Origin of the sequence: Nocardiopsis suaedae (assembly GCF_027706745.1) — a bacterium.
Classification (GTDB): Bacteria; Actinomycetota; Actinomycetes; order Streptosporangiales; family Streptosporangiaceae; genus Nocardiopsis_A; species Nocardiopsis_A suaedae.
Window position 1 is genome coordinate 1 of the sequence record NZ_JAQFWP010000005.1, and the last position, 109895, is coordinate 109895.

Sequence of the window (109895 nt, forward strand, 5' to 3'; positions counted from 1 at the left end):
GCTCGCTGGGCTCATAACCCAGAGGTCGCAGGTTCAAATCCTGTCCCCGCTACCACGGCGAAGGGGCCCAGTACCGAGGTACTGGGCCCCTTCCGCGTTTCCCGGGGAACCGCGGCGGGCGGGCGCCTCACTCGGCCGGGCGCGTGCGCCCCTCCTCGATGGCGATCCTGCGGTCGGCGGCCGCGGCCACCGACGGCTCGTGCGTGACGATGACGACCGCCGTGCCCCGGGTGCGGGCCTGCACCAGGAGCTGGTCCATGATCTGCTCGCTCGTGGCGCCGTCCAGGGCGCCCGTGGGCTCGTCGGCGAGCACCATGGCGGGGTCCATGCTCAGCGCCCGCGCCAGGGCCACACGCTGCTGCTCACCGCCGGAGAGCTGGTGCGGCCGGGAGGTCACCCGGTCCCGGAGCCCCACCGACTCCAGCAGCCTGCGGCCGTGCGCCCGGCGCCGGACGGCGGGCACCCCGCCCAGCACCATCGGCACGCACACGTTGGCCAGCGCGGTGCGCCGCTCCAGCAGGTGGAAGGTCTGGAAGACGAACCCGACGCCGGTGTTGCGCAGCCGCGCCCGGCGGCCCTCGCCCAGCCGCGTCACGTCGACGCCGTCGAAGACGTGCTCACCCCCGTCGGCCCGGTCCAGCAGCCCGATCATGTTCAGCAGCGTGGACTTGCCCGAGCCCGACCGGCCGACGATCGCCACCACCTCGCCGCGGCCCACCTCCAGCGCGCAGTCGACCAGCACCGGCAGGCGCCGGCCGTCCACGCTGAAGGACTTGTGCAGGCCGCTGATGCGCAGCAGCGGATCGGAAGCGCCCATCAGCCGACCTCCACCACGCCGCCCTCGGGCCCCTCGCCGCCCCCGCCGCCGGGAACGTCGAACTCCTCGGACAGCGGGACCGGGTCGAGCACCTGCTCCCCCTCCTTCAGGCCCTCGGTGACCTCGATCATCTCGCCGTCGGTGATGCCGAGCACCACGTCGCGCTCCTCCTCGGCGCCGTCCGGCCCGACCACCACCACCTGGCCCTCCTCGCTGCCGCCGCGCACCGCGGTGGCCGGGACCAGCAGCGCCCCCTCGGAGGAACCGGTGGTGACCGAGACCTTGCCGGTGACCCCGGCGAACACCTTCATGTCGTCGGGCACCCGGCAGGTGAGCTGGGCGGTGGCCTCCCCGCCCCCGGAGTCGGAGCCGGGCATCATGAGCCCCTCGGGCCCTTCACCGCCCCCGTCGTCGGAGCCGGAGTCGGAGGAGGCGTCCTTGGCGCCCAGGGACATCAGCTCGCAGGTCTCGGCGGGCGGCCCCTTGTCGATCTTGAGGGTGATCTCCTCGGGGTCGTCGTAGAAGCGGTACAGGTCGTTGGGCGGGATCTCGGCGACCGCGCGGTACCGGCCCCCGCTGATGGAGGCGACGGCGCCGCCCGGCTCCACCGGGTCCCCGGCCTCCAGGTCGCCCAGGCCGGTGACCTTCCCGTCGACCGGTGCGGTGAGGTTCACCTCGCGCGTCCGCGGTCCGTCCCCGCCGTCGGCGTCCTCGCCGCCGCCGGGCGGGGCCTCGACGGGGGCGCGCACGGTGACGATCGGCGCGCCCTGCTCCACCTCCTGGCCCTCGCCGACCCACACGCGGGTGACCGTGCCCCCGCGCTTGGCGACGACCTCCTTGGCGGGGTCCTCCTCGACGACGGCGTCCAGCACCACCGTGTCGGTGATGTCGCCGACCTCGACCGGGTAGGCGGAGGCCGCGGAGAGCGCGTCACCCCCGCCGGGCTCCTCCGGAGGGGGGTCGCCGCCCCACAGGGCCCACGCCCCGCCCGCGCCGCCGACCAGCACGACGGCGACCGCCGCGACGATGATCCATTTCCTCACGTGATCCGCTCCTCTTCGCGCGGCCTTCGGCCCGGCCGCTCGTCACTCCGGTCGACCGTCATTCCCGCAGGCCCGCCACGACGGAGATGCGCAGCGCCCGCCAGGCCGGGATGATCCCCGCGAGCAGGCCCACCCCGGCCGCGCTCCCCAGCCCCACCAGCACCCCGGAGAGCGGGACGGTGATCACCACCCCCTCGGGCAGCCGGTCGGCGAGCAGGGAGTGGGCGACCCCGGCGGCGCCGTAGCACAGTGCCAGCGCGACCACCCCGGCGACCAGGGCCACCACCACCGCCTCGGCGACCACCACGACGAACATGGACAGCCGGTCGGCGCCCATCGCGCGGTAGACGGCGAGTTCGCGGCGGCGCTCGCGGACCGTCACCAGGCCCACGTTGAGCACGCCGAGCAGGCCGGTGGTCAGGGTGATGGCGGCGATGCCCAGCAGCCCCAGCGACAGGTAGCCCATGGCCTCGTCGATCGCCGCGGCGTCGTCCATCCGGTAGACCTCGATGGTGTGCGCGCCGGCGCCGGGCGCCCACCGCCAGGCGGCACCGGCCAGCCGCTCCTTGAACCCCTCCGGGTCGTCCTCTCCGGGCGGGACCCGGACCGCGTACCGGAGGCCGCCCATCATCCCCGCGGCCTCGGAGGCGCCCTCGGGGAAGGCCATCTCCTCGGAGGCGGGGGAGTTGAGCAGGTAGGCGGTGCCGCCCTCGCCGCCGAAGGAGTCCATGGCGGTGGCCTCCACGACCCCGACCACCCGTACGTCCCGCCACGCGCGGCTGCCGATCTGCAGGCCCTCGAACCCGCCGTCGGCCTCCAGCTTCGCGGCCAGCTCGTCGGTGAGCACCACGACCGGGGCGAGCGACCCGGTGTCGCCCTCCTCGAACCACCGGCCCTCGGTGAGGTTCATCCGCCGGATGTCGTCCAGGTCGGGGTCGGTGACGGTGAACTGCACGCCCGGGACCTCCTGGTCCCCCTGGCGCATCCGGATGCCGGACTGGGGGGTGAAGTTCATCGCGGCGGCCTGCCCCCCGGCGCGCAGCAGGTCCTCCTTCAGGGCGGCGGGGTCGTCGACCGGGGGGAGGTTGACGTCGTAGGTGGCGGCGACGCCCCAGTTGGCCTCGGAGTAGGCGACCGCGTAGCGCTCGCCGACGTGCCCGGCGGTGACCACGGTGATCAGGGCGGCGACGCCGACGACGATTCCGGCGCAGGACAGGATGGTCCGCGAGACGTTGGCCCGGGAACCGGCGAAGGCCAGGACGAGGCCCGAGGTGAGTGAGCGCAGCAAGCCGGCGGCCCTTCCTCGGCGGGGTCGGGGACGGGGTGGACCCGGAGGGGCCCGACGACATCATCGCGGAGGGAGGGTGCGGCGGTTCCCCGCTGTGGCACGGGATTCGGGCGGGTCTTTCGGACGGTCCGGATCGGCGCGGCGGTGGGCCCCGCCCCGAGCGCGCCGGGGGGACCGGCGCGGCCTGCGCCGACGCGTCCGCGGCGGCGCGGGGGCGGGGACGGAGGGCGGCACGGGGGCACCGCCCCGGAAGGGCCGCGGAGTGGCCGGATCCGGCCGAGCGGAGAGGGGGACGGCTTGGCGGTGATCTCGACGGAAGTGCTGTCGAAATCGCGGGTGGTTTCCCGTGTTCAGTGCAACTTCAGTGCAACGTGTGCAGATGCGCTGGTCGCTAGGGGGAGCGTGGCCGGCCCCGGGGCCGTGGGACCGGGGCACGGCCAGGTGCTGGAGGACATGGGGGGCCAGGGCGCGTCCCTGGCCGCCGTCGCCCGGGCCCGGCGCCCGGCCCGTAGCCGCACCCACCGCTTGACACCGCCGCGGGTTCGGCAGCACTTCCGTCGAGATCACCGCGGGAGCGGTCGTCGGGTCACTTCACGCGGAAGCCGTCGCAGGAGATGAACGCGCCGTCCTCGGCGGAGGACCAGACCACCGTGTAGGTGCCCTTCTCCGGGGCCGCTGCGCCGAAGTCGCCCGGGAACTCCAGTTCGGCCCAGGTATCGCCCGCGGCCCGGGCGTCGGCGCCGCCGAGGGCGCCGCCGGGCCCGGCGACCTCGGCGCGGACCGCCAGGTCGGCCCCGCCCTCGGCGTCGCGCAGGCCGATTGGCGCCGAATCCCCGTCGACGGGCTCGCGCGGGGCGGAGGTCTCCCACGCGCCGGGCAGGGCGGTCGACGCGCGCGGTTCGCACGCGGCGGAGCCGGGGGCGAAGCGCATCGCGGACGGGGCGGGCTCCGGGGCCGCCGAGGCCTCGGCGGCGCGGTCGGCGGCGATCCGGGCCTCCAGCCCGGCCGTGTCGGGGCGGGGCGTTCCGCACCCGGCGGCGGCCAGGGCGCACGCCGCGGCCAGGGCGGCCGCCGCCGCGGGCCGGTGTGCGCGGCGGTCGGGGCGGGCGTCACGGTGATCTGCGGGCACGGACCGAAATCTACTACGGAGAGTGACCGTATGATCGCGATCCGCTGAATCGGTGGGCGCGGCCGGGCCACGGCCCGACCGGGGGCCGGTCCGGCTCAGACCGGGCGGACCGGCGTCGGCCCCCCGTTCAGCCACGTCAGCACGCGGTCGTGCAGGGCGCCGTTGGTGCACACCAGGGCGCCCCCGTCGGTGAAGTTCTGCCCGCGCAGGTCGGTGGCGCGGCCCCCGGCCTCCTCCAGCAGGACCGGCAGCGGCGCGGCGTCCCACAGCGACAGCTCCGGTTCGGCGGCGATGTCCACCGCGCCCTCGGCGACCATCACGTGCGACCAGAAGTCGCCGTAGGCGCGGGTGCGCCACACCGAGCGGGTCAGGCCCAGGAACGCCTCCAGGCGCCCGTGCTCCTCCCATTCGGCCGTGTCGGAGAAGGAGAGCGAGGCGTCATCCAGCTCGGAGACCTTCGACACCCAGCAGCGGGTCGCCTTGGTCAGGCTGCGCCCGTTCCAGGTGCCGCCGCCGAGCGTGGCCCACCACCGGCGGAACAGCGCCGGGGCCGAGATCAGGCCGACCACCGGGCGGTCGTGCTCCAGGAGCGCGATCATCGTCGCCCACACGGGGACGCCGCGCACGTAGTTCTTCGTGCCGTCGATGGGGTCGATCACCCACACGCGGTGGCTGTTGCCGGTCTTCCCGTACTCCTCGCCCACGACCGCGTCGCGCGGGCGCGCGCGGGACAGGACGCTGCGGACCGTCTCCTCCACCGCGCGGTCGGCCTCGGTCACGGGGGTCAGGTCCGGCTTGGTCTCCACCTGCAGATCCAGGGAACGGAAATGCTGCAGAGAGATGTCGTCGGCCGCGTCCGCCAGGACGTGGGCCAGACGCAGATCATCGTCAAAGGACGCCATGGCCGGTAACGCTACCGTCCCCGCACGCCCCGCGGCAGTCCGGCACCCCCGCGCACGGAGGATCCGCGCCGCGGGGCGCGACCTGGGCCCCTCTTCCCGAGGGGCCGGGATGGCACCATGGCCCCATGGCCTCCGAAGCATCCTTCCCCGCGGCGCCCCCGGCGGCGGGCGCCCCCCGACAGGGCGACGTCCGCGAGCGGCTGCTGGACGCCGCCTACGCAGCCGTGGTCGCGGGCGGGTGGACGCGCATGCGGATGGCCGACATCGCGGCGAACGCGGGCGTGTCCCGGCAGACGCTGTACAACGAGTTCGGGGCCAAGGAGGGGCTGCTGCAGGCGGTGGTCATCCGCGAGGCCGACCGCTTCCTGGACCGCACCGAGGCGATCGTCTCCGGCCACCCGGGCGACCCGGCCGAGGCGGTCCGCGAGGCGGCGCTGTGGACGCTGCGCGCCTCGGCGGAGAACCCGCTGGTGCGCGCGGTGATCACCGGCGAAGGGGAGCTGCTGCCGGTGCTGACCACCCGCTCCCGGCCGCTGCACCTGGCGCTGCAGGAGCGGATGAACGCCTACCTGCGCCGCCACCACCCGCGCCTGGGGGAGCGGGGCGAGGTGCTGGTGGAGGTCTCCGCCCGGCTCATGGTCTCCTACGTGGTGTCGCCGACCGACCCCGAGGTGGCGGCGTCCCGCGTCGAGGCGGTGGCCCGCGCCCTGGCCGGTCCGGTGCGCGAGACCGCCTGAGACGACGGCGACCGCCGGACGGGCGGGACGCCGGCCGGGGCGCTGACCGGGTCGGATCGAGATCCCGAGGACGCGCCCCCCGACACCGGCCGGCCCCGGCCCTCCGACGGCCCTTCGGCGGTCCCGCAAGGGCGGAGCGGCGGTTTCCTTTTTCTCCCCTTCGGGATGAGACTGGCAGGGTGAGCGAAACGACGACCGCGCCGCCGCCCCGCCCCGCGGCGCCCGCACTCCTGTTCGACCTCGACGGCACCCTCATCGACAGCGTGTACCAGCACGTCATCGCCTGGCGGAACGCGCTCGCCGAGGCCGGGATCGACCTGGCCGTCTGGCGCATCCACCGGCGCATCGGGATGAGCGGCGGGCTGTTCGTCAACGCCCTCATGCGGGAGACCGGCCTCAAGCTCACGGCCGAGCAGGTCGAGGAGGTGCAGCGGGCGCACGCCGAGGAGTACCTCAAACAGCGGGCGTCGGTGGTCCCCCTGCCCGGCGCGGTGGAACTGCTGCGCACCCTGACCGACCGGGGCATCCCCTGGGCCATCGCCACCAGCGGGCAGCGCCGCACCGCCGGGCACGCCCTGGAGCTCCTCGGGCTGCCCGAGGACACCGTCATGGTCACCCGCGACCAGGTGCGGTTCGCCAAGCCCGACCCCGACCTGTTCCTGGCCGCCGCCGACCGGCTGGGCGCCGACCCGCGGCAGACCATGGTCGTCGGCGACAGCGTGTGGGACCTGCTGGCCGCCCGCCGCGCCGGGGCGCTCGGGGTGGGGCTGCTCTCCGGCGGGTACGGCCGCGACGAACTGGAGCGCACCGGCGCCTACCGGGTCTACACCGACCCGGCCGACCTGCTGGCGCGCCTCGACGAGCTGGGTGTGCGATCGGGGGACGAAGCGGTGTGACGGGCGGCGGCGGGCGACCGGAAAAGCGGGTGACGTCCCGCGCGGCCTCTGCTTGCATGGGGGCCATGTCCGACCCTGACGCACTCCGCCTGCTCGGGCTCCTCAGCGCCCCGGACCGGCTGCGCGCGCTGTCGGCGCTCGTGCTCGGCGCCCGCACGGGGGAGGAGGTCGCCGACCGCACCGGGATGCCGGCCAGGGACGCGCTGGCGGCCCTGGAGAGGCTGGAGCGCGGCGGCGTCGCCGTGCGCGAGGAGGGCGGGTGGCTGCCCCGGCCCGAGGCGCTGCGCGAGGCGGTGGCCCGTGCGGCCGAGTCCCGCGCCGAGGACCCGGCGCCCGAGGGCGCGGGCCGCGAGGAGGCCAAGGTGCTGCGGTCGTTCCTGCGGGAGGGCCGCATCGTGGCGCTTCCGGTGCAGCGGGCGAAGCGGTTGGTGGTCCTGGACCACGTGGCCCGCGCGTTCGAGCCCGGGGTGCGCTACAGCGAGCCCGAGGTGAACGCGGTGCTGCGGGCGTTCCACTCCGACCACGCGTCCCTGCGCCGGGCCCTGGTCGACGAGGGCTTCCTGGACCGAGACAGCGCCCGCTACTGGAGGTGCGGGGGCACCGTGGACGTGTGAGGCGGGGCCGCGGGGGTCAGGCCCCCTCCTCGCCCGTCCTGCTGGCCAGCAGGCGGCGCAGGGACGCGACGCGCTGCTCCGACAGCCTCCCGCCGGCCGCCCACAGGTCCAGGGCGCACCCTTCGGCCTCGCCGGTGTGCGGGCACCCCGGCGGGCACTCGGCGACGGCCTCCTCCAGGTCGGGGAAGCCCGCCACCACGTCGTCCGGGTCGATGTGCGCCAGCCCGAAGCTGCGCACGCCCGGGGTGTCGATGATCCAGCCGCCCCGGTAGGGCAGCGCCACCGCCGACGTCGAGGTGTGGCGGCCGCGGCCGGTGACCGGGTTGACGTGGCCCACCGCCCGCTCGGCCTCCGGGACCAGCCGGTTGACCAGCGTCGACTTGCCCACGCCGGAGGAGCCCACGAGCACGCTGGCGCGGTCGGTGAGGAGGGCCTCCAGGTCGGACAGGTCGCCCTCGTGCTCGGTGACCACGTGGCGCAGGCCCAGCGAGGCGTAGTCGTCCAGCAGGCCGCCGGGTCGGGCCAGGTCGGACTTGGTCAGGCACAGCAGCGGGTCGAGCCCGGCGTCGTAGGCGGCGACCAGGCAGCGGTCGATCAGCCGCGGCTGCGGGCCGGGGTCGGCGAGCGAGCAGACCACCACCAGCTGGTCGGCGTTGGCCACGATCACCCGCTCCACCGGGTCGGTGTCGTCGGCGGTGCGGCGCAGGACGGAGGTGCGGCCCTCCACCCGCACCACGCGGGCCAGCGTGTCGGGGGTTCCGGACACGTCGCCGACCAGGGCCACCCGGTCGCCCACCACGATGCTGCCGCGGCCCAGCTCGCGGGCCTTCATCGCGGTGACCTCGCGGCCGTCGACCAGGCAGCGGTAGCGGCCCCGGTCCACGGCCGTCACCATCGCCGAGCGGGCGTCCTCGTGCTTGGGGCGTTTGCGGGTGCGGGGGCGCGATCCCCCCCGCGCGCGGACGCGGACGTCGTCCTCGTCCAGGTGGCGGCCGCCGCCCCTCACGCCACGACCCCCGCCCACAGCTCCGGGAAGTCGGGCAGGGTCTTGCCGGTGGTGGCGATGTCCTCCACCTCCACCCCGGGGACGGCCAGGCCGATGACGGCGCCGGAGGTGGCCATGCGGTGGTCCTCGTAGCTGTGGAACAGGCCCCCGTGCAGCGGGCGGGGGCGGACGACCAGGCCGTCGGGGAGCTCCTCGGCGTCCCCGCCCAGGCGGTTGACCTCGCGCACGAGTGCGGCGATGCGGTCGGTCTCGTGCCGGCGCAGGTGGGCGATGCCGGTCAGCCGGGAGGGGGAGCCGGCCAGGGCGGCGACCGCGGCGACCGTGGGGGTGAGCTCGCCCACGGCGCGCAGGTCGGCGGTGATGCCGCGGACCGTGCCGGTGCCGCGGAACTCCAGGCCCGCGTCGGTGAACACGGCCTCGCCGCCCATCCGGGTGAACAGGCCGCGCAGCGCGTCGCCGGGCTGGGTGGTGCGGCGGGGCCAGTCGCGCACGGTCACCCGGCCGCCGGTGACCAGGGCCGCGGCGAGGAACGGGGCGGCGTTGGACAGGTCCGGCTCGACGGTGACGGCGTCGGTCTTGACCGCGCCGGGGGCGACCTTCCACACATCGGGCTCGGCGGTGTCCACCCGCACCCCGGCCTCGCGCAGCATCTCCACCGTCATGTCCAGGTGGGGCTGGGAGGGCACGGGCGGGCCGGCGTGGCGGACCTCTACCCCCTCGGTGAAGCGGGCGCCGCTGAGCAGCAGGGCGGAGATGAACTGGGAGGAGCCCGAGGCGTCCAGCTCGACCGGGCCGCCGCGCAGGGAGCCGGTGCCGCGCACGGTCATGGGCAGGGCGCCGCGGCCGCCGTCGTCGATGTCGGCGCCGAGGGCGCGCAGGGCTCGCAGCAGAGGGCCGACGGGGCGCTCGCGGGCCCGCGGGTCGCCGTCGAAGCGCACGTCGCCGTCGGCGAGGGCGGCGAGCGGGGGCACGAACCGCATCACGGTCCCGGCGTTGCCCACGTCCAGGTGCACCGGGCCGCGCAGGGTGGCGGGGGTGACGGCCCAGTCCTCGCCGTCCTCGCGCACCCCGGCGCCCAGGGAGCGCAGGGCCTCGGCCATGAGGCGGGTGTCGCGGCTGCGCAGCGGGCGGCGCACGGTGGCGGGCGTCTCGGAGAGCGCGGCCAGCACGAGGGCGCGGTTGGTCATCGACTTCGAGCCGGGCAGCGCGACCTCGGCGTCCACGGGGTGCTCGGCGGTGGGCGCGGGCCAGTGCGGTGCGGATGCAGGCATGCCACCAGCCTAGCCGCCGGGTGCGGGGGGCCTACCGGGTTCGTCAGGTCGCGCGCGTGCCAAGCTGGCGCCGCGGGCAGACGACCGCGGGCGTACGACCGGAGGAAAGGGCGGGGCGATGGCGGCGGAGACGCGGCACCGGGACAAGGAGCACGGGTACGAGGTGCGCGTGCGGTGGACGGGCAACCGGGGCGAGGGCACGGCGTCCTACCGGGCCTACGGGCGCGACCACGACGTGGAGGCGGAGGGGCGGCCGCTGCTGAAGGGGTCGGCCGACAAGGCGTTCCGGGGCGACCCGGAGCGCTGGAACCCCGAGGACATGCTGGTGGCGGCGCTGAGCGAGTGCCACATGCTGTCCTACTTCGCGCTGGCGGTGGGCGCGGGCGTGAACGTCGTGGCCTATGAGGACCGGGCGACGGGCACGATGGTCACCCACGCCGACTCCAGCGGGGAGTTCACCGAGGTGGTGCTGCACCCGGTGGTGACGGTGGCGGAGGCCTCCATGGTCGGGAAGGCCGAGGCGCTCCACGAGAAGGCGCACGCGGCGTGCTTCATCGCCCGGTCGGTCAACTTCCCGGTGCGCAACGAGCCGGAGATCCGGGTGCAGGAGGGGTAGGCGGTGCGCCCCGCCGCCCGTCGCGGCGGGACGCTCCGCGTGTTCAGGAGCGCTCCAGCAGGTCCCGGCCGAGTCCGGTGGCCCAGTGCAGGGCGCGGCGGCCCTCGTGGCGCGTGCGGACCAGGCCCGCGTCGCGCAGGACGTTGAGGTGCTTGCTGACCGTCGCCGGCGACACGGCGGCGACGCCGGCCAGGCCCGTCGTCGTCCGGCCGCCGCCGTCGCCCACGAGCTCCAGCAGACGGGCCCGGGTCGGTCCCAGGAGCGGTTCCAGGCCGGTCGGGCGCTCCGGCGGGTGGGCCCAGTCCGGAGCGCGGTCGACCGGGTACACCAGCACCGGCGGCAGGGCGGGGTCGGCGGGCATCACCGGGCGGGCCCAGCAGAAGAGCGAGGGCACCAGCAGCAGGCCGCGCCCGCCGAGGTGGACCTCGCGGTCGAACGGGTAATCGGCCTCCAGCACCGGCGGCCGCCATCGCAGGATCGGGGCGAGCGAGGACAGGAGCCCTTCGGTGCCGGCGGACCGCAGCGCGCCGAGCCGACCGTGCAGATCGGCCTGCACATGGTCGCGGACCCGGTTCCAGTACGGGGACAGCGCCCCGCGGCGGTAGGTCCGCAGGGCGTCTCCCAGGGCCTTCAGCGCACCGGCCCCTCCTTCGGCGAGCGGGAGCGGCGGCGTCGGCGCGCGTACCCGCGCGGCCATGATGTCCAGCTCCCGCCGGATCCGCGGCCGCGGTGTGGCCAGCACGTTCTCGATGCCCTCCTCCGGGTCGGCGGCGGGGTCCGCCGGGGTGAGGAAGTCCGGGCAGTAGCTGGCGTTCGGAGCCAGGGCCAGCAGCGTGCGCAGCGCCCGCTCATCCGCACCGCCGTCGGCGAGCGTTCGGCGCACCTCCCCCCGCCAGGCGCCGAAGGCCACCGCGCCCTGCCGGTGCTGGAGCAGGTGGAGGCTGTTCACGGCCTCCCACATCGGGTCCGGGGCGTCCGCCAATCGGACGCGCGCGAGATCATCCCGGGTGAAATGGATACGCAGTCCGCCGCCTTTATCTGACATGTCGGACATCTCCAATTCGTGTGGCCGGGGGCGGCCACGATGTCGCGTCGAGGAAAACGTACACCCGTATCGGGCCCCGGGTCCCCAGGATGAACCCCGACCCCGCCGAGAATTCATTCGGGGGCGGGGTGGACCGATGGGAAGGGGGACGCATGGGAACGGCGCGGAAGTCCGCCGCGCCCGTGCCCGGCCCAGCGCGCGCCGCGGTGCGCGCGGGGGTGCGCAGGGCGGTGCGCACGGCCGCTCCGGCCGCGTTGGCGCTCCTCATGGGCTCGGGGGCGGTGGCCGCGTGCTCGGCCCACGGGGGCGGGCCGGGAGGCGTACAGGGGGATCCGCGCGCCGTGACGGACGGAGAGGAAAGGCTCCTCGGACGCGCTGAGGAGATCCTCCTCCGTGAATGCATGAAGGATCACGGTTTCGAATACCGGATCGTCGAGGACGAGACCCCGGCCGAAATCGGGAAGTTCCCCTATGTTATCGACGACCCGGAATGGGCGGCCGAACACGGCTACGGTTCGGGGCTGCGGAGAGAGGTCGCCGAACTCCGCGAAGAGGACCCCAACCAGCGCTATTTCAATGCCCTTCCCGAGGACCGGAGGCGGGAGGCGCTGCGCGCCGCCAACGGGCCGAGCCCGGTCGGCATCGAGGCCACCACCCCCGACGGGATGGAGCTCGGCCGCAGCGACCAGGGGTGCCGCTCACAGGCCCAGCGCGAGCTGTACGGGGACCTGCAGGCGTGGTTCCAGGCCACGACCACCGTCGACGCCCTGGAGGGCATGCGGCGCGACCGCGTCGTGGGCGACCCGGCCTATGAGGAGGCCGCCGCCTCCTGGTCGGCGTGCATGTCGGAGGCGGGCCACGACTACGCGACCCCGATGGAGGTCCGCCGGTCGCTCCCGCCGCCGGACGACCCCCTTCCCGAGGACGAGGAGACCGCCCTGGCGGTCGACGAGGCCGAATGCGCCCAGGAGACCGGCCTGGGCGAGACGGCCGACGAACTGGACCGGCAGTACGGCGACGAGCTCCGGCGCGAGTACCGCTCCGCCGTGGAGACCCGGCGCCGGCTGCAGCTGGACGCCCTGCCCCGGGCCCACTCCGTGACCGGCGAATCGGAGGAGGGGGCCGGGCAGGCGTGAGCCGGGGGCGCGCCCCCGGCCGTCAGAGGGGCCGGCGACAGGCCGGCAGAGGAACCGGACGAGGAACACGCGAAGGAGAGAACGATGGCCATCAAGCGCATGCTCGCCGTGACCGGCGCGGTCGCCGCGGCGACCCTCCTGTCCGCCCCCGCCGCCCAGGCCGAGGAGGCGGCGCCCCAGGCCGCGCCGGCCCAGGCCGAGGCGCAGGCCGACGGCTACCTGCACGTCTACACCGGCTACAACGGGGCCGGCTGGTGCGACTCGTGGAAGGGCAACTCCGGCGACTGGGGCGTCTGCCGCAACCGCGTCTCGTCGCTCTGGAACAACGGCTACCCGGGCAACTACGACGACGTCTGGGTCTACTGGGGCCTCAACCACTCCGGCGCGCGCCGGGGCGTCTACAACGGCGTCGCGCTGAACGACCTGCGCAAGTGGGACTTCGACGCGAACACGGGCGCGGGCTCCGGGCAGGCGCTCAACAACAACATCTCCTCCCACCAGTGGACCAACCTCCCCTAGCGCGATGACCGGAGCGGCCGCCCCGGCCGCTCCGGGCGTTGTGCGGACCGCCCCCGGCGCCCGCGCGCCCCCTCGGCCGGGCGCCGGGGCCCACCTAGGATCGGCGGCATGGCCACGAGCGACGCGGCGACACCGGAGGAGTACCTCGCCGGGCTCGGCGAGGAGCGCAGGGCGGTGCTGGCCGAAGTGCGGCGCACCATCCTCGACAACCTGCCCGAGGGGTACGAGGAGGGCATGGACTTCGGGATGATCGGCTACCACGTCCCCCTGGAGCGCTACCCGGAGACCTACAACGGCCGCCCGCTGGGTTATGTGGCGCTGGCCGCGCAGAAGAACCACAACGCCCTGTACTTGATGGGGGTCTACGGGCCTGAGCAGGACGAGTTCCGCGAGGAGTGGCGGGCGACGGGCAAGCGCCTGGACATGGGCAAGGCGTGCGTACGGTTCAAGCGGCTCGACGACGTCCCGCTCGACGTGGTGGGGCGGTGGGTCGCCCGGTGGCCGGTCGAGGAGTTCATCGCCCGCCACGAGCGCCTCCGGGCCCGAGGAGGGGCCGGGGCATAGGGCCGCCGGTGCCCTCTCAGGCGCCGGCGGCCGCGTCGCCTCCGGGCGGGTCACTCACCGCCCGGGGTCTGCATCAGGCCGAAGCCGGCCCCCTCGGGGTCGGTGAGGGCGGCGGCGGTGACGCCGCCGGGCATGCGCATGGGCGGCATGACGGTGGCGCCCCCGGCCGCGGCCGCCTTGGCGACGGTGCCCTCGATGTCGGCCGTCGCGAAGGAGGGGAGCCAGTGCGGCGGGATCTCCTTCGGGTAGCCCTCGTCCGATCCCTGGTCGAAGACGCCGCCGAAGGGGGTGCCGTCCAGGGAGAGGACCCGGTAGCCGGAGCCCCCGCCGAACTCCCAGCCGAAGAGGCGGCCGTAGAAGTCGGAGGCGGCGGCGACGTCGCGGGTGTGCAGGTCGACCCAGCACAGCGAACCGGGCTCGCCCATGATCTGGGCCCCGGCGAAGTCCTCGGCCTGCCAGAGCTGGAAGACGGCGCCCGCGGGGTCGGCGGCGACGGCGAAGCGGCCTTCGTCGAAGACGTCGACGGGCCCGAACACGGCCGCGCCCCCGAGCCCGCGGACCGTGTCGAGCGCGGCGCCGATGTCCTCCACCCGGAACGAGACGTTCCAGGCGACCGGCTGCTCATCCCCGTAGAGGGGGGTGATGGCGGCGACGCGGCGGCCGCCGAGCGAGGCGATGGTGTACCCGCCGGCCTCGGGGCGGGGGTCGGTGGCGGTGTCCCAGCCGAACACCCGGCCGTAGAAGTCCCCTTGCCGGGGGATGTCCGTGGCCCCCAGCTCGACCCAGCAGGGGCCGTTGACCTTGGGTTCCGTCGTCATCGTCGGTCTCCGTCCGCTGTCGCCGTTCGCCATCGGCGGCCGATGCCCCGGATGCTAAGCGGGACCGGTGACGTTTTCCGGTAGACGCGCGGGTGACGGACGGGACCGTGCTGGGCGCGCCTTCTCGGCGGCCCGGGCGGAGGAAGCGGGTGGCCGCGCCGGGGGCGGGGCCACCCCGCGGCCGGTCAGGCGCCCAAGTGGGCGACGATGCGGGCGACCATGTCCTGCGTGTCGCTCATCTGTGTCTTGAGGGTGGCCACGTCGCTCTTGAGGGTGGCCACGTCGCTCTTGAGGGTGGCCACGTCGCTCTTGAGGGTGGCCACATCGCTTTCGAGAGAGCCGAGTCGGTTCCCCACCGAATCGAGGCGTCCTTCGACCGACCCGAGCCGCGCGTCCATCGCGTCGAATCGGAGGTTGACCTGCCGGAACCCCTCCCGGGTCTCGCGGCGGTGCTCCATGAAGGCGTCGGCGAGCGAGTTGATCCGGTCGTCGGTGTTGGCCTGGTAGGCCTGGATGCTCTTCTTGTCCAGAGAGTGTTCGACGAAGGCGGCTTCGAGGTTGGCGAGCCGTCGTTCGAGCTTGCGCATCGGGGATGTCCCCTTCCATCGGGGAAGTAGGTGCTCACAGGCTAACCGTGGTGTGGCTGTCGAGCGGGGTAGCGCGTGAGCCTGTGGATGACCGTCGGGGCGCCAGGTTAGCCCACTTGTAAGCACCTGTCATCTGACGTCGTAGGACGGAATACATTGTTTGAGGGTGAATAGTGTCGTTGCATGGAGATCGATCTCGATGGCCCGGAACCGCTGTACGAGCAGATCGCAGCCGTACTGGGCGCCCGCATCACGGACGGGACGTATGAATCCCGACGCAGGATCCCGTCCGAGGCTGCACTGTGCGAGGAGTTCTCTGTGTCCCGGCCGACCGCGAGAGCGGCCGTGAAGCTCCTGAACGATCGAGGGCTCACCGTGACGGTGCGCGGAAAGGGCACGTTCGTCGCCGGGGAGGAGTGATCCCGTCCGCCCCGGCTAGGGCGTGTTTCTCGGATCATTTTCGGCTCGCGACCACCAGGACGACGCTCGCTGCGCCGGGACGCTCGAGCAGCCAACCAGGATGAACTTCGCGCCCCGTCTTGCGAGCGCCGCCCGGGACGGCCGCTCGCTGATCGAAAAGCCTCCGAGAAACACGCCCTAGCGGAAGGACCAGCCCGACCACCGGGCCACCCGGATCAGGATGACCGGTCCTTCCGGGCGTCTGCCGGAGTATTGGGCGTACCGCGCCTCCAACAGGTCGAGCGCGTGCTCGCGCTCCTCGCCCTCGGAGACGACCTGTGCCGTGCCGTCCGCCCGTGCCCACCAGAGCTGGGACCAGTCGTCCGAGTACACGTCCACAAGCAGGCACACCTTCGGGTTCTGCCTGATGTTCGCCAGGCGCTTCACGTTCACGGTCGACTTGGGCTTGTGGTCGACGGCGATCACGACGGTGTCGCGGTCGACCGCGAACGTCACCGGAACGCAGTGCGGCCGCCCGTCCGCGGAGACGGTGGACAAGCGCGCCACACGGCTCTCCATGAAGGCCTTCCGGGCCCGTTCGGATGTCCACCGCACCCTCCGACCTTCGCACGCGCGGCGGCCCCGGCTCCAGAGATCTGGGCCGGGGCCGCTCGCCGGTCACAGGGTCAGACGCCGACTCCCTTCCGCATCGCCCGGGTGCCGAAGGTCAGGCCCACCGCGGCCACCGCGGCTGCGGACAGGGCTCCCCAGGCGATCGACGGGTCGGTGAACGACCCCGTGAACAGGGCCCGCATCGCGTCGGCGATGTGGGTCACCGGGTTCACCATCGCCACCGTCTGCAGCCACTGCGGCCCGAAGTCCATCGGGAGCAGCACCCCCGACAGCAGCATCAGCGGGAACACCGCCAGTTGTGTCACCCCGTAGAACAGCTCCCCGCTCGGGGCCGACTTCATCGCCAGCAGGAACGACAGCGAACCCAGCCCCACACCGAACACGGCCAGCAGGAGCAGGCCCGCCAGCAGCCCCAGCGGGTACAGCTCGAACCCCATCGGGACCGCCAGCAGCACGATCAGCACGGCCTGCACCAGCAGCACCGCGAACTCCTTCAGCGTCCTGCCGATCAGCATCGCCGTCCGGTTCATGGGGCTGACCAGCATGCGCTCCATCGCGCCGCCCAGGAGCTCCACCAGCAGGTTGTAACCGGCCATCATCGGGCCGAACAGGGTCAGCATCACCAGCACGCCGGGGACGAACCACTGCCACGACCCGCCGCCCCCGCCGGCGCCGACGCCTCCCAGGAGCGGGCCGAAGAAGAACAGGAGCAGCAGCGGCTGCGCCATCGTGAACAGCAGCCCCAGCGGGTCCCGTACCGAGGGGGTGATCTCGCGGGTGAAGACGGTCGCGACATCGCGGGAGAAGGACGCCGCGGGCGAACGGGCGGGAACGGGGGCGGGCGGGAGGGAGGCGGTGCGGACGGTCATTCGGTGGGCTCCTCTTCGGTCAGGCTCCGGCCGGTCAGGGCCAGGAACACGTCGTCCAGGGTCGGGCGCACCCCGCGTGCGGTGGCGACCTTGACCCCGGCCCCCTCCATCGCGGCCAGCACCTCCGGTAGGGCCGAGTCCGCGTTCGGGACGGGGATGCGCACGGTGGGGTCGGCGGTGCCGGAAGGGGTGGGTGACGGGTCCGCCGGGGCGGAGGCGAAGCGGGCGGCGACGCCGTTCGCGCGCGCGGCGTCGCTCGTGTCACGGAGCCCCAGGTCGATCCGGTCGCCCGCGAGTTCCGCCTTGAGCTCGTCGGCGGTCCCATCGGCGATCGTCCGTCCCCGGTCCACGATCACCACCCGCTCGGCCATGGTGTCGGCCTCCTCCAGGTAGTGCGTGGTGAGGAACAGCGTCATGCCGCTCTCCTCGCGCAGGCGCAGAATGAACTCCCAGACCTCCGCCCGGCTGTGCGGGTCCAGGCCGGTCGACGGCTCGTCCAGGAACAGCAGCTCGGGGGCGTGCACCAGCCCCAGGGCGATGTCGACCCGGCGCCGCTGTCCGCCCGAGAGCGTGGTCGGCGTCCGGTCCGCGAGTTCCCGGAGTTCCAGCCGGTCGAGGAGTTCGTCCGCGCGCTCCTTGGCCCGCGCCCGGGTCATTCCGTAGGCCTTGCCCTGCGCCACCAGCTCGTCGCGGACCCGGTGGTGGTCGGAGGCGGCGTTCTTCTGGCTCACATAGCCGATCCGGCGCCGCACCGCCGAGGGGTCCCCGGCGATGTCGCCTCCGGCGACCGTCGCGCTCCCCGAGGTCGGCGGGAGAAGGGTGGTGAGCATCCGCAGGGTGGTCGACTTTCCGGCCCCGTTGGGGCCGAGGAAGGCCAACAGCGTGCCGGCCTCCACGTCCAGGTCGAGGCCCCGGACGGCCTCGACGCGCTCCTTCCCGCGCTTGCGCGTGAAGGTCCTCGACAGTTTTCGGGCATGGATCATGGCCCCTCCTCGGGGGTGGCTCGTAGGAGACATCGAGCGGGTCCGCGCCCGCTTCCCGGCACGGCGAAGGCCCCCGTTCAGGGGGTGCTCGGCTCGGAAGGGCCTTGATTCTCACCCGCGGAATCCGGGAAAGCAAACACGAAGACCACGTTCACGTTTACTCTGACCTGCGGAAACGGCGAAATGTGAACGTGGCTTCGAGGAAAATTCTTCAGGCTCCGGAGGGTGGCGGGAATGGACGCGGGCAATGCGGGCCGCCCGTCACCGCTGCGGGTTCGGAGGCTCCTCGTCCGGGCGGCGGTCGGTGAAGAGGCGGACGCCGTCGGCGAGGTCGTGGGAGCGGTGGGAGAGGTGGTCGGCGTCGAGAAGTGAGCGGTAGGGGCGGGCGGCACGCGGAGGCGGGTCGTCGAGTTCGGCGAGGAAGCGGTTGACCTCGGGCTGGACGAGGGTGGGGGCGTGGTCGGCGTCGCGGTCGCGGGCGGTGGCGATCCAGAGGTTGTTCGTGCGGCGGATGGACCACCGGTGGCCGTAGTAGGTGCGGAGGAGTTCGAGGAGGGGGTCGCGCTCGCCGTTCATCGGAGGCCTCCCCGGAGGGCGGCCAGGACCCGGTGCAGGTCCCGCGAGCGGTGGACGGCGGCGATCGCGCGGTCGACTTCACAGGTGAGACAGGTGAGGACGTAGCGGCGAACACGGGGTGCGGGAGGGTGGTTCCGGCGGATATGGTCCATCTGTCGTCAGCTCCGTTGTAGATGGTGGCCACGCCCCCGGACGGCTGCAACCGTCGCGGGGGTCTTGGTGTCTCCACCTCTGATGCCGGTGTAGGTCGGGTGGATGCGTGTTCCTATGCCGACCACCGTGAAGCGAGTCGCCTGCTGAGGACCAGCGCTTTCACCGCGTAGCCGATATTGGTGCGGGTTTGGTGAATCCGGTGAACACCTGGAGTAGTGCGGTGCATACTTGAGGCGAGCTGGTGGAGGGCGCCATGGCGGACCGCAAGTCCAAGCCCGAGTGGGCCACGTTCGGTGACGAGCTGCGGAGGATGCGAGAGCGCAGAGGGAAAACAGGGGCGGCGACGGCCAAGGCCGTCGGTCTCTCACCGACCATGTACTCGTCGATCGAGCGTGGAAAGCGGTTCTGCCTGCGAGAACACGCGGTGAACCTTGATGAGTTCCTGGGGGCCGGCAACGAGGTGGTCCGTACATGGACTCGCATGAGCGCCCCGGAAAGGCTGCCTGATTGGTTCTACCGAGTCCCTGAACTGGAACGCTCCGCTTCGGAGATCCGAGAGTTCCAGCCGCTTCTCATCCCCGGCCTCCTCCAGACCAGGTCGTACGCCAGGTCGCTGTTTCGGGCATCAAGACCCGGGGCGCGGGCGGTCGAGGTGGAGCGCATGATCGAGGCGCGCGTCGTCCGTTGGGAGCTTCTGGAGGACGACCAATGCCCGCTCCTGTGGTTCGTGCTGGGCGCCAGTGTGCTGACCGGCCCAGTGGGACCGGACACATGCATGGCCGAGCAGCTTGGCCACCTCTCGGCCCTAGTCGAGGATGGCAAGATCTACCTCCAGATACTCCCCACGGACGCGCCTGCCGCTCCTGGTAGGGACGGTCCCTTCCGTCTCTATCGCTTTCCTGACCGGCCAACGATCGTGTCGGCGGAGTACATGACCGGTGAGAAGATCATCGATGACACCGAGCCTGAGAAGCTTCGGCATTGCGAGATAGTCTTCGGTGCGCTCCAGGCAGCTTCTCGGCCGACCACTGATGCGCTGGATCAGATCATGAAGGCGAGGACGAAGTTCCAATGACGAGCGACGAGACTTCGTGGCACAAGAGCAGCTATAGCGGCTCGTCGGGGAGCTGTGTCGAGGTGGCTGAAGCAGAGTCCGTCCGCGTGCGCGACACTCAGAACAGGGACCTCGGGCACCTTGGGTTCTCTGCTCCTGAGTGGGCCGCCTTCCTGGTCTGCGTCCGCGACCGGGAACTCTGACGCCCCGCGGTCCCGGTCTTCGCCGGGGCCGCGCGCGCTCCTCTCCGTTCAGTGCCAGACTTGTTCCCATGTGCGGACGTTTCGCCAGGGCCGGGAACGCCCACGAGCTCCAGCTCGCCTTCGACTTCGCCGAGGTGCCCGACCCCTCGGCCCCGGCCGACCCCCGTTCCCGGCCGCCCCTCGAAGAGCTGGAACCGGACTACAACATCTGCCCGGGCAAGCCCGTCCACGCCGTCCTCGGCACTCCGCCCAACGAGGCCGCCCGGGGCGTCCCGCCCGGTCCGCGCAGTCTGGCCACCTTCCGCTGGGGGCTCATCCCCTCCTGGGCCAAGGACGCCGACGTCGGCTTCAAGATGATCAACGCGCGCGGGGAGACCGCCGCCGAGAAGCCCGCCTTCCGCGCCGCCCTCGCCCACCGCCGCTGCCTGCTGCCCGCCGACGCCTACTACGAGTGGCAGCTCCTGCCCGACGCCGCCCCGGGCACCGCCGAACCCGGCACCTCGCCCTCCACCGACCCCGGGCACAAGCGCCGCAAGGCCTCCGCGAAGAAGAAGCCGTTCTCCGTCTCCTACCCCGGCGGCGAGCCGCTGGCCCTGGCCGGGCTGTTCGAGCGCTGGCGCGACCCGGACGCCCCCGAGGGCGACCCCGCCGCCTGGGTGTGGAGCTGCACCGTCGTCACCACCCAGGCCACCGGCGGCCTGGAGGACATCCACGAGCGCATGCCCGTCGTCGTCCCCCGCCGGGAATGGGCGGCCTGGCTCGACCCGGCCTCCGGGCTGGCCGACGTGCAGCGCGTCATGGCCTCCACCCCGGTCGGCGCGTTCGCCGTGCGGGAGGTCTCCACCGCCGTCAACAGCATCAAGAACAACGGCCCTGAGCTGCTCGAACCCCCGGCCCCGGCCGCGGCGGGCGGGGACGGCACACTTTTCTGACCGGTGCGCCCGGCGGGGACCCGGGGTGGATCGCGCCGCCCCGCCCCGGTTAGGGTGGCCCCGGTCATATGATCGCCGCGCCCCACGCGCGGCGCACCGTGACGACGGTGCGTGATTCGACAATCGCAAACACGCGGGAGCTCGCGCCTTGGCGGGCTGAGAGGGCGGCTGCCTCCAGAAGGCGGCGGTGTCGCCGACCGCAGAACCTGTTCGGGTAATTCCGACGTAGGGAGGCGTGCCTTGACGGCGCTCGACAACGTCCGACGCTCCGTGACCACCGGCCCCATCATGGGCTCGACGAAGGTCTACCGGGAGGTCCCCGACCCCGATTCCGGGTCGGTGCTGCGCGTTCCCCAGCGCAGGGTCGGTCTCAGCAACGGCACCCACTTCGACCTGTACGACACCTCCGGCCCCTACACCGACGACGACGCCGACATCGACGTGCACGCCGGGCTCGCCCCGGCGCGCGCCGACTGGATCGCCGACCGGGAGCCGGTGGGCGGCGCGGTCACCCAGCTGGCCTACGCCAAGGCCGGCACCATCACCCCCGAGATGCGGTTCATCGCCGCCCGCGAGGGCCTCGACCCCGAGTTCGTCCGCTCCGAGGTGGCCATCGGCCGCGCGGTCATCCCCGCCAACCGGTGCCACCCCGAGTCCGAACCGATGATCATCGGCAAGAACTTCCTGGTCAAGATCAACGCCAACATCGGCAATTCCGCGGTGACCTCCTCGGTCGCCGAGGAGGTCGAGAAGATGGTGTGGGCCACCCGCTGGGGCGCCGACACCGTCATGGACCTGTCCACCGGCAAGCGCATCCACGAGACCCGCGAGCGCATCCTGCGCAACTCCCCGGTGCCCATCGGCACCGTGCCCATCTACCAGGCCCTGGAGAAGGTGGACGGCGACCCGGCCAAGCTGAGCTGGGAGGTCTACCGGGACACCGTCATCGAGCAGGCCGAGCAGGGCGTGGACTACATGACGGTGCACGCCGGCGTGCTGCTGCGGTACGTCCCGCTCACGGCCCGCCGCACCACCGGCATCGTCTCGCGCGGCGGCTCCATCATGGCCGCCTGGTGCCTGGCCCACCACAAGGAGAGCTTCCTCTACACCCATTACGAGGAGCTCTGCGAGATCCTGCGCGCCTACGACATCACCTTCTCGCTGGGCGACGGCCTGCGGCCCGGCTCCATCGCCGACGCCAACGACGAGGCGCAGTTCGCCGAGCTGCGCACCCTCGGCGAGCTGACGCACATCGCCCGCGCGCACGACGTGCAGGTGATGATCGAGGGCCCCGGCCACGTGCCGATGCACAAGATCGCCGAGAACGTGCGCCTGGAGGAGGAGCTCTGCGGCGAGGCGCCGTTCTACACCCTGGGCCCGCTGACCACCGACATCGCCCCCGGCTACGACCACATCACCTCGGCGATCGGCGCGGCCCAGATCGGCTGGAGCGGCACCGCGATGCTGTGCTACGTCACGCCCAAGGAGCACCTGGGCCTGCCCAACCGGGACGACGTCAAGACCGGAGTCATCACCTACAAGCTGGCCGCGCACGCGGCCGACCTGGCCAAGGGCCACCCCAAGGCCCAGGAGTGGGACGACGCCCTGTCCCAGGCCCGCTTCGAGTTCCGCTGGCAGGACCAGTTCAACCTGGCCCTCGACCCGGAGACGGCGCAGGCCTACCACGACGAGACGCTGCCCGCCGAGCCCGCGAAGACGGCGCACTTCTGCTCCATGTGCGGGCCGAAGTTCTGCTCGATGAAGATCACCCAGGACGTGCGCCGCTACGCCGAGGAGAACGGCCTGTCCACGGTGGAGGCCATCGAGCAGGGCATGGCCGACAAGTCCGCCGAGTTCGCCGACCAGGGCAAGCGCGTCTACCTGCCGGTGGCCGACTGAGGCCCGCCCCGGTGCGGGGACGGCTCATCCCCGCACCGGGGTGAACGGCGCACGGAGGGCGCGCGGGGCACGGTGCCGCCCCGCCGCCCGCCCCGGCCTGCCCGCGTGAGGGAACGCGCGGGGGAGGGGTGGCGTCTGAAAGGCGTCCCCACCCCCCTTAAGGCTGAAGGGCCCTCCCCCCCCATGACCGAACCGCGATCCCTGCCGAGCGCGCGCGAGCTGTTCGACTACCGCCTGGACCTCATCGACATGTACATCGACCACGGCGCCGGGACACAGCTCACGGTGCTGCGCCGCCTCGGAGACGAGGCCGTCGGCGACGCCATGGACGACGGGCGCGGCGCCCAGGACGGGCTCCCCCGCGACGACCTTCTCGCCGTCATGAAGGACCACATCAACGAGCGGTTCGTCCGGCACCACGAATGGCAGGAGTCGGTCGCCGGGGAGAAGACCGACGCCGAACGGCTCGCCCGCGCCTTCCGCACCCTGGACGAGGCGGGGATCCTCGCCCGCGAGGACCTGGGCTGGGAGGCGTCCGAGGCGAACATCCTGATGAACGGCGAGTGGCGGGACTTCCCGGACGCCCGCGGCTATGCCTGCTGGGCGGGAGAGGACCCCTTTGGCATCCGCTTCGGCGTTTTCACCCAAGAACGGCGGCAGGACCCGGAGGAGCAGGCCGCCATCGGGCGGGAGGTCGTCGGTGCGCTGGAGGCCGAAGGGCTGAAGGTGTCCTGGAACGGCTCCCCGGCCAAGGTGATCGACCTCGCCGGGTTCGACACCCGCAGGAGGCGTTTCGGCGGGCTGGCCGCGTTCAGCGGTGTGGAGACCGACCCGCCGGCGGAGGACGTCGACGACCTGGCGGGCGGAGGCCCCGGCGTGCTGCGCGCCTTCTACCGGGACGCGCATCCCGGGGCGGGCATGCGGCGGCAGGCCGGGCACCACGAGGCCGTCTCCGACCGCATGTGGCGCGAGCTGATGTACCGGCTCACCCCCGTCGAGGGCTCCTTCATCGTCTTCAGGGCCCTGGAGGGGAAGCGCTTCGTCCAGATGCGGTGGGACGACAGGACGCGCCTGTGGATGGAGTCCCCGCACGCGCAGCAGGGGGTGTGGACCGGCGCGCACGTCAGCCTGGCCACGGCCGAGCAGGTCGTCGCCGCGTTCGCCGCCACCGGCCGCATCCCCCTCGCGGCCGTCGAGGGCGCGCAGACCTGGACCTAGGACGAGGACCCCCCGACGCGCGGCGCCCCGCCCTCCCCTACTCCGGTTTGCGGGCGCTGGCCAGCAGGTGGACGCCCACGTAGTCGTCGGACTCCTCGGCGCGCAGCTCCATCTCCACCAGCCGGCCCAGCGCCCGCGGGTCGCGGCCCAGCATCACCTCGACGGTCGAGGCCGACAGCACGGTGCGCGGCCGGATCCACTCGACCTCCAGCCCCGCGCCCGACAGCAGCTCGGTGAGCTGCTCGGCGGTGAAGCACCGGGTGATCGACCCGTCCGGCCAGGGCACCAGCAGCACGTCGGCCGACGGGGCGGAGCTCAGCTCGGGCCAGCAGTCCTGCTCGGCGAGCAGGGCCATGCCCAGCACCACCGAGTCCACGCACAGCAGCGTCCGGCCGCCGGGCCGCAGCACCCGGGCGACCTCCCCGAGGGCCTCCTCGGTGGCGAGCTGCCGGGAGAGCACCCGGTCGTCGGCCACGACCCCGTCGAAACCCTCCGTGGCGAAGCCGAGCAGCGCCGCCGGGTCGCCCACCACCGACCGCATCCTGCCGGGCTCGCGGCCCGGCCGCGGGGCCGGGGCGTGCCCGTTGACCAGCGACAGCGAGGGCTTGGGGGCGTCCTCGGCGGCGGGCAGCAGGGCGACCACGTCGTGCCCGGCGGCCACGGCCCGGGCGGCCCCGCGGAACGCGGGGGCGGACAGGTCGAGCAGGCGCGAGGGCTCGGCGGGCAGCCAGCGGGCGAGCTGCGCCCCGGCCACCGCCCAGTAGAAGCGCCAGTACGCCGAGAGCGGATCGGATCCGGCGAACTGTTCGGCAGGGGAGCGCGGAGGCTCCTCAGGGAGGGCGCCGACCGGGATGCCGGTCGGGGCGCCGGTCCGTGAGGACGCCGGGGTCCAAGCCGCGAAACCTGAGGACGGGCGCACGACACTCCTCTCCCACGTCGTCTGCACAGGTTCCTACCCGCGCCGCCGCCCGCATCACCTGCGGGAGCGGGGCCGTGCGGGCGGTGCGGGCGGAATCGCGCACGGTTCCGTCCCCCGGAATCAGCGGAGCCCACGCGTTGTTTGCACCTCCATCACGCACCGGCACTGTGCAGCCGAACGCCGACCCGGAGCGCGCGGCGCGCCCCCACCCGAGCGTCCGGAGGCAACGAGGGAGGTCAGAAGCGTTCATGGCGGCAACAGGCACCTGCGGCGTCCTCGAACGGGAGGCCGCCACACGGCCTGCGGGCCCAAGCGTGCGCCCCGCTCCCACCGCGTCGTATCGTGAGGCGACGATGGTCACCCCACGGCGGACCGGTACAAGGAGGCAGGCGGGCTTGAGTCAGGGCCAGGAGACACTCGACGAGCGGGGGGCTCGGTTCGAGCGGGACGTGCTCCCGTTCTTGGACCAGCTCTATTCGGCCGCGCTGCGGATGACCCGCAACCCCTCGGACGCCGAGGACCTCGTCCAGGAGACGTTCGCCAAGGCCTTCGGGTCGTTCCACCAGTTCAAGGAGGGGACGAACCTCAAGGCGTGGCTGTACCGCATCCTCACCAACACCTTCATCAACTCCTACCGCAAGAAGCAGCGGGAGCCCAAGCAGGCGGGCACCGAGGACGTCGAGGACTGGCAGCTCGCGCAGGCGGCCTCGCACTCCTCCTCCGGGCTGAAGTCCGCGGAGGCCGAGGCGCTTGAGCACCTCCCCGACAGCGACGTCAAGCGCGCGCTGCAGGAGCTGCCCGAAGACTTCCGGATCGCGGTGTACCTCGCCGACGTGGAGGGCTTCGCCTACAAGGAGGTCGCCGAGATCATGGACACCCCCATCGGGACGGTCATGTCGCGGCTGCACCGGGGCCGCAGGCAGCTCAGAACCCTGCTGGAGGAGTACGCCGTCGACCGGGGCGTCCTCTCCGGTGCGGCGGCCTCGGGGGCGAAGGGCGACGGGGCGACGCGGGAGGAGCGGCGATGAGCTGCGGTGGAGAGCACGAGACCCCGTGCAGCGAGGTCCTTGAGCGGCTGTACATCTACATCGACGGCGAGCTCGCCGACACCGGATGCGAGGAGATCCGGCGGCACCTGGACGAGTGCCGCCCGTGCCTGGAGGAGTACGGCCTGGAGGAGGCCGTGAAGAAGCTCGTGGCCAAGCACTGCGGCTGCGACCCCGTCCCCGGCGACCTTCGGGGCAAGGTGCTGTCGCGGATCGAGGCGGCGCGGGTGGACATGCAGTTCCGCGAGGGCGCCGCCGAGTAGCGGCGGCCCCGGCGGCGGGACGGACACAGGGGCGGTGCCCGGAGGGGCGCCGCCCCTTTCCCGTGCCCGCAGTGCGGGGTTTCGGCCCGGACGACGGCATTCCCGTGCCGTCCGGTGATGCGGTCGAAACGGGCGCGGAAATGTCGTTTTCGGCCATCATGCACGAACTTCGCATATCCGGGAGAACGGGTGCAGAATGGTCGGTCGCTGGGAGCGACACGCCCGGCCGCGGAACGGATTTTCTCTCCCGGGGGCGGGCGGGGAGGGGGCGACCCTATTGCCGCGCGGCGCGTCACGTTCCGTGACTCTCCGTGGTGACGGCAGGTGGGAGGTGGTGGAGAGTGATGTCCGAAGGGCGGTGAACGTCGAGGATGTCGCGGCTTCTCCGCCCGGTGCGCCCAATTACTTTGTGTAGTCGCGGATTCTCCGAATCGGATTCGTAGTTTCGCATTCTGAAATGCGGGTGACGGCGGATGCTTACGTTTGGCTCACGGTTCGGTCCGGGGAAATCGGTGCACGAGTGGGGGCCGTTAAACTGGGCGCCATATCGACCGTAAGGGGTTGAATTCGCGTGTCGGGCCGCGTCCTGGGCCGGGGAGGGGAGGACCGCGGCCGGCGGGCACAGGAGGAGGGGGATTTCCATGGCGGGTCTGTTCGCCGTCGCGCACGAGGTGCTGCTCGCGGCCACATGGCTGTTCGGCCATGTCAACGGCTGGTCCTGGTGGTAGAACGGGAACGGTGAAATCATGACGGTTCGGTCGGCAATGGGGCGGGAGGTACCGGGAATTGCGGTCGCTGCCGGTAGCGGCGCGGTTGTACGTCTGCCTCGTCGCCCTTGGCGCCCTCGGGGTGCTGGCCGCCGGACCCTTCGGGGGGATCGACCCGGCCACGCTGCTCCTGCTGGCGGTGCTCTTCGTGGTCGCCGAGTCGATCAGCACCATGGTCGACAGCGGCGGGGACGGCGGACGGGCGGGCATCTCGCCCAGCTCGTCGGCCTCCCTGGCCGCCGTCGTCCTGGTCGGGCCGGTCGGCGCGGCGGTGGTCGGGCTGTGCTCGATGCTCGTCGTCTTCCGCCGCCAGAACCTGGTCAAGCGCGTCTTCAACGGTGCCCAGTTCGCCCTGGCCGGGTACGCCGCCGGGCAGGTGTACCTGCTGCTCGGCGGGGAGATGGGGGTCCCCGACCGGGCGTCGTTCCCGTGGATCGTGCTGCCCTACGTCGGCGCGATCCTGGTGCACAACGCGGTCAACGGGGCGCTCATCGTCGGGCTCATGCGCGCGCTGGGCGTGCTGGACATCCAGCGCCCCAAGCGGGTGCGCTGGCGCCCGATGGCCACCCTTGAGCTGTCCTCGCTCGGGTACGGCATGCTCGGCCTGCTCATCGCCGCCATCTGGGGGCTGGTCGGGCCGTTCGCGGTGCTGCTGGTGCTGCTGCCGCTGTTCATCGCCCGCTGGGCCTTCGACCAGTACATGGCCGAGCAGCGGGCACACGACGCCACCCTGGCCACCCTGGCCCAGGCGGTGGAGACCAAGGACTACTACACCCGCGGCCACTGCATGCGGGTGTCCAAGGCGTCGGCGATGATCGCCCAGGAGCTGGGGCTCAACGCCGAGCGGGTGCACACCATCCGCTACGCCGGGATGCTGCACGACGTCGGCAAGCTGGGCGTGCCGACCAAGGTGCTGCAGAAGTCGGGGCGGCTGACCGAGGAGGAGTTCGCCGCCATCCAGCTCCACCCCATGCGCGGCTACGAGATCGTCCGCGAGATCGGCTTCCTCGACGAGGCGCTCGCCGGGATCATGCACCACCACGAGAAGATGGACGGGCGCGGCTACCCCATGGGCCTGGCCGGGGAGGAGATCCCCGAGTTCGCCCGCATCATCTCGGTCGCCGACGCCTTCGACTGCATGACCTCCACCCGCTCCTACCGCAAGGCCCGCTCCATCGAGGAGGCCGTCGCCGAGCTGCGCCGCTGCGCCGGCCCGCAGTTCGACCCGCGGATGGTGGACGCGCTCATCGCCGCCGTCGGCCGGGACGGCTGGGAGGCGCCCGACGCGGTGGAGCCGCCCGACGACGACGCCGCCGAGGTCGCCAAGCAGGACCACGACGACCCGAGCGTGCCGCTGCGCGTGGCCGGGGAGGCGGAGCGGTGACGGCCACGGGGATGGCGCAGGCGGCCTCCGCCGGGCGGGGCACCGTCCCGCCGCGCATCGACCACACCCGGATGTGGCTCATCGCCGGGGCGTGCGTGTGCGCGGCGGCCGCCCTGGTGTGGACGCTGGCCGAGGGGTTCGTCGAGCCGCACTCCGCGCTGGCCTTCGGGGTGCTCATCGCGGTCGGCGAGATCGCCCGCATCACCCTGCCCGGCCACCGCGAGGTGGCGCCCATCGCCTCGGCCGGGGCCATCGGGTACGCGGTCCTGTCGGACGTGGGCGGCACGGTGGTGCACCACCCGGCCCAGCAGGTCGGCGCGGTGGTGGCGCTGGGCCTGGCGGTGGGCGAGCTGCCGCACCTGGCGGTGGGGCGCGGCCCGCGCTGGAGCGACCTGTCCCGGCGGTTCCTGGCCCCGGTGGCGGTGGCCGCGGTCTTCCGGCCCTTCGCCGACGTGCTCTCGCCGACCCCGGGCGACTGGGGCATCGTGCTGGCGGTGATGGCCGGGCTGGTGATCGGCGCCTGGACGGTGGACGCCGCGCTGGCGGCCGCCATCCGCGCCGAACGGCTGCGCACCCGCTACACCGTGGCGCTGCGCGACGAGGTGCGCGCCCAGTTCGGCATCGGCATGGCCATCGGTGCCTCGGGCATTCTGATCGCCCTGGCCACCACGGTGACCGGGCTGGTGGGGCTGCTGGTGTTCACCGCCCCGCTGCTGGTGACCCAGGTGGCGTTCCGCCGGTTCGCCGACATCCGGCTCACCTACCTGCAGACGGTGCGGGCGCTGTCCCGGGTGACCGAGGTCGGCGGGTACGTGGAGACCGGGCATTCGCGCCGGGTGAGCCGCCTGGCCTCGGCGGTCGGCTGCGAGCTGGGCATGCGCGAGTCGGAGCTGCGCGAGCTGGAGTACGCGGCGCTGATGCACGACATCGGCCAGCTCTCCCTGCGCGACCCGATCGCCAGCGGGGCCACCGTGCTGGCCTCCCCGCGCGAGCAGCGGCGCATCGCCGAGCTGGGCTCGGCGGTGATCCGCGAGACCGGGGTACTGGACGGGGTGGCCGAGCTGGTGCGGCGCCAGTGCGAGGGCTGCCGCGGCGACGGCGGCGACGGCCCGCCCCCGCTGGGCAGCAGGATCATCAAGGTCGCCAACGCCTTCGACGACCTGGTGGGCGACTCCGGCGACCCGGACCGAACCGAGGCGGTGCTGGAGCGGCTGCGCATGGACGCGGGGGAGGAGTACGACCCGGTGGTCGTCGAGGCCGCCTCCCGCGTCCTCACCCGCCCCGAGGCCCGCTGGTAGCCGCGTGCGCCCCATCGCGGGGCGCGCGGCCGGGGTCAGCCCCCGGCGGAGGCGATGAAGCGCTCGCGGTCCACCACGACGCGCTCGACGGTGCCGCCCGCCACGGCGCGGCCGCCGGGGCCCTCGGACCCGGCCGGGTTCCGGTCGAGCTGGACCACCGACACCTCGAACACCAGCCGCTTGCCGTCGGCCTCGGTCAGCACCGCGTCGGCGCGCACCCGGGCCCCGGCCGGGGTCGGGGCGGTGTGGCGCAGCTCCACCCGGGTGCCGACGGTCGTCCGGCCCGGTTCCAGGCCGCCCTCCAGCGCCGCCACCGTGGCCTCCTCGGCCAGGGCCAGCACCCGCGGTGTGCCGAGCACCGGCACGTCCCCGCTGCCCAGCGAGGCGGCGGTGTCGTCCGGACCGACGGTCGTCTCCACGTGCCCGCGCGCTCCGGGGCGCGGCTCCGTGATGTCGCTCATCGAACTCCTTCTGTGGAAGACCCCGTGTCCCCGTGAGGGCGTTTGTACCATCGGAGCGTCCGGCCGGGGCGAGAACCGAGCTCCGGCCGGGCCCACCGCCGGGCCGTGGGGGCTCGATCGGCGAGGACCGGTACCCGGGGCCGACCGTGGGGCCGGGGCGCGCGAACCTACCGGGCGGGCGGCACCGGGCGGGTGCGCCGGGCGCGGGACCGGCCGGACGAATCGGCCCCGCACCCGGCGCCTCCGGTACGGTTCCTTCCCCCTCCGGCGCCTCTAGACGCCCATCGTCTTGCGCGGGTACACGTTCTCCGGGTCGGTGGCGATGTTGACCATGTACGGCACCCCCGAGTCGAAGGCGCGGCGCAGCGCCGGGCCGATCTCCTCGGGGTCGGTCACCAGCTCGCCGCCGCCGCCCAGCGCGCGCACCACCTCGTCGTAGCGGGTCTGCGGGGACAGGTCGGCGGCCACGTCGTAGCCGTAGAGCATCTGCATCGGCGCCTTCTCCAGGCCCCAGATGCCGTTGTTCCCGCACACCATCACCACCGGGAGCCGGTGCCGGACCAGGGTGTCCACGTCCATCAGCGAGAACCCGGCGGCCCCGTCCCCGAACAGCGTCACCACCTGTGAGGAGGGCCGGGACAGGCGGGCGGCGATCGCGTAGCCCATACCGGTGCCCAGGCAGCCGTAGGGGCCCGGGTCCATCCAGTTGCCGGGGCGCTTGGGCTCGATGTACTTGCCCGCGTAGGAGACGAAGTCCCCGCCGTCGCCGATCACCACCGCGTCGTCGTCGAGGACGCGGTTCAGCTCGCCATAGATGCGCGCCGGGTGGATCGGGTCGCTCGTGCTGGCCAGGACGTCGGCGTCGGAGGCGGCCGCCTCCGCGGCGGAGCGGGAGATCCGCTCGGCCCACTCGGCGGCCTCGGGGCGCGGTTTGGCCTCGGCGGCGACGCCGCGCAGCAGCGCGCCCAGGTCGCCCGAGGCCGAGGCGGCGAGGGAGAGGTGCCCGGCGACCTGGTCGGCCGAGTCGGCCAGGTGGACCACCTTCGCCAGGGGTGCCCCGTCCTTGCCGCCGAACAGCCCGTGGCCCAGGCGGAAGTCGAGCGGGGTGCCGGCCACGACCACCAGGTCGGCGCCGCCGAACGCGGCCCCGCGCGCCCGGTTGGCCAGCAGCCGGTGCCCGCCGGGCAGCAGCCCGCGCCCCTGGCCGTTGGTGACGACCGGCACGCCCAGCTCCTCGGCGGCCTCCAGGGCGGCCGCCTCGGCGCCGTCCAGCCACACGTCGCCGCCGAGCACCAGCACCGGGCGCTCGGCCTCCGACAGCAGCCGCGCCACCTGCGCCACCTCGCCGGGGTCGGGGGAGCGGTCGGGCGCCGGGGCCCCGCCCTCCAGTACGGCCTCGGCCTGGTCGTACAGCGCGTCCATGGGGACGTCCAGGAACACCGGGCCGCGGTGGGCGCCGTTGGCGGCGGTGAAGGCCTCGTCCACGGCCGAGGCGATGGCCCCGGTCTCGTGCACCGTCCACGCGCGCTTGGTGACGGTCTCGAACAGCGGCGGCTGGTCGAGCTCCTGCAGCAGGCCCTGGCCCCACCGGGCGTCCGGGGCGCGCCCTCCGACCAGCACCAGGGGGGATCCGCTGAACCGGGCGGTGGCCACCCCGCTCACCGCGTTGGTGACCCCCGGGCCGGCGGTGACCACGGCCAGGCCGGCATGCCGGGTGAGCTTGCCGACCCCTTCGGCGGCGAACACGGCGGTCTGCTCGTGCCGCACGTCCAGCAGCCGCATCACGGGCTCGGGCTTGACCGCCGCGTCGTAGAGGGGGAACACGTGCCCGCCGCTGAGCGTGAACATGGTGTCCACGCCGTGGCGGCGGGCGGCGGCGACGGCGTGCGCGCCGCCGTGTCCGCCGACGGGGCCGGTGAAGGGGGCCGTATCCATGGGGAGCCTCGCTGTCCTGGTGCTCGCTCGGGTCGGGAGAACGCGAAACTTACTCGCGAGTCAAATAGCACCGTAGTGATTCCGGTCGCACCGGGACAAGAGGGCGCGGCGGGTGGTCCCCCGGGCGCGGTTCACCGCTCCTCGGGCGGGCGCAGCCGGGTGACGAACTTGTAGCGGTCGCCCCGGTACAGCGAGCGCACCCACTCCACCGGGTTGCCCTCGTTGTCGAAGCTGTGCTGGCAGTGCAGCACCAGCGGCAGGCCCACGTCGACGCCGAGCAGCCGGGCCTCGTCCGGGGTGGCCAGCACCGTCTCGATGGTCGCCTCGGCCTCGGCCAGCCGCACGTCGTAGGCGCTGGCCAGCGCCTCGTACAGGGAGGCGTACCGGTCGAGCTGGCGGCGCAGGCCCGGGAAGCGGCGGGCGGCCAGGTGCGCGGTCTCCACCGCCATCGGCTCCCCGTTGGCCAGCCGCAGCCGCTCGATGCGCAGCACCCGCCCGCCGGAGCGGATCGCCAGCAGCTCGGCGAGCTGCTCATCGGCGTTGATGTAGCTGACGTCCAGGATGCGGGTGGCCGGGTGCAGGCCGTGGGCGCGCATCTCCTGGGTGTAGCTCTGCAGCTGGAGCATCTGGGCGACCTTCGGCTTGGCGACGAACGTCCCCTTGCCCTGGATGCGCAGCAGCCGCCCTTCGACCACCATCTCGGTCAGCGCCTGGCGCACCGTGGTGCGGGAGGTGCCGAACTGCGCGGCCAGCGCGCGCTCGGGCGGCACCGGGTTGCCCGCGGGCATGGTCTCGATCAGCTCCAAGAGCTGCTTCTTGACCTGGTAGTACTTGGGGACCCGGGGATCATCCCGGACCGTTCGCTGACCCGTCACGTCCGTCTCCTCCACCCGCCGTCGCGGTGCGCCTGGCCCCACTGGTGTGGACCACTGGTCGAGTTCGTCCAACGAGTATGCCCGTACTCGTGGGATGATCTGTGTGTGCCTCACCTCAGCGACCTCATCCGACGCTATACGTCGCTCAAGACCGCGGACCTGGAGTGGCTGCACTCGCTGGTCTCGGACTGGCAGCTGCTGGCCGACCTGTCCTTCGCCGACCTCGTCCTCTGGGTCCGCCTGCGGGACGGCTCCGGCTGGGTCGCGGTCTCCCAGATGCGCCCCACCACCGGCCCCACCGCCTTCCAGGACGACCTGGTGGAGGCGGTGCTCCCGGACGAGGTCGGGGACGTGGCCGACGAGGGCGAGCGCATCCGGATGGCCTCCCGCCTGGCGCTGATCGACCGGGCCTGGGCCGAGGGGCGGATCTGCCGCGAGGGCGACCCCGACTGGTCGGGCGGGGTCCCGGTGCGCGAGGAGACCATTCCGGTGCGCCGCCAGGGCAAGCTCATCGGGGTGATCCAGCGCAGCACCAACCTCAGCTCCGCGCGCACCCCCAGCCGCCTGGAGCTGACCTACCTGCAGAGCGCCAGCGACCTGGCGCAGATGATCGCCGAGGGCGCCTTCCCCTTCAGCGACCAGGGACCGCTCATGGTCCGCTCGCCGCGGGTCGGCGACGGCCTGCTCCGCCTCGACCGGGACGGCGAGGTCGTCTACGCCAGCCCCAACGCGCTGTCGGCCTACCGCCGCCTGGGCCTGACCGCCGACCTGGTGGGGGCCCGCCTGGCCCGCACCACCCTGGACCTGGCCGCGGCCGGGGACGCCCGGGACGAGTCGCTCACCTGGACCGCCGGGGGCCGGGTGCCGCAGGAGTCGGAGGTGGAGGCGCGCGGCTCCACCGTGCAGCTGCGCGCCATCCCGCTGATCACCGAGGGGGTGCGCATCGGCGCCCTGGTGATGGTGCGCGACGTGACCGAGCTGCGCCGCCGCGAGCGCGAGCTGATGACCAAGGACGCCACCATCCGGGAGATCCACCACCGGGTGAAGAACAACCTGCAGACGGTGGCGGCGCTGCTGCGGCTGCAGTCCCGCCGCCTGGACAGCACCGAGGGGCAGGCCGCCCTGGACGAGGCGGTGCGCCGGGTCGGCTCGATCGCGATCGTGCACGAGATGCTCTCGCACACCCCCGACGAGATCGTCGACTTCGACGACATCGCCGACCGGGTGATCGAGATGGCCGCCGAGGTGTCCTCGACCGAGGCGCACGTGACCCCGCACCGGGTGGGCCACTTCGGGCTGCTGTCGGCGCTGGTGGCCACCCCGCTGTCGATGGTGCTGACCGAGCTGGTGCAGAACGCGGTGGAGCACGGGCTGGGGTACGGGCCGGGCTCGATCGAGGTGCGGGTGCGGCGCGAGGACGCCCCGCCCGGCGCCGAGGAGACCGCCGGCCGGGTGTTCATCGAGGTCACCGACGACGGCGGCGGGCTCCCCGCCGACTTCGACATCGAGGGCAGCAACAGTCTGGGCCTGCAGATCGTGCGCACCCTGGTGGTCGCCGAGCTCGGCGGCCACCTGGAGATCAAGCCGCGCGACGACGGGGGAACGGCCGTGGCCATCGAGCTGCCCGTCGACCCGGCCGCCGAACAGGCGCCGTAGCGGCTCTGCCCCCGTTGATCTCGGGAAAAGTGCCCCTAAAAGGGGGCCGGTAGCGTCGTTTCTCCCGAGATCAACGCCAGGAGGCCGGGTCCCGGCCCGAAAACGGCACCCCCGGTGCGGCTTCGCGGACGCGGGTGCCAGTATGGCCTCAGGATGCGTGAGAACGGCGGCCCGAGCGGCGTTTCCCGGCGAGGGTGCCGGTACGTGCTGCCCGGTGGGCCGTGGTCGGCGTCCGAGGACCGCACGCCGGTGCACCCCGGTGGCGGGGGAGGGAGGCGGATGCGGCTAGACTCCGGCGCGGACGGCGGGGCGGACCCGGCGGCGGCGGAGCGAGCGGCGCTCCTCCTCGCTCATCCCGCCCCAGACACCGCCGTCCTGGCCGGTCTCCAGCGCCCACTGCAGGCAGGCGCTCGACACCGGGCAGGCGGCACAGACGGACTTGGCCTCTTCGATCTGGATCAGCGCGGGGCCGGAGTCACCGATGGGGAAGAACAGTTCCGGATCTTCGTCACGGCAGGCGGCGTGGTGGCGCCAGTCCATGCGGATCAACTCCTCACAGCGAGGCGTACGGGGGCGTGCGGCTCGTGAACGCGTTCACGAGCTCGGCGATATGGGCGCGGGGCACACCCTTGTCGCCCCGGTCCGTAGGGCACGCGCCCGACGGGACAGTGCTTCGGTACGATCCTCGGCCACGGGAATACGGTACTGCCCGTTCCGGCCGCGGAACCGTCCGTTTTACTCGCCCGTAACGTGCGGCGACATTTTGAGCCTGTCAGGGTTGAACCACCCGCGCAAGACCGCCCGAGGGGGATCGGCGCAGGCCGCGGTGTCGCGTGCGTCACAAGCGGCCCCTCGGCGCCCTCACACGATGATTCGTAATGCCTTCGGTACGGAGTGGAGATCCATCCGATCCCGCGTACCGAGATACTCCCCGTCGATCTGGAACGGGCGCGGGTGCTCCGAGGAGATCGTCAGCGACGCCACATCGTGCCATGTGGTGTAGCCGCGCCCCGACGGCGGGACCCCCGCCGGGGACAGCATCCGCCCCAGCAGCCGCGCCGTCGTCGCCGGGTTCAGCGTGCTCATCCCGAAGGCGTCCAGCCCCAGCCGGAACCGCGACCGCGGCGTCGGCTGCACCGGGACCGTCCCGGCGAACGTCCACGGCGTGGTGTTGGTGACCAGCGCGAAGTGCAGCCCCGAGACCGGCGCCCGCCCCGGCGTGCGCACCTGCAGCGACGGGTCCCGGGTCTGGCCGCGCAGGAACTTCTGCAGGGCCACCCCGGTGTACAGCGCGGGCGAGGCGCGCCGCCCCCGCCGCCGGCGCCGCTCGACCTCGTGGACCACGTCGGCGTCCCAGCCGAACCCGGCGCAGAAGGTGAAGTAGCGGTCGTCGCGCCCGGAGGAGATGCGCCCCAGCCCCACCTCCCGGGAGGAGCCCGAGCGCAGCGCCTCCAGCACCGCGCCGGTGGCCTCGACCGGGTCGGCGGGGATGCCGAGCGCGCGGATGAAGACGTTGGCGCTGCCACCGGGCAGCGCCGCGTAGCTCGGCCGCTCCAACCCTTCGGGGGTGCGCAGCAGCCCGTTGACGACCTCGTTCACCGTGCCGTCACCGCCGAGGCTGACCACGAGGTCGAAGCCCTCGCCGGCGGCGTCGCGGGCCATCTCTCCGGCGTGGTCGCGGTACTCGGTCTGGGCCACGTGCAGTTCCACGTGGCGGGCGATCGCACCGACGATGACGTCCCGCGAGCGCGGCGTGGTGGTGGTCGCCTGCGGGTTGACGATGAAGAGCGCGCGCACGCCGCCAGTGTAGCGAGGCCTTGCCGTGCCGGGGCTCCCGGGCTCGCGGCGGGGGACCCACCCGGTGCCGCCCCGGGGAGGAGCGTGCCGGGCGGCCGATAGTGTGGAACGTGTACAACCGTCCGGTCACCGTTCTGCTCGCCGCCGCCCTCCAGGCGCTCGTCGCCCTGGTCGTGGTCTATGAGAGCGGCACCCTCGTCTACCGCACCGTCCTCGGCGACGTCGCCGACACGTCCTTCGCCCTGCCGCTGGCCGTCTTCGGGTTCGCCGTGGCCGGGGCGCTCGGGTACGTGGCCTGGGGGCTGGTGATGCTGCGCCCGTGGGCGCGCACGCCGGTCGTGCTCACCCAGATCTTCATGCTGGTCGTCGCCTACTCCATGTACGAGGCCGACCGGATGGCCGTCAGCGTGGGCATGGTCGCCGTGGCGGTCGCCGCGCTCGGCCTGGTGCTGGCGCCCTCCACCACCGCGGTGCTCTTCCCCGAGGAGGCGGGCGGCCGCGGCGCCGAGAGCGGCGGCTGAGGCGGAGCCCGGGACGCGCACGGGCCCCGCGCCGTGCGGCGCGGGGCCCGTGCCAGGGCGGGTCCGGGGACGCGCCCCTCACTCCTCGGTGGTCAGCGCCTGGCGGAGCTGGGCGAGCGTGCGTGCCAGCAGGCGGGAGACGTGCATCTGCGAGATGCCCAGCTCCTGGGCGATCTGCGACTGGGTCATGTTGCCGAAGAAGCGCAGCAGCAGAATGCGCTTCTCCCGCGGGGGAAGCTGCTCCAGCAGCGGCTTCAGGGACTCGCGGTACTCCACGCCCTCCAGTGAGTCGTCCACGATGCCGAGCGAGTCGGCGACGGCCGGGGCGTCCTCGTCCCCGCTGTCGGGCGCGTCGAGGGAGACCGTGGAGTAGGCGTTGGCCGACTCCAGGCCCTCCAGCACCTCCTCCTCGCTCATGCCGAGGTGCTCGGCCAGCTCGTGCACGGTGGGCGCGCGGCCCTCCCGCTGCGACAGGTCGCTGACCGCCTTGGTCAGGGAGAGCTTGAGCTCCTGCAGGCGGCGCGGCACCCGCACCGCCCAGCCCTTGTCGCGGAAGTGGCGCTTGATCTCGCCGACGATGGTCGGCGTGGCGTAGGTGGAGAACTCCACCCCGCGGTCCAGGTCGAACCGGTCGATCGACTTGATCAGCCCGATGGTGGCGACCTGGGTCAGGTCGTCGAGCCACTCGCCGCGGTTGCGGAAGCGCCGGGCGAGGTACTCCACGAGCGGCAGGTGCAGCTCCACGAGCTCGTCGCGGATCCGCTGGCGCTCCGGGGAGTCCTCGGGAAGCTCGCTCAGGCGCTCGAACAACTCTCGTGCGCGGGCCCGGTCCGGCACCGCGTGCTCCGTCTTCGCCGTCAGAGCGGGCCCCCTCTCGCTCACGCCGTCTCCACCGCGCCGCGCCGTTTGTGCAGGACGATGGAGACGCGGTCGTCGGGCCCGGCCGCGGTGTCGACCTCCCCGGCCAGGGCGGAGAGCACCGTCCAGGCGAAGGTGTCGCGGGCCGGGAGCCGGCCGTCCGCGGTCAGCACCGAGACGCTGATCCGCATGCCGTCGCCGGTGAGTTCGAATTCGCAGGTCAGATCGGTGCCGGGGAGGGCCTGGGCGAGCAGCATCGCGCAGGCCTCGTCGACCCCGATGCGCAGGTCCTCGATCTCGTCGAGGGTGAAGTCCAGGCGGGCCGCCAGGCCGGCCGTCGCGGTGCGCAGCACGGACAGATAGGCGCTGTCGGCCGGCATCTTCACCGTGACGGCGTCGCGTACGTCCATGGCGCCCGACACGGGCGCGGCGGTTTCTTCGGTCACGTCCCTCCTCCGGGAAGCGAGTGTGCCGCTTGAGTGCAATCTATCGTGTTTCCCGCCGGGGTGGCGGCACGCGGCCGGGTCCGTGTCCGCCGGACGGGCCGGTCGAAACGGGGTGAACCCGGACGGATCGGCAATGCCGGGCGGGGCAGTGCCCCGCACGTGGCGGAGGAACCCGAGGCAGGCCGCGCATTCGTGCGGGGAGGCGGATTCCGGTGCCCCCTCCGGCCCCGTCCCGCATGCCCCTACGGTCCCGCGAGGCGCGGCCCTAGCCCTGGCCGCCCAGGGCTTCCAGGGCCCCTCCGTCGAGCCGGAAGACGGTCCACTCGTCCATCGGCCGCGCGCCGAGGGACCGGTAGAACTCGATGGAGGGCGTGTTCCAGTCCAGCACCGACCACTCCAGGCGCCGGTAGCCGTGCTCGGTGCACACCCGGGCCAGCCCGGTCAGCAGGGCCTTGCCCAGGCCGCGGCCGCGCATCTCCGGGCGGACGTACAGGTCCTCCAGGTAGATGCCGTGGCGTCCCGTCCAGGTGGAGAAGTTCAGGAACCACAGGGCGAACCCCACGGCCTCCCCGTCCTCCTCGGCGATGTGGGCGTAGGCGGCCGCGCCGTCACCGAAGAGCGCGCGCTCGATGTCCGCCTCGGTCGCCTCGACGGCGTCGGGCTCGCGTTCGTACTCGGCGAGCTCGCGGATCATCTTCAGGATGGCCGGGACGTCGTCCGGGCGCGCGCGGCGGATCATGGGTCTCCTCGTAACCGGAAGGGGGGACCCACGCTACCTCCCAGCGGAGACCCCCGATGATCTCGACGGAAGTGCTGTCGTACTCACGGGTATGACAGCATCCCCGTCGAGATCATCGGGAAGGGCGCGCTCTCAGAGGACCTTGGACAGGAACGCCTGGGTGCGCTCGTGCTGCGGGTCGGTGAGCACCCGCTTGGGCGCCCCGGACTCCACCACCACGCCGCCGTCCATGAAGACCAGGCTGTCGCCCACCTCCCGGGCGAAGCCCATCTCGTGGGTCACCACCACCATGGTCATGCCCTCGCGGGCCAGGTCCTTCATCACGTCCAGCACCTCGCCCACCAGCTCCGGGTCCAGGGCGCTGGTCGGCTCGTCGAAGAGCATCAGCTCCGGCCGCATGGCCAGCGCGCGGGCGATCGCCACCCGCTGCTGCTGCCCGCCGGAGAGCTGGCGCGGGAAGGACGCGGCCTTGTCCGCCAGCCCCACCTTGTCCAGCAGCTCCATCGCCGTCTCACGGGCGGCGGGGCGCGGCTCCCGCTTGACCCGCATCGGCGCCTCGACCACGTTGGCCAGCACCGACATGTGCGGGAACAGGTTGAAGGCCTGGAACACCATGCCGATGTCCCGGCGCTGCGCGGCCACCTGGGAGTCGCGCAGCTCGTAGAGGCGGCCGCGGTGCTGCCGGTAGCCCATCAGGCGCCCGTTCACCCACAGCCGTCCGCCGTTGATCTTCTCCAGGTGGTTGATGCACCGCAGGAAGGTGGACTTGCCCGACCCCGAGGGGCCGACCACGCACGTCACCTCTCCGCGGCGCACCTCCAGGTCGATGCCGCGCAGCACCTCCAGGCGCCCGAAGCTCTTGTGCACGTTCTCGGCCATGACCATCACGTCGTCGCCGGGGGCCTGCGGCAGGTCCCCGGCCTCCGTGGCTGCGCCCTCGCCGCCCGCCGTTGCGCTCAATGTCCCGCCTTGCTCTGCATCATCGTCACTTCGGCCTGCGCGGTGCGGTCGCCCCGGGTGAAGGAGCGCTCCAGGAAGTACTGGCCCACCATCAGGACACTGGTGATGGCCAGGTACCACAGGCAGGCCGCCACCAGCATCGGGAACAGGTCGAAGGTGCGGTTGCCGATGGCCCGGAGCTGGAAGAACAGCTCGGTGGTCAGCGGGATCGCCGACACCAGCGAGGTGTCCTTCAGCATCGCGGTGACCTCGTTGCCGGTGGGCGGCACGATCACCCGCAGCGCCTGCGGCAGGGTGATGCGGCGCAGGATCAGCCCGCGGCCCATGCCCAGCGCCTGGGCGGCCTCGGTCTGGCCCTTGTCCACCGACAGCAGGCCGGCGCGCACGATCTCGGCCATGTAGGCGCCCTGGGACAGCGCCAGCGCCAGCAGCGCCGCCATGAACGGGGTGAGCACCTCGTTCATCGGCACGCTGTAGAAGCGGGCGTCGCCGTCCAGGCCGAGCGCGGGCATCCAGTAGTCGTCGAACGGGAGCCCCAGCTCCAGGTTCTGGTACAGGATGCCCATGTTGCCGAAGAGCACGCAAAGCACCAGGCGCGGGACGGCGCGGAAGAACCAGGTGTACAGCCAGGCCAGGCCGGACAGGATCGGGTTGCCCGACAGGCGCATCACCGCGGCGACGATGCCGAGGGTGATGCCCACCGCCATGGCGAGCACGGTCAGCTTGAGGGTGGTCCACACGCCGTAGAGCACCGGCGGGGAGAACATGTTCTCCAGCAGGAACGGCCAGTTGAACTTGTCGTTCGTGACCAGCATGTGGACGAACATGGCCGCCAGGACCAGCAGGACGGCCGCGGCGATCCAGCGGCCCGGGTGGCGGACGGGCACGGCCTTGATCGGCTCGGGCGCCGTCCGCCCCTCGGTCGGGGTCGGTGTGCTCACGCGGCCCTCTTACTCCTCGACGTCGGGGTTGATCTCGGCCTTCTCGATGGTTCCCTGGCCGGCCAGGTCCCACTCGGCGAGGATCTCCTCGTAGGTGCCGTCGTCGATGATCGCCTGGTAGCCGGCCCGGATCGCCTCGGACAGCTCCCCGTTCTCCTTGTTGACGACCGCTCCGTAGGGGGCCGCCTCGTACTGCTCGCCGAGCGTCTCCAGCTGGCCGTCGGTCTGCTCGACGGCGTAGACCGCCACCGGCATGTCGGCCAGCCCGGCGTCGCTCTTGCCGGACACGATCGACTGCGTGGCCTGGTCCTGGCGCTCGTACTGGTCGATCTTGATCGCCGGGTCGCCGGCCTCCTCGCAGGCGTCGCTGCGCTTCTGGACGTCCTCCACCTGCACGGTGTTGGCCTGCACGGCCACGGTCATCCCGCACGCGTCGTCCGGGTCGACGCCCTCCGGGTTGCCCGCGGCGGTGAACCACTGGGTGCCCACGGTGTAGTAGCTCACCATGTCCACCTGCTCCATGCGCTCGGCGTTGATGGTGAACGAGGAGACGCCCACGTCGTACTTGCCGCTGTCCACGCCCTCGACGATGGTGCCGAAGGTGGAGGACTCCCAGGTGGTGTCCAGGTCCATCTTGGCCGCGACCGCGTCGAACAGGTCGACGTTGAAGCCGATCACGGTGGAGCCGTCGGCGTCGAGGAACTCACCGGGGGCGTAGCTGGCGTCCACCCCGATGGTCAGCCCGCCCTCCTGCCGGACGTCGTCCGGCACCAGCGCGGCGACCTCCTCGTCGGCCTGGACCTCGGGGGCGCCGCCGCCGTCGGCGCCGTCCTCCTCGGAGGCGCCGCCGCCGCAGGCCGTCGCGGCCAGGGTGGCGGCCGCGGCTCCGGCGGCGAGCAGGCCTCTGGCGCGGAATGGGGTCATGGGGGAGCTCGTCGGCGAGGCCACGGTGGGTCTCCTTCGGGCCGGGGGCGCGCTGGCGCCCGGACTGGCTGCGTCCGCCCGCGTCCGCGCCGGAGGCCGGGATCGGCCGACACCCGGCCGGTACCGCGGTCGTCCCATGCTCGTCCACCCGGCATGTTGCTCCGGTCACCGTTGTGAGATGATTGGGTAACGGGTCACCCCCGTGGACGAGACGGCGCTTGGCCTGCATACCGGCCGAGCGGAGGCCGGCTCGTACGCCCCGGCCCTGGCCGGCCGGGAGCGGAGCCGTCCCCTAGCACCCACTCGCCTCCGCGCGCCGTCCATCTGATCACCCGCCCCCGTGTCATGGCCGACCGGAGGGCACCGATGTACTGAGGGGTTTGTGAGTTGACCACCGAAGAGCCGCGCGAGCGGCATACCGAGCGCGATTCCGATCCGGCCTTCGCCCTGCACCGGGGCGGCAAGCTGGAGGTCCGGTCCACGGTCGACGTGAGCGACCACGCCGGGCTGTCCCTGGCCTACACCCCCGGTGTCGCGCGTGTGTGCAGCGGCATCGCCGAATCCCCCGAGCTCGTCGACGCCTACACCTGGAGGTCCAACCTGGTCGCGGTCGTCACCGACGGCTCGGCCGTGCTGGGCCTGGGCGACATCGGCCCGGAGGCCTCGCTTCCGGTCATGGAGGGCAAGTCGCTGCTGTTCAAGCAGTTCGGCGGCGTCGACTCGGTGCCGATCGCGCTCAACTGCACCGACGCCGACGACCTGGTGGAGACGGTCGCCCGGATGGCGCCCTCCTTCGGCGGGATCAACCTGGAGGACATCTCCGCGCCGCGCTGCTTCGAGGTCGAGCGCCGGCTGCGGGAGCGCCTGGACATCCCGGTCTTCCACGACGACCAGCACGGCACCGCGATCGTGACGGTGGCGGCGCTGCGCAACGCGGCCCGGCTGACCGGCCGCACCCTGGGCGACCTGCGCGCCGTGGTCTCGGGCGCGGGCGCGGCCGGGGTGGCGGTCACCAAGATGCTGCTCGACGGCGGCATCGGCGACATCGCCGTGGCCGACAGCAAGGGCATGATCTACGCCGGCCGCGACGGGCTCACCCCGGTCAAGGAGGAGCTGGCGGCGATCAGCAACCGGGCCGGGCTCGAGGGCTCGATCGAGAACGCGCTCTCGGGGGCCGACGTGTTCATCGGGCTCTCCGCGGGCGAGGTGCCCGAGGAGGTCGTGGCGACCATGGCGCCGCAGGCCATCATCTGCGCGATGGCCAACCCCAACCCGGAGGTCCACCCGGACGTGGCGCGCAAGTACGCCGGCGTCGTGGCCACCGGGCGCAGCGACTTCCCCAACCAGATCAACAACGTGCTGGCGTTCCCCGGCGTCTTCCGGGGCGCGCTGGACGCGGGCGCCTCGGACATCACCGAGGGCATGAAGCTCGCGGCCGCCGACGCGCTGGCCGACCTGGTCGGCGACGACCTCGCCGCCGACTACATCATCCCGAGCACCTTCGACGAGCGGGTCGTCCCGGCGGTCGCGGCCGCCGTGGCGGCCCGGGCCCGCAAGGACGGGGTGGCGCGGGCCTGATCCGCCCGCCCACCGTCCGGGTAGTCGGACGGTGGCCCACCGTAGCGGATCCGGAGCGGGGCCGCCCGCTCCGGATCCGTGGTGTGTGGGCCCCTCCGGCCCGCGGGGTGTGCCGCCCGCGGGTTCTGGGCCCAAGGGGGGGTCGGGGGAGGCTAGAGCCGCCCGTCGGCCGCGGCCCCGACGAAGGAGGCCCAGGCGGCGTGGCCGAAGGCCAGGACCGCCCCCTCCGGTGCGCGGGAGTCGCGCACCCATGTGCCCGTCGGCACGTCCGCCACCTCGACGCACTGGCCGCCGCCGGTGCTGCTGTGGCTGCTCGTCCGCCACCGGGGGTGCCGGGGGAGCTGTGGATCGATCGCGGGCATGCCGCGCCTCCTCGTGTTGCGGTTCACTCGTCTTCCGGCGCCCGCGCCCGCATGGCGCGCTCCATCTCCGCCAGGACCTGGCGGGTCCTTTCCGGGTGCAGCGCGGCGGTGCGCAGGTGCTCGAAGGCCACCGTGTAGAAGTGCACCTCCTTGGCCTTTTCTATATAGAGGCTGCTCGTCAGGTTCTCCAAATGGACGAGTTTGGGGGTGTGGATATCGGATTCGGGGAACTCGAGGATGTCGAATGCCCCGTCGAGTCCGGAATGCACCCCGATTCCGAAAGGTACGACCTGCAGGGTGACCTGCGTCCTGCGCCCCGCCTCCAGCAGGTACGCGATCTGGTCGGCCATCACCTGCGGCCCCCCGACCGGGCGGTGCAGGACCGACTCGTCCAGCACCACCCACACGTGCGGGGACGGCGAGCGCTCCGAGAACAGCAGTTCCCGGCGCCGGATGCGCAGCTCCACCCGCCGTTCGACCTCCTCGGGGGCGACCGAGGCCGGGTGCGCCTCCAGGAGGGCGCGGGCGTAGGCCTCGGTCTGGAACAGCCCGGGGACGATCTGCGCCTGGTAGAAGCGGAGCACCGCCGCCTCGGGCTCCAGGCCGAGGTAGACCTCGAACCGCTCGGGCATGACGTCGCCGTACACGTGCCACCAGCCGCGCCGCCGCGACTCGCGGGCCAGCGTCACCAGGGAGCCGCGCAGGGCCGTGTCCTCCACCTTGTACAGGTCGAGCAGGTCGCGCACGTCGTCGGAGTTGGTGGCGACCTGGCCGCGTTCGATCCGCGACAGCTTGCTGCCGGACCAGGCCATCCGCTCCGCCGCCTCTTCTCCGGTCATTCCGGCGTTTTCCCGCAGACGGCGCAATTCGACGCCGAGTCGGCGCCGCCGGGCCGTGGGGCTGTTGGACGCGGGCATGGTGACCTCCTGGCTGAGGGGAGTGCCGAAAGGAGAACGGAACGAGGCTACTGGACATCAGAGGGAGGTAAAGCGGGTAGGGAAAAATCAGGGAAGCAATTGCAGCGGCCGGGGCGCGAGGGGAGGATGGTCACCCGGGCGCGGGCCCGGAGCTGCCGGAGCGCCACCACGCCCAGGGGGGAGTCAGCCATGAGCGCGACACTTCAGGGACGGCCTGCCCGGGAGTTCCCGGCGGTCCCCCGGGCGCGGGGGGCGGGCGCGGTGGTCATGGCCCGCTGCGGGTTCCCCGGCGAGGAGCCGTACGTGCGCGAGGCGCGCGCCTTCGTGCGCTCCACGCTCGCGCTGTGCCCGGCCCTGAAGGACGACCTGGTGGACGCCGCCACGCTGCTGGTCAGCGAGGTGGCCTCGAACGCGGTCCGGCACACCCGCAGCGGCGAGCCCGGCGGGCGCTTCGGCGTGGAGGTGGTGCACCGCCCCGGGGCGGTGACCGTGGCCGTGCACGACGAGGGGCCGCGCCCGGACGCCCCCGGCGGACGCCCCGCCGTGGGCGGGTTCTCCCCCGACGCCGAGAGCGGCCGCGGGCTGGCGATGGTGGAGGCGGTGTCCAGCGAATGGCACACCGCCCCGATGCCCGGCGGCCGCGTGGTCGCCTTCTCCCTCGACCCCGGGGCCCCGGCCGACGGCGCCGCCGCCGATCGCTAGGGTGCGGGGCATGTTCGCTATCACCGCCGCGCGCCTCGACCCCGACGACCCCGTCTCCGGCCTCGAGGCCGGGGAACGGCCCGACCCCGCCCCCCGCGACGGCTGGACCGTCGTGGACGTGAAGGCGGCCTCCCTCAACCACCACGACCTGTGGAGCCTGCGCGGCGTCGGCCTGAGCGCCGACCGGCTGCCCATGGTGCTGGGCTGCGACGCCGCCGGGGTCGACGAGGACGGCGACGAGGTGATCGTGCACTCCGTGGTGGGCGACCCCGGCGTCCCGGGCGGGGAGACCTACGACCCCAAGCGGTCGCTGCTGTCGGAGGTGCACGACGGCACGCTCGCCGAGAAGGTCGCGGTGCCGCGCCGCAACCTGGTGCCCAAGCCCGCGGAGCTGAGCTTCGAGGAGGCGGCCTGCCTGCCCACGGCATGGCTGACCGCCTACAGCATGCTGTTCACCAAGGCCGCCCTCCCGCCCGGGTCGACCCTGCTGGTGCAGGGGGCGGGCGGCGGCGTGGCCGGGGCGCTGATCGCGCTGGCGGCGCAGGCCGGGCACCGCGTCTACGCCACCAGCCGCAGCGGGGCCAAGCGCGACCGGGCCGTGGCGCTGGGCGCGCACGCGGCCGTGCCGACGGGGGAGCGGCTCCCGGAGAAGGTCGACGCCGTGTTCGACTCGGTCGGCCAGGCGACCTGGGGGCACTCGGTGCGCTCCCTCAAGCCCGGCGGCAAGATCGTCACGTGCGGCGCCACCAGCGGCGACGCTCCTTCGGCGGAGCTGACCCGGATGTTCTTCCTGCAGCTGCAGGTGATCGGCTCGACGATGGGCGGCCGCCGGGAGCTGGCCCACCTGACCGAGATGCTGGCCCGCACCGGCGTGCGCCCCACCATCGACCGGGTCCTCCCGCTGACCCAGGCCAAGGAGGGCTTCGAGGCCATGGCGGCGGGCGACCAGTTCGGCAAGATCGTCTTCACGGTCTGAACTGAAGCGACCTGCCTACTCGAATGGGACTGGTCCGGTGCCGGCGTCGGCACCGGACCAGTATGCGTCGTCATCAGACCAGATCGTGCACTGTGAGGCCAGCTTGGCGCATGATGCCCTTGAGGGTCCCGGTCGGTATCGCGCGTTGGCCATGGACCGGCACCGCCACCCGGTTCCCTGAAGGGTGCTTCATGATGTGGTGGCTTCCTCGTACATGAGCGAGGCCAAACCCGCGCTTCTCCAGGATTCCGATCAGTTCCTTACCCGTGAGGGTTGGGAGTGGGGGCACTTATGCCGCCTCGGGGTTGACTGTGACGGTCATGGTCAGCTCCTGCGGCGGGCCCGACTCCTCGATGAGGGCGGCGATCCCCTCTTTCAAGTCTGCGAGCGCGCTTTCAGGGTCATCGCCGTATCCGAAGGCGCTGGCCCCCGGACGCAGGACGGCTTCACCGCACCAGACTCCGTCTTCGTCCTGTTCCAGAACGTAGGGAACGTGCACAGTACGACTCATCGAGTGGTTCCTTCCGTGAAGAACCCGGACAAGCAGACATTACGCGATCGCCCCAGCTGGCGTGGGACGATCGCGTACCGGTGGACATTGGATTCCCTTACTCAGGCTTGGAGCCCTTATCTTCGTCCGGCGGGGCGTCTTCCTGGCGGGGCTCCTCGTGGACGGCGGTGGACCACGGGTCGGAGCGGTCCTCCTCGGCCGGGGGCTGGGCGAAGGGGGCCTTCGGCTCCTCCGGCTCCTCCGGGTCCTCCTGGGCCTGCTCGGCCTCCTGGGCCTTGGTGGTCTCCTCCTCGGCGGACTCCTCGCGGCCGCACGGGTGCTTCCCGCCGCCGGGGCCCCAATGGGCCATGTCGCGCTGGATCACGTCCAGCGTGTCGTCCAGGATCCGCTTGAGGTCCCGCGCCGCGGTCTCGCCCACGGCCCCCGCGTCGCGGACCACGTCGCGCACCCGGTCGGCGAAGTCGTGCAGCGCCCGGTCGAACTCGGCGCGGTCGCCGCGCTTCTGGCCGGACGCGGACTCCCGCTCGCCCGACGTCTCCGTGTCCTCCGCCCCCTCCTCGGAGGTGCGGCCGGAGCCCCACGACCCCCAGGTGCCCCAGGCCCCGCCCCACGAGCCTTTCCAGGACTCGCCGACGCCCTTGGCCAGGCGCTCCCAGTCGCGTCCCCACCAGCCGCCGTGGCCGCCCTGCGCGCCCCGGCCCGCGTGCTCGCGGTCCGCGCCCTCCCCGTCGGCGGTGTCGGCAGCGTCGGTATCGCCGGAGCCGGCCGAGCCGTCCGTGCCGGAAGAGGCCTCCCGGGCGCGGCGGCCCCCGGAGGCGGCGTACTTCAGCTCCTCGCGCAGCGAGCCGATGGTGTCGCGCACGTCCTCCTTGACCGCGCGGGCCACGTCCCGCACCGACTCGGTGATCTCGCGCTCCAGGTCGTTCAGGTCCGCGCTGCGGCTGTTCAGCTCCTCGCGCCCCTTGTCGGTCAGCCGGTAGACCTTGCGCCCGTTGACCTCCTCGTGGGTGACCAGCCCCTCCTCCTCCAGGCGGGCCAGGCGCGGGTAGATCGTCCCCGGCGAGGGCGAGTACACCCCCAGGAACCGGTCGCGCAGCAGGCTGATGATCTCGTAGCCGTGCTTCGGGCTCTCGTCCAGCAGCTTGAGCAGGTAGAGCCGGAGACGGCCGTGGCCGAAGATGGTGCTCATGCCTCTCCCCTCGGGATCTCGGCCGGGGCGTCGGCGGCGCGGCGCAGCAGGGAGACCGCCCCCGAGACCGTGGTGGTGCTGATCGCGGCCGGGTCGGGCCCGCTGCCGATGGCGCCGCCCAGCCGGGAGCGGCCGCGCAGGGCCTTGCGCTCCAGCCCGAACTCCGACTCCAGGGCGCCGGTGGCCGAGCGCAGGTCGACGTCGGCGGAGGTCTCGGCGGGCACCCGCAGCGCCACCCCGCCGGAGATGGAGCCCAGCCGCACCTTGGCGGAGGAGGCCAGCTCCACGTCGGCCAGCACCTTGCCGGAGGCGGTCTTGGCGGCGAAGGAGGACAGCCGTCCCCCGGCCACCGCCGCCTGGCCGCCGACGCTGTTGAAGGACAGGCCGCCCTGCAGGCCGCGCGCGGCCAGGTCGCCGCTGACCGTGGAGACCTCCACGTCCCCGGACAGCTCGTCCAGGGTCACGTCGCCCGAGGCGGTGCGCAGCTGCACCCGCCCGGCCAGTCCGGCGGCCACGATCGGCGCGGACAGGGTGGTGACCTCCACCGGGCAGTCGCGGGGGACCCGCAGGTCGACCGAGGCCGAGCGGCGCCCCACGTCCTTGTAGCCCGACAGCTGCACCGGCTTGAGCCGGTCGAGCAGCCCGCCGCCGGTGAGGTCCTCGTAGGTGATGGTGAGGATCCCGGCCTCGTGGGTGACGAGGACGGGCTCCCCCTTGATGTCGGCGACCTCGAAGGTCGCCGGATCGTCGGTGGGCAGGATGTTGACATGACCGCCGATGACACGGACGCGCAGCGCCACGATCCCGTCGAGGACCCGCGTCGTCGGCTGGTCGATGGTCCAACGCGCCATCGCGACACCTTTCGACTCGAACGCTTCTGCAATCACGATATGTCGCGTTCGCGGAGGCTTCAAGATATGTCGCGAAACATCCGGGGCGTGTCGGGGGAGACCCCGGGTCCGGCCCCCGGGGACGGCCCCGCCCCGGACGCGCCCCGGGCCGGAACGCCGCGGGGGACCCCCGACATCGTCGGGGGTCCCCCTCATCGGCCTGCGGACCCGCCGCGCCTCACTCGTCCTCGTCGTCGTCGAGCCGGGCCAGCCAGGTGGCGAGCCGGTCGACGGCCGTCTCGAACTCCGGGTTCAGGTCGGTGAACGTGCGCAGTCGGTCGGAGAGCCAGGCGAAGGAGACCTCCTCCTCGCCCCGGCGCCCCTCCAGCTCCTCGATCCCGCGGTCCGTGTAGTACATGGCGCCTACTCGACCGGCGGGAACACCGTGTTGACCACGGCCTGCTGCTCCACCTCGTGCCGCTTGGCCGAGCCGACCGCGGGCGAGGAGGAGGCCGGGCGGGAGACCCGGGTGAAGGGCCGGTCCAGCTGCTCGGAGAAGACCAGCGCCACGAACGGCCAGGGGCCCATGTTCGCCGGCTCCTCCTGCACCCACAGCACCTCGCCGGCGTTGGGGAACGCCGCCAGGCGCCGCCGGATCTCCTCCACCGGCAGCGGGTAGAGCCGCTCCACGCGGATGATCGCGGTGTGCTCGTCGCCGGTGCGGTCCCGCGCGCCGTCCAGGTCGTAGAAGACCTTGCCGGAGCACAGCACCACCCGGCGCACCTTGGCCGGGTCGACCTTGTGGTCGTCGATGACCGGCTCGAACGAGCCCGAGGTGAAGTCGGCGGCCGTGGAGGTGGCCTGCTTGGCGCGCAGCATCCACTTGGGGGTGAACACCACCAGCGGGCGCCGGTAGCCGGACATGCCCTGCCACCGGAGCAGGTGGAAGTAGCTGGCCGGGGTGGTCGGCATCGCCACGGTCATGTTCTCCTGCGCGCACTGCTGCAGGAACCGCTCGACCCGGGCCGAGGAGTGGTCCGGGCCCTGGCCCTCGTAGCCGTGCGGCAGCAGCAGGGTCACGCTGGAGCGCTGGCCCCACTTCTGCTCGCTGGAGGAGATGTACTCGTCGATGACGCTCTGCGCGCCGTTGACGAAGTCGCCGAACTGGGCCTCCCAGGCCACCAGCGCGTCCGGGCGCTCCACCGAGTAGCCGTACTCGAAGCCCAGCGCCGCGTACTCGCTGAGCAGCGAGTCGTGCACGTAGAACTTGGAGGTGCCCCGGTCGAACCGCTTGAGCGGGGTGTGCACCTCGCCGGTGGCCTTGTCCACCAGGGACGCGTGCCGCTGGCCGAAGGTGCCGCGGCGGCTGTCCTGGCCCACCAGGCGCACCGGGTGCTCGTCCATCAGCAGCGAGCCGAAGGCGAGCAGCTCACCGGTGGCCCAGTCGATGGTGCCGTCCTCGACGACCTTGGCGCGGCGCTGCAGCTGCGGCAGCAGGCGCGGGTGGGCGGTGAAGCCCTCCGGCAGGTCGGTCTGGGTGGCGATGATCTCCTTCACCGCCTGCTCCGAGATGGCGGTGGGGACCTGGGCGTGGTCCAGCCGCCCCTCGTCGAAGACCTCGGGCTTGACGACCGAGCCCGGCTCGACCGGCTTCTTGTCGGCCTCGCGGGTCTCGGAGAAGGCGCGCTCCAGCTCCTGCTGGTACTCGCGCAGCGCCTGCTCGGCCTCCTCCATGGTGATGTCGCCGCGGCCGACCAGCGCCTCGGTGTAGAGCTTGCGGGTGGACCGCTTGGAGTCGATCAGCTCGTACATCAGCGGCTGGGTGAAGTGCGGGTTGTCCGACTCGTTGTGCCCGCGGCGGCGGTAGCACACCATGTCGACGACGACGTCCTTGTTGAACGCCTGGCGGTAGGCGAAGGCCAGCCGCGCCACCCGCACCACGGCCTCCGGGTCGTCCCCGTTGACGTGGAAGATCGGCGCCTGCACCATCCGCGCCACGTCGGTGGCGTAGATGCTGGAGCGGCTGTCGGCCGGGGAGGTGGTGAACCCGACCTGGTTGTTGACGATGACGTGCACCGTGCCGCCGGTGCGGTAGCCCCGCAGCTGCGACAGGTTGAGCGTCTCGGCCACCACGCCCTGCCCGGCGAACGCGGCGTCGCCGTGGATGAGCAGCGGCAGCACGGTGAAGCCGTGCGGCCCCTTGTCGAGCACGTCCTGCTTGGCGCGGACGATGCCCTCCAGCACGGGGTCGACGGTCTCCAGGTGGCTCGGGTTGGCCGCCAGGGAGATCGCGATCTTCCGGCCGTCGGGGGTCTCGAAGGTGCCCGCCGTGCCCAGGTGGTACTTGACGTCGCCGGAGCCGTGCGCCGACCGCGGGTCCAGGTTGCCCTCGAACTCGCCGAAGATCTGGCCGTAGGACTTGCCGCAGATGTTGGCGAGCACGTTGAGGCGGCCGCGGTGGGCCATGCCGATGACGACCTCGTCCAGGTCGGCGCCGGCCGCCTGGGAGATGACGCCGTCCAGCAGCGGGATGAGCGACTCCCCGCCCTCCAGCGAGAACCGCTTCTGCCCGACGTACTTGGTCTGCAGGAACGTCTCGAAGGCCTCGGCGCTGTTCAGGCGCCGCAGGATGTGCAGCTGCTCGTCGCGGTCGAGCTTCTCGTGCTCGCGCTCGACGTGCGACTGGATCCACTCCCGCTCTTCGGGGGACTGGATGTGCATGTACTCGATGCCGACCGTGCGGCAGTAGGTGTCGCGCAGCACGCCCAGGACGTCGCGGAGCTTCATCACCGGCTTGCCGCCGAAGCCGCCGGTGGGGAACTCGCGCTCCAGGTCCCACAGGGTCAGCCCGTGCTGCAGCACGTCCAGGTCGGGGTGGCGGCGCTGCTTGTACTCCAGCGGGTCGGTGTCGGCCATGAGGTGGCCGCGGACCCGGTAGGCGTGGATCAGCTCCTGCACCCGGCTGGTCTTGTCCAGCTCCTGGGAGGCGTCGACCGAGATGTCCTGCGTCCAGCGGACCGGCTCGTAGGGGATCCGCAGCGAGGCGAAGATCTCGTCGTAGAAGCCGTCCTCGCCCAGCAGGAGCCGGTGGATGTGCTTCAGGAACTCGCCGGACTGCGCGCCCTGGATGATCCGGTGGTCGTAGGTGGAGGTCAGCGTCATGACCTTGCTGATGGCCAGCCGGTTCAGCGTCTCGGGGGAGGCGCCCTGGAACTCGGCCGGGTACTCCATCGAGCCCACGCCCACGATGGTGCCCTGGCCCGGCATGAGCCGCGGGACCGAGTGCACGGTGCCGATGCCGCCGGGGTTGGTCAGGCTGATGGTGGTGCCCTGGAAGTCGGGCACGCCCAGCTTGTTGTTGCGGGCCTTGCGGACCAGCTCCTCGTAGGCGCTCCAGAACCCCTTGAAGTCCAGGGTGTCGGCGGCCTTGACCGAGGGCACGACGAGCTGCCGGGAGCCGTCCGGCTTCTGCAGGTCGATCGCCAGGCCGAAGTTGACGTGCTCGGGCTTGGCCACCCCGGGCTTGCCGTCGACCTCGGTGTAGGAGTGGTTCATCTCCGGCATCGACTCCAGGGCCTTGACCATGGCGTAGCCGATGATGTGGGTGAACGACACCTTGCCCCCGCGCGCGCGGCGCAGGTGGTTGTTGATGACGATGCGGTTGTCGAAGAGCAGCTTGACCGGCACGGCCCGCACGGAGGTGGCGGTGGGCAGCGCGAGGCTGGACTCCATGTTGGTGGCGGTGCGGGCCGGTGCCCCGCGCAGCCGCTCCTCGGTGACCTTCAGGGCCTCGTCGGCCGGGGCGGAGGAGGACTCGTCGCCCGCCGCGGGCTTCTTGCCGCCGTCCTTGGCCGGGGCGGCGGCAGGGGCCTTCCCCTCGCCCTTGGCGGGTGCACCCGTGGCCGACGGTGCACCCGAGGAGCCGGACGCGGCGGCCCCGGGCTTGGCGGAGCCGGACTTGTAGTCGGCGAAGAAGTTCCACCACGCCTTGTCAACGGAGTTCGGGTCGTTCAGGTACTTCTGATAGAGCTCCTCGACCAACCACTCGTTCGGGCCGAAATCTGTCAGGGGTTGAGACGCCTCAGACGACACGGCGGAGATCGCCCTCTTCCGCAGCTCGCTTGTGAATGTATGGATCAGGAGATGGCCGCCAAGCAGGGCGGGCTCGCAGCGCGCCAGCAACCGCAGGCGGCGAAGACGCTTCGCCCGGCCGGCAATCTCGGTAACAGGCTAGCTGTACAGGCATGAAGATGCCGCCCCCAGACCGATACCGGACTGGGAGATACCTAACAATCATTCACAAACTCGGCTCGCCGCGGGGGCGCGGCACGCGGGGGACCGGGCACCCGCACCGCCCGCGCTTCCAGGGGTTCCGTGCGCCCGTCCCGGTCGCGGAGACCATGCCCCGGCCGGCCTCGGGCCAACCGTGCGGGGCGGCGGAGATTTTTTTCGGAACCGCACGCCGGTGCCCGGCGTCACACCAGGTGTGTGCGGCCGGGCAGGACGGCCGTTCCCGAGACCGGCGGGACACGGGGGTTCCGCCGGACGAGGGAGCGGGCCCGGCCGCACACGGCCCTTCCTCCCGCCCGTTCCCGGCCGGCCTCCGGGCTCAGAGCTTGGCGTGGTCCCAGCTCGCGGTGTGCTCCTCCCGGACGAACACCGCCACCCGCTTGCGCCCGGCGCGCTCGATCTCCTCGCGCGCCCCGGCGGCCTCCAGGTCCTCCTCGGCGGCCCCGGTCATGGCGGCGGTCACCGCCGTGCCCACCCGCCGGACCTCCTCGGGGGCGTCGGTCGTCTCCGCGGTGCCCCGCAGCATCAGCCCGCGCAGCTCGCCGTAGTCCTCGCCGTCCTCGACCAAGCAGGTGACCCGCGGATCGCGCCGCAGGTTCACCGCCTTCTGGGAGGCGGCGTAGGTCCAGAACGCCAGGCGCCCGCCGACCAGGGCATAGAAGAGCGTCGACAGGTGCGGTGCGCCGTCCGGTCCCACGGTCGCCACCTGCACCTTGCGGTTGGCGGCCAGGAACGCCGCCCGCTCCTCGGCGGTCATGGCGATCTGCGCCCTGCGGTCGCGGCGCCGTTGCTCCACGCGGTCCTCCTCCGTCGGCCCCCGGAGGCCCCATTGTGGCGCGCGCCACTGCGGACCGCTCGGGCGGGGGCGGCGCGCACGCCCGCTCCGTGCGGCGCGCCCCCGCCGCGTCGACGAAAACCCTCGCCGAACACGCCCATGGCGTGCGGATCGGTGCGTTCTCGGCGAATCCCCGGCGGAGCGGAAAGGCCCGCTCTTAGCATGGCGGAACGAATCCTCAGGGAGGTCCGTGCAGTGAAGGAGTTCGGGGAGCTCGAAGCGGCGATCATGGACGCGCTCTGGAGCGCCGACGGCCCACTCCCGGTGCGGGAGATCCGCGCCCGCATGCATTACGGCCGCGAGGTCGCCTACACGACCGTCATGACCGTGACCACCATTCTCTTCCACAAAGGCCTGCTGCAGCGGGAGAAGTCCGGCCGGGCCTGGCTCTACCACCCCAACGAGACCCGCGCCGAGTACTCGGCCCGCGTCATGGGGGAGGTGTTCAGCGGCTGCGGCGACCCGGGCGCCACCATCCGCCGGTTCGTGGCCGGGATCAGCGCCGAGGACCGCCTGCACCTGGCCGACGCGCTGGTCGAGGCGCACGCCGGGCACCGCCCCGGCCGCCGTCGGCGCCCGGCCGACCGGGAGGTCGCCGGATAGCCGCCGGGCCGCGGGCGGCCCATCGCGGCCGCGGGGCGGACCTCTATGCTGCCCCTGTGGACGAACCCCTTGTAGAACGCATGCGCGCCTACGGCGAGACCGTGTTCGCCGAGATGAGCCGCCTGGCCGCCGAGACCGGAGCGATCAATCTCGGGCAGGGCTTCCCGGACACCGATGGGCCCCGCCCGCTGATCGAGGCCGCCGCGGGCCGCATCCGCGACGGCGTCAACCAGTACCCGCCCGGCCCCGGCCGCCCCGAGCTGCGCACCGCCGTGGCCGCCGACCGGGCCGAGCGCTTCGGCTTGGAGTACGACCCCGCCGGCGAGGTCTACATCACCGTCGGCGCCACCGCCGGGATCGCCGCCTCGGTGCTGGCCACGGTCGAGCCCGGCGACGAGGTCGTGCTCTTCGAGCCCATGTACGACTCCTACGCCGCCGTGGTCTCCCTGGCCGGGGGCGTGCGCCGCCCCGTCCCGCTGCGCCCCGGGCCCGACGGGCGCTTCACCTTCGACCCGGCCGAGCTGCGCGCCGCCGTGGGCCCACGCACCCGCATGGTCGTCGTCAACTCCCCGCACAACCCCACCGGCACCGTGCTCACCCGCGCCGAGCTGGAGGAGATCGCCGCCGTCTGCCGCGAGCACGACCTGATCGCGCTCACCGACGAGGTCTACGAGCACCTGCTGTTCGACGGGGCCGAGCACGTGCCCCTGGCCGCCCTGCCCGGCATGCGCGAGCGCACCATCGCGGTCTCCTCGGTCGGCAAGACCTTCTCGGTCACCGCGTGGAAGACCGGATGGGTGATGGGCCCGGCCCCGCTCGTGCGCGCGGTGCAGACCGTCAACCAGTTCCTCACCTTCTCCGCCAACGGCGCGCTCCAGCTCGCCGTCGCCGAGGCGATCACGGGCGAGCGGGAATGGGTGCGCGGCCAGCGCGACGCCCTGCAGGCCAAGCGCGACCGCCTCTCGGAGGGCCTGGACCGGGCCGGGTTCGGCGTGCTCCGCCCGCAGGGCACCTATTTCGTGATGGCCGACGTGCGCCCGCTCGGGTTCGAGGACGGGCTGGAGCTGGCCCGCGCCCTGCCGCACAGCGCCGGGGTGGCCTGCGTGCCCGCCCAGGTCCTCTACGACCGCGTGGAGGAGGGGCGCCACCTGGTCCGGTTCGCCTTCTGCAAGCGCGACGAGGTGCTCGACGACGCCGCCGGCCGGCTCGTCCGCGCCTTCGCCTCCTAGACCCCGCCCGCCTCCGTCGTTGATCTCGGGAAACTCGACGCTAAAACCGCGCTTGTAGCGTCGTTTCTCCCGAGATCAACGCTGACGGCGCTTGAACCACCTTCACCGATCCCGAAAGACGGCCCCATGACCACGCCCGCCCCCGCCATGCCCGCCGAGCTCATCGCCGCCGCCGAGGCCGCCAAGGGCTTCATGCCGAAGGAGGAGGGGCTGGCGCTGTACGAGGCCGCGTCGGAGTACGCGCCCCTCGGGCCCGTGCTGGAGGTCGGCACCTACTGCGGCAAGTCCACCGTCTACCTGGCCGCGGCCGCCCGCGCCTGCGGCGGCACCGTCGTCACCGTCGACCACCACCACGGCTCCGAAGAGCACCAGGAGGGCTGGGAGTACCACGACCCGTCCCTGGTCGATCCGCGCACCGGCCGCATCGACACCGTGGGCGAGTTCCGCGGCACCATGGCCGCCGCCGGGGTGGAGGACACCGTCGTCGCGGTGCTCGGCCGCTCGGCCGACGTCGCCCGGCTGTGGGGGCGCCCCCTGGGCCTGCTGTTCATCGACGGCGGCCACACCGAGGAGGCCGCCCAGGCCGACTACGCCGGGTGGAGCCCGCACGTGGCCCCCGGCGGCGCCCTGGCCATCCACGACGTCTTCCCCGACCCCGCCGACGGGGGCCGCCCGCCCTACAACGTCTACCGCCGCGCCCTGGACTCCGGGGACTTCACCGAGGTCGCCGTGCAGGGGTCGCTGCGGGTGCTGCGGCGCCGCGGCTGAGCCGGCCTGAGCGCGTGCGCGCCCCCCGGTGTGGCGTGCGCACGCGCAGCCCCGAACGCATAGGCTTCGTTGCGGGAATCGACGACGAACGAGGCGCGAACGAGGGGTGCAGACACACGTGACCACCAACGCTGCGGGACAGGTCGGTCAGTACACACTCGACAACGGGCTCAGGCTGGTCACCGCCCCCGCGGCGACCGGGCAGGTGGCCGCGGTCAACCTCTGGTACGGGGTGGGGTCGCGCCACGAGGTGCCCGGCAAGACGGGGTTCGCCCACCTCTTCGAGCACCTGATGTTCCAGGGCAGCCGCAACGTGGCCAAGGGCGAGCACTTCGACGCCGTCGAGCGGCTCGGGGGCGAGATGAACGCCTCCACCTCCACCGACCGCACCAACTACTTCGAGACCGTGCCCGAGCACGCCCTCGACCTGGCCCTGTGGCTGGAGGCCGACCGCCTGGCGACGCTGCGCGACGGCATGAGCCAGGAGGTGCTGGACAACCAGCGCGACGTGGTCAAGAACGAGCGGCGCCAGCGCTACGACAACGCCCCCTACGGCACCGCCCTGGAGCGCATCCTGCGCCTGGGGTACCCGGAGGGCCACCCCTACCACCACCCGACCATCGGCTCCATGGCCGACCTGGACGCCGCCGACCTGGAGTACGTGCTCTCCTTCCACCGTCTCCACTACGGGCCGGACAACCTCGTGCTCACCGTCGTCAGCGACCTGGACCCCGAGGACGTGCGCGAGCGCGCCGAGCGCTACTTCGGAGCGATCCCCGCCCGCGGGACCGTCCCGCAGGCCCCCGACGCCGCGCTGTCCGGGCCCATCGGCGGGCCGGTGCGCGAGTCGGTCACCGAGGGCGTCCCGGCCGCCGGGGTGTTCCTGGGCTACCGGGTCGCCCCCTACGGCGAGCGCGAGTTCGACGCCATGCACCTGGCCTCGGCCGTGCTCGGACAGGGGCAGGGCAGCCGCCTGTACCGGCGGCTGGTCATCGAGCGCGAGCTCGCCGCCCCCGGCGACGCCGCCGACCTGCTGCCGTTCCGGTACACCCCCAGCCTGATGCTGGTCAACATGATCGCCCGCGAGGGCGTGGAGGGCGACGCCCTGGAGGCCGCCATGCTGGAGGAGGTCGAGAAGCTGGCCGCCGGCGTGGACGAGTCCGAGCTCGACCGGGCCCGCGCCATCCTGGAGCGCGACCACCTGCAGGCCGTGTCCACCCCGTCCGGCCTCGCCGACGAGCTGGGCAGCTGCACGCAGCTCTTCGGCGACCCCGCCCTCGCCTACACCTGGCCCGAGCGCTGGGCGGACATCGGCCCCCGCGAGGTGGCCGAGGCCGCCGGGCGGCTGCTCACCGCCGAGAACCGGCTCACCGTCCGGTTCGACCCCGAGGAGGCGCCCGCGGCGGCGGAGGCCTGACCTCCCCGCCGCGCCCGCCGACCGCGCCCACCGCGCCGACGAACCGACCAGCCGAAGAGAGAGACGACGTGAGCCAGCTGCAGCCCCGCCCGGACCTCGGCGACCCCCGGCCCTACACCTTCCCCCGCCACCGGCGCGTCCGCGTCGGCGGCGGCGAGATCGTCGCCCTGAACGTGCCCGGCCAGAAGTACGCCTCGATCCGCCTCGTGCTGCCCAACGGCGGCGCCTACGAGTCCGCCGACCGCCGCGGCGTCACCATGCTCACCGGGGAGGCGCTGGAGGACGGCGTCCACGGCGACAACTCCCTCGCGCCCGAGCTGGAGCAGCACGGCGCGGACTGGGTCTGCTACGCCACCTGGGACAGCTTCGTGGCCGGGGTGGACGCCCCCACCACCCGCATCGGCGACGCCACCCGGCTGTTCGCCGAGGCGGTCCGCGCCCCCGCGCTGCGCGACGAGGACGTGCTGCGCCGCCGCGAACAGGTGCTGGAGGGCTTCTGGCTGGAGGCCTCCCGCCCCTCCCGCCTGGCCATGCGCGCCATCGGCGGCCAGCTGTTCAGCGGCCGCTACGCCACCCCGCTCAGCGGCGCCCCGGTCGCGCTGCAGGACGTCACCCCCGACATGGTGCGCGACTTCCACCGCTCCACGATCGCCGGGGCGGCCGGGACCCTCGTGGTCGTCGGAGACCTGGACGGCGTCGACCTGGAGGAGATGGGCCGCACCGTCTTCGGCGGCGCCGAGCCCGCGCGCCGCCCCGCCGAGCGCGCGCCCGAGCCCGCCCCGCACGACCTGCCGCGGGTGCTGCTGGTGGACCGCCCCGACTCGGTGCAGTCCGCGATCGTGCTGGCCCAGCGCGCCCCGTCCCGCCCGGCGATCGACCTGCCGCGCGCCGACGGCATGAGCGAGGTGCTGGGCGGCATGTTCACCTCCCGGCTCAACCAGGAGCTGCGCGAGCGCCTGGGCTACACCTACGGCGTGGGCAGCCGGTTCGACCTGCGCCGGGACAGCGGGGTGTTCCTCATCAGCACCCAGGTGGACACCCCCACCACCGCGCCGTCGGTCACCGCCTCCCTGGAGCAGATCCGCCGCCTGCAGGAGAGCGGCGTGACCGCCGAGGAGCTGGAGGCGGTGCGCCAGTCCAACACCGTCGGCCTGCCGGTGACCTACTCCAACGCGCGCAGCATGGCGCACGCGCTGGTCGAGATGGTCGTGCACGACCTGCCGGAGGACCACGTGGACCGGCTGCGCGCCGGGTTCGACGCGCTGACCGCCGCCGACCTGGACTCGGCCGCGCGCGAGTACCTGGACCCGGCGGCGATGGCGCTGATCGTGGTGGGCGACGCCTCCCGGCTCAAGGACCCGCTGGGCGAGGCGGGCTTCGGCGAGGTCGACGTGCGCGACCCGGAGAACCTCTGGAACTGATCCGGGGCGCGGGGGAACCGATCGGCTCCGGCGCGCATCGGAACCCTGTACGGCGGTCGCCTCGGAGGCGGCCGCCGGCTCCCGGTCCCCGCCCGCGTCCCGGAGCGGACCCGGGCGGGGGCCGAGAGCCATGTCACGGTATGCGCCCGCATGGGACGGGATCGGCCGGACATAACAGAAGTGGACCTAAGTGGCTGTGATCCCGCATCCGCCCGCTCCGAAGCGCCCATGAGCTGATATAACGAGTGATCCGAGCAGGAATCGCAGCGACCGCGACCGCACGTGCCCGCAGGAGGCCGCCATGGCCCTCGACCAGACCCGCTGAGTGACCGTGTCCTCCATCGAGAACCCAGAAGCAGAGCGGCCGGAGCGGCCGCGGGAGCCGTCGCGTTCGGGAACGCTGGAGGCGGCCCCCGAGGAGCGCGTGCTCAAGGGCCGCTACCGGCTGCACGAGGAGATCGCCCGCGGCGGGGTCGGCACGGTGTGGCGCGCCACCGACGAGGTGCTCGACCGCGAGGTCGCCGTCAAAGAGCTGCGGCTGGCCACCGACCTCACCGACGAGGAGCGCGAGTCGCTGCTGCGCCGCACCACCCGCGAGGCGCGGGTGGCGGCCCGGCTGAGCCACCCCGGCGTGGTCACCGTGCTGGACGTGGTCGACGAGGACGGGCGGCCGTGGATCGTCATGGAGCTGGTGGTGGCCTCCACCCTCAGCGAGATCGTGCGGATGGCCGGGCTGCTGCCCTACCAGCGGGTCGCCGAGATCGGGCTGCAGCTCATCGACGCCCTCAAGGCCGCCCACGACGAGGGCATCGTGCACCGCGACGTCAAGCCGGACAACGTGATGATCAGCGAGGGCGGCCGGGTCGTGCTGACCGACTTCGGGCTGGCCGCCTGGGCCGGGGAGTCGGCGCTGACCACCTCGGGGCGGATCGTCGGCTCGCCGTCCTACATCCCGCCGGAGCGGGCCAAGGCCGGGCCGGTCGGGCCCGAGTCGGACCTGTGGTCCCTGGGCGCGACGCTGTACACCGCGGTGGAGGGCCACCCGCCCTACGACCGCAAGGGCTACATCCGCATCCTCAAGGGCGTGGAGCTGGAGGAGCCGCCGGAGGCCGAGCACGCCGGTCCGCTGGCCCCGGTGCTGGCCGGGCTGCTGCGGGTGCAGCCGGCCGACCGGCTCACCGCCGAGAGCGCCACCAAGATGCTGCGCATCGCCGCCCTGGCGCCGTGGGCGCCGGAGACCAGCCCCGAGACGGCGGCCCGCACGGCCGCCCAGACCGGCGCCGAGCCGGTGGTGCCGCAGCAGGCCGAGCCGAGCGGGCCGCAGGCCGCCCCGGACGCCGAGGGGGCGGAGGCCTCCGACGCCGGAGAGGACGCCTCCGACGACCCCGACGGCGCGGCCTCGGAGTCGGCGCGCGACCACTTCCGCCAGGGCGCGCACGTGCTGCGCAGCTCGCTGCAGGAGTCGGTCTCCGAGTCGGTCTCGCACCTGCACGAGCGGCTGCAGCGGCACCGCCCCGAGGCGGTCGGGCACCTGCTCACGTCGATCCGCGAGTCCACCGACACCCTCGGGCTGACCAGCTCGGGCAAGCACCGCAGCGGCAGCCGGCTGCCGAAGGCGGCGGCGGTGGCCGCCGGGGTGCTGGCGCTGTTGGCGGTGGTCCTGTGGGCGCTGCTGTTCCGCTGACCGCGCCACTCCCGCGATGATCTCGACAGAAGTGCTGTCAGAACCGCGGTTTCGGCAGCACTTCTGTCGAGATCATCGGCGGGGTTCCGTGTCCGGAGTAGGGCCGGCGGGATTCGAACCCGCACTGTATGCGACCTAAACGCATTGCCTCCTAGCCGATTGGGCTACGGCCCCAGCGCTCGGGCGCCCCGCTCGGCCCCGGTGCCTCAGGTGGGGCGGTGGGAGGGCGGTGCGCGTCCCGGAAGCGTACGTCCGAGAATGGCAGCACCCGCCGACCCACCGCAAGTTCACCGGCATGGGGGTCCGGAGCCGGGTCTAGACGCCGAGTTCGCGCTTGACGCGGTCCACGTGGCCGGTGGCCTTCACGTTGTAGAAGGCCTTCTCCACGGTGCCGTCGGTGCCGATGACGAGGGTCGAGCGGATGACGCCCTGCACGACCCGCCCGTAGTTCTTCTTCTCGCCGAAGGCGCCGTAGGCGGTGAGCACGCCCTTGTCCGGGTCGCCGAGCAGCGGGAAGGTCAGGCCCTCCTTCTCGCGGAACCGGGCCAGCTTCTCGGGGGCGTCGGGGGAGACGCCCAGCACCGTCAGGCCCGCCGTGTCGAAGTCGCGCAGGTTGTCGCGGAAGTCGCAGGCCTCGGTGGTGCAGCCGGGGGTCATCGCGGCCGGGTAGAAGTACAGCACCACCCGCTTGCCGGTGGAGGCCAGCACCTCGCTCAGCCGCACCTCCTTGCCGTCGGCGTCGGGCAGGGTGAAGTCGGGGGCGGTGTCGCCCGGCTGCAGGCGGGTGTTCGCGTCGGTCACGGCGGTCCTCGGATCCTCTCGCTCCTGTGGGCTCCTCCCAGGGTAGAGGGGGTCACCGGGCGGGGCCGGACGGGTGCCGGGGTGCGCCCGGCGGGCCGGAATCACGTAGGATCGGGCGAATCCCGGATCGGTCCGCATCTTGTCGCGGCGCGCCGCATGCGTAGACTCGTCCGTCACACGCACCCCCCTCCGGGACCACCCAACCGTTCGGGAGCACACCGACGATGGCCGAATACACCTTGGACGACGTGCGTGAGCGCACCTGCCGCACACGGGACTCGTGGTGGACGGTGGCGTTCGTCGATCCGCTGGCGGTGCGCCTGGTGCGGGTCCTGGCCAACCGCACCCGCGTCACCCCGGACCAGCTCACCGTGGGGGCGCTGTTCCTGGGGCTGGGCGCCGCGGCGCTGTTCGCGATCGGCAGCCCGGCGCTGCTGGCCGCCGGGGCGGTGCTGTACTACCTGTGCTTCCTGCTGGACTGCACGGACGGCAAGCTGGCGCGGCTGACCGACTCCGAGACGCTGTTCGGCTCCTGGATGGACTACGCCTTCGACCGGTTCCGGGTGCTGGTGTGCGCCATCGCCCTGATGGGCGGCCAGTACGTGGCCACCGGGGAGGTGGTGTTCGTCTGGATGGCGCTGGCGGTGGTCTTCACCGACATGCTCCGCTACCTGGACACGCTGCAGGTGTACAAGATGCGGCGGGAGATGCGCTCGCGCATCGCCGGGGTGCTGGAGCGGGCCCGCGCCGAGCTGTCCATGCTCGACGACGGGGCCGACTGCGGCACCGGGCAGGGCCGGGCGCCCATGAGCGACCAGGGCGAGCAGGCGGTGCTGCGGCACGGCATCTCGGTGCTGGAGCAGCTCCTGCACACGCAGAACGAGCGGGAGTCCCGCCAGGACCGGGTCGCGGGCAAACAGCCCGACGTGCACGTGATCCGGCCGCTGCCGCCGGTGGACCTGCACCGCGAGTTCCGCTCGCGCTTCCCCTGGTACCAGCGGATCTGGGACGCTCTGAAGGCGCGCCGGGTGCGCACCCACCTGGTGAGCGGGATCGAGTTCCAGATGGCGGTGTTCGTGCTGGCCCCGCTGGCGGGGGCGGTGGTGCCCGCCGCGATCGTCGGGATCACGGCGGTCGCGGGCGTTTTGCTCCTCGCGTTCGAGATCGCCATCATCTATAAACTGTGGTTGTCCACGCGGGACTACTTCCGCGTCGTGGACGGCATCGAAGGCGCGCTCGGGTTCACGGGGACGCCCGGGGAGGGGACGTCGGCCGAGGCGGCCGCCGAGACCTCCCCGCCGGCCCCCCGGTAGCTCGGACAGGCCCTGCGGCAGCGGAAGGAAGCACGGTATGGAGGCACGCGGCCCCGCGGGGGCGCGCCGGGACCCGGCCGGTGTTCAGGCCGAGATCGAGCAGGTCCAGCGCAGGATCGCCACGACGTTGGACGAGCTCGCGGACCGGGCCAAGCCCGCCAACGTGGCGCGGCGCGGAGCCGAGCGGCTCCGCGAGGCCGGGGGGCGCCTGGCCGACGAGGCGCGGGCCGTGGTGTCCGGCGGCGCCGTGCGCCTGGACAGCAGGACCGAGGAGCCGCCCGAGGGCAGCATCCGGCTCAAGGGCGAGGACGAGGTGGTCTCCACCTACACCACGCGCGGGCAGCTCCCCCCTGAGGCGCTGATCCTCGGCGCGGGCATCGGAGCGGCGGTCGTCGTCGGCGTGGTCGCGCTGGTGCGCCGCAAGCGCCGCGGGGGCTGAGCCCTCAGCGGGTGAGGACGTACGCGAACGCGGCGGGGAGCGCTTCCCCGCCGCGTTCCGCGTCTGCGGGCCCTGTCCGGCGCCTGAGGGCCCTCAGGCGCCGGACAGGGCGGTGATTCCGGTGATCCGGCCTGACGGCCTCAGGGCCGCCGGGCCGGCCGGTCCCTGTCAGGACGCTCCGGCCGGGGCCTCCCGCATCCGGGCGGGAGAGGGCGTCAGAGGAAGGTGCGCCCCTCACCGCGGTAGGTCGGCACGCTCTCGGCCACCCGGGGGTCGGAGCCGTCCAGGCCCTCGATGAGGTGCAGTTCGTCGAAGCGCTCGCACATCTCGCCCGCCTTGGCGTGCCGCATCCACACCCGGTCGCCGACCTCCAGCCCGTCGGCGGCGGGCCCCAGAAGCGGGGTCTGCACCTCCCCGGCGCCCTCGGTGGGGCTGTAGGAGAGCCCTTCGGGCAGGTAGGGCTGGGGCAGCCGGTCCCGGTCGCCGGTGCCCGAGGCCAGGTAGCCGCCGCCCAGGGCGGTGGCCACCCCCGGGGCGGGGCGGCGCACCACCGGCAGCGCGAACAGCGCCGCCGGGCGCCGGTCCACACCGGTGTAGTGGTCGAACAGGCGCGGCTGGTAGAGCCCGGACCCGGCGGCGACCTCGGTGACGGCCTCCTCCCGGGCGGTGGTGGACAGGCTCCCGGTGCCGCCGCCGTTGACGAAGCGCACCGGCGCCACCGCGCGCACCGCTTCGGCGATCGCGGCGCGGCGGGCGGCCAGCTCGCGCCGGGACCCCGCCTGCACCCAGCGCAGGGTGCGCCCGTAGAGCGGGCGGCCGGGCGGGGCGTCGCCCACCCCGGCGATCTGCGCCTCATAGGCCATGATCCCCTCCAGGCGCAGGCCGGGGCGGCGCACGATCGCGCGGGCCAGCGCGGCCGCGTGGGCGGGGGAGCGCAGCGGGGAGCGGTGGGCGCCCACGCGCATGCGCGGGCCCAGCGGCTGCCAGCTGGTGTCGACGTCGATGCAGACCCGGATCGGACGTGCGGGGTCCGGGGCGGCCGCGGTGATCAGGTCGAGGTGGGCGGTGGAGTCCACCATCAGCGTGACGCGCTCGGCGGCGCCCGGGTCGGCGGCCAGCGCGGCGACCGCCGCGCGGTCGGCCGTGGGGTAGGCGACCAGGATGTCGTCGCTGACGGGGCCGCCGGGGCCGGTGGCCAGCCACAGGGCCTCGGGCAGGGTGAAGGCCATGATCCCGGCGAACCCGGGGAGCGCGAGGGCCTCGCGCAGGAGGGGGCGGCACCGTAGGGACTTGCTGGCCAGCCGGATCGGGGTGCCCGCGGCGCGGCGGGCGAGGTCGGCGGCGTTGGCGCGGAAGGCGTCCAGGTCGACGGCGGCGAAGGGGGGCTGGAGGCCCGCGGTCGCCGCGTCGTAGGTCTCGCGAGCGCTTCTCATGACCGGAGCATGCCACATTTCGTGAAAAAGGTTCACGTATGACCCGCGCGGGCGGTCCGCGGGGCCGCGCGGGACGGACGGTGGAGCGGCCGAATGCGGCCGGGCCCGGAACGGGCCGAGGCGATGCGGCCCCGCCGCCCACACGCCCCGGATACCCTGGATGATCGCCGCCGACCTGCGCGGATCCCCGTCCCCGATGGAGTGCGCCCGGACCATGAACGACCGTGAATTCGTGCTGACGCTGTCCTGCCCCGACGGCCGCGGCATCGTCGCCGCCGTGGCCAACCTGCTCGCCGCGCACGGGTGCACCATCACCGAGAGCCAGCAGTTCGGCGACCCCTACACCGGGCGCTTCTTCCTGCGCACCCAGTTCGAGGCCGAGGCGGGGGAGGGCTCCGCGCCGGTCGGGGAGGACCGTCTGCGCGAGGCGTTCGCCGAAATGGCCGCCGGGCTGCCCGCGCCCGCGGGCGGCGGCGACCCCACCGTGGAGTGGCGGCTGTGGAACCGCACCCGACGGCCGCGCATGCTGGTGATGGTCTCCAAGTTCGGGCACTGCCTGAACGACCTCCTCTACCGGGGGCGCAGCGGCCTGCTGGAGGCCGACATCGCCGCCGTCGTCTCCAACCACCCGGACCTGGGCTTCCTCGCCGACTCCTACGGGGTGGACTTCCACCACCTGCCGCTGTCCCCCGAGACCAAGGGCGAGCAGGAGCAACGGGTGCTGGAGCTGGTCGACGCCTACGACGTCGACCTGGTGGTGCTGGCCCGGTACATGCAGGTGCTCTCCGAGGAGCTGTGCACCAAGATGTCGGGCCGGATCATCAACATCCACCACTCGTTCCTGCCGAGCTTCAAGGGGGCGCGCCCCTACCACCAGGCGCACGCGCGCGGAGTGAAGCTGGTGGGCGCCACGGCGCACTACGTCACGGCCGACCTGGACGAGGGGCCGATCATCGAGCAGGAGGTCGCCCGGGTCGACCACACGCACAGCCCGGAGCAGCTGACGGCGCTCGGGCGGGACCTGGAGTCGGTGGCGCTGGCGCGCGCGGTGAACTGGCACGCGCAGCGGCGGGTGCTGCTCAACGGGTCGAAGACGGTGGTCTTCCGCTGACGCCGCCCCCCCCCGGGCGGCCCTGCGCGGCCCTGACGGCTCCGCGCGACCTCGACGACCGAGACCGGTGACGCCCGGTTTCGGTCGTTTGAGTTTTTATTACGTTGCGATTCTTTATTGCCACGCTGTGTGTCAGTACCGTGCCATTCGGGGTCCTCGTGGCGCGTACGGGGTCCGGCACCGGGAGGGGGCCGGGCGCGCGCCGGGGACGGAACACGAGGGGGGACCGATGGGCGCCGAGGAGAAGTGGGACGACGCGGTCGGCAAGGCCAAGGAAGGGCTCGGCAAGGTCACCGGGGACGAGGGGACCGAGGCCGAGGGCAAGGCCGACCAGGCCAAGGCCGGCTTCAAGGAGGCGGCGGAGAAGGCCGCCGACGAGGCCAAGGAGAAGGCCGGCGAGGCCGCCGACAAGATCAAGGACGTCTTCAAGCGCTGAGGGCGCCGCCGGGCTTCGGCCGGGGAGCAGGGGGGATGGCAGTGACCGAGGTGCAGAACCGCGAGAACCGCGAGGGGGCCGAGTCCAAGGTCCCGGAGGCGCGGAGCGACCAGCGCGCGGCGGACAAGGCGCGCGGGCAGGGGCGCGGCGACCTGGTGACCGGGCAGGGCCGGACCGAGATCGCCGACCACGTGGTCGCCAAGATCGCCGGGATGGCCGCGCGCGAAGTGCGCGGCGTGCATGCCATGGGCGGCGGCGCCGCACGCGCCTTCGGAGCGGTGCGCGACCGGATCGCCTCCACCGCGGGCGGCGACTCCGACGCGGGGTCGGCCTCGCGCGGGGTGTCGGTCGAGGTGGGCGAGACGCAGGCGGCCGTCGACATCGACCTGGTCGTCTCCTACGGGGTGTCCATCCCGGACCTGGCCTCGGCGGTGCGCCGCAACGTGGTCGGCGCGGTGGAGCGGATGACCGGGCTGGAGGTCACCGAGGTGAACATCAGCGTGGACGACATCCAGCTGCCCGACGACGAGCCGGACGACTCCGGCGACGACGCGCCGAGGGTGCGGTGACGGCGGAGCGGCCGCCCGGCGGCGACCCGGTCGCGACCGCGCGCCGGGTCGCCGAGCGGGCTCTGGGGGTGTCGGACGTGGTGGACCTGTCCGCCGGATCGTACGGCACGACCGCCACCCTCGGCGCGGGCGTGCGGGTCAAGGGGGTCTCCGTGCACCGGGGCGAGGTCCGGGTGGGCGTGGTGGTCCGGTACGGCCGCCCGGTTCCCGACATCGCGGCGGACGTGCGCGAGGCGGTCCGGCCGGAGGTGCCCGGGAGCGCGGTCCACGTGGAGGTGGAGGACGTCGTCGCGGGAGCGGGCTGACCCGCGGGCCCGGGGCACCGGAGGGGGCGCCCGGAGGGGCGCCGGACGGGGTGCGCAGCCGCCCCAGGAGCGGCACGAGGAGGGGATCGGGATGTGGCCGATCGTGGGACTGGCCTTCGGGACCGTGCTCGCGCTCGCCGGGGTGTTCGGCGGGGCGGGGGCGTTCCTTCTGGTCTTGGTGCTGGGGGCGCTCGGCTTCCTGGCCGGGCGGGCCTATGCGGGCGAGATCGACCTGGCCGAGCTGTTCACCCGGCGCACGTGAGCGGCACGGCGGAGGCGGCGATGACGGCCGAGACGGCGGACACGGAACCGGCGGGCGCGGGGGCGGCGACGGCCCCGGCCGTGCCGGGCCAGCGGGCGGCGGGGCGGGGGCGGCACGCGGCCGCGCCCCCCGCCGAGCTGCGGGGGAGCACGCGCATCCCCGCGTCGGTGGTGGAGAAGATCGCCGCGCGGGTGGCCCGGGAGGTGCCCCGGACGCGGTCGGCGCGTGCGCAGGCGCGGGTGCGCGGGGAGACGGCGGTGCTGAAGCTGGGCCTCGCGGTGGAGTACCCGGCGCCGTTGCGCCGTACTTGCGCGGCGGTGCGCGAGCGTGTGGCGTCCCGGGTGGCGGAGCTGACCGGGCTGACGGTGCCGCAGGTGGACATCGAGGTGACCGAGCTGCGCGGGGGCCGGGCGCGCGGCGGCTGACCGCGGTGGACCGGGTCCTCCTCGGGCGCGGGGGCACGGGTGCCCCGAGGCGGAGCGCGGGGCGCATCCGGTCGGCGGAGGGGGACTGGCGGACGGCGTCGGCCGGGACTCCAGGGCCGGACTGGAGCCGCACCGATCGCAACGGCCGCTGCCGACGCGCTGGGGTGCCGACGTGGCTGGGCGGAGGGCCCACCACTCCGGCGCACGTGACCGCCCCGCGGGTCGGGCGCAGCGGGAGGGGCGCCCCTGGGCGGACACCGCCCGATGGGCCCGCTGCGGGGGAGAGGCGCACCGCCGCGGCGGAGGCGCCCTTCAGAGGGACCGAGCGGCGCCGCGGTAGGCGCGTGAGGGCTTCGGCCCGGGCGCGCGCCCGCGATGAGCGGCCCGCCGACACAGGCGTCCGTATCCGGATGAGGAGGCGACGATGACGACCGTTGAACAGGTGGCCGGTGCGCCGGGCACGGCCGTCGTGCGCCGCGCGCGCCGGACCGCGCGCAGGGCCTTCCGGCCGAGGAGGTCGTGGCCCGCGTTCATCGCGGCGGTGCTGGTGCTTGCGGCGGCGGTGCTCGCGGGGGCCGCGGCGGCCGCCGCGATCGCGGGCGTGCCGCTGCGGGTTCCGGTGGTCGGGGACGCGCTGGAGCAGGCGGCGGGCATGCGCTGGCGGGACACGGCGGTGCTGGTCGCGGCGGGCGGTGCGGCCCTGCTCGGGCTGGTGCTGCTGGTGGCGGCGCTGCTGCCCGGGCGCGCCCGGTGGACCGCGCTGCGCACCGACGACCCGGACCTGGTGGTGGGGCTGTCGCGCCCGGCGCTGCGCCGGGCGGTGGCGGCTGCCGCGCGAGGGGTCTCCGGAGTGCGCGCGGCGCACGCGACGGTGCGGCGGCGCGCCGTGCGCGTCCGTGTCGAGACCGAGCTGCGGGAGCGGCCCGCCCTGCGCGGCGACGTGGAGGAGGCCGTCGGAGAGCGGCTGGACGAGCTGGCCCCGCTGCGCCGTCCCAAGGTGCGTGTGCGGGTGCGGGCGGCGAAGGCGTGAGGAGTGCCATGGGCTGGGTGAACGGGGCACGCCGGACGGCGCGCGGCAACCGGTGGGGGCTGGCCCTGGTGGGGCTGGTGCTGGCGGCGGCCGGGGGCGGGGCGCTGGCCGTCGGCCTGGGGGCGTTCGGCGCCGGGGCCGCGGGGACGGTCCTGGGAGCGGGTCCGGAGGCGGCGGGGCTGCCGTCGCCGGGGTGGCTGCCGTACGCGGTGGCGGCGGTGGCCGTGGTCGTGGCCCTGCTGGCGCTGCGGTGGCTGTTCGTGCAGGGGCGCGTCGAGCGGGTGCGGCGCCTGACGGTGGAGCCGGAGGAGGGCGCGGGGCGCTCGGAGCTGGTGTCCGGGGCGGCCCAGGGGGCGGTCGAGGAGGCCGTCGGCGCGGTGTCGGGGGTGCGCAGGGCACGGGCGCGCCTGCTGGGGTCGGACCGTGCGCCGAGGCTGAGGCTGGACGTGGTGGTCGACGACGACGCGGACGTGGCCGAGGTGTGGTCCGGGGTGCGCGGCGAGTCGCTGTCCGACCTGAGGGGGGCACTGGAGACGGACCGGCTGCCGACGGTGGTGCGGATCTCCATGGCGGCCCCGAAACGCAACCGCGCGCGGGTGGCTTAGGGGCCCACGCCGTCGGTGGCCGGGCGAAGGTCGGCGGCGGCGGAGGCGGTCGGCCACTGCGGCAGCGCTCTCGGGTGCGGGGCGTGCGGATGGTCGTTGTATCGGGCGGCGACGGTGGCCCCTGTCTGCCGGGCGGCGGGTTGCTCGCGGTCCGGGTGGGCGGGGCGGCTTTGCTGGTACCCCGCTGACGGGCCCCGGCCGTCAGCCGGGCCGCCGGGGTGCGGGGTGGAAGGCGGCGACGGCGTGAGCCGGGCGGTTTCCCGGGCTTGCCTGCCGTCCGGCGGGTCCCTTGCGGTGCGGGCGGGCGCCCCGGCGGGGACGTGTCCGGGGCGTGCCGGGCGCGCGCGGGGCCGGGTTCGGGCATCGAGTGTGCAGAAGAGTGCACTCTGGGCGGGTGAGAGTGGTTGATAGTGCACACTCGTGGCCCGGGGCCGCGTTGAACGCCTGATAGGACCCCCTGTGACCGGGCATTCCGGGCACATCGGATGCGGCGGGGAGGAGGACGGCGGTCCCGCGCGGCGGATTCGACACGCGATCCGCCTCAAAGCGTCGATTTCGCCACGCGGAATGGGCCCGGAGGGCCCGAGGCGCCCGGAGGGGGCACGCCGGAACCGTTTTTGGGCCCCCTGTTTCCCACGGGACTCAGATGAGGCTAGGCTTACCTTCGATCAGATCGCCCGCGGTGTCCCGGGCATCCCTGTTCCGCCGTGTTCCGGTCCTCTCCGTGGCGGTGCCGTGTCCAAGGGGGATCCATGAAGAGCTGCCACCCGCTCGCCGGGGTCGTGCGCTGGGTCAACGAGCGCACCCTCTACTTCCGCGTGCGGCTGGTCGCTCCCGGGGCCTCTGGGCCGGACGGCGAGGGGTGGATCCGCGCCGACCGGCTGCCCGAGCGGGTGCCCGACCTCATCGACCTGCTCATGCGGCGCTCCTGCGAGGGCCACCGCACCGCCGCGGCCTCCTTCCTGGCCACCGACGCCGGACGGCAGGTGCTCTGCTTCGCCTCCGCCTCCGCCTACCTCACCGGGCGCGCCCCCGAGCTCGCCGCAGAGCGGCTGTGGGTGCGGCCCGATGAGAACGGGCGCATCGTCGAGGCCGCGGTCCGGCAGGGCACCGTCGGCGTCCTGCCCGGCGACCCGATGGGGCGCCGCCCCGGCGTCGTCGAACTCCCCGGCGACCGCGCGCTGGACGAATGGGTCATGGCCGGGGCCGCCTCGGTCCTCGACCCGGTCGTGGACGCCGTCCGCGCCGCCACCCGCTTCGGCGCGCGGGCCCAGTGGGGCGTGATCGCCGACGCCCCGCACTCGGCGCTGCTCGCGGCGGCCGAGGAGGTCGGCGCCGACCAGGCCGCCGCCTGGGACCGGGCGGCGCGCATGGTGCGCCTGCTCAACCGGGACCGGGACCGGGTGGCGCCCCGGCAGCGGCCGTTCACCGTCGCCCTGGCCGGGCGCCCCGCCCACCGCCCCGAGCGGACGTTCCTGGTCAAGGGCGGCTGCTGCTTCTACTACCGGTTCGGCGACACCTACTGCGGCGGGTGCCCCCTGCGGAGCGACGAGGCCCGGGAGGACCTGCTCCGCGACCGCCACGAACCGGCCCCCGCCCAGGCCTGAGCCCTCCGGGGCACTGGGCCCAGACGGCGGCGCGTGGCCCGGATGCCCGCATGGCCCGATGAGCGATGCGCCGTCCCCGGCCGCCGAGCCGCCGTTCGACGTCGACGCCTTCCTCGCCCATCCGCTCACCGCGCGCCTGGCCACCCGGGGGCCGACGGTGCGGCCCGTCTGGTACCTGTGGGAGGACGGCGCCTTCTGGACCATCACGGGCCCCCGGGCCCGCATGCCCGGCCTGCTGCGGAAGGACCTGGCGGTCGCGCTGGTGGTGGACTCCTGCGACCTGCGGACCGGCGAGGTGCTGCAGGTGACCGCACGGGGGCGGGCCGAACTGCTCCCCTTCGACGCCGGGCGGGGCGCGCGCAGGCTCGCGCGCTGCCTCGGGCCCGACACCGAACGGTGGGACGCGCGCTTCCGCGACCACCTGCACGGCGACCCGGACGAGCTCGGGACCCTGTGGGCGCGGATCCGGCCGGACCGGTCGGCCGCCAAGGACCTCGGGTTCGAGGCGGGGGGAGCGGCACCGTCCCGGAAGGCCATGATCTCCCCAATTCCGGGTGAAGTGCCCCCGAAACGTCACCCGCCGGAGCTAGCGTCGCCCCATGAGCGAGAACAGGAAAGTCTTCATCAACCTGCCCGTCGCCGACCTCGACCGGGCCAAGACCTTCTACACCGACCTCGGCTTCTCGATCAACCCGCAGTTCAGCGATGAGAACGCGGCGTGCGTGGTGGTCAGCGACGAGATCTACGTGATGATCCTGCTTCCGGAGTTCTTCGGGCAGTTCACCGACCAGCCCGTGACCGACACGGCCACGAGCCGCGAGGTGATCGTCGCCCTGTCCGCCGACAGCTCCATGGAGGTCGACGCGCTCACCGAGCGCGCCCAGGCCGCCGGGGGCACGGTCACCCGGGAGCCCACCGCGGACGGGCCCATGTACGGCAGCGCCTTCCTCGACCCCGACGGCCACCTGTGGGAGCTGATGTACATGGACATGAGCCAGATGGGCTGACCGCCCCGCGGCCCGCGTCCACGGCCCCGTCACCGGCGGTGGGCGCCGCCGGTCCGCCACCGGGGGACCTCCAGGCGGGTGGCGGCCCGCAGCGCCCATTCGACGGGGCCGTAGGCGTGGCCGGACATCCACCACGCGGAGGCGCCGAGCTGGAGCAGGAAGATCCCGACGGCGACCAGCAGCACCAAGGCGGGGGAGACCTGGCCGATCAGCCCGAGTCCGGCACCGGTGAACAGCAGCACGCACACCAGCGACTGGGCGAGGTAGTTGGTCAGCGCCATCCGTCCGGCGGGCGCCAGCGCGGCGGCGGTCCGGGCACCGGGGCCGGTCCGGAAGAAGCGGAGCAGGGTGGCGGCGTAGGCGGCCGTGAGGAACGGTGCGGTGACGACGGCCGCGGCCACCCCGGCGGGGTCCGCGGTGCCGCCCAGCGCGGCGAGGACCAGGGACCCGGCCAGCCCGACGGGATAGCCGACCCACTGCGTCAGGCGCAGCGCCCGGTCGTGCGCGGCCGGGTCCGCGAGGAGCCGGCGCTCGCCCGCGGCCAGGCCGGCGAGGAACGCGGCGAAGGCCGCCGGCCCCTGCATGCCCACCAGCGCCACGGCCATGTGCGGCAGCGAGCGCACGTGCTCGGCGACGACGTCGAGTGGGCCGCCCGCCAGCGCCGCGGTCGTCCGCTCCCCGGCGGCCAGCGCCGCGCCGGTGTCCACCTCGGCCGCCCCGGTGGCGGCCATCGCCAGGAACTGGAGCGCCATGAGAGCGGTGATCACCCCGGCGGTGATGAGCGCGGTGCGCGGGCGGATCCGGTGCACGGCCAGCAGGAGCAGGCCGAGCAGGGCGTAGGTGGTGAGGATGTCGCCCTGGAAGAGCAGGACGGCGTGCAGGGCGCCGATGGCCAGCAGTGCGGCCAGCCGCCGCAGGAAGCGCGGCCGGAAGTCGACCCCCGTCCGGCGGGCGGAGTCGATCTGCAGGGTGAGGCTGTAGCCGAACAGGAACGAGAAGAGCAGGGAGAACTTCATCTCGAAGAACACCGTCACGGCCCGGTGCGCGGCCGTGTCCGCCACGGAGGCGAAGGCGGGGTCGTGGACCTGGTGGAAGGTGTATCCCGAGGCGAAGTACCCGATGTTGACGACGAGGATCCCGAAGAGCGCGAAGGAGCGCAGGGCGTCGATGTCGAGGATGCGCCGGGGTGTGGCCGATGGGCGCGACGGCGCCGCCGATACCGCTGTGGACATGGCGACGACGGTACGGGCGCGGTTGGACGTACGTACATGAACCGGGGTCCCGAGTTCATGGGGGAGGTGGCACCACCGGGAGGTAGTGCGTGCTTTACGGTGCGTCCAAGTCGTCGGGGAACAAGCGGAAGGCCTTATGCGGTGACAGGGGAACGACTGCGCGGAAGTCCCGGTGATCAAGGGTCAGGATGGCGTCTGTGCGGTACTCAGCCGCCAAGGCCACGTTGACCGCATCGGCGAGGTCGAGATCGAGACTGCGGTAGCGCCTTTGTACGGCCTGAGCGGTCCCAAGGAGGCCGAGGTGGATGTCGGGGATGTGGTAGCGCAGCTTGCGGGTTTGGGTCGTGATCATGGCCATGATCTCGGTGCGAGCGGAACTGCCGAAGCGGGCCCTCGCCATGTGGTCGACTTCGGCGAGGACCAGGGGAGACACGAGGACGAGGCCCGCTTCGTCCAATACGGTCTGGCAGCCGCTGGCGTCGGTGGACCTGCGGTCGAAGGCGGAGATGATTCCTGAGGTGTCGCCGATGACGATCACGTATCGTCGGCGCCTTCGACGACCGCGGCCCTCACATCTTCCTTGGACGCCGGTTCGCCATCGCCGTCGAACATGGGCCAGTCGATCGGTTCGTCCCACACACGGTTCGCCAGAGCGGCCAGATGGATGGCTTCCCGGATGATCTCCGCTTCCGGGATGCCGCGGCGCCGAGCGGCCGCCTTGATCTGGGCGAGGTCTTCCGGGTCCGCATAGACGTTCGTTCTCTTCATGGACATGTACCAACGCTTGTCCATGTGTTGTCGCAAGAGTAGGGAATCGCCTGAGTCAGCACTCGATGACGTTCACCGCCAGGCCGCCCCGGCTGGTCTCCTTGTACTTGTCCATCATGTCCCTGCCGGTGTCCCTCATGGTGCGGATCACTTTGTCCAGGGACACGAAGTGGCTGCCGTCGCCCCGCATCGCCATGCGGGTGGCGGTCACCGCCTTCACCGACGCCACCGCGTTGCGCTCGATGCACGGGACCTGTACCAGCCCCCCGATCGGGTCGCAGGTCAGCCCCAGGTTGTGCTCCATCGCGATCTCCGCCGCGTTCTCCACCTGGGACGGGGTCGCCCCCAGCGCCTCCGCCAGGCCGCCGGCCGCCATCGACGACGCCGAGCCGACCTCGCCCTGGCAGCCGACCTCCGCCCCCGAGATCGAGGCGTTCTCCTTGAACAGGATGCCGATCGCCCCCGCCGCCAGCAGGAAGCGGACCACGCCCTCCTCGCTCGCGCCCCGGTGGAAGTGGGTGTAGTAGTGCAGCACCGCCGGGACGATCCCGGCCGCGCCGTTGGTCGGGGCGGTCACCACCCGCCCGCCGGCCGCGTTCTCCTCGTTCACCGCCAGCGCGTACAGCGTGATCCAGTCGCTGCCGTGCAGCGGGTCCGAGGTGTCCGCCTCGTCCGGCGGAAGCAGCCCCGAGCCGTCGCAGCGCCCGCCGAGCTGCCGGTACAGCCGGTGCGCCCGGCGCGGCACCCGCAGCCCGCCCGGGAGCGTCCCCTCGGTGGTCACCCCCCGACGCACGCAGGCCCGCATCACCCGCCAGATCTCCAGCAGCTCCGCCCGCACCCGCTCGGCGGTGCGGCCGAACGCGCGCTCGTTGGCCAGCATGACCGCGCTGATCGACATGCCGGTCTCCCGGCACACGTCCAGCAGCTCCTGCGCGGTGGCGAAGGGGTGCGGCACCGGGGTGGTGTCCGGGATGATCCGGTCCGCCCCCGAGGCCTCCTCGTCCACCACGAAGCCGCCGCCCACCGAGTAGAACACCTTGGAGCGCAGCTCGCCCCCGTCGGCGTCGAAGGCGGTGAACCGCATCCCGTTCGGGTGCTCCGGCAGCGTCTCCTTGCGGAGGAACTCCACGTCGCGCGCCGGGTCGAAGGCGATCTCCGGCCCGGTGCCGCCCAGCCGCAGCCGCCCGCCCGTGCGCACCGCCTCCAGCAGGTCCGGAACCGCGTCCGGGTCGACCCCCTCCGGGGTCTCGCCGAGCAGCCCCAGCACCACCGCGGTGTCGCTGCCGTGCCCCTTGCCGGTGAGCGCCAGCGACCCGTACAGGTCGCAGCGCAGGGCCGCGGTACGCTCCGCCGCGCCCTCGGCGGCCAGGCCGTCGACGAAGGTCGCGGCCGCCTTCATCGGGCCCACGGTGTGCGAACTGGACGGTCCGATACCGGTCTTGAACAGGTCGAAGACGCTGATGGCCATCTGTCCTGCCCTCCTCGTCGAGCACAGGGGGTGCGGATCAGGGAACGGGGTGCGTATACGGGAACGGCCCCCGGATACGAAAATAGCCGGGTCGCGCGCGGCTTCGCTCGATGTGTCGGGGCCGCGCCCGGCCCGGCTGCTTCCGAAGGGTCCCGGCCGCGTGGCCGGGACCGGTCCTACAGGTCCGGGTAGAGCGGGTGCTTGCGCACCAGGGCCTCCACCCGGCCGCGCAGCGCCGCCGCGTCGTAGCCCGGCTTGAGCGCCTCGGCGATGACGTCGGCGACCTCGGCGAAGTCCTCCTCGCCGAACCCGCGGGTGGCCAGCGCCGGGGTGCCGACGCGCAGCCCCGAGGTCACCATCGGCGGGCGCGGGTCGTTGGGCACCGCGTTGCGGTTGACGGTGATGCCGATCTCGTCCAGGCGGTCCTCGGCCTCCTGCCCGTTGAGCGCGGAGTCGACCAGGTCCACCAGCACCAGGTGCACGTCCGTGCCGCCGCTGAGCACCTTCACCCCGGCCTCGGCCGCGTCGGGGCGGGTCAGCCGCTCGGCGAGGATGCGCGCCCCGGCCACCGTGCGCTCCTGGCGGTCGCGGAAGTCGTCGGAGGCGGCCGCCTTGAGCGCCACCGCCTTGCCCGCGATCACGTGCTCCAGCGGGCCGCCCTGCATGCCGGGGAAGACCGCCGAGTTGATCTTCTTGGCCAGCTCCTCCTTGCACAGGATGAGACCGGCGCGTGGGCCGCCCAGGGTCTTGTGCGTGGTGGTGGTGACCACGTCGGCGTGCGGCACCGGGTTGGGGTGCAGCCCCGCGGCGACCAGCCCCGCGAAGTGCGCCATGTCCACCACCAGGTAGGCGCCGACGGCGTCGGCGATCTCCCGGAACCGGGCGAAGTCGAGCTGCCGCGGGTAGGCCGACCAGCCGGCGACGATCATCGCCGGGCGGTGCTCCTTGGCCAGGCGCTCGACCTCGTCGTAGTCGATCAGCCCGTCCTCGTCGCGCACGTGGTAGGGGACCGGGTTGAGGATCTTGCCGGAGTAGTTGAGCTTCATCCCGTGGGTGAGGTGGCCGCCGTGCGCCAGGTCCAGCCCCAGGATGGTGTCGCCCGGCTTGAGCAGGGCGAAGTAGACCGCGGTGTTGGCCTGGGCGCCCGAGTGCGGCTGCACGTTGGCGTGCTCGGCGCCGAACAGCGCCTTGGCGCGGTCGATCGCGAGCCGTTCCACCACGTCGACGTGCTCACAGCCGCCGTAGTAGCGCCGGCCGGGGTACCCCTCGGCGTACTTGTTGGTGAGCACCGTGCCCTGGGCCTCGAGCACGGCGCGCGGGGCGAAGTTCTCCGAGGCGATCATCTCCAGGGTCTCCCGCTGGCGGGAGAGCTCCTGGCCGACGGCCGCGGCGACCTCGGGATCGAACTCCTGGAGGGTCTGGTCGAGAAGGGTGCGATCGGTCATGGAATCAGCCTTCGCCTTCGGTCAGCTGGGTGTACTTCTCCGGGGAGAGAAGGTCCTTCGGCTCCTCGGACAGCTCGACCTTGAACAGCCAGCCCTGCCCGTAGGGGTCCGTGCCGATGATCTCAGGGTCCTCCACGGCGGCCGCGTTCACGTCGACGACCTCGCCGTTGACCGGAGCGTAGATGTCGCTCACGGACTTGGTGGACTCCACCTCGCCGCAGGTGTCCCCGGCGGCCACGGTGGCGCCCGTCTCCGGCGGCTCGACGAAGACGATCTCACCGAGCGCCTCGGCGGCGTACTTGGTGATGCCGATCGTCGCCACGCCGTCGCTGATGGAGACCCACTCGTGTTCTTCGGTGTAGCTCAGCTCCGCGGGAACGCTCAATTTCTCTCCAGGAGGATTCATCAGTGGTGTCCGGTTACCGGGTCCGGCCGCCGCGTGCGGCCGAGGGACCGCGGGCGCTTCGTGCGGATCGCACCCACCCGGTGGCAATTCTGCCCGGTGGGCCGCCTGCCCGCACACACGGCTCGCGACCTGGGGCGGCGCGGGGGCGCCGCCGGAACTCAGCGTTCCCGCTTGTAGAACGGGAGCTCGACGACGTCCACGGGCTCGGTGCGGCCGCGCACGTCCACGGCGAACTCCCCGGTGGAGGTGTCCAGGCCGGCGTCGACGTAGGCCATGGCGATGGGGGTGCCCAGGGTGGGGGAGGGGGCCCCGCTGGTGAGCGTGCCGACCTGCTCGCCGTCGCGCAGCAGCGGCATGTCCTTGCGGATGGGGCGGCGCCCGCGCGCGGACAGCCCGATCAGGCGGCGCCCGCCGCTGCTGTCGGCGCTGCGCCCGGCGGCGCGCTCCAGCGCCGCGCGGCCGACGAAGTCGCCCTTGTCGAACTTGACGACCCGGCCCAGGCCGGCGTCGAAGGGGGTGAGACCGCGGGTGAGCTCCTGGCCGTACAGCGGCATCCCGGCCTCCAGGCGCAGGGTGTCGCGGGCCGACAGCCCGGCGGGGGCCAGGCCGTGCGGCTCCCCGGCCTTGAGCAGGGCCTCCCATACCGCGGGGGCGGCGGAGGCGGGCTCGATGAACAGCTCGAAGCCGTCCTCGCCGGTGTAGCCGGTGCGGGCGAGCAGCACGGGCTGCCCGGCGACGGTGTGGCGGTACCCGGCGTAGTACTTGATCTCCGACAGGTCGGCGTCGGTGAGCGGGGCCAGGATGTCCACGGCGGCCGGACCCTGGAGCGCGATGAGCGCGGTGTCGGCGGAGCGGTCCTCCACCCGGGCGTCGAAGCCCTGGGCCCGCTCCTGGAGGGCGGCCAGCACGGTCCCGGCGTTGGCCGCGTTGGGCACGACCAGGTAGTCGTCGTCGGCGAGGCGGTAGACGATCAGGTCGTCGAGGACGCCGCCGTCCTCGTCGGTGATCATCGTGTACCGGGCGCGGCCCACGGTGACCTTGGACAGGAACCCGACCATCGCGTAGTCCAGGACGTCGGCGGCCTGCGGCCCGGTGACGCGGACCTCGCCCATGTGGGAGAGGTCGAACAGGCCCGCCTTCTCCCGGACGGCCGTGTGCTCGGCCTTCTCACCGGAGTAGCGCAGGGGCATGAGCCAGCCCGCGAAGTCGACCAGGGTGGCGCCCAGCGCCTCGTGCGCGGAGCGGAGGGCGGTTTCGCGGAGGTTCGCGGACGCGCCGCCGTCGGATGTCATGGTCACTCCCGAGAGGATGGTCGTCGTCGTGCAGCCAAAGGCGTGGCCATCCTCCCCCTCTGTCATCGGTGCCTGAGAGCTTCACCGCGCGCACGGCGCGGCTTGCACCTTCGGCGAGGGGCGGCGGTGCCCCTGCTTTCCAGAGTGGTCTCGCCCGTTCGGTCCGCAGCGCCTGAGAGGTTCTCTGGGGAGGGTTTGCTCCTTCGGCGGCCCGCGCCGGCTGCGCGGACACTCTCCCGTACGGGTTCATCGACCGGCTTCAGAGTAGCAGCGCGCCTCCGGCGGGGACAGGGGCGGCCCCTCGGAGCCGCCCCTGGGCAGCGCCGTGACCTGGGCCGTGGCGGGGCGGTGGACGGGCGCGCCGCACGGGGGCACGGAAGGGGGTGCCTCAGCCGCGGGCGGGGGCGCCGAGCCCGCGGTCGACGCGGACCTCGCCGCCGCGCACCACCGCGCGCACGTTCTCCTCCGGCTCGGCGAGCAGGGTGACGTCGGCCAGCGGGTCGCCGTCGACGACGATCAGGTCGGCGTCGGCGCCCGCGCGCACCGTGCCCGCCCGGCCTTCCAGGTTCAGCAGCCGGGCGGCGGTGGAGGTGGCCGACCGCAGCACCGCCGCGGCGGGCTGCGCCTGGGCCCGGATGGCGAACTCCTCGCTCTGGTGGGCCTGCATGCCGCCGAGCAGGTCGGTGCCGAAGACCAGGTCCACTCCGGCCTCGTGCGCCCTGCGCAGCGCCTCCAGCCCCCGGTCGAGCACGGTGGACACCTTGGCCCGGCTCTCCGGGGGCAGCCCGTTGCGCGCCCCCTGGCGGGCCAGCTCCTGGTAGGTGACCAGGGTGGGCACGAGGAACGCCCGGCGCTCCAGGAACAGCTCCAGGCTGGTGTCGTCGATGAGGTTGCCGTGCTCGATGCACCGCACCCCCAGCCGCAGGCCCCGGTTGACCGCGCGGGCGGTGTAGGCGTGGCCGGTGACGTACCGGTTGGCGGCCTCGGCCTCCTCGACCACGGCGCGGATCTCCTCCTCGGCGGACTGGGTGGAGTCGATCCGGTCGGTGGGCGAGGCGACCCCGCCGGAGAGCATGATCTTGATGTGGTGGGCGCCGGTGCGCAGCTGCTCGCGGGCGGCGCGGCGGAACGCGGTCGCCCCGTCGCACACCAGGCCGGTGCTCGGGCAGCAGCCGTGCGACCCGGTGTCCTGGCGGCCGGGGCCGCGGAAGTCGCCGTGCCCGCCGGTCTGGGAGAGCGCCTTGCCGCCGAACAGCAGGCGGGGGCCGTCGATCAGCCCCTCCTCGACGGCCTGGGCCAGCCCCCAGTCGCCTCCGGCGACGTCGCGCACGGTGGTGAAGCCGCGGTGCAGCATGGCGGTGAGGGAGCGGGCGGCGAAGGCGGTGGCGTAGGAGGGCGAGTGGTCCATGGCCGCGCCCAGGTCGGCGCTGAAGGCGGTGGGGTGGACGTGGGCGTCGATCAGGCCGGGCATGAGCGTGGCCCCCGCGAGGTCGACGGTGCGCGCCCCCTCGCCGGGGTCGGGGGCCCGGCCCTGCCCGGTCGCGGCGATGCGGCCCTCGTCGACGAGCAGCCAGGACCCGGGGGTGCGGGTGCCCGCCTCGGGGTCGAGGAGGGCGGCGCCGGTGAACAGGGTGGTGCGGGGGCGGTCGGCCATGGGGTACCTCCGGTCGCGGATGCCTGCGGCGCGCCGGGTGACGCGCGCCTCACTCGCAATATATGTTGCATTGCTGGGTGGTGGGGAGGCCGGGGCCGCCTTCGCGGCGCCACGCCGGTCTCCGCGGCCGTGTGGGAACGGGGCGGCCCCATTCGATCGGCTCTACGCGCTCGCTACGGCGCTGAGCGGTGGCGGATCCGGCTCGGAGCGCCGACCGGCACCGCGCCGGTCGGCGTGCGGCCGACGGGACGCTCGCCCGCGGGGGCCAGGGCCGCCCAAGGCCCCACCGCCCCGCCGCCGTGCGTATGCGGCCGCCGCCGTCCGCCGGTGCGGCGCGCGGGCGGCCCCGGTCCGGGGCGAGAATGGTCGCCGGACACCCCGGACCCGGACGGGCGGAGCGGAGGCGGAGGGCCGAGATGCCGGACTGGATCGAGGAGGCGCTGGCGGGCGGGCGCTTGGGCCGCGCCGCCGAGCGGGTCGTCCGGGTGCTGCGCGACGACCCGCGGTTCGCCTCCTACGCCAGCACCGCGGAGCTGGCCGCGCGGGCCGGGGTGAACGTCGCGACCGTGGTGCGCGCGGCCCAGCAGCTCGGCTTCTCCGGCTGGCCGGCCCTGCGCGTGGAGCTGCGCTCGCGGTACCTGGCCTCGCTCAGCGCGGACGAGGTGATGGCGGAGCACGCCGGCACGGCCGACCCGGTCCGCGACGCCGTGCGCTCCGACCGCGAGGCCCTGCGCACCCTCGACCGCACCCTGGAACCGGAGCGGGTGCGCGCACTCGCGCAGGCGCTGCACGGGGCGCGGCGGACGCTGGTGCTGGGCTCGGGGACGTTCGCCGCGCCGGGGCTGCAGCTCGCGCACGCCGCCGGGATCATGGGGTACGACGTGGAGCTGCGCGACACCGGGGGGACCGCGCTGCTCGCCGCCGTGTCCCGGCTGGGGGAGGGCGACCTGGTCGTGGTGTGCGACCTGTGGCGGGTGCCGCGCGTGATCCGGTCGGCCGCCCGCATGGCCGCCGAGCGGTCCGTCGCCACCGCCGTGATCACCGACCGCCGGGACTCGCCCCTGGTCGAGGGGGCCGCGCATGTGATCGTGGTCCCGAGCGAGGGGGTGGGGATGTTCCCGTCCCTGACGCCGGTGATGGCCGTGGTCCACGCGCTCCTGGCCGAACTGGGCCGGATCGGCGGCGAGGAGGCCCTCCAGGCCGTCCGCCGTACCGAGGCCCTGTGGGAGCAGGCCGGACTCTTCTGACCCGGCGAGAACGGGGGCGGCCGGGGCGCCCGGCCCCGTTCCACCCGTGTCGCCGCCGCCCTCCTCCCTGACACTCCGGCGGCCCGCCGCCCGGCCGAGGCCGCGAGCGGGCGGCCGCCCGCCCCCGGTGTCGCCATCGGTCCTGGCCCCCGTGCTCGTCCTGATCTGGGGGATCGAGCAAAGAGTGATCTGGGTCACAGCAAATGCAATGAGTGTTGCATGACACAGGTCCGTGCTGCTTACATCGCAGTCGTCGTTCGGATCCGACCTCCGGCCCACCGTGGGCCCCGTCCCCCTGCCCGGTCTTCCGCGAAGGTGTCCCATGCAGACCGTCCATCTCGCGATCCTCGCCGTGTACCTGCTGGCCATGGTGGGCGTCGCCGTGTACTTCCTCCGCTCGGGCCGGCTCGGCGGCGGCGACGACTTCCTGTTCGCCGGGCGCAGCCTGCCCCGGCCCGTCATGGTCGCCACCCTGCTGGTGACCTGGGTGGGGTCCGGGACCGTCATCGGCGGCGCCAACTTCGCCTACACCTACGGCCCCGTCGCCGGGCTCGTCTTCTTCGCCGGGACCCCGCTGGGCATCCTGGTCCTCCTGCTCGCCGCCCGGCGCATCCGGCGGGCCTCCCGGCACACCGTCCCCGAACTGCTGGAGGCCCGGTTCGGCACCGGGGTGCGCACCGTCGCCGCCGCCGTCACCGCGCTGGCCTACATCGGCCTGGTCGCCTCCCAGTTCATCGGCGGGGGCTACGTGGTCGGGCTGATCACCCCGCTGAGCGCCACCCAGGGCACGGTCCTGGTCGCGGTCGTGGTCACCCTGCTCACCGTCACCGGCGGCCTCTTCTCGGTGGCCTACACCGACTTCCTGTCGGCGATCCTCATCGTGCTCGGCCTGTTCGTGTCCCTGCCGCTGGTCTTCTCCGCCGTCGGCGGCCCCGCCGCCTACTGGGACGGGCTGCCCGCGGCGGCCGCCACCCCCACCGGCGGGCTCACCGCCCTGCAGCTCCTCGGCTACTTCCTGCCGCTGTTCCTGCTCCTGCTGGCCGACCAGAACATCTACCAGCGCCTCACCGCCGCCCAGGACGAGCGCACCGCCCGCGCGTCCACCCTGGGCATGCTGGTCTCCAGCTTCTTCGTCTTCATCCCGGTGGTCCTGCTGGCCTCGGCGGCCGCGGTGCTCATGCCCGGCATCAACGGCGACATGGCCATCCTGGCCCTGGCCTCCGAGGGCCACCTGCCGGCCGTGCTGGGCGGCCTCATCCTCGCCGGGGCGGTCGCCTTCGTCATCACCACCGGTTCCTCGTTCATGCTGTCGGCCGCCTCCAACATCGCCTACGACCTCTACGCGCGCTTCGCCGAGGGGGAGACCGGCGGGCGCCGCGGCCTGGCGGTGCAGCGGGGCGCGGTCCTGGCGATCGCGGTGGTCGCGTTCGTCCTCGGGCTGTTCTTCCCGACCGTGCTCGAACTGCAGATGTACTCCTACACCATCTACGGCGCGGCCATCACCCCCGCGGTGTTCGCGGTGCTGTTCTGGAAGCGGGCCACCACGGCCGGTGCGGTCGCGGCCCTGGTCGTCGGCGCCGCCACCACCATCGGCTGGCACCTGGCCGGGACGCCCGGCGACGTCAACGGCGTGGTAGCCGCGCTCCCGGCGGCGCTGATCGCCCTCGTCGCCGCCAGCCTGCTCACCAAGGCCCCCGACCCCGGGGCCCTCGAAGCGGCGGGCGTCGACTGAGCGGAGGCGCGGACGCGGAAGGGTCCGGCACGCGGAGCGCGCCGGACCCTTCCTGCGGGTGCTCAGGCCTTGCGGCGGCGCCGCACCGCCTCGGCCAGGCCCTGCAGCACGTCGACGGTGGTGTCCCAGCCCATGCACTTGTCGGTGATCGACTTTCCGTACACCAGCTCGGCGGGGTCGCCCAGCTTCTGGGCGCCCTCCTCGATGAAGCTCTCCAGCATCACGCCGACGATGCCCTGCTGCCCCTCGGCGACCTGGGCCGCGATGTCCTGGGCGACGACCGGCTGGCGCTTGTGGTCCTTGCCGCTGTTGGCGTGCGAGGCGTCGATCATCACCCGGCGGCGCAGCCCGGCGCCCTCCACCACGTCCAGCGCGGAGCGCACGTGCTCGGCCCCGTGGTTGGGGCCGGTGCGCCCGCCGCGCAGGATCAGGTGGCAGTCCGGGTTGCCGCTGGTGCTGACGACCGACCCGGCGCCGGCCGGGTCGACGCCGAAGAAGGTGTGCGGGGCGGCGGCCGCGCCGCAGGCGTCCACCGCCACCTGCACGTCGCCGTCGGTGCCGTTCTTGAAGCCCACCGGCATGCTCAGGCCGCTGCTGAGCTGGCGGTGCACCTGGCTCTCGGTGGTGCGGGCGCCGATCGCGCCCCACGTGACGGCGTCGGCGATGTACTGCGGGGTGATCGGGTCGAGGAACTCGGTTCCGGCCGGGACCCCCAGCGAGCCGATGTCCAGCAGCAGCTTGCGCGCGGTGCGCAGGCCCCGGTGCACGTCGTGGCTCTCGTCCAGGCCCGGGTCGTTGATCAGGCCCTTCCAGCCCAGGGTGGTGCGCGGCTTCTCGAAGTAGACCCGCATCACCACGCACAGGTCGGCCGCGACCGACGGCGTCAGCTCCTTGAGGCGGCGCGCGTAGTCGAGCGCCGCCGCCGGGTCGTGCACCGAGCACGGCCCCACGATGACCAGCAGCCGGTCGTCCTCGCCGTTCAGCACCCGCGCGACCTCGGCCCGGGCGTCCTCGACCAGCGCCGTGCGCTCGGGGCCCATCGGCAGCTCGGCCAGGACGTCGCGCGGCGCGACCAGCGGCCGGTAACTGGCGATGCGGGTGTCATTGGTGCTGCTCGTCATGGTGGCGGATGCTCCTCGTCCCCGTCGTCCCCGGTCGGCCCTCCTGGAACCTTAGCGCCAACCGGGGCGCCGGTCCGAGCCGTGGGGCGCGAGTGTGGTGCGGGTCATCGCAGGGCTTCTCAGCAGGTGAGACTCACCCCTTGAGGCCGGGCAGGTCCTCCTCCCAGAACTCCCCGGGGTTGCGCTCCTTCTCCGGCGCCCCCCGCTCGTGCTCGGCGGTGCGCAGCTCCACCCGGCGGATCTTGCCCGAGACCGTCTTGGGCAGCGCGGCGAACTCCAGCCGCCGCACCCGCTTGTAGGGCGCCAGCCGCTCCCTGCAGAACGCCAGGATCGAGTAGGCGGTGTCGGCGTCCGGCTCCGCCCCCGCCACCAGGGTGACGAACGCCTTGGGGACCGCCAGCCGCACCGGGTCGGGGGAGGGCACGACCGCCGCCTCGGCGACCGCCTCGTGCTCGATCAGCACGCTCTCCAGCTCGAAGGGGGAGATGCGGTAGTCCGAGGCCTTGAACACGTCGTCGCGCCGGCCGATGTAGGTGATGTGCCCGTCGGCGTCCCGGGAGGCCACGTCGCCGGTGTGGTACAGCCCGTCGCGCATCGCCCCGGCGGTGCGCTCCTCGCTGTCGGCGTACCCGGCCATCACCCCGACCGGGGCGTCGCGCAGCGAGACGCACACCTCGCCCTGGTCGCCGTCCTGCCCGGTGACCGGGTCGGCCAGCACCACCTCGTACCCGGGCATGGGCAGCCCCATCGACCCGGGCCGCACCTGCTGCCCGGGGGAGTTGCCGACGGTCACGGTGGTCTCGGTCTGGCCGAACCCGTCGCGCACGGTGATCCCCCAGGCGGTGCGCACCTGCTCGATCACCTCCGGGTTGAGCGGCTCCCCGGCCGACACCGCCTCGCGCACCGGGGCCGTGCCCGACCCCAGGTCGGCCTGGATGAGCATGCGCCACACGGTCGGCGGGGCGCAGAAGGTGTCCACCCCGCACCGGCGTATCGCCGCCAGCAGCTCGGCCGCGTCGAACCGGGCCTGGTTCACCGACAGCACCGTCGCCTGGGCGTTCCACGGGGCGAACACGCTGCTGTAGGCGTGCTTGGCCCACCCCGGGGAGGAGATGTTCAGGTGGACGTCGCCGGGGCGGATGCCCACCCAGTACATGGTGGACAGGTGCCCGGCCGGGTACGACAGGTGGGTGTGCTGCACCAGCTTGGGCGCCGAGGTGGTGCCGGAGGTGAAGTAGAGCAGCAGCGGGTCGTCGGCCGGCGTCCGGTGGTCGGGCGCGAAGTCCAGGGCCGCGTGCCGGCAGTCGGTGTAGGGCAGCCACCCCTCCATGTAGCCGACGCTGATCCGGGTCCAGTGCCCGCCCAGCCCCTCGAACTTGGGGGTGTCGGCGGCGTTGGCGATCACGTGCCGCACCCCGCCGCGCTCGATCCGGTCGGCCAGGTCACCCGTGGTCAGCAGCGGCGTGGCGGGGATGAGCACCGCGCCCAGGCGGATCGCGGCCAGCGTGGTCTCCCACAGCTCCACCTGGTTGCCCAGCATCACCAGGATCCGGTCGCCCCGGTGCACGCCCTGGTTGTGCAGCCAGTTCGCGGCCTGCCTGCTCCGCTCGGCCATCTCCCGGTAGGTCAGCCGCGTCTCCGAGCCGTCCTCGTCCACGATCCACAGGGCGAGCCGGTCGGGATGCTCCTCGGCGGCCGGGTCGAAGTGGTCCAGCGCCCAGTTGAAGTGGTCGGGCCGGGGCCAGGAGAAGCGCGCGTGCGCCTGGGCGCGGTCCTCCCGGAGCTCCAGCAGCAGGTCGCGCGCCGCCCGGAACTCGGCGGTGGCGGGGTTCGGCATGGAGGGACCTCCGCATCCGGTGTGTGAGCGCTGTCACTCTAGCCGCTGAGGGTCCCTCCTGTCCCGGACCGCCGTCCCGGACCGCCTCTCCGGCCTGTGGAGCGCATACGGCCGGAGGCTAGCATCGGTCCGGTGAGCGACCTGAGCGGACACCAGGGCACGTGGACCTTCGGCGCGGACGCGCTCCACATCGACTACGCGGACCGCTGGCGGGTGCACCGCCTGCTGCGCCTCCTCCGCCGCTGCACCGTGCCCTACGCGGTGGTCGCCGGGGTGGACTTCCAGCCCGACGCGGGACGGAAGCGGTGGCGGTTGGCCGTGCGCCTGGCCGACGGCGCCGACCCCTTCGGGGCGAGCGTGCCCGGGGCGGAGGAGAAGGGCGACCCCTTCGAGCTGACCGGGCCCTCCGAGAGCGTCCTCACCGCCGAGTACCAGGCGGACCAGCTCCGCGTGCTCGCCGAGGGGGCCCAGACCACCGGGGCGGCCCCCGAACCCGCCGAGGTGGCCCGGTCACTGGTGCCCGCACCGCCCTTCAAGGCCTACTGCGACGGAGGCGAGGCGGTCTTCGACGGCGCCGAGGTGCGCCTGCACTGGAAGCGTCCGCGCGGCAGGGACGAGCAGCGCCGCGGCGGGCGCGTGCTGCCGCTCGACCGCCTGCTCCGCGTCGAGTGGGTCCCGGCCGACCAGGGAGGGTGGGCCGGGATCCGGTTCACCGTCGCCGGGGAGCCCTCCTCCGGGGGCTCCATCCGCAAGGACCCGGCGGCGCTCGGGTCGCAGGACGGCCGCGAGCAGGCGCGCCTGCGCCTGCTGGCCGCCGTGGTCAATGCGCACCTGCCGGCCGCGGCGGGCGCCGGCGCGGCCGCCGGTGATAGAGAAGGAGGGGCCCCGGAGCAGGCGGAGGCATCGGCGCCGGACGCCGGGCCGCGCTCCGAACCGGAGGAGATCTCCCGGCGCATCCGCGAGCTGGCCGCCCTGCGCGACGACGGCCTCGTCACCGAGGAGGAGTTCGCCGCGAAGAAGGCCGAGCTGCTGAGGCGCCTATAGCACGACCCGCGGCACCACGACGAGAGAACGAAAGGCGGCCGCCGATGTCCCAGCGGACCCTGTACCCTCCGATCGCGCCCTACGACAGCGGGATGCTCGACGTGGGCGGCGGCGACAGCGTCTACTGGGAGCTGTGCGGCAACCCCGACGGCAAGCCCGCGGTGTTCCTGCACGGTGGGCCCGGCGGCGGCTGCGCCCCCGACCACCGGCGCCTCTTCGACCCCGAGCGCTACAACATCCTCCTGTTCGACCAGCGCAACTGCGGCCGCAGCACCCCGCACGCCTCCGGCATGGACGTGGACCTGAAGGCCAACACCACCTGGAGCCTGGTGGCCGACATCGAGCGGCTGCGGGAGATGGTCGGCGCGGAGCAGTGGCTGGTCTTCGGCGGCTCCTGGGGCAGCGCGCTCGCCCTCGCCTACGCCGAGGAGCACCCCGAGCGGGTGAGCGGGCTGGTGGTGCGCGGCATCTTCACCCTCCGCGACGACGAGCTGCAGTGGTTCTACCAGAGCGGTGCGAGCCACATCTTCCCCGACGTGTGGGACGGCTACCTGGCGCCGATCCCCGAGGAGGAGCGCGGCGACCTCATCGCCGCCTACGCCCGGCGGCTCAACCACCCCGACCGCGACGTGCGGGTCGAGGCCGCCCGCGCCTGGAGCGTGTGGGAGGGGTCCACGGTGACGCTGCTGCCCAACGAGGCGGTGCGGGCCCAGCACGCCGAGGAGGACTACGCGCTGGCCTTCGCCCGCATCGAGAACCACTACTTCTCCAACAAGGGCTTCTTCACCCCCGGCCAGCTCATCGAGCGGGCCGGGCGGCTGCGCGGCATCCCCGGCGTCATCGTCCAGGGCCGCTACGACGTGTGCACCCCGGCGCGGACCGCGTTCGACCTCCACAAGGCGTGGCCGGAAGCGGACTTCCACATCGTCGACGACGCGGGCCACGCCTTCAGCGAGCCCGGCATCCTGCACCGGCTGATCGAGGCGACCGACCGCTTCGCCGCGTCGTGACCCCGCCCTGTCGACACGGTCCCGACGTGTTCTCGATGCGTTCCTGACGTGATCCCGGCGCGGCCCCGGGGCGGCCCCGGGGCCGTGGCGGCGCGGTGCGGTTTAGGCTCGGAGCCACGATCCGCGCAAGGAGGCTCACGATGAAGGTCAAGGTCGACTACGACCTCTGCGAGAGCAACGCCGTCTGCATGGGCATCCTGCCCGAGGTGTTCGAGGTCCGCGACGACGACAACCTCTACATCCTCCAGGAGGAGCCGCCCGAGGAGCTCCGTCCCAAGCTGGAGGAGGCCGTTCGGATGTGCCCCAAGCAGGCGCTGAGCCTGGAGGACTAGGGCGTGTTTCTCGGAGGCTTTTCGATCAGCGAGCGGCCGTCCCGGGCGGCGCTCGCAAGACGGGGCGCGAAGTTCATCCTGGTTGGCTGCTCGAGCGTCCCGGCGCAGCGAGCGTCGTCCTGGTGGCCGCGAGCCGAAAATGATCCGAGAAACACGCCTTAGGGGCCGGCAGGACCCGCAGGACGGGCCGGGCGGCGGGCACCGCGGCGCGCCGCCCGGGAACGGGCAGGGTTCAGTGCTTCCGGGGCCGGCACCGCGCCGGTGGCGTCGCCCCCTCCCGAGATCAAGGCGTGGCCGCGCGGGCTCCCGCTGCGGCGAGCGCGTCCTCCCAGGTGGTGCGCTCGGTGAGGAGCGGACGGTAGCGCATGGCCTTCGGCGTGGACTTCAGCCCCAGCACTCCGATGAGCAGCCCCTCCCGCCCGAAGAAGGCGACGAACTTGCGGTCCTCGGGCGAGCCGTGGACGATCTCCACCGTGTCGGCGGGCGCCGCCTGCCCCAGAAGCTGGATCTTCCGCTTGTACTGGTCCGACCAGAAGTAGGGCACCGGGGTGTACTCCTCGGCGGCCCCCGTACCGGCCAGCAGGTTGCGCGCGGCCACCCCCGCCTGCTCCCCGGCGTTGGTCCAGTGCTCCAGCCGCATCCGGCCGCCGTAGCGCGGGTGCGGGAAGTTCGCCAGGTCCCCGGCGGCGTAGACGTTCGGCACCGACGTGCGTCCGAGCGCGTCGCACTCCACGCCCCCGGCGCCTCCGGCCAGGGAGACGCCCGACCCCTCCAGCCACTCGGTGTTGAGGTCGACGCCCAGCCCGCAGACCACCACCGGCGCCTCCACGGCCGACCCGTCGGCCAGGCGTACGCGCTCAACGCGCCCGCCCGCGCCCTCGTACCCGGACACCCCCGTGCCCAGGCGGAGGTCCACGCCGTTGTCGCGGTGCAGGTCGGTGAGGACCCGCCCGACGCGCGGGTCGACCGCGCGGGTGAGCGGGGTCGGCGCCGCCTCGATCAGCACCACCTCCCGGCCGAGCGCCCGCGCGCTGGACGCCACCTCGGCCCCGACGAACCCGGCGCCGACCACGGCCACGCGGTCGTACTCGTCCAGGTCGGCGCGGAGCGCCTCGGCGTCGGCCAGTGTGCGCAGCACGTGCACCCCGGCCAGTTCCGTCGCGGGGCGGCGGGCGCGCGCCCCGGTCGCCACGATCACCCCGTCGCCCTGGACGCGGGTGCCGTCGTCCAGCTCCACCGACCGTTCCCCGGGCAGCAGCCGCGCGGCGGCGCGCCCCAGCCGCAGGTCGAGCCCGAGCGCGTCGAAGGCCGCGTCGTCGCGCAGCGCCACGCCTGCGCCGCCACCGGTGCCGGTCAGCACCTCCTTGGACAGGGGCGGCCGGGAGTAGGGGCGCTCGTCCTCCGCCCCGACGAGGGTGATGCGCCCGTCGAAGCCCGCCTCGCGCAGGGATTCGGCGGCGTGCAGGCCGGCCATTCCCGCGCCCGCGATGACGACGTTGTCCATGCTGTCCATGGCTCCGCTCTGGATCTGGGGTGGTCGGGGACCCGCCTCCACGATAGGCGCGCACCGGCGCCCCGGGGCGGGGACCCGGGCCGCTACAGCGGCCGGACCGCGCCGACCGGCCCGCCGCCGCCGAACAGGTCCACGCTGAGCAGGTCGGCGACGGGGGAGACGTCGGCGCCGAGCTCCCGCAGGGCGGTGAGCCCGACCATGGCGCGGGCGCGCGTCTCGGCGTCGCCGTCGGAGATCTTGACCGCGGCGGTGCGCCCGTCGGTGTCGGCGAGCACGAGGACGCCTTCGGCGCCGATCTTGGAGACCGTTCCGGGCAGGTCGCGCATGATGCGGGTGTCGAGGCGGCCCTCACCGGCCACGTACTCGGGGTGGGTGCGCATGGCGGCGATGACGGCCGCCTCGGGGGTGCTCTCCGGGGCCAGGGCCATGGCCCGGATCCCGCGCGCCAGGCCCTGCAGGGAGACGGCCATCTGCGGGGCGCCGCAGCCGTCCACGGCGGTGTGCGCGACCGGTTCGCCGCACAGCTCCTCGATGGTCTCGCGCACCAGCGCCTGCAGCGGGTGGGCGGGGTCCAGGTAGTCGGCGGTGCTCCACCCCTGGGCGGCGCAGGCGGCCAGCATGGCGGCGTGCTTGCCCGAGCAGTTCATCAGCAGCCGGTCCGGCTCCCCGCCCGAGCGCAGCAGCGCGTCGCGGAACCGCCGCCCCATCGGCCAGTCGACCGGGCAGCGCAGGTCGTCGGGGCCGAGCCCGGCGTCGGCGAGCACCTTGCGGACGGTGTCGGCGTGGATGTCCTGGCCGCTGTGGCTGCCCGCGGCGATGGCCAGCTCGGGTCCGGAGACCGGCGCCCCCGCGCGCAGCGCGGCGAGCGCCTGGAAGGGCTTGGCGGCCGACCGGGGGAACATGGCGGCCTCGACCGGTCCGCGCGTGTACCCGGGGGCGCCGTCCGCGGTGATGCCGATGACGGCGCCGTAGTGGACGCCCTCCCGGAATCCGGAGCGCACGACCTCGGCGAGCGGCACGTACGCGGGCAGCGGGGACGACGGGTGGGACACCAGGCCCTCCATTCGCGACAAAATCGGACAGACGGCTCAACGTTATGCGCCGCTGTGCTCTTCCCGCACCCGTCGCACGGGTGCCGTAGGGTCGGGCAGCGGCGCGGCGCCCCCGGTAGGGGCGCTGTGACGGGTTCGACGGGGGAGGACGTACCGCATGCTGGAGTGGATGAGGGCAGGGCGCCCGCGCATGGGCGGGGCGGTCGCGCACGGGGCGCTGACCCGCGCGCGGGGCGGGTCCGCCCTTCCGGCGCGCGGTCTGGAGTACGCCGTCCTCGACGTGGAGACCACCGGGCTGGACCCCGCGGCCGGTGCGCGCGTGTGCGAGGTCGCCGTGGTGCGGATGCGGGGCGACGGAACGGTGCTGCGCGAGTTCAGCACCCTGGTCGACCCGGGCGCCCCGATGGAGGGGCGCGAGTTCCACGGCATCACCGACGGGGACGTGGCCGGGGCGCCGCGCGCCGGGGCGTTGGCCGGAGAGCTGGCGGGGCTGTTCTCGGGAGCCGTGGTGGCCGGGCACAACCTGGACTTCGAGGCGGCGTTCCTCGCCTCCGAGCTGGTTCCGTCGGGGCTGCCCGAGGGGGTCCCGGGGCTGTGCACGCTGCGTGCCCTGCGCTCCCAGGTCGACCTGGACCGGTACTCGCTTCCGCGGGCGAGCCTGGCGCTCAACGGCCACTGGCCCTCAGGGCAGCACACGGCACTGGGCGACGCGCGCGCGTGCGCCCGCATCCTGGCCGAGATGCTGAACACGGCGCCGGGAGAGCTGTACTACACCGGGCCCGCTCCGCGTGATGTGGTGCTCGGAGAGCAGGGCGCCGAACGCGTCGGCCCGGTCCGGCTGAAGAGCCGGACCCCGGTCAAGGGGGCGCTCCCCCTGGCGACGGTGTGGCCCCGCCGGTGGCGCCCGCAGGAGCTTCCGCCGGAGCTGTGCGGCGGCGCGTTCACCGGCGCCGACCGTACGGCCGCGTTGAAGGCCGCCCGTGAGCGCGGCCTGTTCCGCGAGGCCGCCGCGGGCGCCGTGGCGCTGGCCGGGGCCGCGGCGGCCGCGGGAGCCGCCCGCTCCCTGATGCGCGCGCTGCGCTGAGGCGGAGGCCGCCCCGGGGCGTGCGGACCGCCCGCGTTGTGTACGGGCCGCATGTGGTCACCGAAAGTGGTACTGCCGTCACTCCCCGGCGCCGCCTGGGGTTCAGACCCCGGACAGGGCGAGGAAGAAGGCGATGATCAGGGTGCTCCCGCCCACCGTGGTGAGGGTGGCGCGGCCGGCCTCGGTGAGGCGTGCGGGGAGCACTGCCAGGGCCGGGTAGAAGCGGATCACGCGGTTGGTCATGGCGACGGCGACCAGGACGGCGCCGACGAGCAGGAGGACGAGGGACACGTCGGGACAGGCCTTCTCGGAGAGGGAGGGGCGAGGGGTGCTGCGGTGTGCGCGCCCGATTGTCGCGCATGCGCGGCCGGCGCGGGAGGGGGCCGCGGTGCCTCCCCGGGTTACGGCCGGTCCCCGGATGCCCCGTTCGTCTCGTTCGCGCCGTTCGTCCGGTCCGCGTGGGGGGCGGCCGCGCCGAGCGCCCGCAGCGTGAAGGAGGTCACCAGCGCGTGCGCCTCCTCCACCGAGGCCTCCCCGCGCAGGATGGGCACCCGCTGGGCCCCGATCATCGCCAGCACCAGCCGTGCGGTGGCCGCCACCGGCTGCGCGGTGAACGCGCCCTCCTCGGTCCCGTGCCGCAGGACCTCCTCCAACAGCCGCTGCATGGGCTCCACGTGGTCGGCCAGGCGCTGGTAGGCGTCCGGCCCCAGGCTGGCGCCGAGCTCGGCGGCCGGGGGGTGGGGGTGCTCGGCGATCGCCTCCAGCTGGAGGCGGACGAAGGCCGACAGCCGGTCGGTGGGCTCGGGGACGCCGTGCAGCTCGGCCCGGTAGCGCTCCATGAAGCCGGCGGTGGCCTCGTCGGCGAAGGCCAGCAGCAGCGCCGCCTTGTCGGGGAAGTAGTTGTACAGGGCCGTCCGGGTGATGCCCGCCCGCGCGGCGACCTCGGTCATGGAGATGTCGTCGATGCCCTCGGTCCGGGTCAGTTCGGCGACCGCCTCCAGGATGCGCTCGCGCGTCTGGGCCCGGTGGGCGGCGATGGTCGGCGCGGAGATCTTGGGCATGCCCCCATGGTCGCACGGCGGCGGAATCGGCGGGGTGGCCCGTGCAGGTCGTGGACGGGGCGAACGACCGCGGGACCGCGTGCGTCAGGGGCGGCGCCCGCCGGGTGGAAGGGCCCCGGGCGGCGCCGTCCCCGCCGCCCGGTGCCCTGTGCGGCCGCTCAGGCGGCCGCGCCGGACGCGTGGCGGCGTCCGAGGTCGGCCAGGACCTCCGTGTTGAGCTGGTAGGCCAGGCCGGTCTCGCGGATCATCGCCTGCCGCGCGGTCGCGTCGAGGTCCAGGGCGTCCAGGCGGGCCCGGTAGGCCTCCTTGAACCGCGGCAGGCTGCCCAGGGCCGAGAAGTCGTAGAACGCCGTCCCCGCGGTGCCGGGGAGGCCGTAGGCCCGTGCGGCCGCCTTGCCGATGAACTGGCCGCCGGAGACGTCGCCCATGTAGCGGGTGTAGTGGTGCGCCACGTACCCGGCCGGGTCGTCGGCCATCTGCCGGATGCGGGCGGTGTAGGTGGCGGTGGGCGGCGTGGGGGAGACGCGGCGCGCCCATTCGGGGCCGAGCAGGGCCTCCAGGTCGCGCTCCAGGGCGGGCACGCGGAACAGGGCCGGGTCGACGAACGGGCCGGCCAGGGGGTCGCCGGCCAGGGCGCGGCCGACCTCCTCCAGCGCGGTGTAGGCGAAGTAGTGCTGGGCGGTCATCGCGGCGTACCCGTCCACCGGTAGCGCCCCGTCGAGCAGCGCGCGGGTGAATCCGTGCCCCTCGGCCTCTCCGTGCGCCTGCCAGGTGGCGGCCTTGAGCCGTTCGGAGAAGCGCCCGTCCTCCACCATCGGTCTCCCTTCCCGTGGCCGGACCCGGTCGGCCCGCTGTTTTCTGACATCTTGTCAGCATGATGGTGACGGGTGTCAAGACCGATACGACGCACTGTCGTATAAGTCTCGGCGGATTCTCAGGCGCCCCGGTCATGTGCGGCGCCGGTGCGGGGCGCGGGGTGGGCCGCGGCCGGTATCCTTGCCCGGGACGGCGGTGCAGACCTGGCGAAACAGGAGGAAGTGGACCTTTCGGGGCGCGGGCCGGGGAACGCCCGGCGGCCGACCGTGCGTTAGCACGTGCAGTGGCGGCCCGCGAGGCGGTGACACTATCGTTTGTCTGCCGCGACGAGGGGCGGCCGAGAATGCCAGCGAATCAGGACTTGGGGCAGTGACCGTGACGCGATCCGAACCCGTGGGGCCGGCCGATGCCGCCGCCCCGGCGCCGGCGGTCGCCTCGGTCGACGTCCTCCTGGTCGAGGACGACGCCCAGGACGCCTTCCTGGTCGAGGAGCTGCTCGCCGAGACCGACCTGGAGTGCCGCATCACCTGGGTGCGCACCTACGCCGAGGCGCGCGAGCAGCTGCCCTCCTTCCGCGGCTGCGTCCTGCTCGACCTCAACCTGCCCGACGCCGACGGCATGCCGCTGCTGCGCAAGGTGCTCGACTCCGCCCGCTCGGCCGCCGTGGTGGTGCTCACCGGCCTGGACGATGAGCACGAGGGCGTGGCCTCGGTCGCCGCCGGCGCCCAGGACTACCTGGTCAAGGGCCAGGTCGACGGATCACTGCTGGCGCGCAGCCTGCGCTACTCGGTCGAGCGCCAGCGCGCCGACGAGAACGCCCGCCAGCTCCGCGAGGCCGAGCTGTACGCCCGGGAGAACATGCGCCTGGAGCGCGGACTGCTCCCGCAGGTGCTGCTGGACGCCTCGCCCCTGTCGCACCGCACCTTCTACCGGCCCGGCCGCAAGCGCGCCCTGGTCGGCGGCGACTTCTACGACGCCGTCGAGAAGGACGGCACCACCCACGTCATCGTCGGCGACGTCAGCGGGCACGGCCCCGACGAGGCCGCCCTGGGCGTGCAGCTGCGCATCGCCTGGCGCGCCCTGGTCATGGGCGGCGTCGATGAGCGGCGGCTGCTGCCCTCCCTGGAGCAGATCCTCATCAGCGAGCGCGCCCAGGAGGAGATGTACGCCACCCTGTGCCAGGTCAGCCTGGACACCGGGGCCGAGAGCGCCCGCATCCGGCAGTTCGGCCACCCGCCGCCGCTGGTCATCGCCGACGGCAAGGTCGCCGAGGTGGAGGCCTCCCCGCACCCGCCGCTGGGGGTCTTCCCCGAATCCGAGACCGAGGTGGAGGAGTTCGCCCTGCCGCGCGGGGCCACCCTGATGCTCTACACCGACGGCCTCGTCGACGCCTACGACGGCGGCCCGCCCGCGCGCCTGGAGGTCGCCGGACTGCGCCGCATCGTGTCCGGCCTGCTGGAGGCCGGGACCTCCGTGGTCGACGTGCCCGAGCGGGTCGTCGACGAGGCCGAGCGGCACAACGGCGGCCCGCTGCAGGACGACGTGGCCATGCTGCTGGTCACCCATGGGAGCGCCCGTTGAGACCCTGGACGCTGAGGAGGCGGGTCACCGTCCTCCTCGCCCTCGTCGCCGCCCTGCTGGTCGCGGCCGTCTCCTTCATCACCTTCGCCGCGTTCACCGCGCGCGACTCGCTCGACCGCCAGGTCGACGAGCTGGCCCCGGCCCTGACCGCCGTGCAGCAGATCAGGTCCGGCTACCTGAACATGGACAACGGCCTGCGCGGCTACGCCCTCACCGGCAACGAGGACTTCCTCAGCCCCTACCAGCAGGGGCGCAACACCGTCCGGGAGAACGAGGCGACGCTGGAGAACGTCGCCGGGGACAACGCGGACGTCCAGAACGCGCTCAACGAGGTGCTGGCCGCCGGGCGCGCCTGGGACGAGGACTTCGCCGCGCCCACCCTGCAGAAGGTGCGCGACGGCGAGGAGGTCACCGGCGCCGACTTCGAGCTGGGGCGGGAGCGCTTCTCCGCGATGCGGGACGCGGCCGACGAGGCCGAGCGGCGCATCGACGACGAGATCTCCCAGGCCCGCACCGGGCTGAGCTACGCCACCCAGCAGGTGGTCGCGCTGCTGATCCTGGTCGGCTTCGTCGTGGTCATGCTGTCGGTGTTCCTGTGGGTGATGCTGCAGCACTGGGTGCTGCGCCCGCTCGACGAGCTCGCCGGGCACCTGCAGCAGGTGTCCGAGGGCTACTACGCCCACCGCATCGAACTGCACGGCCCGCCGGAGATCACCCGGGTCGGGCGCGACGTCGACGCCATGCGCGAGCGCATCGTCAGCGACCTGCACGAGGTCGGCGCGGCCCGGCGCAAGCTCCAGGAGCAGTCCGAGCTGCTGGAGCACCAGGCCGACGAGCTGCGCCGGTCCAACATGGAGCTGGAGCAGTTCGCCTACGTCGCCTCGCACGACCTGCAGGAGCCGCTGCGCAAGGTGGCCAGTTTCTGCCAGCTGCTGCAGCGCCGCTACAAGGGGCAGCTCGACGAGCGCGCCGACTCCTACATCGACTTCGCGGTCGAGGGCGCCAAGCGGATGCAGACCCTCATCAACGACCTGCTGGCCTTCTCCCGCGTGGGCCGCACCAAGAACTTCGCCCCGGTCGACCTCAACCAGGCCCTGGAGGACGCGCTCAACAGCCTGGAGACCCGGCTGGACGAGGCCGGGGCGGTGGTCACCGGCCAGGACCTGCCCACCGTGGAGGGCGACCGCACCCTGCTCACCCAGGTCTTCTTCAACCTGGTGGGCAACGCGGTGAAGTTCCGCGGGGAGAACGACGCCCGGGTGGACGTCAGCGTCCGCCGCGAGGGCGACGAATGGGTCTTCTGCTGCGCCGACAACGGCATCGGCATCGACCCGCAGTACGCCGAGCGCATCTTCGTGATCTTCCAGCGCCTGCACACCCGGGACAAGTACGGCGGCACCGGCATCGGCCTGGCCATGTGCAAGAAGATCATCGAGTTCCACGGCGGCCGCATCTGGCTGGACCCCCGCGACGACGAGCCGGGCACCCGCATATGCTGGTCCCTGCCCGCGGTACCGGAGGGGGCCGCCGGCGACGGCGCCGCCGAGGACGGGGCCGGCGCCGCCGACGGCGCGGAGGACACCGGGGCGGCCGAGGCGGCCGCGGAGGCCGGTGAGGACGGATCGGCCGAAGGCGCCGGAGCGGACGCCGACGGCGGCGTGCGCGCGGACCGCGCGGACGGACCCGGCGGGCAACGGCCCGCCGGAACGGAGCCCGAGGGCGATGCGCCCGACGGCGGGGAGGGCGGCGGACCGGACGCGGAGGGCGAACCCTCCCGGACCGGCGGCCGCGACGGGGACGAGGGCTGAAGACGATGAGCGAGGTCACTTTGGTGCAACCCATAGAGGTGCTGCTGGTCGAAGACGACCCCGGCGACGTCCTCATGACCAAGGAGGCGTTCGAGGAGCACAAGGTGGGCAACCGCCTGCACGTCGTCTCCGACGGGGTCGAGGCCCTGCGCTTCCTGCGCCGCGAGGGCGAGTACGCCGACGCGCCGCGCCCGCACCTGATCCTGCTCGACCTCAACCTGCCCCGCAAGGACGGCCGCGAGGTGCTGGAGGAGGTCAAGGGCGACGAGTCGTTCGCGCACATCCCGATCGTCGTGCTGACCACCTCCGAGGCCGAAGAGGACATCCTGCGCAGCTACCGGCTGCACGCCAACGCCTATGTGGCCAAACCGGTCGACTTCGAGCAGTTCATACAGGTCGTCCGGCAGATCGATGACTTCTTCGTCACCGTGGTGCGGCTGCCCAAGGGCTGATCTGCAATACGGTGGTGCCATGAGTCTGCCCGAACCGCGCCGCAGCGCCGGGCCCTACCGCATCAGCGTGGTGTGCCTCGGCAACATCTGCCGCTCCCCCATGGCCGAGAAGGTGCTCACCGCCGACCTGGAACGGGCGGGCCTCGCCGACCGGGTCGACGTGGAGAGCGCGGGCACCGGGAGCTGGCACATCGGGTCGGGGATGGACGAGCGCGCCGCGGCCACGCTGCGCGTGCACGGCTACCCCACCGGCCACACCGCCCGGCGCTTCGACCCGCGCCGCTTCGACCAGTTCGACCTGGTGCTGGCCATGGACACCGACAACCTCGACGAGCTCGTCCGCGAGGCGCCGGACGAGCAGGCCCGGGAGCGGCTGGCACTGTTCCGCTCCTTCGCCCCGGGCACCGGGCCGCACCCGGAGGTCCCCGACCCCTACTACGGCGGCGAGGACGGCTTCACCGCCGTGCTGACCATGGTGGAGGCCGCCGCCAAGGGGTTGACCGGCGAGCTCACGGCGCTGCTCGGCGGCGCCGGGGCGCGGTAGGGGAGGCGGCGTGCCCACCCTCACCGGCCGGGTCCGCGAGCTGACCGGGCGGGAGGCGGTCCGCGCGGTGCCGCTGGGCCGCTCGCACGCCTGGGAGACCTACCGGGCCGAGACCGCCGACGGCTCGCGCCTGTTCGTCAAGGCCCTGCCCGACGACGGCGGCGACGGCTTCCCCGGCCTGTTCGAGTCCGAGGCGCTGGGGCTGGCGTGGCTGGGGCGGGCCTTCGGCTCGCCCGCCGCCGAGGTCGCCGGCTGGGACGCGCGCACCCTGGTGCTCCAGTGGATCGATGAGCGCCCGCCCACCCCCGAGGCGGCCGAGCGCTTCGGACACCAGCTGGCCTCCATGCACCTGGCCGGGGCCGAGGGGTTCGGCGCCGACCGGGACGGCTACATCGGCCCGCTGCCCCTGGACAACACCCGCGACGCCGCCTGGCCGGAGTTCTACGCGCGGCGCCGCCTGGAGCCGTTCCTGCGCCGCGCCGCCGACCGGGGGGCGCTCACCCCGGCCGACGTGCGGATCGTGGAGAAGGTCGTCGACCAGGTGGAAGACCTGGCCGGGGAGCCGGAGCCGCCCGCACGGGTGCACGGCGACCTGTGGAGCGGCAACGTCATCTGGCAGGACGACGGGGCCGCGGTGGTCGACCCCTCGGCGCACGGCGGGCACCGCGAGGGCGACCTGGCGATGCTGGCCCTGTTCGGCCTGCCCCACCTGGACCGGGTCCGGGACGCCTACAACGAGGCGGCCCCGCTGGCGGCCGGGTGGCGCGGACGGATCGCCCTGCACCAGCTCTACCCGCTGCTGGTGCACGTCAGCCTGTTCGGGGCCGCCTACCGGACGACCACCATGGAGGCCGCCCGCGCGGCCCTGCACGGCTAGGGGGTGTTGTGCGGATCACGACCTACTGCGCGACGCCCGGGCACGCCCCTCGCTGCGTCCTCATCGGTCGACAGCGCACCCAGGCTGACTCCCCTGCTTTTCGGGAAACACAGCGTTCTCGCGATGAACGCACCTGGACGCCGCTCGCTACGGCCATGATCCACACAACACCCCCTAGCGCCCGTCGGTCCCGGGGGGAACGGCGCTGAGACCGCGGTCGTAGGGGCGTTTTCCCCGAGATCAACGAGGGGGCGCCCCGTCAGGACGGGGAAACGCCGTGCGGGAGCGGCACCTTCACCTGGCGGATCTGGCCGTCGCCCAGGTGCAGGTAGGCCGTCCCCGGCGTCAGGCGCGAGCTCGGCACCCCCTTGGGCAGGCGCAGCCCCAGCACCTCGCCGTCGACCGGGGCCTGCGGGGACAGCAGGGCGCCCATCCGGTTCCGCTTCAGGTGCACGTGCCAGGCGCTGAACCCGCCCTGCAGGGCCTCGTTGGTCCCGGCCGCCACGATCGCCCATCCCTTGCCGACCATGCCGCGGGCGATCCGGGTGAACTCCTTGCCGATGTCGTTGTGCAGCAGCAGTTCCGCGTCGTCGACCATCACCACCGCCGTCTCGCCCTCGAACCGGCCCAGCGCCTTGTGCAGGTCGCCCAGCTTCGGGTCGGCCAGGTCCAGGACCGCGGGCACGCCCGGGTGGCCGCGCAGCGCGCCCAGCGCCGAGGAGCGCGGGGTCACCAGCAGCAGCTCGGTGCCGCCGATCAGCAGCGACTGGGCCATGGACAGCAGCAGCGACGACCGCCCCGACTTGGGCGGGCCGCTGATCAGGAACGTCGGCGTCTCGGCCAGGTCGGCGCCGAGGGCGGTGAGCTCGTTGCCGCCCACGCCCACCAGGCCCCACAGCGGACGCGGCGGGTGGGTCAGGTAGCGCTCGGTCTCGGCGAAGGTGAGCTGGTCGGGCAGCACGTCCACGCGCAGCGGCGCCGGGGAGGTCCCCGCCGGGGTGCGCTGCGTGGTGAACGCGGCGATGTTGGACAGCTCCTGGGCCTGGGCGCCGCCCTGCGGGTCGTCGCACAGCAGCGCGAACTGCAGCTCGGTGCCCTCCCCGCCGACGTAGGCCCGCCCGTCCGGGATCGCCTCGGGCAGGTCCCGGGCGCTGAGCCCGACCGAGCTGTAGTCGCCGCGGTCGTTGCACCGCAGCACCAGCCGGTGCTCGGTGGTGGAGGCGTACTTGTTGCGGGCCAGCGACTTGTCGCCGGTGACGATGACGTGGATGCCCACCCCGGCGCCGTCGCGCATCAGGGTGACCGCGTCCTCCAGCAGCGCCCCGTAGTTGTACTCGCCGAAGGCCTGCTCGAAGGCCTCCCACCGGTCGATGAACAGCACGATGTGCGCGGGCTTGTCGCCCCCGCCCGGCTTGGCGCGCAGCTCGTGCAGGTTGGCGCAGCCCTCGGCGGCCAGCCGCTTCTGCCGCTCCTCCAGCTCCCGGCCGAGCACCCCCAGCAGCCGCACCACCCGCTCCTGCTGGGTGCGCCCGGCCACCGAGCCGCAGTGCGGCAGGCCCTCCATCGGCAGCAGCGCGCCGTTGCCGCAGTCGATGCCGTACATGTGCACGTCGCCGGGGTGGTGGCACAGGGCCAGCGCCCCGGCGATGGTGCGCAGCGCCTGCGAGCGGCCGCTGCGGCCCGAGCCGATGACGTGCAGGTGGCCCATGTTCTCCAGGTCGAGGGAGAACGCCTGCTGCGCCTGCTGGGCGGGCAGGTCCATGAGCGCCACCGGCACCGGCTGCACGCGCCCGGCCTCGGGCTGCGGCAGCGGCGCCGTCCGGTTCAGCTCGGCCAGGGTGAGCCGCTCGGGGAGCGCCTGCAGCCACGGGCTGGGCTGGCGCTCGGCGCCGACCTGTTCGGAGGCCTGCCGGACCGCACCCACCAGCACCGTCAGGTCGGTGACCTCCACGTCGCCCTTGTCGGCCTGCTGCGGACCGGCGGCCGGCGGCGGCAGCGCCAGGTCGGTCCAGCGCACGGGGTAGGCGGCGGGGGCGGGGGCGTCGGTGGAGGCGACCACGCGCCGACCGCCGACCCGCCCGGACTGGAACGGCAGCAGCGAGGCGGCGCCCAGCCGGGCGTAGGCGCGGCCGGGGGTGTCGATGCCGATCTGCGCGGACTCGGCCGCGTCGATCACGTCCCGGCTCTCCCCGGCGTCGGTCATCCGCAGCGCGATGCGCAGGTTGGTGTTGGCGCGGATGTCGGAGGTGACCACACCGGCCGGGCGCTGGGTGGCCAGCACCATGTGGATGCCCAGCGAGCGGCCCCGCTGGGCGATGTTGACCAGGCCCTTGACGAAGTCGGGCAGCTCGCGCGCCAGGGAGGCGAACTCGTCGATGACGATCATCAGCCGCGGCATCTGCGGCAGCGACGGGTCCCGGTCCAGGTACTCCAGGTAGTCCTCGATGTCCTTGGCCCCGGCCTGGGCCAGGATGTGCTCGCGCCGGTGCAGCTCGGCGCCGAGCGAGACCAGCGCCCGGCTCACCAGGTGGGTGTCCAGGTCGGTCACCATGCCCACGGTGTGCGGCAGGTCCACGCAGTCCTTGAACGCGCTGCCGCCCTTGTAGTCGACCAGCACGAACGACATCGACTCGGGCCGGTTCACCGCCGCCAGCGACGCCACCAGGGTCTGCAGCAGCTCCGACTTGCCGGAGCCGGTGGTCCCGGCGATCAGCGCGTGCGGGCCGTCCCGGCGCACGTCCACCGAGAACGGGCCGTCCAGGCCGGCGCCGAGGGTGGCGATGGTGCTGCGGCCGTTGCTCGCCCAGTGCGCGGCGATCGCCTCCCCGTTGGGCGGGTCCAGGCCGATCACGTCCAGCAGGCGGGCGCTGCGCGGCAGGGCGGCGCCGTCGTCGGAGACGCTGGAGTCGCGCAGCGGCGCCAGGGCCCGTCCCAGCCGCTCGGCCCACTCGGCCGACGGGCCGTCGGGGCGGATGTCCTCCACGTCGTCGAAGGTGGTCCGGCGCAGCTCCAGGCCGTCGGGGGTGAGGCTGACCACCGCCTGGCACTCCTCGGGCAGCATCCGCTCGTCGGTCTCCAGGCACAGCACGTGCAGGCCCAGGGCGGGGCCCTCGCGGAGCAGCTGCACCACCCCGGGCAGGGAGCGCAGCCGCCGGGCGCCGTCCAGCACCACCACGATCTGGGCGGCGTCGTCCATCGCCCCGCGGGGGGCGCCGCGCCGCGCCTCCAGCTCGGCCAGCAGCTCGGAGATGCGGCGGGCGCAGGTCTCGGCGTCCATGCCGGTGCGGGCGTAGGAGTTGGGGATCTCGCTGCGCAGGTGCGGCAGGAACCGGGTCCAGGCCCAGCGGTCGTGGTCCTGGCGCAGCGACAGCAGGTAGAGCTGCAGCTCGGCGGGGCTGTGCAGGGCGGCGAGCTGGGCCACCAGCCACCGCTCCAGGGCGTCGAACCGCTCGCCCCGCCCGGCGCAGCCCACCACGCCGTTGTCGCGGACCGAGACGGTGGCGGGCACGTCGTGCAGGTTCCAGGTGATGTCCTGGCGGTGCGCGTCCCGGGTGGGATCGTTCAGCACCACCTTGGAGGGGACGGTGCCGGTGCCCACCCGCAGCAGGGTGAAGTCCTCGTCGACCGGGCGCCGCTCCCACAGCCGCGCCCGGGGGCCGGTCGCCAGCAGCAGCACCGCGGCCGGGTCGGGCGCGGTGTCGCGCAGCCGCCGCTGCTCGGTGACCAGGGCCTCGTGCGCGTCGTTCTGGATGCGCTCGGTCTTGTCGTGGAACTCCTTCATCTCCCGGTCGTACTTGGCCTTGCCGGTGCGTCGCTGCAGGAGCTGCATGAACACCACGCTGATCGGCGAGATCAGGCCGATGGCCAGGTACTGGGGGCGGCCCATGACCAGCGCGCCGCCCACCGCCAGCACCAGCGGCATCATGATCATGACGGCGAGCTGGGCCAGCGGGCGGTCCGGGGGCTCGGGCGGGGAGGGCAGCCGGAACTTGGTCTTGGCGGGGGCCGGGTGCAGCCGGGGAGGGCGGCTGTAGTCGACGGCGGCGCCGTCGTCGGAGCTGTTCACGGCGGCGTCGGGGCGCGTGTTGGGCCAGGCCTCGAAGAGCGTGTCGCCCAGGAGGAGCTGGTGGCCCGGGGGCCATGCGGCGTCGGGGGCGACGTCGTCGCCCTCCAGGGTGGCGCGGTCGCCGCCGCCGGTGTCCAGCACGGTGACGGCCCCGTCGGGGGCCACGCGCACGCGGGCCCAGGTGCCGTCGGTGTCGACCGGCACGTCCGAGGGGGCGCCGTCGCCGGGCAGGCCGACGGTGTAGTCGCCCGGGTCGACGCGGAAGACCAGCCCGGCCCGTTCGCCGGAGACCACGCGGACCTCCACCACGCCGGGCGGCTCCTCGACGGCGGAGCCGGGGCCGCCGACGGTGACCACGGCGCCGTCGTGCAGGCCCGCCTCGGACAGGGTGAGTCCGGGCTCGATGCGCTGGGCGCCCAGGTAGAGGTCGACGCCGCGGCCGGGGGCGCGCGGCTCCACGCGCACCAGCGGGTCGAGCGACTCGGCGAGCTGGGCCACGCTGGCGCCGCCGTCGGCGTCGACGAGCACGTCGACGCGCGGCGCGGGCATCGCCTGCGGGGCCTGCGGCCCGTACCGCCCCTGCGGCCCGTGGGGGGCCTGCGGGGGGTGCGGGGCGTGCGGGCCACCGGGGTCGGGCTCGCGGCGGGCGATGTGCGGCGTGGTGGTCAGCAGGAGGCGCACGGGCGTTGGTGCTTCCGGTCGGTGGACGGCGGTGCGGGGGCGCGCCCGCGCGGGGGCCGCGGCGCGCCGGGCGGGGCGCAGGCCCAGGGGGAGGTGGGCCGGCCCCGCCCGCCTGGGTCCGGCTATCGAGGTTAGCCCAGGCCCTCGCCCAGCTTCTGGTCGGTGTCGGAGAAGGTGTCGCCGACCTGCTTGACGTACTTCGAGATGCCCTCCAGGCCGTCGTTGACCTGCTCGAAGCCGGAGTGGAACTCTTCGAAGAAGGGCTGGAACTTCTGCTGGGCGGCCGGGGTGGAGTAGCCGTCCGCGATGAGGCCCTCGACCTTGTTCTTGATGTCGGCGAGGCGCTCCTGGAAGTCGGCGAAGTCGGCCGCCAGGGAGCCGGAGGTCTCCTCGGTGCGGTCGGAGTCGACTTCGAACTTGGGCATGGTGATGGTCCTTCCGGTTTCCGGTTGGGGGCGGGTGTCCGGCATCCCGTACCGGACCGCCCGATGGACAGTACGGGCCGACCACACGAGAGGTTCAGCCCCGCCCGAAGCTCGGACGCGAAGCCCGCCGGGAGGGTTCCAGACGCCCTGCCCGAAGAAGAGAAGGGCTTTATGCTGGAAGCCCCAGCGGACGGAGCCGGGCACGGCTACGGTGGCACTTCTGGAGGTGGCGCGGGATGTCGGTCGCTGCGGTCGGTGTGGAGCACCAGTGGGACGTCCTCCTGCGCGCCTGGCGAGAGGTGGATCTGCCCGGGGAAGGCTGGCGGGCGGAGATCGATGAGCAGAGGATCGCCCTGATGCCGCCCCCCCCGGTGAACCGCACGATCTGATCGCGAGCAGGATTCACCGAGCACTGGTGAGCCGCCTCCCGATCGAGTGGGAGATCTTCCCGACGGTGGGGGTGCAGGTCCCGCACGTGGAGAAGCTGTACGTGCCCGACCTCTGCGTCATTCCCTCCGATGTCTTCCCGACCGCCAAGCCTCCCGTGGAGGGGGCGGAGGCGCTGCTCGTCGTGGAGATCACCTCGCCGTCCAACGTCGAGCACGACCGGAAGAAGAAGCGCTGGGCCTACGCCCACGCCCCCGTTTCCCTGTACCTGCTGGTCGACGCGTACGACGTGTCGGGGCCTTCGGTGACCCTGTTCTCGCATCCGAACAACGGCGACTACGGGACGATCACCAAGGAGCGCTTCGGGGCCCAGGTTCACCTGCCCGAGCCGTTCGGCTTCGACCTTGAAACAGGGGCGTTCCCGAAGGAGTGAGGCGGCCCGGCGTACCGGCACCCCCGTCACGCCGCCGGGCGGCCCGGCGCGGGACGCTGCTCGCGCTCGGTGTCGCGCCACTTCTCGTTGACCGCGTTCTCGGGGAAGGGGATCTTGACGGCGTTGGGGTTCATGCCGCAGTCGAGTGCGGCCTGGATCACCTCGTCGGCCTTGTCGGTGCGGACGGTGATGTACTTGCCGTCGCGACCGATGATCTCGATTCCCGGCCCCGTCTCATTGAGCAGGCGCAGCCGGGTGAGGCGGAAGAGGTCCTTCCTGGTGAAGTCAGCCTTGCCCATGTAGGCGATGGCGTTGATGGGCACGTTGACGGTGTTGTTGAAGCCGTTGGAGATCCGGAACACGCGCTTGGGCTTGTCCAGGAGGACGACCACCGCGGACACCCGGTACCCCAGGAAGCCGAGGATGAAGGCGACGGGTACGGCTGCGACCGCGGTCCAGATGTACGAGCTCCAGTGCTCGTAGCCGTCGGAGAACATGGTGCCCGTCAGGAAGGTGGCGCCGACCCCGATCGCTCCCATCGCGATCATGTTGATCTTGGCCCGCTTGTGGAAGTGGTCCCACTGGGGAGTGGCCGCCGCTGCGGCCTTCATGTCTTCGCGGAAGCTCTTGTTCTGTGCGCCGGACATGGTGGGTCAGGAGTCCTTTTCTGCTCGGTGCTCTCGTTCGGTCGGGGGGTGTCGGATCGGCGTTCGGTCGCGCGTCGGCCGTCGGAGACGCGGCGGGCCTGATCGGCCCTTGTCGGAGCGCGCTCCAGGGCGCTTCAGGCGCCTCGGGCGGCCGACCGCGACATGTGCTCCAGGCGGGCGAGCCTGACGGAGGGGCTCGGATGTGTTTCCAGCAGGGGCGCCAGGAAGAAGTACCCGACGATGCGCTCGGTTCTGTTCTTTGGCGGCTGGTTGGCGGAGACGATCGACTCGCCCGTGCGCGGGCGGGATGCCCGCAGGTCCTTTTCGGGGATGGAGTGCACCCCTTCGGCCAACGAGGACAGGGCCGAGGCCAGTGCCGCTGGGGAGCCCGTGGTCCGCGCCGCCGCCGTGTCGGCCGCGAGCTCGCGGTGCCGGGTGAGGAGGGAGCAGGCGATCAGGCCCGGGTACGACAGCAGCGTCCCCACGAAAGTGGTGGTCCAGGCGAGGGCGATGCCTGGTCCGAGGCCCCAGATGAAGACCAGGCCCCGTGCGATGGCGAGGGGGACGATCGCCGGCACCGCGAGGACACGGGGAACGATCGGCATCGGGTAGCGGAAGACGAGTTCGTTGCGTGCGGGCACTCCCCCCTCGACCGGTGTCCAGCGCCAGCCGCACATGTGGGCCCAGCGGCACAGGGGCCGGTCGAGGTCCAGCATCGCCATGATCAGCCTGAGCGGGACCTCAAGGGCCCAGCACGTCATGCTGTGCGCGTAGACCAGGAGCCGCTGGTCCCGGTGGGCGATGTGGGCGTACTCGTGGGCCAGGACGGCTTCGAGCTGGTCGTTGTCGAGCCGCTCCAGGAGGGCCGTGGTCAGGTGGACGGCGGGACCACGGCCGCCGGGGCGGTGGGACAGGGAGTAGGCGTTGGGCTCCCGGGAGTCGAGCGAGAACAGCTGGGGCTTGGGCTGACCGGTCAGTGCCGACAACCGGTCCGCCACGGCGTGGAGCCGGGGATCGTCCTCCGCCCCGATCGCCTTCGGGTTCAGTTGGGTGATCGTCGAACGCACGACGAGTTTGTCGGCCCATTCGGCGCTCACGAGTGCGATCGCGACCGGGAGCACACCGATCCACCAGGGCAGACCGAGTGCCACCATGAGGAGGCAGACGAGAGCGGCGTAGACCGCAGTGACGCCGAGGACCACGAGCCACGCGCGCACGATGAGCCGGTGCGGCGCCGTGGGCGGCCTCTTCACGGGGCGCTCCCCTCCGTCTCCTGTCCTGGTCGAGTGGCCCGTCGAATCGCCGGTCGTGGGCCCCTGCCCGGTCACCCTCAAGGTGCCGAGGCTCGGAATCCGGGGGACGATATCCGGCCGACTCCGGGGCCGACGCTCAGGGTAGCGCGGGGTGACCGTCCGGCGTCACTGGGGGGCGGTGTCGGGGAGGCGCTTCCAGAACCACGAGGTGGCGGTGATCGCGTCGAAGAGTTCCAGGATCTCGCTCTGGTATTCGACGTTCGGGCTCGAACAGCTGACGAGCACCCGCGTCTTGAGCCCCGGCACCCGGAAGGCCGTGTGCATCAGGACCGAACGGATCCCCTGGTTCGCCTCCTCGTCGAGTTTGTAGTCGGCGACCCCGAACATGCGGGCGCACAGGTCCGCGCCGGACTCGGGGAGCTCGACGAGCGACTTGCGCAGCCAGGTCCCCTCGGCCTTGGTCGCGCTGGGCGGGTGCACGTGGTCCAGCAGTTTGATCGGGTCGAGCTCCTGGCCGGGCGGCTCCTTGAAGGCCAGGACGCAGACGGTCGCCATGAAGAAGCCGTCCTCGTACCGCTCGAAAGTGCCCGCGGCGGACAGTAGGCCGGAGGAGCGTGCGCTGTGCGCGATCTGTGCCACGTTCTGGAAGAGCTCGTCGACCGTCTCCGCCTGTCGGGGATCCGAGGAGGCGGCCTCCAGGAGGGCCTTGCGGAGCCCGGCGATGCCGTCGGAGGACAGGTCGTACTGGTTCCATTCTTCAGGGATCTGGATGTCGAACCCGATCTGCGCCTCATCGGGGAGCTGGGGCTCGGCGAACTGGTAGGCCATGGGTTCTCTCTACGGAACGTCGGATCGTATGCGGGGCGGGAGGGGGATCAGCCGCCCTCCTCACCCTCCAGGTTCTTGGCGAGCTCGTCGTCGGTCTTGACGAAGGACTCCTTGACCTGGTCGATGCCCTCGCCCATGTCCTTGATGAACTTCGCCATGCGGTCGAACATGTCCTTGCTCTCCTCCATGTAGTCCCCAGAGGCGCTCTCGATGGTCGAGGGTCCGATGTCCCGGGACCACCCCTCGGCCTCTTCGCGCTGGTCGTCCTGGAAGGCGTCCTTGACCGTGTCGAGCCTGCTCTTGATGCCGTCGAGGACGTCCATCTCGACGACGATCTTCTTGGCCATGTGCTGTCCTTTCTCCTTGTGGTTCGCGTTACCGGAGCGGGTCGGTTAGCGGTCCGAATGCCCGTCGGTGGTCTCCTGGTAGCGCTTTTCGCGGTTCCAGGGGTGTTCCGGGGAGGCGGGGTCGATCCCGTTCTTCTTCAGGAAGTGGTCGATCTTCCGGCTCTCGGTGTCGAGTTTGCGGATGGGGTCGCGGATGTACTGGTAGTACCTGTTCCTGAGCTGCTGCATGTGCATGACCTTGGTGGAGTCGATCCTTTTGACTCCGTCGACCAGGTCGTCCCTGATCGAGCTGGTGAACTCATGGAGCTTCCGGTACTTCCTCTCGCTCGCGTAGCCGAGTGTGTGGGCGTACTCCAGCTTCTCCCGGATCCGCCACTCGCGGCGCAGCGCGTGGTAGGCATCGGCCTCGGCTTTGTGGCCGATCGCGGAACGGCTGCGCAGTTTGAAGAGCATCGGGTCGGCGAGGGCGAGTCCCACTATGAAGGCGACCTGAGACATCGCGAACGACGATACGAGTGGCAACATTTTCAGCGTCACGTCACCGGATCCATCCTTCGTGGCGAGCCATTCCGGTGGTGCGTCCATTGCCATGATGCTGATCCAGAATACGTAGAACGAGCCCGCCAGGATAAGGCTTCCGTTGGTGATCAGGCTGCGCATCGTCGGATCACTTGCCCTCCTGTCCGGCCGAGACTGTTCCCTCTTCGTCGTCCACGCGTACCTAGCAACGTTGTTCGTTCTTCACGTCTCGGGGCCTGATTGCGAGGACCGAGGCGCCGTTGTCCTTGTTCAAACCGGTTGTCCGCTCCCCTCGCCTTATGTCTGTTGTTGACGCTTTTCGCGGTTCCAGGAGTGTTCCGGGGAGGCGGGGTCGATCCCGTTCTTCTTCAGGTAGCGGTTGATCTTCCGGCTCTCGGTGTCGAGTTTGCGGATGGGGTCGCGGATGTACTGGTAGTACCTGTTCCTGAGCTGCTGCATGTGCAGCACCTTCTGCTTACGAATCTTGACCAGGCCCTCGTCAAGGTCGTCCATGAAAGTGCTGGTGGAGGTGTGGATCTTTTGGTAGCGCCTCTCGCTGGTGTACCCCAGTGTTCTGGCGT

The 109895-nt window shown here is 73.2% G+C and carries 114 protein-coding genes, 1 tRNA gene and 1 riboswitch (1 of these 116 running past the window's edge); of the genes, 54 read left to right on the forward strand and 61 right to left on the reverse strand.

The window, feature by feature from the left end:
• Nucleotides 1-127 precede the first annotated feature (127 nt).
• From O4U47_RS03980 to hisN, 5 genes are all read right to left on the reverse strand, one after another.
• Nucleotides 128-817: an ABC transporter ATP-binding protein gene (locus O4U47_RS03980; RefSeq protein ID WP_270676151.1), complete on the reverse strand. Its 690-nt coding sequence runs from the start codon at nt 815-817 to the stop codon at nt 128-130.
• Nucleotides 817-1860: an efflux RND transporter periplasmic adaptor subunit gene (locus O4U47_RS03985; RefSeq protein WP_270676152.1), complete on the reverse strand. Its 1044-nt coding sequence runs from the start codon at nt 1858-1860 to the stop codon at nt 817-819. Before O4U47_RS03985 ends, O4U47_RS03980 begins: the two co-directional genes overlap by 1 nt.
• A 58-nt stretch (nt 1861-1918) precedes the next feature.
• Nucleotides 1919-3148 carry an ABC transporter permease gene (locus O4U47_RS03990; RefSeq protein WP_270676153.1) on the reverse strand — a complete coding sequence of 410 codons (1230 nt, stop codon included), beginning with the start codon at nt 3146-3148 and terminating at the stop codon, nt 1919-1921.
• A 586-nt stretch (nt 3149-3734) separates the two neighbouring features.
• Nucleotides 3735-4277: a hypothetical protein gene (locus O4U47_RS03995; protein ID WP_270676154.1), complete on the reverse strand. Its 543-nt coding sequence runs from the start codon at nt 4275-4277 to the stop codon at nt 3735-3737.
• Between the two features lie 95 nt (nt 4278-4372).
• Nucleotides 4373-5179, reverse strand: coding sequence for a histidinol-phosphatase (gene hisN / locus O4U47_RS04000; protein WP_270676155.1), 807 nt, complete (start codon nt 5177-5179; stop codon nt 4373-4375).
• Nucleotides 5180-5304: 125 nt separating this feature from the next.
• Between hisN and O4U47_RS04005 the strand changes: the two genes are divergently transcribed.
• The 3 genes from O4U47_RS04005 (at nt 5305) to O4U47_RS04015 (ending at nt 7426) form a co-directional block, all read left to right on the forward strand.
• A complete protein-coding gene (locus tag O4U47_RS04005) occupies nt 5305-5916 on the forward strand; it encodes a TetR/AcrR family transcriptional regulator (protein ID WP_270676156.1) in 612 nt (203 codons plus the stop codon).
• Between the two features lie 179 nt (nt 5917-6095).
• Nucleotides 6096-6812: an HAD family hydrolase gene (locus O4U47_RS04010; RefSeq protein ID WP_270676157.1), complete on the forward strand. Its 717-nt coding sequence runs from the start codon at nt 6096-6098 to the stop codon at nt 6810-6812.
• A 65-nt stretch (nt 6813-6877) separates the two neighbouring features.
• Nucleotides 6878-7426 (forward strand): DUF2087 domain-containing protein, encoded by a 549-nt coding sequence (locus O4U47_RS04015; RefSeq protein WP_408638923.1) that lies wholly within the window; start codon nt 6878-6880, stop codon nt 7424-7426.
• A 16-nt stretch (nt 7427-7442) separates the two neighbouring features.
• Here the strand turns inward: O4U47_RS04015 and rsgA are convergent, their stop codons facing one another.
• Complete coding sequence (gene rsgA / locus O4U47_RS04020; protein WP_270676159.1) at nt 7443-8432, reverse strand: ribosome small subunit-dependent GTPase A; 990 nt, start codon at nt 8430-8432, stop codon at nt 7443-7445.
• Nucleotides 8429-9703, reverse strand: a complete 1275-nt coding sequence (aroA, locus tag O4U47_RS04025; RefSeq protein ID WP_270676160.1) for a 3-phosphoshikimate 1-carboxyvinyltransferase — start codon at nt 9701-9703, stop codon at nt 8429-8431. Before aroA ends, rsgA begins: the two co-directional genes overlap by 4 nt.
• A gap of 118 nt (nt 9704-9821) precedes the next feature.
• On the opposite strand from aroA, the gene O4U47_RS04030 reads away from it, so the two are divergent.
• Nucleotides 9822-10319, forward strand: a complete 498-nt coding sequence (locus O4U47_RS04030; protein WP_270676161.1) for an OsmC family protein — start codon at nt 9822-9824, stop codon at nt 10317-10319.
• 43 nt (nt 10320-10362) lie between these two features.
• Here O4U47_RS04030 and O4U47_RS04035 read toward each other — a convergent pair whose 3' ends face one another.
• Nucleotides 10363-11268 carry an ArsR family transcriptional regulator gene (locus tag O4U47_RS04035; RefSeq protein WP_270676162.1) on the reverse strand — a complete coding sequence of 302 codons (906 nt, stop codon included), beginning with the start codon at nt 11266-11268 and terminating at the stop codon, nt 10363-10365.
• Between the two features lie 497 nt (nt 11269-11765).
• Between O4U47_RS04035 and O4U47_RS04040 the strand changes: the two genes are divergently transcribed.
• From O4U47_RS04040 to O4U47_RS04050, 3 genes are all read left to right on the forward strand, one after another.
• A complete protein-coding gene (locus O4U47_RS04040; protein WP_270676163.1) occupies nt 11766-12500 on the forward strand; it encodes a hypothetical protein in 735 nt (244 codons plus the stop codon).
• A gap of 84 nt (nt 12501-12584) precedes the next feature.
• The gene (locus O4U47_RS04045) at nt 12585-13019 is read left to right on the forward strand and encodes a hypothetical protein (RefSeq protein ID WP_270676164.1); all 435 of its coding nucleotides are present in this window, start codon (nt 12585-12587) and stop codon (nt 13017-13019) included.
• 108 nt (nt 13020-13127) lie between these two features.
• The gene (locus tag O4U47_RS04050) at nt 13128-13583 is read left to right on the forward strand and encodes a DUF1801 domain-containing protein (protein WP_270676165.1); all 456 of its coding nucleotides are present in this window, start codon (nt 13128-13130) and stop codon (nt 13581-13583) included.
• A 50-nt stretch (nt 13584-13633) separates the two neighbouring features.
• Here the strand turns inward: O4U47_RS04050 and O4U47_RS04055 are convergent, their stop codons facing one another.
• Nucleotides 13634-14401 carry a VOC family protein gene (locus O4U47_RS04055; protein ID WP_270676166.1) on the reverse strand — a complete coding sequence of 256 codons (768 nt, stop codon included), beginning with the start codon at nt 14399-14401 and terminating at the stop codon, nt 13634-13636.
• Between the two features lie 185 nt (nt 14402-14586).
• Nucleotides 14587-14988, reverse strand: a complete 402-nt coding sequence (locus tag O4U47_RS04060) for a hypothetical protein (RefSeq protein WP_270676167.1) — start codon at nt 14986-14988, stop codon at nt 14587-14589.
• Between the two features lie 183 nt (nt 14989-15171).
• On the opposite strand from O4U47_RS04060, the gene O4U47_RS04065 reads away from it, so the two are divergent.
• Nucleotides 15172-15408, forward strand: a complete 237-nt coding sequence (locus O4U47_RS04065) for a GntR family transcriptional regulator (protein ID WP_270676168.1) — start codon at nt 15172-15174, stop codon at nt 15406-15408.
• Nucleotides 15409-15585: 177 nt separating this feature from the next.
• On the opposite strand, the gene O4U47_RS04070 is transcribed toward O4U47_RS04065, so the two are convergent.
• The 4 genes from O4U47_RS04070 to O4U47_RS04085 form a co-directional block, all read right to left on the reverse strand.
• Nucleotides 15586-16002: a TIGR03668 family PPOX class F420-dependent oxidoreductase gene (locus tag O4U47_RS04070; protein WP_270676169.1), complete on the reverse strand. Its 417-nt coding sequence runs from the start codon at nt 16000-16002 to the stop codon at nt 15586-15588.
• A 71-nt stretch (nt 16003-16073) separates the two neighbouring features.
• Nucleotides 16074-16889, reverse strand: a complete 816-nt coding sequence (locus tag O4U47_RS04075; protein WP_270676170.1) for an ABC transporter permease — start codon at nt 16887-16889, stop codon at nt 16074-16076.
• Nucleotides 16886-17872: an ATP-binding cassette domain-containing protein gene (locus tag O4U47_RS04080; protein ID WP_270676171.1), complete on the reverse strand. Its 987-nt coding sequence runs from the start codon at nt 17870-17872 to the stop codon at nt 16886-16888. The genes O4U47_RS04075 and O4U47_RS04080 overlap by 4 nt, the downstream gene beginning before the upstream one ends.
• Before the next feature lie 261 nt (nt 17873-18133).
• Nucleotides 18134-18448: a hypothetical protein gene (locus tag O4U47_RS04085; protein ID WP_270676172.1), complete on the reverse strand. Its 315-nt coding sequence runs from the start codon at nt 18446-18448 to the stop codon at nt 18134-18136.
• A 406-nt stretch (nt 18449-18854) separates the two neighbouring features.
• On the opposite strand from O4U47_RS04085, the gene O4U47_RS04090 reads away from it, so the two are divergent.
• The 5 genes from O4U47_RS04090 to O4U47_RS04110 all read left to right on the forward strand — a co-directional run bounded on the left by O4U47_RS04090 (nt 18855) and on the right by O4U47_RS04110 (nt 23907).
• Nucleotides 18855-19676, forward strand: coding sequence for a helix-turn-helix domain-containing protein (locus O4U47_RS04090; protein WP_270676173.1), 822 nt, complete (start codon nt 18855-18857; stop codon nt 19674-19676).
• Nucleotides 19673-19858, forward strand: coding sequence for a DUF397 domain-containing protein (locus O4U47_RS04095; protein ID WP_270676174.1), 186 nt, complete (start codon nt 19673-19675; stop codon nt 19856-19858). Before O4U47_RS04090 ends, O4U47_RS04095 begins: the two co-directional genes overlap by 4 nt.
• 68 nt (nt 19859-19926) lie before the next feature.
• A complete protein-coding gene (locus O4U47_RS04100) occupies nt 19927-20790 on the forward strand; it encodes an SOS response-associated peptidase (RefSeq protein WP_270676175.1) in 864 nt (287 codons plus the stop codon).
• A gap of 288 nt (nt 20791-21078) precedes the next feature.
• Nucleotides 21079-22689 carry a phosphomethylpyrimidine synthase ThiC gene (gene thiC / locus O4U47_RS04105; RefSeq protein WP_270676279.1) on the forward strand — a complete coding sequence of 537 codons (1611 nt, stop codon included), beginning with the start codon at nt 21079-21081 and terminating at the stop codon, nt 22687-22689.
• Between the two features lie 183 nt (nt 22690-22872).
• Nucleotides 22873-23907, forward strand: a complete 1035-nt coding sequence (locus O4U47_RS04110; protein WP_270676176.1) for a DUF6891 domain-containing protein — start codon at nt 22873-22875, stop codon at nt 23905-23907.
• Nucleotides 23908-23944: 37 nt separating this feature from the next.
• On the opposite strand, the gene O4U47_RS04115 is transcribed toward O4U47_RS04110, so the two are convergent.
• Nucleotides 23945-24826: a methyltransferase domain-containing protein gene (locus tag O4U47_RS04115; RefSeq protein WP_408638924.1), complete on the reverse strand. Its 882-nt coding sequence runs from the start codon at nt 24824-24826 to the stop codon at nt 23945-23947.
• A gap of 395 nt (nt 24827-25221) precedes the next feature.
• Between O4U47_RS04115 and O4U47_RS04120 the strand changes: the two genes are divergently transcribed.
• The 4 genes from O4U47_RS04120 (at nt 25222) to O4U47_RS04135 (ending at nt 29584) form a co-directional block, all read left to right on the forward strand.
• Entirely contained in the window at nt 25222-25854 is a 633-nt protein-coding gene (locus tag O4U47_RS04120) for a sigma-70 family RNA polymerase sigma factor (RefSeq protein WP_270676177.1), read from the forward strand.
• Nucleotides 25851-26135: a mycothiol system anti-sigma-R factor gene (gene rsrA / locus O4U47_RS04125; protein WP_270676178.1), complete on the forward strand. Its 285-nt coding sequence runs from the start codon at nt 25851-25853 to the stop codon at nt 26133-26135. Before O4U47_RS04120 ends, rsrA begins: the two co-directional genes overlap by 4 nt.
• Before the next feature lie 813 nt (nt 26136-26948).
• Entirely contained in the window at nt 26949-28286 is a 1338-nt protein-coding gene (locus tag O4U47_RS04130; RefSeq protein ID WP_270676281.1) for an HD-GYP domain-containing protein, read from the forward strand.
• Between the two features lie 11 nt (nt 28287-28297).
• Nucleotides 28298-29584 (forward strand): HD-GYP domain-containing protein, encoded by a 1287-nt coding sequence (locus O4U47_RS04135; RefSeq protein ID WP_408638929.1) that lies wholly within the window; start codon nt 28298-28300, stop codon nt 29582-29584.
• 35 nt (nt 29585-29619) lie between these two features.
• Here O4U47_RS04135 and O4U47_RS04140 read toward each other — a convergent pair whose 3' ends face one another.
• The 3 genes from O4U47_RS04140 to O4U47_RS04150 form a co-directional block, all read right to left on the reverse strand.
• Nucleotides 29620-30045 carry a thioesterase family protein gene (locus O4U47_RS04140; protein ID WP_270676179.1) on the reverse strand — a complete coding sequence of 142 codons (426 nt, stop codon included), beginning with the start codon at nt 30043-30045 and terminating at the stop codon, nt 29620-29622.
• 273 nt (nt 30046-30318) lie between these two features.
• Nucleotides 30319-31980, reverse strand: coding sequence for an acetolactate synthase (locus O4U47_RS04145; protein ID WP_270676180.1), 1662 nt, complete (start codon nt 31978-31980; stop codon nt 30319-30321).
• A 131-nt stretch (nt 31981-32111) separates the two neighbouring features.
• On the reverse strand, nt 32112-32855 hold the full coding sequence (locus tag O4U47_RS04150; protein ID WP_270676181.1) for a GntR family transcriptional regulator: 744 nt from the start codon (nt 32853-32855) through the stop codon (nt 32112-32114).
• A 105-nt stretch (nt 32856-32960) separates the two neighbouring features.
• On the opposite strand from O4U47_RS04150, the gene O4U47_RS04155 reads away from it, so the two are divergent.
• Nucleotides 32961-34511 (forward strand): sensor histidine kinase, encoded by a 1551-nt coding sequence (locus O4U47_RS04155; protein ID WP_270676182.1) that lies wholly within the window; start codon nt 32961-32963, stop codon nt 34509-34511.
• A 285-nt stretch (nt 34512-34796) separates the two neighbouring features.
• On the opposite strand, the gene O4U47_RS04160 is transcribed toward O4U47_RS04155, so the two are convergent.
• Nucleotides 34797-35051, reverse strand: coding sequence for a WhiB family transcriptional regulator (locus O4U47_RS04160; protein WP_017539926.1), 255 nt, complete (start codon nt 35049-35051; stop codon nt 34797-34799).
• Nucleotides 35052-35372: 321 nt separating this feature from the next.
• Nucleotides 35373-36308 (reverse strand): diacylglycerol/lipid kinase family protein, encoded by a 936-nt coding sequence (locus O4U47_RS04165; RefSeq protein WP_270676183.1) that lies wholly within the window; start codon nt 36306-36308, stop codon nt 35373-35375.
• A gap of 110 nt (nt 36309-36418) precedes the next feature.
• On the opposite strand from O4U47_RS04165, the gene O4U47_RS04170 reads away from it, so the two are divergent.
• Nucleotides 36419-36829, forward strand: coding sequence for a hypothetical protein (locus tag O4U47_RS04170; RefSeq protein ID WP_270676184.1), 411 nt, complete (start codon nt 36419-36421; stop codon nt 36827-36829).
• A 78-nt stretch (nt 36830-36907) separates the two neighbouring features.
• Here O4U47_RS04170 and O4U47_RS04175 read toward each other — a convergent pair whose 3' ends face one another.
• From O4U47_RS04175 to O4U47_RS04200, 6 genes are all read right to left on the reverse strand, one after another.
• Entirely contained in the window at nt 36908-37666 is a 759-nt protein-coding gene (locus O4U47_RS04175; RefSeq protein WP_270676283.1) for an RNA polymerase sigma factor SigF, read from the reverse strand.
• Between the two features lie 41 nt (nt 37667-37707).
• Nucleotides 37708-38133, reverse strand: a complete 426-nt coding sequence (locus tag O4U47_RS04180; protein ID WP_017626979.1) for an ATP-binding protein — start codon at nt 38131-38133, stop codon at nt 37708-37710.
• Between the two features lie 265 nt (nt 38134-38398).
• On the reverse strand, nt 38399-38872 hold the full coding sequence (locus O4U47_RS04185; RefSeq protein WP_270676185.1) for a GNAT family N-acetyltransferase: 474 nt from the start codon (nt 38870-38872) through the stop codon (nt 38399-38401).
• A gap of 132 nt (nt 38873-39004) precedes the next feature.
• Nucleotides 39005-39757, reverse strand: coding sequence for an amino acid ABC transporter ATP-binding protein (locus O4U47_RS04190; protein WP_270676284.1), 753 nt, complete (start codon nt 39755-39757; stop codon nt 39005-39007).
• Between the two features lie 71 nt (nt 39758-39828).
• On the reverse strand, nt 39829-40773 hold the full coding sequence (locus tag O4U47_RS04195) for an amino acid ABC transporter permease (protein WP_270676186.1): 945 nt from the start codon (nt 40771-40773) through the stop codon (nt 39829-39831).
• A gap of 9 nt (nt 40774-40782) precedes the next feature.
• Nucleotides 40783-41697: an ABC transporter substrate-binding protein gene (locus tag O4U47_RS04200; RefSeq protein WP_270676187.1), complete on the reverse strand. Its 915-nt coding sequence runs from the start codon at nt 41695-41697 to the stop codon at nt 40783-40785.
• Nucleotides 41698-42084: 387 nt separating this feature from the next.
• Here O4U47_RS04200 and O4U47_RS04205 point away from each other — a divergent pair, with 387 nt between their 5' ends.
• Nucleotides 42085-43275, forward strand: a complete 1191-nt coding sequence (locus O4U47_RS04205) for an NAD(P)-dependent malic enzyme (protein WP_270676188.1) — start codon at nt 42085-42087, stop codon at nt 43273-43275.
• A gap of 152 nt (nt 43276-43427) precedes the next feature.
• On the opposite strand, the gene O4U47_RS04210 is transcribed toward O4U47_RS04205, so the two are convergent.
• The gene (locus O4U47_RS04210) at nt 43428-43637 is read right to left on the reverse strand and encodes a DUF397 domain-containing protein (protein ID WP_270676189.1); all 210 of its coding nucleotides are present in this window, start codon (nt 43635-43637) and stop codon (nt 43428-43430) included.
• Nucleotides 43638-43660: 23 nt separating this feature from the next.
• Nucleotides 43661-44554 (reverse strand): helix-turn-helix domain-containing protein, encoded by an 894-nt coding sequence (locus tag O4U47_RS04215; RefSeq protein WP_270676190.1) that lies wholly within the window; start codon nt 44552-44554, stop codon nt 43661-43663.
• A gap of 189 nt (nt 44555-44743) precedes the next feature.
• Between O4U47_RS04215 and O4U47_RS04220 the strand changes: the two genes are divergently transcribed.
• Nucleotides 44744-45256, forward strand: coding sequence for an ATP-binding protein (locus O4U47_RS04220; RefSeq protein WP_270676191.1), 513 nt, complete (start codon nt 44744-44746; stop codon nt 45254-45256).
• 10 nt (nt 45257-45266) lie between these two features.
• A complete protein-coding gene (locus tag O4U47_RS04225; protein ID WP_270676192.1) occupies nt 45267-46232 on the forward strand; it encodes a zinc-binding dehydrogenase in 966 nt (321 codons plus the stop codon).
• A 73-nt stretch (nt 46233-46305) separates the two neighbouring features.
• On the opposite strand, the gene O4U47_RS31235 is transcribed toward O4U47_RS04225, so the two are convergent.
• The 7 genes from O4U47_RS31235 to O4U47_RS04255 all read right to left on the reverse strand — a co-directional run bounded on the left by O4U47_RS31235 (nt 46306) and on the right by O4U47_RS04255 (nt 53809).
• A complete protein-coding gene (locus O4U47_RS31235) occupies nt 46306-46521 on the reverse strand; it encodes a type II toxin-antitoxin system HicA family toxin (protein WP_408638925.1) in 216 nt (71 codons plus the stop codon).
• Entirely contained in the window at nt 46522-46743 is a 222-nt protein-coding gene (locus O4U47_RS04230; protein WP_270676193.1) for a hypothetical protein, read from the reverse strand.
• A gap of 97 nt (nt 46744-46840) precedes the next feature.
• Nucleotides 46841-47932 carry a PadR family transcriptional regulator gene (locus O4U47_RS04235; protein ID WP_270676194.1) on the reverse strand — a complete coding sequence of 364 codons (1092 nt, stop codon included), beginning with the start codon at nt 47930-47932 and terminating at the stop codon, nt 46841-46843.
• Nucleotides 47929-48783: a DUF4097 family beta strand repeat-containing protein gene (locus O4U47_RS04240; protein ID WP_270676195.1), complete on the reverse strand. Its 855-nt coding sequence runs from the start codon at nt 48781-48783 to the stop codon at nt 47929-47931. Before O4U47_RS04240 ends, O4U47_RS04235 begins: the two co-directional genes overlap by 4 nt.
• 217 nt (nt 48784-49000) lie before the next feature.
• Nucleotides 49001-49180, reverse strand: coding sequence for a DUF6104 family protein (locus O4U47_RS04245; protein ID WP_270676196.1), 180 nt, complete (start codon nt 49178-49180; stop codon nt 49001-49003).
• Nucleotides 49181-49185: 5 nt separating this feature from the next.
• Complete coding sequence (locus O4U47_RS04250; protein ID WP_270676197.1) at nt 49186-52854, reverse strand: multifunctional oxoglutarate decarboxylase/oxoglutarate dehydrogenase thiamine pyrophosphate-binding subunit/dihydrolipoyllysine-residue succinyltransferase subunit; 3669 nt, start codon at nt 52852-52854, stop codon at nt 49186-49188.
• A gap of 517 nt (nt 52855-53371) precedes the next feature.
• Nucleotides 53372-53809, reverse strand: coding sequence for a TIGR03618 family F420-dependent PPOX class oxidoreductase (locus tag O4U47_RS04255; protein ID WP_270676285.1), 438 nt, complete (start codon nt 53807-53809; stop codon nt 53372-53374).
• A gap of 273 nt (nt 53810-54082) precedes the next feature.
• Between O4U47_RS04255 and O4U47_RS04260 the strand changes: the two genes are divergently transcribed.
• From O4U47_RS04260 to O4U47_RS04285, 6 genes are all read left to right on the forward strand, one after another.
• Nucleotides 54083-54490 carry a BlaI/MecI/CopY family transcriptional regulator gene (locus tag O4U47_RS04260; RefSeq protein ID WP_270676286.1) on the forward strand — a complete coding sequence of 136 codons (408 nt, stop codon included), beginning with the start codon at nt 54083-54085 and terminating at the stop codon, nt 54488-54490.
• Nucleotides 54491-54546: 56 nt separating this feature from the next.
• Nucleotides 54547-55719, forward strand: a complete 1173-nt coding sequence (locus O4U47_RS04265; protein ID WP_270676198.1) for a pyridoxal phosphate-dependent aminotransferase — start codon at nt 54547-54549, stop codon at nt 55717-55719.
• A 126-nt stretch (nt 55720-55845) separates the two neighbouring features.
• On the forward strand, nt 55846-56487 hold the full coding sequence (locus O4U47_RS04270) for a class I SAM-dependent methyltransferase (RefSeq protein ID WP_270676199.1): 642 nt from the start codon (nt 55846-55848) through the stop codon (nt 56485-56487).
• Between the two features lie 118 nt (nt 56488-56605).
• The gene (locus O4U47_RS04275; RefSeq protein ID WP_270676200.1) at nt 56606-57904 is read left to right on the forward strand and encodes a M16 family metallopeptidase; all 1299 of its coding nucleotides are present in this window, start codon (nt 56606-56608) and stop codon (nt 57902-57904) included.
• 68 nt (nt 57905-57972) lie between these two features.
• Entirely contained in the window at nt 57973-59325 is a 1353-nt protein-coding gene (locus tag O4U47_RS04280) for a M16 family metallopeptidase (protein WP_270676201.1), read from the forward strand.
• Between the two features lie 325 nt (nt 59326-59650).
• Entirely contained in the window at nt 59651-61009 is a 1359-nt protein-coding gene (locus O4U47_RS04285) for a serine/threonine-protein kinase (protein ID WP_270676202.1), read from the forward strand.
• 98 nt (nt 61010-61107) lie between these two features.
• Here O4U47_RS04285 and O4U47_RS04290 read toward each other — a convergent pair.
• Nucleotides 61108-61183, reverse strand: a tRNA-Leu gene (locus tag O4U47_RS04290).
• Between the two features lie 141 nt (nt 61184-61324).
• Nucleotides 61325-61810, reverse strand: coding sequence for a thioredoxin-dependent thiol peroxidase (gene bcp, locus O4U47_RS04295; RefSeq protein ID WP_270676203.1), 486 nt, complete (start codon nt 61808-61810; stop codon nt 61325-61327).
• A 224-nt stretch (nt 61811-62034) separates the two neighbouring features.
• Between bcp and O4U47_RS04300 the strand changes: the two genes are divergently transcribed.
• Nucleotides 62035-63123, forward strand: a complete 1089-nt coding sequence (locus O4U47_RS04300) for a CDP-alcohol phosphatidyltransferase family protein (RefSeq protein WP_270676204.1) — start codon at nt 62035-62037, stop codon at nt 63121-63123.
• A 37-nt stretch (nt 63124-63160) separates the two neighbouring features.
• Entirely contained in the window at nt 63161-63562 is a 402-nt protein-coding gene (locus tag O4U47_RS04305) for a DUF3618 domain-containing protein (protein WP_270676205.1), read from the forward strand.
• Between the two features lie 215 nt (nt 63563-63777).
• On the opposite strand, the gene O4U47_RS04310 is transcribed toward O4U47_RS04305, so the two are convergent.
• Entirely contained in the window at nt 63778-64995 is a 1218-nt protein-coding gene (locus O4U47_RS04310; RefSeq protein WP_270676206.1) for an alanine racemase, read from the reverse strand.
• A gap of 214 nt (nt 64996-65209) precedes the next feature.
• Between O4U47_RS04310 and purU the strand changes: the two genes are divergently transcribed.
• The 11 genes from purU (at nt 65210) to O4U47_RS04365 (ending at nt 72352) form a co-directional block, all read left to right on the forward strand.
• A complete protein-coding gene (purU, locus tag O4U47_RS04315) occupies nt 65210-66106 on the forward strand; it encodes a formyltetrahydrofolate deformylase (protein ID WP_270676207.1) in 897 nt (298 codons plus the stop codon).
• A 229-nt stretch (nt 66107-66335) separates the two neighbouring features.
• Nucleotides 66336-66542, forward strand: coding sequence for a CsbD family protein (locus O4U47_RS04320; protein WP_270676208.1), 207 nt, complete (start codon nt 66336-66338; stop codon nt 66540-66542).
• 35 nt (nt 66543-66577) lie between these two features.
• The gene (locus tag O4U47_RS04325; protein WP_408638926.1) at nt 66578-67111 is read left to right on the forward strand and encodes an Asp23/Gls24 family envelope stress response protein; all 534 of its coding nucleotides are present in this window, start codon (nt 66578-66580) and stop codon (nt 67109-67111) included.
• Entirely contained in the window at nt 67108-67416 is a 309-nt protein-coding gene (locus tag O4U47_RS04330) for a hypothetical protein (protein WP_270676209.1), read from the forward strand. Before O4U47_RS04325 ends, O4U47_RS04330 begins: the two co-directional genes overlap by 4 nt.
• Before the next feature lie 91 nt (nt 67417-67507).
• A complete protein-coding gene (locus O4U47_RS04335) occupies nt 67508-67678 on the forward strand; it encodes a hypothetical protein (protein ID WP_270676210.1) in 171 nt (56 codons plus the stop codon).
• Nucleotides 67675-68103 (forward strand): Asp23/Gls24 family envelope stress response protein, encoded by a 429-nt coding sequence (locus O4U47_RS04340; RefSeq protein ID WP_270676211.1) that lies wholly within the window; start codon nt 67675-67677, stop codon nt 68101-68103. The genes O4U47_RS04335 and O4U47_RS04340 overlap by 4 nt, the downstream gene beginning before the upstream one ends.
• A 424-nt stretch (nt 68104-68527) precedes the next feature.
• Nucleotides 68528-69133: a DUF6286 domain-containing protein gene (locus tag O4U47_RS04345; RefSeq protein WP_270676212.1), complete on the forward strand. Its 606-nt coding sequence runs from the start codon at nt 68528-68530 to the stop codon at nt 69131-69133.
• 8 nt (nt 69134-69141) lie between these two features.
• Nucleotides 69142-69738, forward strand: coding sequence for an alkaline shock response membrane anchor protein AmaP (locus O4U47_RS04350; RefSeq protein WP_270676213.1), 597 nt, complete (start codon nt 69142-69144; stop codon nt 69736-69738).
• A 752-nt stretch (nt 69739-70490) separates the two neighbouring features.
• Complete coding sequence (locus O4U47_RS04355) at nt 70491-71345, forward strand: hypothetical protein (RefSeq protein ID WP_270676214.1); 855 nt, start codon at nt 70491-70493, stop codon at nt 71343-71345.
• Between the two features lie 58 nt (nt 71346-71403).
• The gene (locus tag O4U47_RS04360; RefSeq protein WP_270676215.1) at nt 71404-72054 is read left to right on the forward strand and encodes a pyridoxamine 5'-phosphate oxidase family protein; all 651 of its coding nucleotides are present in this window, start codon (nt 71404-71406) and stop codon (nt 72052-72054) included.
• Nucleotides 71945-72352, forward strand: coding sequence for a VOC family protein (locus tag O4U47_RS04365; RefSeq protein ID WP_270676216.1), 408 nt, complete (start codon nt 71945-71947; stop codon nt 72350-72352). The genes O4U47_RS04360 and O4U47_RS04365 overlap by 110 nt, the downstream gene beginning before the upstream one ends.
• Before the next feature lie 29 nt (nt 72353-72381).
• On the opposite strand, the gene O4U47_RS04370 is transcribed toward O4U47_RS04365, so the two are convergent.
• The 8 genes from O4U47_RS04370 to O4U47_RS04405 form a co-directional block, all read right to left on the reverse strand.
• Nucleotides 72382-73584: a DUF418 domain-containing protein gene (locus O4U47_RS04370; RefSeq protein ID WP_270676217.1), complete on the reverse strand. Its 1203-nt coding sequence runs from the start codon at nt 73582-73584 to the stop codon at nt 72382-72384.
• A 94-nt stretch (nt 73585-73678) separates the two neighbouring features.
• On the reverse strand, nt 73679-74122 hold the full coding sequence (locus tag O4U47_RS04375; RefSeq protein WP_270676218.1) for a PIN domain-containing protein: 444 nt from the start codon (nt 74120-74122) through the stop codon (nt 73679-73681).
• Nucleotides 74119-74358, reverse strand: a complete 240-nt coding sequence (locus O4U47_RS04380; protein ID WP_270676219.1) for a ribbon-helix-helix domain-containing protein — start codon at nt 74356-74358, stop codon at nt 74119-74121. The genes O4U47_RS04375 and O4U47_RS04380 overlap by 4 nt, the downstream gene beginning before the upstream one ends.
• A 49-nt stretch (nt 74359-74407) precedes the next feature.
• Nucleotides 74408-75820, reverse strand: a complete 1413-nt coding sequence (locus O4U47_RS04385) for an L-serine ammonia-lyase (RefSeq protein WP_270676220.1) — start codon at nt 75818-75820, stop codon at nt 74408-74410.
• 176 nt (nt 75821-75996) lie between these two features.
• On the reverse strand, nt 75997-77265 hold the full coding sequence (locus O4U47_RS04390) for a serine hydroxymethyltransferase (protein ID WP_270676221.1): 1269 nt from the start codon (nt 77263-77265) through the stop codon (nt 75997-75999).
• 4 nt (nt 77266-77269) lie between these two features.
• Complete coding sequence (gene gcvH, locus O4U47_RS04395) at nt 77270-77650, reverse strand: glycine cleavage system protein GcvH (RefSeq protein WP_270676222.1); 381 nt, start codon at nt 77648-77650, stop codon at nt 77270-77272.
• A 179-nt stretch (nt 77651-77829) separates the two neighbouring features.
• Nucleotides 77830-78963, reverse strand: coding sequence for a glycine cleavage system aminomethyltransferase GcvT (gene gcvT, locus O4U47_RS04400; RefSeq protein WP_270676288.1), 1134 nt, complete (start codon nt 78961-78963; stop codon nt 77830-77832).
• Between the two features lie 49 nt (nt 78964-79012).
• Nucleotides 79013-79116, reverse strand: a riboswitch (glycine riboswitch).
• 235 nt (nt 79117-79351) lie between these two features.
• On the reverse strand, nt 79352-80617 hold the full coding sequence (locus tag O4U47_RS04405; protein ID WP_270676223.1) for a metal-dependent hydrolase family protein: 1266 nt from the start codon (nt 80615-80617) through the stop codon (nt 79352-79354).
• A gap of 416 nt (nt 80618-81033) precedes the next feature.
• On the opposite strand from O4U47_RS04405, the gene O4U47_RS04410 reads away from it, so the two are divergent.
• Both O4U47_RS04410 and O4U47_RS04415 read left to right on the forward strand, forming a co-directional pair.
• Nucleotides 81034-81864 (forward strand): MurR/RpiR family transcriptional regulator, encoded by an 831-nt coding sequence (locus tag O4U47_RS04410; RefSeq protein WP_270676224.1) that lies wholly within the window; start codon nt 81034-81036, stop codon nt 81862-81864.
• 322 nt (nt 81865-82186) lie between these two features.
• Entirely contained in the window at nt 82187-83596 is a 1410-nt protein-coding gene (locus O4U47_RS04415; RefSeq protein WP_270676225.1) for a sodium:solute symporter family protein, read from the forward strand.
• Between the two features lie 62 nt (nt 83597-83658).
• On the opposite strand, the gene O4U47_RS04420 is transcribed toward O4U47_RS04415, so the two are convergent.
• Entirely contained in the window at nt 83659-84717 is a 1059-nt protein-coding gene (locus O4U47_RS04420) for a 3-deoxy-7-phosphoheptulonate synthase (RefSeq protein WP_270676226.1), read from the reverse strand.
• Nucleotides 84718-84850: 133 nt separating this feature from the next.
• Entirely contained in the window at nt 84851-86554 is a 1704-nt protein-coding gene (locus O4U47_RS04425) for an AMP-binding protein (RefSeq protein WP_270676227.1), read from the reverse strand.
• Nucleotides 86555-86686: 132 nt separating this feature from the next.
• Here O4U47_RS04425 and O4U47_RS04430 point away from each other — a divergent pair, with 132 nt between their 5' ends.
• The 3 genes from O4U47_RS04430 (at nt 86687) to O4U47_RS04440 (ending at nt 88940) form a co-directional block, all read left to right on the forward strand.
• Entirely contained in the window at nt 86687-87598 is a 912-nt protein-coding gene (locus O4U47_RS04430; protein WP_270676228.1) for a DUF4429 domain-containing protein, read from the forward strand.
• A gap of 44 nt (nt 87599-87642) precedes the next feature.
• Nucleotides 87643-88608: a prolyl aminopeptidase gene (gene pip / locus O4U47_RS04435; RefSeq protein ID WP_270676229.1), complete on the forward strand. Its 966-nt coding sequence runs from the start codon at nt 87643-87645 to the stop codon at nt 88606-88608.
• A gap of 140 nt (nt 88609-88748) precedes the next feature.
• A complete protein-coding gene (locus tag O4U47_RS04440; protein WP_270676230.1) occupies nt 88749-88940 on the forward strand; it encodes a ferredoxin in 192 nt (63 codons plus the stop codon).
• Nucleotides 88941-89223: 283 nt separating this feature from the next.
• On the opposite strand, the gene O4U47_RS04445 is transcribed toward O4U47_RS04440, so the two are convergent.
• Both O4U47_RS04445 and O4U47_RS04450 read right to left on the reverse strand, forming a co-directional pair.
• Nucleotides 89224-90444: an NAD(P)/FAD-dependent oxidoreductase gene (locus O4U47_RS04445; RefSeq protein ID WP_270676289.1), complete on the reverse strand. Its 1221-nt coding sequence runs from the start codon at nt 90442-90444 to the stop codon at nt 89224-89226.
• 92 nt (nt 90445-90536) lie between these two features.
• Nucleotides 90537-91517, reverse strand: a complete 981-nt coding sequence (locus O4U47_RS04450; RefSeq protein WP_270676231.1) for an asparaginase — start codon at nt 91515-91517, stop codon at nt 90537-90539.
• Between the two features lie 145 nt (nt 91518-91662).
• Between O4U47_RS04450 and O4U47_RS04455 the strand changes: the two genes are divergently transcribed.
• On the forward strand, nt 91663-92589 hold the full coding sequence (locus tag O4U47_RS04455) for a 3'-5' exonuclease (RefSeq protein ID WP_270676232.1): 927 nt from the start codon (nt 91663-91665) through the stop codon (nt 92587-92589).
• Nucleotides 92590-92691: 102 nt separating this feature from the next.
• On the opposite strand, the gene O4U47_RS04460 is transcribed toward O4U47_RS04455, so the two are convergent.
• The 3 genes from O4U47_RS04460 to O4U47_RS04470 form a co-directional block, all read right to left on the reverse strand.
• On the reverse strand, nt 92692-92880 hold the full coding sequence (locus tag O4U47_RS04460) for a hypothetical protein (RefSeq protein WP_270676233.1): 189 nt from the start codon (nt 92878-92880) through the stop codon (nt 92692-92694).
• Between the two features lie 110 nt (nt 92881-92990).
• The gene (locus O4U47_RS04465; protein WP_270676234.1) at nt 92991-93650 is read right to left on the reverse strand and encodes a TetR/AcrR family transcriptional regulator; all 660 of its coding nucleotides are present in this window, start codon (nt 93648-93650) and stop codon (nt 92991-92993) included.
• Nucleotides 93651-93808: 158 nt separating this feature from the next.
• The gene (locus O4U47_RS04470; RefSeq protein WP_270676235.1) at nt 93809-94465 is read right to left on the reverse strand and encodes a biliverdin-producing heme oxygenase; all 657 of its coding nucleotides are present in this window, start codon (nt 94463-94465) and stop codon (nt 93809-93811) included.
• 370 nt (nt 94466-94835) lie between these two features.
• Between O4U47_RS04470 and O4U47_RS04475 the strand changes: the two genes are divergently transcribed.
• The 5 genes from O4U47_RS04475 to O4U47_RS04495 are packed head-to-tail and all read left to right on the forward strand — an operon-like array spanning nt 94836 to nt 99728.
• The gene (locus O4U47_RS04475) at nt 94836-96047 is read left to right on the forward strand and encodes a PP2C family protein-serine/threonine phosphatase (protein WP_270676236.1); all 1212 of its coding nucleotides are present in this window, start codon (nt 94836-94838) and stop codon (nt 96045-96047) included.
• The gene (locus O4U47_RS04480) at nt 96044-97855 is read left to right on the forward strand and encodes a sensor histidine kinase (protein ID WP_270676237.1); all 1812 of its coding nucleotides are present in this window, start codon (nt 96044-96046) and stop codon (nt 97853-97855) included. The genes O4U47_RS04475 and O4U47_RS04480 overlap by 4 nt, the downstream gene beginning before the upstream one ends.
• 5 nt (nt 97856-97860) lie before the next feature.
• Nucleotides 97861-98307 carry a response regulator gene (locus O4U47_RS04485; RefSeq protein ID WP_270676238.1) on the forward strand — a complete coding sequence of 149 codons (447 nt, stop codon included), beginning with the start codon at nt 97861-97863 and terminating at the stop codon, nt 98305-98307.
• Between the two features lie 19 nt (nt 98308-98326).
• Nucleotides 98327-98851, forward strand: coding sequence for a low molecular weight protein-tyrosine-phosphatase (locus O4U47_RS04490; protein ID WP_270676239.1), 525 nt, complete (start codon nt 98327-98329; stop codon nt 98849-98851).
• Between the two features lie 10 nt (nt 98852-98861).
• A complete protein-coding gene (locus O4U47_RS04495) occupies nt 98862-99728 on the forward strand; it encodes a fructosamine kinase family protein (RefSeq protein WP_270676240.1) in 867 nt (288 codons plus the stop codon).
• Between the two features lie 259 nt (nt 99729-99987).
• Here the strand turns inward: O4U47_RS04495 and O4U47_RS04500 are convergent, their stop codons facing one another.
• Together O4U47_RS04500 and O4U47_RS04505 are read right to left on the reverse strand one after the other, a co-directional pair.
• Complete coding sequence (locus O4U47_RS04500) at nt 99988-104475, reverse strand: FtsK/SpoIIIE domain-containing protein (RefSeq protein ID WP_408638927.1); 4488 nt, start codon at nt 104473-104475, stop codon at nt 99988-99990.
• Between the two features lie 131 nt (nt 104476-104606).
• A complete protein-coding gene (locus O4U47_RS04505) occupies nt 104607-104900 on the reverse strand; it encodes a WXG100 family type VII secretion target (protein WP_270676241.1) in 294 nt (97 codons plus the stop codon).
• 236 nt (nt 104901-105136) lie between these two features.
• Here O4U47_RS04505 and O4U47_RS04510 point away from each other — a divergent pair, with 236 nt between their 5' ends.
• Together O4U47_RS04510 and O4U47_RS04515 are read left to right on the forward strand one after the other, a co-directional pair.
• Complete coding sequence (locus O4U47_RS04510; protein ID WP_270676242.1) at nt 105137-105289, forward strand: hypothetical protein; 153 nt, start codon at nt 105137-105139, stop codon at nt 105287-105289.
• Between the two features lie 26 nt (nt 105290-105315).
• Nucleotides 105316-105720, forward strand: coding sequence for a Uma2 family endonuclease (locus tag O4U47_RS04515; RefSeq protein ID WP_270676243.1), 405 nt, complete (start codon nt 105316-105318; stop codon nt 105718-105720).
• A gap of 26 nt (nt 105721-105746) precedes the next feature.
• On the opposite strand, the gene O4U47_RS04520 is transcribed toward O4U47_RS04515, so the two are convergent.
• The 6 genes from O4U47_RS04520 to O4U47_RS04545 all read right to left on the reverse strand — a co-directional run.
• Nucleotides 105747-106367 (reverse strand): hypothetical protein, encoded by a 621-nt coding sequence (locus O4U47_RS04520; protein WP_270676244.1) that lies wholly within the window; start codon nt 106365-106367, stop codon nt 105747-105749.
• Between the two features lie 134 nt (nt 106368-106501).
• On the reverse strand, nt 106502-107620 hold the full coding sequence (locus O4U47_RS04525) for a M48 family metalloprotease (RefSeq protein ID WP_270676245.1): 1119 nt from the start codon (nt 107618-107620) through the stop codon (nt 106502-106504).
• 165 nt (nt 107621-107785) lie between these two features.
• Entirely contained in the window at nt 107786-108448 is a 663-nt protein-coding gene (locus tag O4U47_RS04530) for a hypothetical protein (RefSeq protein ID WP_270676246.1), read from the reverse strand.
• A 47-nt stretch (nt 108449-108495) separates the two neighbouring features.
• Nucleotides 108496-108795, reverse strand: a complete 300-nt coding sequence (locus tag O4U47_RS04535) for a hypothetical protein (RefSeq protein WP_270676247.1) — start codon at nt 108793-108795, stop codon at nt 108496-108498.
• Between the two features lie 45 nt (nt 108796-108840).
• Nucleotides 108841-109293, reverse strand: a complete 453-nt coding sequence (locus tag O4U47_RS04540) for a hypothetical protein (RefSeq protein ID WP_270676248.1) — start codon at nt 109291-109293, stop codon at nt 108841-108843.
• A gap of 318 nt (nt 109294-109611) precedes the next feature.
• On the reverse strand, nt 109612-109895 hold the 3' portion of the coding sequence (locus tag O4U47_RS04545; protein ID WP_270676249.1) for a hypothetical protein. It continues 160 nt past the right edge of the window; 284 of the gene's 444 nt are visible here — the last part of the coding sequence; the start codon falls outside the window, past its right edge — the gene reads right to left on this strand; its stop codon occupies nt 109612-109614.

What these genes read in the sequence shown, in the direction of transcription:
- O4U47_RS04145 (WP_270676180.1), bottom strand. Translation starts at nt 31,980, where the DNA reads ATGGATACGGCCCCCTTCACCGGCCCCGTCGGCGGACACGGCGGCGCG.
- O4U47_RS04325 (WP_408638926.1), top strand. Translation starts at nt 66,578, where the DNA reads ATGGCAGTGACCGAGGTGCAGAACCGCGAGAACCGCGAGGGGGCCGAG.
- pip (WP_270676229.1), top strand. Translation starts at nt 87,643, where the DNA reads ATGTCCCAGCGGACCCTGTACCCTCCGATCGCGCCCTACGACAGCGGG.
- O4U47_RS04490 (WP_270676239.1), top strand. Translation starts at nt 98,327, where the DNA reads ATGAGTCTGCCCGAACCGCGCCGCAGCGCCGGGCCCTACCGCATCAGC.
- O4U47_RS04415 (WP_270676225.1), top strand. Translation starts at nt 82,187, where the DNA reads ATGCAGACCGTCCATCTCGCGATCCTCGCCGTGTACCTGCTGGCCATG.
- rsrA (WP_270676178.1), top strand. Translation starts at nt 25,851, where the DNA reads ATGAGCTGCGGTGGAGAGCACGAGACCCCGTGCAGCGAGGTCCTTGAG.
- aroA (WP_270676160.1), bottom strand. Translation starts at nt 9,703, where the DNA reads ATGCCTGCATCCGCACCGCACTGGCCCGCGCCCACCGCCGAGCACCCC.
- hisN (WP_270676155.1), bottom strand. Translation starts at nt 5,179, where the DNA reads ATGGCGTCCTTTGACGATGATCTGCGTCTGGCCCACGTCCTGGCGGAC.
- O4U47_RS04540 (WP_270676248.1), bottom strand. Translation starts at nt 109,293, where the DNA reads ATGTCTCAGGTCGCCTTCATAGTGGGACTCGCCCTCGCCGACCCGATG.
- O4U47_RS04345 (WP_270676212.1), top strand. Translation starts at nt 68,528, where the DNA reads ATGACGACCGTTGAACAGGTGGCCGGTGCGCCGGGCACGGCCGTCGTG.
- O4U47_RS04015 (WP_408638923.1), top strand. Translation starts at nt 6,878, where the DNA reads ATGTCCGACCCTGACGCACTCCGCCTGCTCGGGCTCCTCAGCGCCCCG.
- O4U47_RS04425 (WP_270676227.1), bottom strand. Translation starts at nt 86,554, where the DNA reads ATGCCGAACCCCGCCACCGCCGAGTTCCGGGCGGCGCGCGACCTGCTG.
- O4U47_RS04090 (WP_270676173.1), top strand. Translation starts at nt 18,855, where the DNA reads ATGGCGGACCGCAAGTCCAAGCCCGAGTGGGCCACGTTCGGTGACGAG.
- O4U47_RS04160 (WP_017539926.1), bottom strand. Translation starts at nt 35,051, where the DNA reads ATGGACTGGCGCCACCACGCCGCCTGCCGTGACGAAGATCCGGAACTG.
- O4U47_RS04270 (WP_270676199.1), top strand. Translation starts at nt 55,846, where the DNA reads ATGACCACGCCCGCCCCCGCCATGCCCGCCGAGCTCATCGCCGCCGCC.
- O4U47_RS04085 (WP_270676172.1), bottom strand. Translation starts at nt 18,448, where the DNA reads ATGAACGGCGAGCGCGACCCCCTCCTCGAACTCCTCCGCACCTACTAC.
- O4U47_RS04255 (WP_270676285.1), bottom strand. Translation starts at nt 53,809, where the DNA reads ATGACCGCCGAGGAGCGGGCGGCGTTCCTGGCCGCCAACCGCAAGGTG.
- O4U47_RS04520 (WP_270676244.1), bottom strand. Translation starts at nt 106,367, where the DNA reads ATGTCCGGCGCACAGAACAAGAGCTTCCGCGAAGACATGAAGGCCGCA.
- O4U47_RS04135 (WP_408638929.1), top strand. Translation starts at nt 28,298, where the DNA reads ATGGCGCAGGCGGCCTCCGCCGGGCGGGGCACCGTCCCGCCGCGCATC.
- O4U47_RS04530 (WP_270676246.1), bottom strand. Translation starts at nt 108,448, where the DNA reads ATGGCCTACCAGTTCGCCGAGCCCCAGCTCCCCGATGAGGCGCAGATC.
- O4U47_RS04065 (WP_270676168.1), top strand. Translation starts at nt 15,172, where the DNA reads ATGGAGATCGATCTCGATGGCCCGGAACCGCTGTACGAGCAGATCGCA.
- O4U47_RS04370 (WP_270676217.1), bottom strand. Translation starts at nt 73,584, where the DNA reads ATGTCCACAGCGGTATCGGCGGCGCCGTCGCGCCCATCGGCCACACCC.
- O4U47_RS04410 (WP_270676224.1), top strand. Translation starts at nt 81,034, where the DNA reads ATGCCGGACTGGATCGAGGAGGCGCTGGCGGGCGGGCGCTTGGGCCGC.
- O4U47_RS04210 (WP_270676189.1), bottom strand. Translation starts at nt 43,637, where the DNA reads ATGCCCGCGATCGATCCACAGCTCCCCCGGCACCCCCGGTGGCGGACG.
- O4U47_RS04190 (WP_270676284.1), bottom strand. Translation starts at nt 39,757, where the DNA reads ATGGTCATGGCCGAGAACGTGCACAAGAGCTTCGGGCGCCTGGAGGTG.
- O4U47_RS04305 (WP_270676205.1), top strand. Translation starts at nt 63,161, where the DNA reads ATGGAGGCACGCGGCCCCGCGGGGGCGCGCCGGGACCCGGCCGGTGTT.
- O4U47_RS04350 (WP_270676213.1), top strand. Translation starts at nt 69,142, where the DNA reads ATGGGCTGGGTGAACGGGGCACGCCGGACGGCGCGCGGCAACCGGTGG.
- O4U47_RS04110 (WP_270676176.1), top strand. Translation starts at nt 22,873, where the DNA reads ATGACCGAACCGCGATCCCTGCCGAGCGCGCGCGAGCTGTTCGACTAC.
- O4U47_RS04040 (WP_270676163.1), top strand. Translation starts at nt 11,766, where the DNA reads ATGAAGGATCACGGTTTCGAATACCGGATCGTCGAGGACGAGACCCCG.
- O4U47_RS04030 (WP_270676161.1), top strand. Translation starts at nt 9,822, where the DNA reads ATGGCGGCGGAGACGCGGCACCGGGACAAGGAGCACGGGTACGAGGTG.
- O4U47_RS04245 (WP_270676196.1), bottom strand. Translation starts at nt 49,180, where the DNA reads ATGTACTACACGGACCGCGGGATCGAGGAGCTGGAGGGGCGCCGGGGC.
- O4U47_RS04140 (WP_270676179.1), bottom strand. Translation starts at nt 30,045, where the DNA reads ATGAGCGACATCACGGAGCCGCGCCCCGGAGCGCGCGGGCACGTGGAG.
- O4U47_RS04225 (WP_270676192.1), top strand. Translation starts at nt 45,267, where the DNA reads ATGTTCGCTATCACCGCCGCGCGCCTCGACCCCGACGACCCCGTCTCC.
- O4U47_RS04060 (WP_270676167.1), bottom strand. Translation starts at nt 14,988, where the DNA reads ATGCGCAAGCTCGAACGACGGCTCGCCAACCTCGAAGCCGCCTTCGTC.
- O4U47_RS04535 (WP_270676247.1), bottom strand. Translation starts at nt 108,795, where the DNA reads ATGGCCAAGAAGATCGTCGTCGAGATGGACGTCCTCGACGGCATCAAG.
- O4U47_RS04510 (WP_270676242.1), top strand. Translation starts at nt 105,137, where the DNA reads ATGTCGGTCGCTGCGGTCGGTGTGGAGCACCAGTGGGACGTCCTCCTG.
- O4U47_RS04220 (WP_270676191.1), top strand. Translation starts at nt 44,744, where the DNA reads ATGAGCGCGACACTTCAGGGACGGCCTGCCCGGGAGTTCCCGGCGGTC.
- O4U47_RS04235 (WP_270676194.1), bottom strand. Translation starts at nt 47,932, where the DNA reads ATGAGCACCATCTTCGGCCACGGCCGTCTCCGGCTCTACCTGCTCAAG.
- gcvT (WP_270676288.1), bottom strand. Translation starts at nt 78,963, where the DNA reads ATGACATCCGACGGCGGCGCGTCCGCGAACCTCCGCGAAACCGCCCTC.
- O4U47_RS04365 (WP_270676216.1), top strand. Translation starts at nt 71,945, where the DNA reads ATGAGCGAGAACAGGAAAGTCTTCATCAACCTGCCCGTCGCCGACCTC.
- O4U47_RS04380 (WP_270676219.1), bottom strand. Translation starts at nt 74,358, where the DNA reads ATGTCCATGAAGAGAACGAACGTCTATGCGGACCCGGAAGACCTCGCC.
- O4U47_RS04185 (WP_270676185.1), bottom strand. Translation starts at nt 38,872, where the DNA reads ATGATCCGCCGCGCGCGCCCGGACGACGTCCCGGCCATCCTGAAGATG.
- O4U47_RS04405 (WP_270676223.1), bottom strand. Translation starts at nt 80,617, where the DNA reads ATGGCCGACCGCCCCCGCACCACCCTGTTCACCGGCGCCGCCCTCCTC.
- O4U47_RS03980 (WP_270676151.1), bottom strand. Translation starts at nt 817, where the DNA reads ATGGGCGCTTCCGATCCGCTGCTGCGCATCAGCGGCCTGCACAAGTCC.
- O4U47_RS04450 (WP_270676231.1), bottom strand. Translation starts at nt 91,517, where the DNA reads ATGGAGGGCCTGGTGTCCCACCCGTCGTCCCCGCTGCCCGCGTACGTG.
- O4U47_RS04200 (WP_270676187.1), bottom strand. Translation starts at nt 41,697, where the DNA reads ATGACCCCATTCCGCGCCAGAGGCCTGCTCGCCGCCGGAGCCGCGGCC.
- O4U47_RS04055 (WP_270676166.1), bottom strand. Translation starts at nt 14,401, where the DNA reads ATGACGACGGAACCCAAGGTCAACGGCCCCTGCTGGGTCGAGCTGGGG.
- O4U47_RS04080 (WP_270676171.1), bottom strand. Translation starts at nt 17,872, where the DNA reads ATGATCCATGCCCGAAAACTGTCGAGGACCTTCACGCGCAAGCGCGGG.
- O4U47_RS04310 (WP_270676206.1), bottom strand. Translation starts at nt 64,995, where the DNA reads ATGAGAAGCGCTCGCGAGACCTACGACGCGGCGACCGCGGGCCTCCAG.
- O4U47_RS04385 (WP_270676220.1), bottom strand. Translation starts at nt 75,820, where the DNA reads ATGGCCATCAGCGTCTTCGACCTGTTCAAGACCGGTATCGGACCGTCC.
- O4U47_RS04320 (WP_270676208.1), top strand. Translation starts at nt 66,336, where the DNA reads ATGGGCGCCGAGGAGAAGTGGGACGACGCGGTCGGCAAGGCCAAGGAA.
- O4U47_RS04300 (WP_270676204.1), top strand. Translation starts at nt 62,035, where the DNA reads ATGGCCGAATACACCTTGGACGACGTGCGTGAGCGCACCTGCCGCACA.
- O4U47_RS04230 (WP_270676193.1), bottom strand. Translation starts at nt 46,743, where the DNA reads ATGAGTCGTACTGTGCACGTTCCCTACGTTCTGGAACAGGACGAAGAC.
- O4U47_RS04470 (WP_270676235.1), bottom strand. Translation starts at nt 94,465, where the DNA reads ATGGTGGAGGACGGGCGCTTCTCCGAACGGCTCAAGGCCGCCACCTGG.
- O4U47_RS04360 (WP_270676215.1), top strand. Translation starts at nt 71,404, where the DNA reads ATGAGCGATGCGCCGTCCCCGGCCGCCGAGCCGCCGTTCGACGTCGAC.
- O4U47_RS04505 (WP_270676241.1), bottom strand. Translation starts at nt 104,900, where the DNA reads ATGCCCAAGTTCGAAGTCGACTCCGACCGCACCGAGGAGACCTCCGGC.
- O4U47_RS04445 (WP_270676289.1), bottom strand. Translation starts at nt 90,444, where the DNA reads ATGGACAACGTCGTCATCGCGGGCGCGGGAATGGCCGGCCTGCACGCC.
- O4U47_RS04390 (WP_270676221.1), bottom strand. Translation starts at nt 77,265, where the DNA reads ATGACCGATCGCACCCTTCTCGACCAGACCCTCCAGGAGTTCGATCCC.
- O4U47_RS04355 (WP_270676214.1), top strand. Translation starts at nt 70,491, where the DNA reads ATGAAGAGCTGCCACCCGCTCGCCGGGGTCGTGCGCTGGGTCAACGAG.
- O4U47_RS04045 (WP_270676164.1), top strand. Translation starts at nt 12,585, where the DNA reads ATGGCCATCAAGCGCATGCTCGCCGTGACCGGCGCGGTCGCCGCGGCG.
- O4U47_RS04455 (WP_270676232.1), top strand. Translation starts at nt 91,663, where the DNA reads ATGCTGGAGTGGATGAGGGCAGGGCGCCCGCGCATGGGCGGGGCGGTC.
- purU (WP_270676207.1), top strand. Translation starts at nt 65,210, where the DNA reads ATGAACGACCGTGAATTCGTGCTGACGCTGTCCTGCCCCGACGGCCGC.
- O4U47_RS04050 (WP_270676165.1), top strand. Translation starts at nt 13,128, where the DNA reads ATGGCCACGAGCGACGCGGCGACACCGGAGGAGTACCTCGCCGGGCTC.
- O4U47_RS04095 (WP_270676174.1), top strand. Translation starts at nt 19,673, where the DNA reads ATGACGAGCGACGAGACTTCGTGGCACAAGAGCAGCTATAGCGGCTCG.
- O4U47_RS04005 (WP_270676156.1), top strand. Translation starts at nt 5,305, where the DNA reads ATGGCCTCCGAAGCATCCTTCCCCGCGGCGCCCCCGGCGGCGGGCGCC.
- O4U47_RS04335 (WP_270676210.1), top strand. Translation starts at nt 67,508, where the DNA reads ATGTGGCCGATCGTGGGACTGGCCTTCGGGACCGTGCTCGCGCTCGCC.
- O4U47_RS04485 (WP_270676238.1), top strand. Translation starts at nt 97,861, where the DNA reads ATGAGCGAGGTCACTTTGGTGCAACCCATAGAGGTGCTGCTGGTCGAA.
- O4U47_RS04100 (WP_270676175.1), top strand. Translation starts at nt 19,927, where the DNA reads ATGTGCGGACGTTTCGCCAGGGCCGGGAACGCCCACGAGCTCCAGCTC.
- O4U47_RS04440 (WP_270676230.1), top strand. Translation starts at nt 88,749, where the DNA reads ATGAAGGTCAAGGTCGACTACGACCTCTGCGAGAGCAACGCCGTCTGC.
- O4U47_RS04420 (WP_270676226.1), bottom strand. Translation starts at nt 84,717, where the DNA reads ATGACGAGCAGCACCAATGACACCCGCATCGCCAGTTACCGGCCGCTG.
- O4U47_RS04465 (WP_270676234.1), bottom strand. Translation starts at nt 93,650, where the DNA reads ATGCCCAAGATCTCCGCGCCGACCATCGCCGCCCACCGGGCCCAGACG.
- O4U47_RS04215 (WP_270676190.1), bottom strand. Translation starts at nt 44,554, where the DNA reads ATGCCCGCGTCCAACAGCCCCACGGCCCGGCGGCGCCGACTCGGCGTC.
- O4U47_RS04075 (WP_270676170.1), bottom strand. Translation starts at nt 16,889, where the DNA reads ATGACCGTCCGCACCGCCTCCCTCCCGCCCGCCCCCGTTCCCGCCCGT.
- thiC (WP_270676279.1), top strand. Translation starts at nt 21,079, where the DNA reads ATGGGCTCGACGAAGGTCTACCGGGAGGTCCCCGACCCCGATTCCGGG.
- O4U47_RS04240 (WP_270676195.1), bottom strand. Translation starts at nt 48,783, where the DNA reads ATGGCGCGTTGGACCATCGACCAGCCGACGACGCGGGTCCTCGACGGG.